At 42.2% G+C, this 115343-nt stretch carries 105 protein-coding genes, 2 pseudogenes and 1 riboswitch (1 of these 108 running past the window's edge); of the genes and pseudogenes, 35 read left to right on the forward strand and 72 right to left on the reverse strand.

Annotation, left to right across the window (positions count from 1 at the left end; genetic code table 11):
- The 3 genes and pseudogenes from AS888_RS26870 to AS888_RS16285 form a co-directional block, all read right to left on the reverse strand.
- Positions 1-148, reverse strand: a pseudogene (locus tag AS888_RS26870) (IS5/IS1182 family transposase); the annotation flags it as partial.
- Between the two features lie 300 nt (positions 149-448).
- Positions 449-1060, reverse strand: a complete 612-nt coding sequence (locus AS888_RS16280) for a DedA family protein (RefSeq protein WP_061143207.1) — start codon at positions 1058-1060, stop codon at positions 449-451.
- Positions 1061-1438: 378 nt separating this feature from the next.
- On the reverse strand, positions 1439-2404 hold the full coding sequence (locus AS888_RS16285; protein ID WP_155645522.1) for an NAD(P)H-dependent flavin oxidoreductase: 966 nt from the start codon (positions 2402-2404) through the stop codon (positions 1439-1441).
- A gap of 79 nt (positions 2405-2483) precedes the next feature.
- Between AS888_RS16285 and AS888_RS16290 the strand changes: the two genes are divergently transcribed.
- Entirely contained in the window at positions 2484-2996 is a 513-nt protein-coding gene (locus AS888_RS16290) for a gamma carbonic anhydrase family protein (protein ID WP_061143209.1), read from the forward strand.
- Between the two features lie 90 nt (positions 2997-3086).
- Here AS888_RS16290 and paaX read toward each other — a convergent pair whose 3' ends face one another.
- The 13 genes from paaX to AS888_RS16355 form a co-directional block, all read right to left on the reverse strand.
- Positions 3087-3968 (reverse strand): phenylacetic acid degradation operon negative regulatory protein PaaX, encoded by an 882-nt coding sequence (gene paaX / locus AS888_RS16295; protein WP_100534195.1) that lies wholly within the window; start codon positions 3966-3968, stop codon positions 3087-3089.
- Positions 3969-4049: 81 nt separating this feature from the next.
- Positions 4050-4826, reverse strand: a complete 777-nt coding sequence (locus AS888_RS16300) for an enoyl-CoA hydratase-related protein (protein ID WP_061143211.1) — start codon at positions 4824-4826, stop codon at positions 4050-4052.
- A 22-nt stretch (positions 4827-4848) separates the two neighbouring features.
- Positions 4849-6057: an acetyl-CoA C-acyltransferase gene (locus AS888_RS16305; RefSeq protein WP_061143212.1), complete on the reverse strand. Its 1209-nt coding sequence runs from the start codon at positions 6055-6057 to the stop codon at positions 4849-4851.
- Positions 6054-6926, reverse strand: coding sequence for a 3-hydroxyacyl-CoA dehydrogenase (locus AS888_RS16310; RefSeq protein WP_061143213.1), 873 nt, complete (start codon positions 6924-6926; stop codon positions 6054-6056). Before AS888_RS16310 ends, AS888_RS16305 begins: the two co-directional genes overlap by 4 nt.
- A 115-nt stretch (positions 6927-7041) precedes the next feature.
- The gene (locus tag AS888_RS16315; RefSeq protein WP_061143214.1) at positions 7042-8559 is read right to left on the reverse strand and encodes an aldehyde dehydrogenase family protein; all 1518 of its coding nucleotides are present in this window, start codon (positions 8557-8559) and stop codon (positions 7042-7044) included.
- Positions 8560-8581: 22 nt separating this feature from the next.
- On the reverse strand, positions 8582-9355 hold the full coding sequence (locus AS888_RS16320) for an enoyl-CoA hydratase-related protein (RefSeq protein ID WP_061143215.1): 774 nt from the start codon (positions 9353-9355) through the stop codon (positions 8582-8584).
- Positions 9356-9365: 10 nt separating this feature from the next.
- Positions 9366-10142: an enoyl-CoA hydratase/isomerase family protein gene (locus AS888_RS16325; RefSeq protein ID WP_061143216.1), complete on the reverse strand. Its 777-nt coding sequence runs from the start codon at positions 10140-10142 to the stop codon at positions 9366-9368.
- Entirely contained in the window at positions 10139-10444 is a 306-nt protein-coding gene (locus AS888_RS16330; RefSeq protein WP_061143217.1) for an EthD family reductase, read from the reverse strand. The genes AS888_RS16325 and AS888_RS16330 overlap by 4 nt, the downstream gene beginning before the upstream one ends.
- Before the next feature lie 19 nt (positions 10445-10463).
- Entirely contained in the window at positions 10464-10961 is a 498-nt protein-coding gene (paaD, locus tag AS888_RS16335; protein ID WP_061143218.1) for a 1,2-phenylacetyl-CoA epoxidase subunit PaaD, read from the reverse strand.
- Between the two features lie 27 nt (positions 10962-10988).
- A complete protein-coding gene (paaC, locus tag AS888_RS16340) occupies positions 10989-11789 on the reverse strand; it encodes a 1,2-phenylacetyl-CoA epoxidase subunit PaaC (protein WP_061143219.1) in 801 nt (266 codons plus the stop codon).
- Positions 11779-12138 (reverse strand): 1,2-phenylacetyl-CoA epoxidase subunit PaaB, encoded by a 360-nt coding sequence (gene paaB / locus AS888_RS16345; protein ID WP_061143220.1) that lies wholly within the window; start codon positions 12136-12138, stop codon positions 11779-11781. The genes paaC and paaB overlap by 11 nt, the downstream gene beginning before the upstream one ends.
- Positions 12139-12156: 18 nt before the next feature.
- Positions 12157-13113: a 1,2-phenylacetyl-CoA epoxidase subunit PaaA gene (gene paaA / locus AS888_RS16350; protein ID WP_061143221.1), complete on the reverse strand. Its 957-nt coding sequence runs from the start codon at positions 13111-13113 to the stop codon at positions 12157-12159.
- A 341-nt stretch (positions 13114-13454) separates the two neighbouring features.
- The gene (locus AS888_RS16355; protein ID WP_061143222.1) at positions 13455-14783 is read right to left on the reverse strand and encodes a phenylacetate--CoA ligase family protein; all 1329 of its coding nucleotides are present in this window, start codon (positions 14781-14783) and stop codon (positions 13455-13457) included.
- Positions 14784-15028: 245 nt separating this feature from the next.
- On the opposite strand from AS888_RS16355, the gene AS888_RS16360 reads away from it, so the two are divergent.
- A complete protein-coding gene (locus tag AS888_RS16360) occupies positions 15029-15475 on the forward strand; it encodes a PaaI family thioesterase (RefSeq protein ID WP_061143223.1) in 447 nt (148 codons plus the stop codon).
- Positions 15476-15630: 155 nt separating this feature from the next.
- Here the strand turns inward: AS888_RS16360 and AS888_RS16365 are convergent, their stop codons facing one another.
- The 4 genes from AS888_RS16365 to AS888_RS16380 form a co-directional block, all read right to left on the reverse strand.
- Positions 15631-17007 (reverse strand): allantoinase, encoded by a 1377-nt coding sequence (locus AS888_RS16365; protein WP_061143224.1) that lies wholly within the window; start codon positions 17005-17007, stop codon positions 15631-15633.
- Positions 17008-17039: 32 nt separating this feature from the next.
- Complete coding sequence (locus AS888_RS16370) at positions 17040-18302, reverse strand: pyridoxal-phosphate-dependent aminotransferase family protein (protein WP_061143225.1); 1263 nt, start codon at positions 18300-18302, stop codon at positions 17040-17042.
- A gap of 15 nt (positions 18303-18317) precedes the next feature.
- On the reverse strand, positions 18318-19565 hold the full coding sequence (gene allC, locus AS888_RS16375; protein WP_061143339.1) for an allantoate deiminase: 1248 nt from the start codon (positions 19563-19565) through the stop codon (positions 18318-18320).
- Positions 19566-19769: 204 nt separating this feature from the next.
- Complete coding sequence (locus tag AS888_RS16380) at positions 19770-20822, reverse strand: Rieske 2Fe-2S domain-containing protein (protein WP_061143226.1); 1053 nt, start codon at positions 20820-20822, stop codon at positions 19770-19772.
- 211 nt (positions 20823-21033) lie between these two features.
- Here AS888_RS16380 and AS888_RS16385 point away from each other — a divergent pair, with 211 nt between their 5' ends.
- The 5 genes and pseudogenes from AS888_RS16385 (at position 21034) to AS888_RS16405 (ending at position 26803) form a co-directional block, all read left to right on the forward strand.
- Positions 21034-22650 carry a PucR family transcriptional regulator gene (locus AS888_RS16385; protein WP_061143227.1) on the forward strand — a complete coding sequence of 539 codons (1617 nt, stop codon included), beginning with the start codon at positions 21034-21036 and terminating at the stop codon, positions 22648-22650.
- A 161-nt stretch (positions 22651-22811) separates the two neighbouring features.
- Positions 22812-24135: pseudogene (locus AS888_RS16390) on the forward strand (nucleobase:cation symporter-2 family protein).
- Positions 24136-24150: 15 nt separating this feature from the next.
- Complete coding sequence (gene pucL, locus AS888_RS16395) at positions 24151-25653, forward strand: factor-independent urate hydroxylase (RefSeq protein ID WP_061143228.1); 1503 nt, start codon at positions 24151-24153, stop codon at positions 25651-25653.
- Positions 25650-26009, forward strand: a complete 360-nt coding sequence (uraH, locus tag AS888_RS16400) for a hydroxyisourate hydrolase (protein WP_061143229.1) — start codon at positions 25650-25652, stop codon at positions 26007-26009. The genes pucL and uraH overlap by 4 nt, the downstream gene beginning before the upstream one ends.
- A gap of 161 nt (positions 26010-26170) precedes the next feature.
- The gene (locus AS888_RS16405; protein WP_061143230.1) at positions 26171-26803 is read left to right on the forward strand and encodes a class I SAM-dependent methyltransferase; all 633 of its coding nucleotides are present in this window, start codon (positions 26171-26173) and stop codon (positions 26801-26803) included.
- A gap of 102 nt (positions 26804-26905) precedes the next feature.
- On the opposite strand, the gene AS888_RS26165 is transcribed toward AS888_RS16405, so the two are convergent.
- The 6 genes from AS888_RS26165 to AS888_RS25850 form a co-directional block, all read right to left on the reverse strand.
- A complete protein-coding gene (locus AS888_RS26165; RefSeq protein WP_185113114.1) occupies positions 26906-27043 on the reverse strand; it encodes a hypothetical protein in 138 nt (45 codons plus the stop codon).
- Positions 27044-27317: 274 nt separating this feature from the next.
- Positions 27318-28217 carry a carbon-nitrogen hydrolase gene (locus tag AS888_RS16410; protein WP_061143231.1) on the reverse strand — a complete coding sequence of 300 codons (900 nt, stop codon included), beginning with the start codon at positions 28215-28217 and terminating at the stop codon, positions 27318-27320.
- Between the two features lie 34 nt (positions 28218-28251).
- On the reverse strand, positions 28252-29877 hold the full coding sequence (locus AS888_RS16415; RefSeq protein WP_061143232.1) for an amidohydrolase: 1626 nt from the start codon (positions 29875-29877) through the stop codon (positions 28252-28254).
- A gap of 26 nt (positions 29878-29903) precedes the next feature.
- Complete coding sequence (locus AS888_RS16420; protein WP_061143233.1) at positions 29904-31259, reverse strand: APC family permease; 1356 nt, start codon at positions 31257-31259, stop codon at positions 29904-29906.
- A gap of 470 nt (positions 31260-31729) precedes the next feature.
- Entirely contained in the window at positions 31730-32503 is a 774-nt protein-coding gene (locus tag AS888_RS16425) for a carbon-nitrogen family hydrolase (protein ID WP_061143234.1), read from the reverse strand.
- A 138-nt stretch (positions 32504-32641) separates the two neighbouring features.
- Positions 32642-32791, reverse strand: coding sequence for a GntR family transcriptional regulator (locus AS888_RS25850; protein ID WP_185113115.1), 150 nt, complete (start codon positions 32789-32791; stop codon positions 32642-32644).
- A gap of 510 nt (positions 32792-33301) precedes the next feature.
- Here AS888_RS25850 and AS888_RS16435 point away from each other — a divergent pair.
- Together AS888_RS16435 and AS888_RS16440 are read left to right on the forward strand one after the other, a co-directional pair.
- A complete protein-coding gene (locus AS888_RS16435; protein WP_061143236.1) occupies positions 33302-33889 on the forward strand; it encodes a chromate transporter in 588 nt (195 codons plus the stop codon).
- Complete coding sequence (locus tag AS888_RS16440) at positions 33889-34440, forward strand: chromate transporter (RefSeq protein WP_061143237.1); 552 nt, start codon at positions 33889-33891, stop codon at positions 34438-34440. Before AS888_RS16435 ends, AS888_RS16440 begins: the two co-directional genes overlap by 1 nt.
- A gap of 155 nt (positions 34441-34595) precedes the next feature.
- Here AS888_RS16440 and AS888_RS16445 read toward each other — a convergent pair whose 3' ends face one another.
- The 4 genes from AS888_RS16445 to AS888_RS25855 form a co-directional block, all read right to left on the reverse strand.
- Entirely contained in the window at positions 34596-35894 is a 1299-nt protein-coding gene (locus AS888_RS16445) for an arsenic transporter (protein ID WP_061143238.1), read from the reverse strand.
- A 101-nt stretch (positions 35895-35995) separates the two neighbouring features.
- Positions 35996-36730: a hypothetical protein gene (locus AS888_RS16450; protein WP_061143239.1), complete on the reverse strand. Its 735-nt coding sequence runs from the start codon at positions 36728-36730 to the stop codon at positions 35996-35998.
- Positions 36723-37451, reverse strand: coding sequence for a hypothetical protein (locus AS888_RS16455; RefSeq protein ID WP_061143240.1), 729 nt, complete (start codon positions 37449-37451; stop codon positions 36723-36725). Before AS888_RS16455 ends, AS888_RS16450 begins: the two co-directional genes overlap by 8 nt.
- A gap of 189 nt (positions 37452-37640) precedes the next feature.
- A complete protein-coding gene (locus AS888_RS25855) occupies positions 37641-37805 on the reverse strand; it encodes a hypothetical protein (protein ID WP_155645525.1) in 165 nt (54 codons plus the stop codon).
- Positions 37806-38026: 221 nt separating this feature from the next.
- On the opposite strand from AS888_RS25855, the gene AS888_RS16460 reads away from it, so the two are divergent.
- From AS888_RS16460 to AS888_RS16470, 3 genes are read left to right on the forward strand one after another with little or no spacing between them, the layout of a single operon-like run.
- Positions 38027-39406, forward strand: a complete 1380-nt coding sequence (locus tag AS888_RS16460; protein WP_311316487.1) for a sensor histidine kinase — start codon at positions 38027-38029, stop codon at positions 39404-39406.
- Complete coding sequence (locus AS888_RS16465; RefSeq protein WP_061143241.1) at positions 39407-40084, forward strand: response regulator transcription factor; 678 nt, start codon at positions 39407-39409, stop codon at positions 40082-40084.
- Positions 40085-40089: 5 nt separating this feature from the next.
- Complete coding sequence (locus AS888_RS16470; protein ID WP_061143341.1) at positions 40090-40641, forward strand: TVP38/TMEM64 family protein; 552 nt, start codon at positions 40090-40092, stop codon at positions 40639-40641.
- 142 nt (positions 40642-40783) lie between these two features.
- Here AS888_RS16470 and AS888_RS16475 read toward each other — a convergent pair whose 3' ends face one another.
- The gene (locus AS888_RS16475) at positions 40784-41785 is read right to left on the reverse strand and encodes an HD domain-containing phosphohydrolase (protein WP_260320234.1); all 1002 of its coding nucleotides are present in this window, start codon (positions 41783-41785) and stop codon (positions 40784-40786) included.
- A 360-nt stretch (positions 41786-42145) separates the two neighbouring features.
- Here AS888_RS16475 and AS888_RS16480 point away from each other — a divergent pair, with 360 nt between their 5' ends.
- Entirely contained in the window at positions 42146-42934 is a 789-nt protein-coding gene (locus tag AS888_RS16480) for a SurA N-terminal domain-containing protein (RefSeq protein WP_061143242.1), read from the forward strand.
- A 359-nt stretch (positions 42935-43293) separates the two neighbouring features.
- On the opposite strand, the gene AS888_RS16485 is transcribed toward AS888_RS16480, so the two are convergent.
- Complete coding sequence (locus AS888_RS16485; RefSeq protein ID WP_061143243.1) at positions 43294-44478, reverse strand: MFS transporter; 1185 nt, start codon at positions 44476-44478, stop codon at positions 43294-43296.
- Positions 44479-44831: 353 nt separating this feature from the next.
- Between AS888_RS16485 and AS888_RS16490 the strand changes: the two genes are divergently transcribed.
- The gene (locus tag AS888_RS16490) at positions 44832-45512 is read left to right on the forward strand and encodes a DUF1796 family putative cysteine peptidase (protein ID WP_061143244.1); all 681 of its coding nucleotides are present in this window, start codon (positions 44832-44834) and stop codon (positions 45510-45512) included.
- A gap of 588 nt (positions 45513-46100) precedes the next feature.
- Here AS888_RS16490 and AS888_RS16495 read toward each other — a convergent pair.
- Positions 46101-46742, reverse strand: coding sequence for an FMN-dependent NADH-azoreductase (locus tag AS888_RS16495; protein WP_061143245.1), 642 nt, complete (start codon positions 46740-46742; stop codon positions 46101-46103).
- A 218-nt stretch (positions 46743-46960) separates the two neighbouring features.
- Here AS888_RS16495 and AS888_RS16500 point away from each other — a divergent pair, with 218 nt between their 5' ends.
- On the forward strand, positions 46961-47470 hold the full coding sequence (locus tag AS888_RS16500; RefSeq protein ID WP_061143246.1) for an RrF2 family transcriptional regulator: 510 nt from the start codon (positions 46961-46963) through the stop codon (positions 47468-47470).
- A 373-nt stretch (positions 47471-47843) separates the two neighbouring features.
- On the opposite strand, the gene AS888_RS16505 is transcribed toward AS888_RS16500, so the two are convergent.
- Positions 47844-49259 carry a SpoVR family protein gene (locus AS888_RS16505; RefSeq protein ID WP_061143247.1) on the reverse strand — a complete coding sequence of 472 codons (1416 nt, stop codon included), beginning with the start codon at positions 49257-49259 and terminating at the stop codon, positions 47844-47846.
- Between the two features lie 194 nt (positions 49260-49453).
- Complete coding sequence (locus tag AS888_RS16510; RefSeq protein ID WP_061143248.1) at positions 49454-49690, reverse strand: hypothetical protein; 237 nt, start codon at positions 49688-49690, stop codon at positions 49454-49456.
- Positions 49691-49796: 106 nt separating this feature from the next.
- Between AS888_RS16510 and AS888_RS16515 the strand changes: the two genes are divergently transcribed.
- Entirely contained in the window at positions 49797-49997 is a 201-nt protein-coding gene (locus AS888_RS16515; RefSeq protein ID WP_061143249.1) for a hypothetical protein, read from the forward strand.
- Between the two features lie 123 nt (positions 49998-50120).
- Here the strand turns inward: AS888_RS16515 and AS888_RS16520 are convergent, their stop codons facing one another.
- From AS888_RS16520 to AS888_RS16535, 5 genes are all read right to left on the reverse strand, one after another.
- Entirely contained in the window at positions 50121-51260 is a 1140-nt protein-coding gene (locus AS888_RS16520) for a M20 peptidase aminoacylase family protein (RefSeq protein WP_061143343.1), read from the reverse strand.
- Between the two features lie 66 nt (positions 51261-51326).
- Entirely contained in the window at positions 51327-51464 is a 138-nt protein-coding gene (locus AS888_RS25860) for a hypothetical protein (RefSeq protein ID WP_155645526.1), read from the reverse strand.
- Positions 51465-52305: 841 nt separating this feature from the next.
- Positions 52306-53187, reverse strand: a complete 882-nt coding sequence (locus AS888_RS16525) for a radical SAM/SPASM domain-containing protein (protein ID WP_061143250.1) — start codon at positions 53185-53187, stop codon at positions 52306-52308.
- A 222-nt stretch (positions 53188-53409) separates the two neighbouring features.
- Positions 53410-53733 (reverse strand): DUF3889 domain-containing protein, encoded by a 324-nt coding sequence (locus AS888_RS16530; protein ID WP_061143251.1) that lies wholly within the window; start codon positions 53731-53733, stop codon positions 53410-53412.
- Between the two features lie 50 nt (positions 53734-53783).
- Complete coding sequence (locus AS888_RS16535; protein ID WP_061143252.1) at positions 53784-54752, reverse strand: M14 family zinc carboxypeptidase; 969 nt, start codon at positions 54750-54752, stop codon at positions 53784-53786.
- Between the two features lie 137 nt (positions 54753-54889).
- Here AS888_RS16535 and AS888_RS16540 point away from each other — a divergent pair, with 137 nt between their 5' ends.
- Entirely contained in the window at positions 54890-55132 is a 243-nt protein-coding gene (locus tag AS888_RS16540) for a YhdB family protein (RefSeq protein WP_061143253.1), read from the forward strand.
- Between the two features lie 128 nt (positions 55133-55260).
- Here the strand turns inward: AS888_RS16540 and AS888_RS16545 are convergent, their stop codons facing one another.
- From AS888_RS16545 to AS888_RS16555, 3 genes are all read right to left on the reverse strand, one after another.
- A complete protein-coding gene (locus tag AS888_RS16545) occupies positions 55261-55788 on the reverse strand; it encodes an NADPH-dependent FMN reductase (protein ID WP_061143254.1) in 528 nt (175 codons plus the stop codon).
- A gap of 444 nt (positions 55789-56232) precedes the next feature.
- Positions 56233-57963, reverse strand: a complete 1731-nt coding sequence (locus AS888_RS16550) for a phospho-sugar mutase (RefSeq protein WP_061143255.1) — start codon at positions 57961-57963, stop codon at positions 56233-56235.
- A 150-nt stretch (positions 57964-58113) separates the two neighbouring features.
- Positions 58114-59661, reverse strand: coding sequence for a bifunctional GNAT family N-acetyltransferase/carbon-nitrogen hydrolase family protein (locus tag AS888_RS16555; protein ID WP_061143256.1), 1548 nt, complete (start codon positions 59659-59661; stop codon positions 58114-58116).
- A gap of 567 nt (positions 59662-60228) precedes the next feature.
- On the opposite strand from AS888_RS16555, the gene AS888_RS16560 reads away from it, so the two are divergent.
- A complete protein-coding gene (locus AS888_RS16560) occupies positions 60229-60699 on the forward strand; it encodes a thioredoxin family protein (protein WP_061143257.1) in 471 nt (156 codons plus the stop codon).
- A gap of 69 nt (positions 60700-60768) precedes the next feature.
- On the opposite strand, the gene AS888_RS16565 is transcribed toward AS888_RS16560, so the two are convergent.
- On the reverse strand, positions 60769-61188 hold the full coding sequence (locus AS888_RS16565) for a DUF5365 family protein (protein ID WP_061143258.1): 420 nt from the start codon (positions 61186-61188) through the stop codon (positions 60769-60771).
- Positions 61189-61450: 262 nt separating this feature from the next.
- Between AS888_RS16565 and AS888_RS16570 the strand changes: the two genes are divergently transcribed.
- Positions 61451-62335 carry an RluA family pseudouridine synthase gene (locus tag AS888_RS16570; RefSeq protein WP_061143344.1) on the forward strand — a complete coding sequence of 295 codons (885 nt, stop codon included), beginning with the start codon at positions 61451-61453 and terminating at the stop codon, positions 62333-62335.
- A gap of 143 nt (positions 62336-62478) precedes the next feature.
- Here AS888_RS16570 and AS888_RS16575 read toward each other — a convergent pair whose 3' ends face one another.
- Together AS888_RS16575 and AS888_RS16580 are read right to left on the reverse strand one after the other, a co-directional pair.
- Positions 62479-62733, reverse strand: coding sequence for a GlsB/YeaQ/YmgE family stress response membrane protein (locus AS888_RS16575; RefSeq protein ID WP_180319977.1), 255 nt, complete (start codon positions 62731-62733; stop codon positions 62479-62481).
- 686 nt (positions 62734-63419) lie between these two features.
- On the reverse strand, positions 63420-64250 hold the full coding sequence (locus tag AS888_RS16580; protein ID WP_081092492.1) for an aldo/keto reductase: 831 nt from the start codon (positions 64248-64250) through the stop codon (positions 63420-63422).
- Between the two features lie 366 nt (positions 64251-64616).
- On the opposite strand from AS888_RS16580, the gene AS888_RS16585 reads away from it, so the two are divergent.
- From AS888_RS16585 to ald, 6 genes are all read left to right on the forward strand, one after another.
- Complete coding sequence (locus AS888_RS16585; protein WP_061143260.1) at positions 64617-65615, forward strand: inorganic phosphate transporter; 999 nt, start codon at positions 64617-64619, stop codon at positions 65613-65615.
- A 236-nt stretch (positions 65616-65851) separates the two neighbouring features.
- Positions 65852-66472 (forward strand): DUF47 domain-containing protein, encoded by a 621-nt coding sequence (locus AS888_RS16590; RefSeq protein WP_061143261.1) that lies wholly within the window; start codon positions 65852-65854, stop codon positions 66470-66472.
- Positions 66473-66488: 16 nt separating this feature from the next.
- The gene (locus AS888_RS16595) at positions 66489-67487 is read left to right on the forward strand and encodes an inorganic phosphate transporter (protein ID WP_061143262.1); all 999 of its coding nucleotides are present in this window, start codon (positions 66489-66491) and stop codon (positions 67485-67487) included.
- Positions 67488-67633: 146 nt separating this feature from the next.
- Positions 67634-68893 (forward strand): PucR family transcriptional regulator, encoded by a 1260-nt coding sequence (locus tag AS888_RS16600; protein ID WP_061143263.1) that lies wholly within the window; start codon positions 67634-67636, stop codon positions 68891-68893.
- 47 nt (positions 68894-68940) lie between these two features.
- Positions 68941-69762, forward strand: a complete 822-nt coding sequence (locus tag AS888_RS16605; RefSeq protein ID WP_061143264.1) for an EcsC family protein — start codon at positions 68941-68943, stop codon at positions 69760-69762.
- Positions 69763-69959: 197 nt separating this feature from the next.
- Positions 69960-71093 carry an alanine dehydrogenase gene (gene ald, locus AS888_RS16610; RefSeq protein ID WP_061143265.1) on the forward strand — a complete coding sequence of 378 codons (1134 nt, stop codon included), beginning with the start codon at positions 69960-69962 and terminating at the stop codon, positions 71091-71093.
- A gap of 347 nt (positions 71094-71440) precedes the next feature.
- Here the strand turns inward: ald and AS888_RS16615 are convergent, their stop codons facing one another.
- Positions 71441-72808 carry an FAD-binding oxidoreductase gene (locus AS888_RS16615; protein WP_061143266.1) on the reverse strand — a complete coding sequence of 456 codons (1368 nt, stop codon included), beginning with the start codon at positions 72806-72808 and terminating at the stop codon, positions 71441-71443.
- Between the two features lie 81 nt (positions 72809-72889).
- A complete protein-coding gene (gene proC, locus AS888_RS16620) occupies positions 72890-73696 on the reverse strand; it encodes a pyrroline-5-carboxylate reductase (protein ID WP_061143267.1) in 807 nt (268 codons plus the stop codon).
- Positions 73697-73938: 242 nt separating this feature from the next.
- On the opposite strand from proC, the gene AS888_RS16625 reads away from it, so the two are divergent.
- Together AS888_RS16625 and AS888_RS16630 are read left to right on the forward strand one after the other, a co-directional pair.
- Positions 73939-75504 (forward strand): MDR family MFS transporter, encoded by a 1566-nt coding sequence (locus AS888_RS16625; RefSeq protein WP_061143268.1) that lies wholly within the window; start codon positions 73939-73941, stop codon positions 75502-75504.
- 114 nt (positions 75505-75618) lie between these two features.
- Positions 75619-76236: a DNA-3-methyladenine glycosylase gene (locus AS888_RS16630; RefSeq protein ID WP_061143269.1), complete on the forward strand. Its 618-nt coding sequence runs from the start codon at positions 75619-75621 to the stop codon at positions 76234-76236.
- 87 nt (positions 76237-76323) lie between these two features.
- On the opposite strand, the gene AS888_RS16635 is transcribed toward AS888_RS16630, so the two are convergent.
- From AS888_RS16635 to AS888_RS16655, 5 genes are all read right to left on the reverse strand, one after another.
- On the reverse strand, positions 76324-77484 hold the full coding sequence (locus AS888_RS16635; protein WP_061143270.1) for an MGDG synthase family glycosyltransferase: 1161 nt from the start codon (positions 77482-77484) through the stop codon (positions 76324-76326).
- Positions 77485-77709: 225 nt separating this feature from the next.
- Positions 77710-78309, reverse strand: a complete 600-nt coding sequence (locus AS888_RS16640) for a DedA family protein (RefSeq protein WP_061143271.1) — start codon at positions 78307-78309, stop codon at positions 77710-77712.
- A gap of 14 nt (positions 78310-78323) precedes the next feature.
- Complete coding sequence (locus tag AS888_RS16645; RefSeq protein ID WP_081092493.1) at positions 78324-79022, reverse strand: polysaccharide deacetylase family protein; 699 nt, start codon at positions 79020-79022, stop codon at positions 78324-78326.
- A 962-nt stretch (positions 79023-79984) separates the two neighbouring features.
- Positions 79985-80560: an acyltransferase gene (locus AS888_RS16650; RefSeq protein ID WP_061143273.1), complete on the reverse strand. Its 576-nt coding sequence runs from the start codon at positions 80558-80560 to the stop codon at positions 79985-79987.
- A gap of 944 nt (positions 80561-81504) precedes the next feature.
- On the reverse strand, positions 81505-83169 hold the full coding sequence (locus AS888_RS16655) for an alpha-keto acid decarboxylase family protein (protein WP_061143274.1): 1665 nt from the start codon (positions 83167-83169) through the stop codon (positions 81505-81507).
- Positions 83170-83429: 260 nt separating this feature from the next.
- Here AS888_RS16655 and AS888_RS16660 point away from each other — a divergent pair, with 260 nt between their 5' ends.
- A complete protein-coding gene (locus tag AS888_RS16660) occupies positions 83430-84824 on the forward strand; it encodes a sigma-54 interaction domain-containing protein (RefSeq protein WP_397252000.1) in 1395 nt (464 codons plus the stop codon).
- Positions 84825-85046: 222 nt separating this feature from the next.
- Here AS888_RS16660 and AS888_RS26170 read toward each other — a convergent pair whose 3' ends face one another.
- The 9 genes from AS888_RS26170 to AS888_RS16705 form a co-directional block, all read right to left on the reverse strand.
- Positions 85047-85247: a hypothetical protein gene (locus tag AS888_RS26170; protein ID WP_061143276.1), complete on the reverse strand. Its 201-nt coding sequence runs from the start codon at positions 85245-85247 to the stop codon at positions 85047-85049.
- Positions 85248-85318: 71 nt separating this feature from the next.
- Entirely contained in the window at positions 85319-86854 is a 1536-nt protein-coding gene (locus AS888_RS16670; RefSeq protein ID WP_061143277.1) for a DUF4127 family protein, read from the reverse strand.
- Positions 86855-86858: 4 nt separating this feature from the next.
- On the reverse strand, positions 86859-87827 hold the full coding sequence (locus AS888_RS16675; RefSeq protein ID WP_061143278.1) for an acetylxylan esterase: 969 nt from the start codon (positions 87825-87827) through the stop codon (positions 86859-86861).
- Between the two features lie 79 nt (positions 87828-87906).
- Positions 87907-89601 (reverse strand): ROK family protein, encoded by a 1695-nt coding sequence (locus tag AS888_RS25195; RefSeq protein ID WP_155645527.1) that lies wholly within the window; start codon positions 89599-89601, stop codon positions 87907-87909.
- Positions 89602-89628: 27 nt separating this feature from the next.
- Positions 89629-92178, reverse strand: coding sequence for a glycoside hydrolase family 38 N-terminal domain-containing protein (locus AS888_RS16685; RefSeq protein WP_061143279.1), 2550 nt, complete (start codon positions 92176-92178; stop codon positions 89629-89631).
- A 3-nt stretch (positions 92179-92181) separates the two neighbouring features.
- Entirely contained in the window at positions 92182-93534 is a 1353-nt protein-coding gene (locus AS888_RS16690; RefSeq protein WP_061143280.1) for an FAD-dependent oxidoreductase, read from the reverse strand.
- 81 nt (positions 93535-93615) lie between these two features.
- Positions 93616-94440 (reverse strand): carbohydrate ABC transporter permease, encoded by an 825-nt coding sequence (locus AS888_RS16695; RefSeq protein WP_061143281.1) that lies wholly within the window; start codon positions 94438-94440, stop codon positions 93616-93618.
- 19 nt (positions 94441-94459) lie between these two features.
- On the reverse strand, positions 94460-95401 hold the full coding sequence (locus AS888_RS16700) for a carbohydrate ABC transporter permease (protein ID WP_061143282.1): 942 nt from the start codon (positions 95399-95401) through the stop codon (positions 94460-94462).
- Between the two features lie 63 nt (positions 95402-95464).
- Positions 95465-96793, reverse strand: coding sequence for an ABC transporter substrate-binding protein (locus tag AS888_RS16705; protein ID WP_061143283.1), 1329 nt, complete (start codon positions 96791-96793; stop codon positions 95465-95467).
- A 509-nt stretch (positions 96794-97302) separates the two neighbouring features.
- Here AS888_RS16705 and AS888_RS16710 point away from each other — a divergent pair.
- Both AS888_RS16710 and AS888_RS16715 read left to right on the forward strand, forming a co-directional pair.
- Positions 97303-99678 (forward strand): glycoside hydrolase family 10-like protein, encoded by a 2376-nt coding sequence (locus AS888_RS16710; RefSeq protein WP_061143284.1) that lies wholly within the window; start codon positions 97303-97305, stop codon positions 99676-99678.
- 108 nt (positions 99679-99786) lie between these two features.
- Positions 99787-100332 (forward strand): NADPH-dependent FMN reductase, encoded by a 546-nt coding sequence (locus tag AS888_RS16715; protein WP_061143285.1) that lies wholly within the window; start codon positions 99787-99789, stop codon positions 100330-100332.
- A 266-nt stretch (positions 100333-100598) separates the two neighbouring features.
- On the opposite strand, the gene AS888_RS16720 is transcribed toward AS888_RS16715, so the two are convergent.
- The 5 genes from AS888_RS16720 to AS888_RS16740 form a co-directional block, all read right to left on the reverse strand.
- Complete coding sequence (locus AS888_RS16720; RefSeq protein ID WP_061143286.1) at positions 100599-101387, reverse strand: LURP-one-related/scramblase family protein; 789 nt, start codon at positions 101385-101387, stop codon at positions 100599-100601.
- 513 nt (positions 101388-101900) lie between these two features.
- Positions 101901-102434 carry a hypothetical protein gene (locus AS888_RS16725; RefSeq protein ID WP_061143287.1) on the reverse strand — a complete coding sequence of 178 codons (534 nt, stop codon included), beginning with the start codon at positions 102432-102434 and terminating at the stop codon, positions 101901-101903.
- A gap of 300 nt (positions 102435-102734) precedes the next feature.
- A complete protein-coding gene (locus AS888_RS16730) occupies positions 102735-103520 on the reverse strand; it encodes an SDR family oxidoreductase (RefSeq protein WP_061143288.1) in 786 nt (261 codons plus the stop codon).
- A 15-nt stretch (positions 103521-103535) separates the two neighbouring features.
- Positions 103536-104390, reverse strand: a complete 855-nt coding sequence (locus AS888_RS16735; protein WP_061143289.1) for a RhaT/GlcU family sugar-proton symporter — start codon at positions 104388-104390, stop codon at positions 103536-103538.
- 341 nt (positions 104391-104731) lie between these two features.
- A complete protein-coding gene (locus AS888_RS16740; RefSeq protein WP_061143290.1) occupies positions 104732-106558 on the reverse strand; it encodes an APC family permease in 1827 nt (608 codons plus the stop codon).
- 141 nt (positions 106559-106699) lie between these two features.
- Positions 106700-106843: riboswitch (cyclic di-AMP (ydaO/yuaA leader) on the reverse strand.
- 157 nt (positions 106844-107000) lie between these two features.
- Between AS888_RS16740 and AS888_RS25870 the strand changes: the two genes are divergently transcribed.
- From AS888_RS25870 to AS888_RS16750, 5 genes are all read left to right on the forward strand, one after another.
- Positions 107001-107141 carry a hypothetical protein gene (locus tag AS888_RS25870; RefSeq protein ID WP_155645528.1) on the forward strand — a complete coding sequence of 47 codons (141 nt, stop codon included), beginning with the start codon at positions 107001-107003 and terminating at the stop codon, positions 107139-107141.
- 431 nt (positions 107142-107572) lie between these two features.
- Complete coding sequence (locus tag AS888_RS25875) at positions 107573-107743, forward strand: hypothetical protein (RefSeq protein WP_155645529.1); 171 nt, start codon at positions 107573-107575, stop codon at positions 107741-107743.
- Positions 107744-108009: 266 nt separating this feature from the next.
- Positions 108010-108171 carry a hypothetical protein gene (locus AS888_RS25880; RefSeq protein ID WP_155645530.1) on the forward strand — a complete coding sequence of 54 codons (162 nt, stop codon included), beginning with the start codon at positions 108010-108012 and terminating at the stop codon, positions 108169-108171.
- A 137-nt stretch (positions 108172-108308) separates the two neighbouring features.
- Positions 108309-108986, forward strand: coding sequence for a FadR/GntR family transcriptional regulator (locus AS888_RS16745; RefSeq protein WP_061143291.1), 678 nt, complete (start codon positions 108309-108311; stop codon positions 108984-108986).
- A gap of 15 nt (positions 108987-109001) precedes the next feature.
- Positions 109002-110228, forward strand: coding sequence for a CynX/NimT family MFS transporter (locus AS888_RS16750; RefSeq protein WP_061143292.1), 1227 nt, complete (start codon positions 109002-109004; stop codon positions 110226-110228).
- Positions 110229-110756: 528 nt separating this feature from the next.
- Here AS888_RS16750 and AS888_RS16755 read toward each other — a convergent pair.
- The 5 genes from AS888_RS16755 to AS888_RS16770 form a co-directional block, all read right to left on the reverse strand.
- On the reverse strand, positions 110757-112307 hold the full coding sequence (locus AS888_RS16755; RefSeq protein WP_081092495.1) for a BglG family transcription antiterminator: 1551 nt from the start codon (positions 112305-112307) through the stop codon (positions 110757-110759).
- A gap of 696 nt (positions 112308-113003) precedes the next feature.
- Positions 113004-113204 (reverse strand): hypothetical protein, encoded by a 201-nt coding sequence (locus AS888_RS16760; RefSeq protein WP_061143294.1) that lies wholly within the window; start codon positions 113202-113204, stop codon positions 113004-113006.
- A 91-nt stretch (positions 113205-113295) separates the two neighbouring features.
- Positions 113296-113469: a hypothetical protein gene (locus AS888_RS25885; protein WP_155645531.1), complete on the reverse strand. Its 174-nt coding sequence runs from the start codon at positions 113467-113469 to the stop codon at positions 113296-113298.
- A gap of 91 nt (positions 113470-113560) precedes the next feature.
- A complete protein-coding gene (locus AS888_RS16765; protein ID WP_061143295.1) occupies positions 113561-114721 on the reverse strand; it encodes a DegT/DnrJ/EryC1/StrS family aminotransferase in 1161 nt (386 codons plus the stop codon).
- A 12-nt stretch (positions 114722-114733) separates the two neighbouring features.
- A protein-coding gene (locus AS888_RS16770; RefSeq protein ID WP_061143296.1) for an acetyltransferase crosses the window boundary here: on the reverse strand, positions 114734-115343 show its 3' portion. It continues 14 nt past the right edge of the window; only the last 610 of its 624 coding nucleotides appear in the window; its start codon lies off the right edge, out of view; the stop codon is at positions 114734-114736.

A 115343-nucleotide genomic window follows, 5' to 3' on the forward strand; every position in this document is an offset into this window, starting at 1 on the left:
CTGAGTACATATCTTTCACCAAGTCATAAATGAAAGTGAAGTCAATGGCAGCCTCCATTTTACGAACCAAATGGTTCGGTGGCACCAGTTGATCTAAAGTTATCATTTCAAGTTGATCTCGCTGAATAGAATCATGTTTAGAAAGCATCCTCATCACCTCAAGTTTTAATCCTTCAATTTTAAAACAAAAATGACTCCAGTCAAAAGTGTTCTATCTAAAAGGTAAGACAAAGTTGATTGGAACGGAAGGTACGAGACTCCTGCGGGAAAAGCGCGTCTAGGGGAGACCCCGCAGGCAAAGCCGAGGAGGCTCCCCGACCGCCCGCGGAAAGCGAGTGCCTGGAGTGGAAATCAACGTCTAAATTGTACAGGCCATAAAAATAGACAAACTCGATCTTCATCGAGTTTGTCTACAGTCTGAAGGCGCCAGTTCATGGCGCCTTCTTTGTTATTGATGGACTTTCAATTTTTGTCTTTGCTTTTGTTTTTGAGCCTTCATAATGAACCAAATGACGATAAGTGCAATCGGGATAAGCAGGAAATTCGCATATTGGGAAAAGATGGATCCCGCCTGTTCCCATCTAGGACCTAACTTATATCCTAAATAAACATAAACGCTTGTAACAGGGAGCATCGCCAAATAGGTGAATAAAATGAACTTCCAAACATTCATTTTCAGCATTCCGCATGGAAGCGATACGGCTGTACGGATTCCCGGTACAAATCGTCCAAAAAAGGCAATTCCCCCGCCATACCTTTCAAAGAATCGGTCCGCCTTATTCAACTGCTCTTCTTTAATCAAAAAGTATTTCCCAAACTTCAGCACGAGCGGTCTCCCGCCATATTTTCCCAAAGCATAAAGCGTCAGCGGTCCCGTTACCCCACCAATCGAACCGGCGAGAATGGTCAAGTATAAATTCATATCACCTTGATAAACCCAGTAACCTGCCAGCGGCAATACTATTTCAGCAGGAATGAATTCAAAGGTCAAAGCCAGCATCACACCGAAATAAGATAAAGATTTAAACGCTTCAATCATATCCATTATTATAGTTTCCATTGAGATTTCCCCATTTCCGCCTTATTACATATAATAAGGCTCCGCCTGGATTGAATTGGCGAAGCCCTTGATTTCAAAAAGGACATTTTCCATTGTATCACAAGTTCAATCACAATTTTTCATAATCTACTGATGGGTTACCATGTTTCTTATGAAGGCCTGTTGCATTGACGTGTGAAGCTTTCCTTCATTGAATTATTATTTTGTAAAAAGATGTGAAACGCAAAGAAGAAAGATAGATGACCGGATCGTTTAAACAAAGAAATGCCGCCTGCAAAATACAGACAGCATCTCCTACAAGTTCCTGGCTTTTTTTGAAAAATCCACATGGATCCACCCCAAGCTTTTTTCTGTTAAGCCGGGGTTGTGCTTCAAGTGTTAAATCATGAAGGGGGTGGAAAACGCCGCTAATCCCAGCTCGATATGCTTTTTAGCATCCGTCATCATCCCATCAAGCAATTCCTGGACCGTGGGAATATCCTCAATCAATCCGGCCACCTGGCCACCATTCATGAACCCTTCGTTAACATCCCCACGCATTGCACCATTTATATGATGCACTTCAGATGTCAAATCACGATAAGTCATGGCAGACAGACCTCGTTTTTCCAAGTCCAGGATTTTGTCCGCATATGGGGCCTTCAATACTCTTCTCACCTGGCCAACCGACCTGCCTAATATGCACGTATCATTTCCCATCGATTCAATCAATTTCTGTTTGTAGGATGGATGGAAAGGGGCTTCCTTCGTGGCGATTAGCCTGGTTCCCAACTGAACTCCCGAGGCTCCCAGCATTAAAGCCGCTGCCAATCCCTGACCATTGCCTATTCCTCCAGCTGCCAATACCGGCAGTTTCACCTGCTTGCTAATTTGCGGAATGAGGGTAAAGGTCGTCAATTCCAGGTTGGAATTGATACCGGCAGCCTCGACCCCCTCGGCAACCAACACATCAGCCCCGGCAGCCTCTGCTTTTTGGGCGTGCTTGACCGATGCCACAATAGCGATCACTTTACTCTTCTTTTGTTGCAAGGACGGAATGTAAGGGGCCGGATTTCCTGCTGACAACGAAACGACAGGTATATCATGCTTGAATACAAGATTGATTAGCTCATCTGTATATGGACTAACGTTTATCGGAATGTTCAACGCGAAATTGTTATTCGTTTTATCCTTCGTTTCAAGTATGATGGCCTCCACCTGGCCCGGGGTCATCGTACCGCAGCCGATCGTCCCAAGTCCCCCTGCGTTGGATACTGCAGCCGCTAGAGTTGCATTGCTTATATTCCCCATGCCGCCTTGAATGATGGGATATTTAATTGAAAAAAGATCACAAATATATTTCACCATTACCCCTCCCTGTCCATTTAATGTTATACTATAATCATTAGAAAAACAATTCTGACTTTTCAAAAGGAGCGCTACTATGATCATTCCATATAATAAGAAGAAGCCCCTCATTGATGAAACCGTTTTCATTGCCCCTGGCGCCTATTTAATTGGTGATATTTCCATTGGGAAAGAATCGACCATCTGGTTCAACTCCGTCCTGCGCGGTGACGAGGATTCCATCACCATAGGGGAAAAGTGCAGCATTCAAGACAACTCCACCATTCATTTATTCGAAGGCTGTCCGGTTGTCATCGAAGACGAAGTAACGGTTGGTCATAACGTAATCCTGCATGGCTGTAAAATAGGTAAACGCTCCATTATAGGAATGGGGTCAACGATATTGGATCATGTAGAAATAGGCGAAGAATGCATTGTCGGCGCGAATACATTGATTGCAGCAGGCAAAATCATCCCTCCGCGTTCACTCGTAATCGGTTCACCTGGGAAAGTGGTTCGCAGATTGAATGAGAAGGACCTTGAATTGATACAGCTTTCAATAGATACATATGTTCAAAAAGGAAAGGAATTTAAAGCTTTACTCGATTGATTGTAAAATAGGGTCCTCCCTTTCTGGTGATCATTTTTCATGAAAAAAAGCCTCGGCCAGTAATCGATAGAGACTGGCTGAAGCTCTTATTCACTTAATGATCAGCGGATGATCCTTAGCATCATAGGCCTCATCTTTCCGCCATAAATCATTATTCTCCTGGAATACGCTCTCGAAGAAGCGGCTTGCCGGTTCAGCCAACACTTGATAATACTGGCTGAATAAAAGAGCAGCATGGTTCCCGTTCCATTTTGAGGGCAGCAGTTCATTTGGGAGGCCTGGATCGATGAATAAAAACTTACGGTATTCATGCACCAGATTCGTCCTTTCCACAAAGCAATCCGCATCAGACATTTCGCCCCTGCTTATGATGCTTTGGTGAACGATGAATTGTTTACTGTATTTCTCGATGAATTGTTCATATTTATTCTCGATCTCCTCCAGCTGCCAGCTCTTCTCGACAAGTGAATGATTTTCCTTTGGTCCCTTGTATTCGGAAATGAAAAAATCAACATATTCATCAATTTCATATTTCGCAATCAAAAGATCGATTTCTTTCTCGAGATCATTAGGGGAAATCCAGCACCCATTGGAAAAACTGCCAAATCCACTCCATAATAATTCTTTACGCAGATCATCCCGCAATTGCCGTTTATCTTCAGGAATCGTGTACATCAAGATGCGCCATTTACCATCCCATTCATTTGGTTTCATCTTGTAAATGCGATTGGCAGCTTCATCCATTCGCTGTACACCGCGCTCAGTCAGAAAGTAATAACTTTTATTCCCTTGCTTTTCGGATTGGATCCATCCTTGCTTAACCATCCGTGAAACGGCTACACGCACGCCCTGCTCATTATGGCCGAATTCCTTTAATAGACGAATTAAACTGCCTATCCAAATTTTACTTCCATAGTTCCGGATATAATCGCCATATATCGTAAAAATCATGGATTGCGTATTCGTTCCTATATCCTCACCTCATTCTATTGTTACCAATTTCACACGGTCCACATAATTATTATTATATCCCCTTAAACAGAAACCGCAACATCATTTCCCGGTAAATTGCGTTTTTCTCCTTTCGCTGAATGCTTGGAGTGCTTCCAATCTGTCCTGAGTCGGAATGGTCAGCTCATAGGCTTTTCCTTCTATCGCCATTCCCGTTTGCAAATCCGTATTCATTCCCTGGGTAATTGCATATTTGGCTTGAGTGACTGCGATTGGCCCATTTTTCATGATTGCTGCCGCCAACCCTTCACAGGCTGAGCGAAGCTGTTCCCTTGGCACGACCTTCAAAAGGATTCCTAATTGTAAAGCTTCTTCTGCAGTCAGTTTTTTAGCAGTGAAGATTAATTCCTTCGCCTTCATCTCACCAATCAATCTAGGCAATCGCTGTGTACCGCCTGCCCCCGGAATGATTGCCCAGCTAGTCTCCGTAAGACCTAAGGAAACGCCTTCTGCCGCAATGGCAAAATCGCATGATAGCAACCATTCGAAGCCGCCCCCCAGTGCATATCCATTGACGGCCGCAATGGTTGGCTGCGGCAACCCGGCAATGCTGGCAAAAACATCGCGGATCATTTTAACATTCCTTCTTACCTCCGAATCATTCAAACTCTTTCTTTCTTTTAAATCTGCGCCTGCACTGAATGCTTTTTCCCCTGCCCCCGTGAAAATGACCACACGGATATCACCGTCCAGATGAACCGCATCAATGACTTCCTCCAGTTCAGAAAGTGTCTCGTAGTCAAAGCAATTCAAGACCTCAGGTCGATCCACCGTTATATACCCGATTTGATTGTTCACTTCATAAATGACATTAGACATATATTCTCTCCCCTTTTATAAATCAATCCTCTTCCATTTTTTCAATGATCGCCGAAATCCCTTGCCCAACACCGACACACATCGTGGCAAGGCCGTAACGTACATTTCGCTTTTTCATTTCGTGAACAAGCGTTGTTAATATACGCGCACCGCTTGCTCCGAGTGGGTGACCAAACGCAATTGCCCCGCCATTGACATTCACTTTCTCCTGATCCAGCTTCAATTGGCGGATACACTCGACTGATTGGGAGGCGAAAGCCTCGTTCAATTCAATTAAGCCAATGTCTCCAATCGCGATATTCGCCCTCTTCAATGCCTTTTCAGTCGCAAGGATGGGACCAAGTCCCATGACTGACGGTTCCAATCCAGCTACCGCACCTGCCACATATTTGGCCAAAGGCTGCAATCCAAGTTCGCGCGCTTTTTCACCACTCATTAACAGCAAGGCTGAAGCTCCATCGTTCACACCAGAGGCATTACCGGCCGTTACAGTTCCGCCCTTAAAAATCGGTTTAAGTTTTTCCAGCTTTTCGATGGTCGTTTCAGGACGGGGATGTTCATCATTAATGAAAATGACCTCATTCCCCTTACGATCCGTATATCTGACCGGTACGATTTCATTGAAAAACCGATCATTTTCCATTGCATTTTTCGCTCGTTGCTGGCTCTGAAGTGCGAATCGATCTTGTTCTTCCCGCGAAATGGAAAAACGCCGTGCGACATTTTCCGCTGTCTGGGGCATGGAATCCACACCATACATCTCTTCAAGCTTTTCATTCGTGAAGCGCCAGCCGATCGTCGTATCCTGGAGCTCCATTGCTCCCCGGGGAAATTCACTTTCAGGTTTGGCCATGACGAATGGGGCCCTTGTCATGCTTTCGGTGCCGCCTGCGATATAAATCTCTCCTTCACCTGCAGCTATTGACCGTGCACCATACATGACGGCATCCAATCCAGATCCGCACAATCGATTAATGGTCGTTCCGGCCACAGTTACGGGAAGACCGGCCAATAACGCGGACATTCTCGCCACATTGCGATTGTCCTCCCCTGCTTGATTTGCATTCCCGAAGATGACATCATCGATTTGTTTTGGCGGAAGCGCCGGATTGCGTTCCATCAGCGCCCTGATCACAACGGCACCTAGGTCATCCGGGCGAACGCTCTTCAAAGCGCCTTTATATCTACCGATGGGTGTTCTTACAGCATCGACAATCACGACATCTTTCATTTCCTCACCAACTCTCCATCTTTTGTATAATCATACACGCCCCTGCCTGACTTGCGGCCAAGCCTGCCCGCTTTAACATACTGTTCAAGCAGCGGCGCCGGACGGTACTTCTCTCCAAGCTTGCTATGTAAATACTTTAGGTTATTTAAACGGGCATCCAATCCAACCAAATCCCCCAGCTCGAATGGCCCCATCGGGTAATTCAGCCCTAACTTAATGGCCTTATCAATTTCTTCGGGTGTCCCTAAACCCTCTTGAAGCATATAAAACGCTTCATTTCCTACGAGGCAGCTGATCCTGCTCGTCACGAACCCTGGAAATTCATTGATGACCACGGTCTCTTTCCCCATTTTTCCGGCAACTTCCTTAATTACGGCTGCCGTTTCATCACTTGTTTCAAGTCCGCGCACAATTTCCACGAGCGGCATCTTTTGAACAGGATTAAAAAAATGCATGGCAATCGTTTTTTCGGGGCGTTTACCATAAGATCCAATTTCAGTCGGGCTCATGGTGGAAGTATTCGTTGCAAAGTAACAGGCTTCGTTTGCATACTCTTCAAGCGTTTCAAAAACGGCTTTCTTAATTTCCGGTTTTTCCGGAACGGCCTCTATGATTAGATCGGCAGCAGCTGCCGCTTCTTTCAAATTGGAAGAATATGAAAATCTATTTTTTGCGGAAGCCGCTTCCTCCTTGCTGATTTTTTGATAACGGACACCCTTCTCAAAAATGGAATCAATTTCATTTTTTGCGCTTTCCAATGCCGTTTGACTCACATCCACCAATATTACATCGAATCCTCCAGTTGCCCCTACGTAGGCTATTCCCCTGCCCATGACCCCGGACCCGACGATCACTAGATTTTTAATCATCAACCATTCCTCCTTTTACTTAAAGAGGGCCGGCTACAACGAATCAGATCAGCATTCATCCATACATGAATTACTTATCCGACAATCGTTTTGCCAGCCATCTATTTATGTTCGATTAAATGCCGAAAGGATTCAAGGGACGGCTTCCATGATAGGAAATGATGCTTTTCGTTTCTGTATAAAGATCGAGTGTTTCAATACACAGCTCACGTCCGAATCCTGATTGTTTATACCCTCCGAAAGGGGTTCCAGGAAAAGCGGAGAATGGGCAGTTCACCATGACGATTCCCGCTTCGATTTGATTGGCCACTCGGGTCGCACGTCCGCCATCCTTTGTCCAAAGCGCTGAACCTAGTCCAAACTCTGTATCATTCGCGAGCCTGATGGCTTCTTTTTCATCTTTAAATTTCATAATGACGACCACGGGACCGAATATTTCCTCTTTCACTACATTCATATCATGATTGACATTGGCAATGACCGTCGGCTCAAACCAGTAGCCTCCTTCAAAGCCTTCAATGACCGCCGGCTTTCCGCCGGTTAGGATATCCGCACCATCCGAAATGGCCGATTGAACATAATTATTGATGACATCCAATTGCCCCTGATCTATAATGGCCCCGACATGCGTTTCTTTATCGAGCGGATTGCCCAATTTCAATTTCTTCGTTTTTTCTACAAACTTGGCAACGAATTCATCATAAATGTCTTCATGCACATATAGACGCGATCTCGCTTCGCAAGATTGTCCGGTATTGTAGAAAATGCCATATAGGGAGCCATCGATAGCTGCTTCAAGGTCGGCATCTTCAAAAACGATATTAGGAGATTTTCCGCCAAGCTCCAATGTTACCCTCTTTAATGTTTGGGAAGCTTTGCCCATGAGGTCCCTGCCGATTGGCGTAGAACCAGTGAAGGCGACCTTATTCACGTTAGGATGCTCGACTAGGTAATTCCCTACGTCCGCTCCAGGACCAGGGATGATATTGACCACCCCGGACGGCACACCCGCTTCCAAACAGATTTCCCCTAAGACGATGGCAGTCAGCGGCGTTAAGGAGGCCGGCTTGACGATCACCGAGCAGCCAACTGCAATTGCAGGGGCAATTTTCCAAGCTGCCATCATCATTGGATAATTCCAAGGAATGATTTGGGCGCAAACTCCCACTGGCTCTTTCTCGGTATAGTTATGGAATTGGCCAGGTACGTTATTGACAGATCCGCGGTGCGCAACTAAAGCACCTGCATAAAATTCGAAATCCTCTATCGCCTGCATGACTTGGCCCTGCGCTGCCGATATGGATTTTCCGCTGTTCAACACTTCCAGCTCAACCAATTCATTGAAGCGGGAACGCATGATTGCCGCAATTTTATTCAATACACGGGAACGTTTATTAATCGGGGTTTTCTTCCATTTACCTTTATCAAAAGCTTCACGTGCAGCTTGAACCGCCTTTTCCGCATCTTCCTTAGTGGCTTTTGCCACCTTGGCGATGATTTCGCCAGTTGCAGGATTGCATGCATCCAAAGTCGATCCGTTAGAGCTTTCCACTCTTTCCCCATTAATGATCAGGTGGTAATAATCACGTTTCGTTTCCGCTTTTTCAAATGCCGCCTCTTGAACTTTAACCATGTAATCCCTCTCCCTTTTTATATTACTTTCCTATGAACTGAGCTTTCCTTTTTTCGGTGAACGCTGCCACGCCTTCAGCAAAGTCCTGCGTCAAACCGGCGATTCGCTGGCCTTCCGCTTCTTCGGTTAAGTATTCATCCAATGAAAGGTGATAGGTTGCCTCTAAGTATCTTTTGATCAAGCCGATTGCTTTCGTCGGCTTGGCTGCGATATTCCCTGCAAAGGCCCTCAATTGCTCGTTCCATTCATCCACACCGATCACTTTCGTTGCGAGTCCGATGGCTTTTGCCTCGGAGGCAGTGACCTTTTCTCCCAATAAGGATAGTTCCAAGGCCTTCGCATGGCCAACGATTCGCGTGAGGTAGTACAGGTTGCCTGAATCAGGTATCAAACCGATATTGACAAAAGCATTTATAAAACTGGCATTTTCGGAAATTAGCCGAAAATCGCATGCAAGTGCCAGGCTGAAGCCGGCCCCTGCCGCCACACCGTTTACTGCCGCAATGATAGGTTTTTCGCAACGAGAAATTTGCTGCATCATCGGGCCGTAGTCCTCACGGAGCACTTGACCTAAATGCTTGCTTTCATCCACTTCCGATAAATCCTGTCCCGAGCAAAAGGCCCTGCCTTCCCCGGTGATGATAATGGCACGTACAACGTCAGATTCCGCAGATGCTTTGATCGCTTTCTTTATTTCCCCATTCATTTGGGAAGTAAAGGCATTAAGTTTATCAGGACGGTTCAAAGTAAGCCAAGCGACTCCATTTTCAACCCTATATGTGATCGTTTCGTACATAGAGCACTCCTTATCCGCCTGTGAATTTAGGCTTTCTTTTTTCAACAAACGCACTCATTCCTTCTTTTTGGTCCCCTGATGCAAAAAGAAGATAGAAGTTCTTCCGTTCAAACTGCATCCCCTCATATAAGGAATGGTCAACGGCTTTATTGACGGATTCTTTAATCAGCCTTACCGCCAAAGGAGGTTGCTTCGCAATCTTTTGAGCAAAATCAACCGCTTCTTCCATTAATAATTCAGGAGCGACGATCTTATTTATGAAACCATAATGCAGGGCTGACTTTACATGGATTCTCTCGGCTGTCAATATCCATTCAAGCGCCTTCGTTTTGCCCACCAATTTCGTCAGCCTCTGCGTTCCTCCTGCACCAGGCATGACTCCCAACGTGACTTCCGGAAAGGAAAATTGGGTGTCGCTGGCAGCAACCAGGAAATCACAGGCTAAGGCAAGCTCGAAGCCACCACCGAATACAAAGCTTTTCACAGCCCCGATTATTGGCTTCCTGATTAAATTGATTCGATCCCAATCGGCAAATTGATTCGTTAACTCCAAAGTGATTGGGCTGTCATTCACCATCTCGTCAATATCTGCCCCGGCAGAAAATGCTTTTCCATTTCCAGTCAGCAAAATCACCTTCACTTGGGAATCGATGTCGAATGCTTCCATCGTCGAAACGATTTCACTGATCATCTTCCTATTAAGGGCATTCAATTGCTTCGGCCTGTTTAAAAAGATGAATCCAATGCCGTCCTCGATCGACGTTTCAATGAACTGGAGCGCATTCATTTCATTTCTTCGCCAATCATCATCGTCACTAACTTCCCTGCAAAGCCCATTAAGTCTTTCCCCGATGCTTTTCCTTCTGGGGAACTCATTCCTTTTTGGAGGGCATCATGGTTTTCATAATACATTTCACATAGAATGTGATATTCAGAGTCTTTGCCCATTGGAGTCCCGATTATTTTAGTGACCTCCATTTTTTGAAGACCAGGGATTTTTTCCGTTAACGGACCGTGGACATTGAAATAGTGCTCATCGAATTCTTCCTTGTTTTCAGGTTGTTTATATAGGGCAATTAGCTTTATCATGTTAGAAAACCTCCATTTATTAGATCATTTTTATCATCGGTTTCATTGCTTCGAACGGGTTTTTACATGCTTTGCAATATAAGATGCTGCGGCAGGCTGTCGGGCCGAATATATTCTCCATCGTGACATATGTTGATTCACAATACGGACAATCTATATGCCATGATCCATCTTTTTTCATTTGTCTGGGAGGGGGGGAGATCCCGAAAACCTTCAATCCAGCTTTCCCTTTTTCCGTAATACGATCGGACGTCCAGGAAGGGCAGCGCAAAAATGTAACGCTTACATTCCTTACCGTTGGAAGCTGTTTTACAGCCGTCTCCACATTTTTCTGAATGATTGGCAATGCCGGGCATCCCAGAAAGGTCGGCAGCATTTTCACCGATACGTCCGGGCCCGAAACCGTCACTTCTTCAACCATTCCCAAATCCAGAATGCTTACTGTATCGATTTCGGGATCTTTAACGTCTTCCAGAAGCTTATATATTTCATCTGAGTTTATCAGTACGGTCGACATGATATCCCTCCCCTTTTCTCTAATGGTTCACCATGAAGCAGCTTTATCGGACGCATACACTTCGCTTAACGTTTCGAGCGCCGTTTCCAAATCCTCCGTGTGCACGCCGTTTCGCCCATCACCTTTGGCCATGCCCATTTCAAATGTGGTAACTAAGCCTACACTTTCAAAAACCGGGGTGATGGCCTCGATCCATTTCTTCCGTAAGGTCGCTTCGCCCTCTATCAAGCCTTGCTCCACCATTTCTTCGCCATATTGTCCAAGTGAAAACACGCCGGCGAAATTCGGTAAGGTTTTCTCAATCGCTGCTTTCATTTTCGAAACCGCTTCCTCGTGATCCGAACCAAGCAATTGGACGAACCACAATTTCCAGTGCATCAAATGATAGTAAAGTTCCATCTGTACCTTTTGCGCGACTTCAGCAAGCGGTTCATAAGAGCTTGATTGCAGAGATTGAATCTTGATCGCTTTAGCCTGAGTGTAAAAATAATTCCGTACCACTGCAAAGGCCCAATCATAATCAGGGTCTTTCATATAATGTCCGGGACCATTGGCAGCTTCGAGAATGATGGCATTGCGCCGTTCATTGGCGGGACGGTCGTGGGCGAGCCGATCTGCCGTTCCCTCCCCGATTTCTTCCAATAATTGATAAAATATCGCGGCATGCCCCATCGTATCTTGGGCTATCGAGGAGGATGCCACATCTTCCTCGATATGGGGAGCGAGCCCCAGCCATTCAGAACCACGATATGCATGGATAAAATCATCATCGGCCAAGTGAAGCAGCAATTCCTTGATTGCCGTGTTCTTCAATGATTCATTCTCCATCTTTCACACCTCCCGCCCAAGACATTATTTCTTTTTCATCGAGCATTTCCTGCTCATACTTCCGCCATTTTTTCTTCAGGTACCCATATCCTTTTGTGGTCCTGTAATCTTTGTTGTCCATACGCTGAAGCGTTTTCTTCTCATCGGCCGTCATTTTCCGTATATCCTGTCTTTTGACGACCCAGATATCATCAACTGCTTCTCGTCTCATGAAATTCTCCTGTGCCATCATGATGGCGATATCCTCATTCGGGGCCAGCAGGCTAAACTGATATTGAACGGGCGAGGATTTCGTTTTACGGCTAAATACTTCAAATTCTTCAAAGTAAGTTGCTTGTCTTGGTTCCATACCTTCCTTCCCCCTCCCTTAGATGACCTTCGGAGCCAAGGCTTCCCGTACCCATTTATTATTTTCATAGGAAATTCTTCGAAGATTCAGGCGATCCTGTGAACGTGGTCCTTCATTCCTCGCCATCACCTTCAATTTGCTCCAATCAGGTTGCTTGTATATCCAGGTTTTCGATTCTTTATCAAATCGAAGGGTTTCATCCGGGATGGTATAGCCGAGTGAAAGGATCCGCTTCACATATTTGGAAAAGAAGGCCTGGCGAAGCTCTTCATTCGTACTCGTTCTGATTCTGTACCTAATCGTTACATCCTGTTTGGATGACCCCACCTCATTCTTGCTTGGAGGGCCAAAGAAAAGCAGCAATGATTCCCACCAATAATCGATCGAGTCCTGAACCAATCTCCTTTGTTCTTCCGTCCCTTCGGCCAAAGCCATGATGATCGCCTCGCCATGCTGGGCGTGAAAAACTTCTTCGGCACAAATCCGGTGTAACGCACGGGAATATGGTCCATATGAAGCGCCTAGCATATTCGTTTGGGAGATGATCGCCGCCCCGTCTACAAGCCAGCCAATCAAGCCCGCATCTCCCCAAGTCTTGGCCTCCATATGGAAGACATTATGAAACTTTAAATCTCCATTAAATAAATCCTGCATAAGATCATCCCGTTTTTTGCCGAACGGCTTTAGCAAATCCTCGACGACACGAAGCAATAATTGTCCATGCCCCATTTCATCCTGTACCTTTGCCATGATTCCAAGTTTCCTATTTAAAGTTGGAGCTTTAGGAACCCATTCCTTCTCTGGAAGCGCCCCCATGATTTCACTGATGCCATGCATGGAAATTAACTTGATGAGAGTCCCTCGGTAATCTTCAGGCATCCAATCATCAGCTTCTATCTTTTCCCCTGCTTCGATCCTGGCAATGAAATGTTTCAGCTTTTCTTGTTCTGCCATCTCATTTAAAAGAATGTTCATCTAAAACACCTCTTATCCGGTAATGTATATAACGTTAATATAACGTTATTATAAGTAAATGTTATATTAAATGCAAGACAATTCCGTCTTTTGTTCTGACAAAAAGGAAATTACCGGAAGGAACGTGGATTTTAAACGCAGACGTTTCCACTTTGTTAGATTCCGTTGGACAGCCTTCCAGTGCATCATCCAGATCATCGGATCATTCTGCGGAGACTGCATCATCCCCTTTTATAGGAAGTTATGTTACCGCGCTTTTTTATGACTGACAATCGTCTCATCGCTCCATAACTTACCCTGAGGGACAGCGCCATTCACCGTAAGGTATTTACGTTTCCCGCTCAAACACTGAGAATTTCATCTTTACGTTTATCAACAATACGAATCGCTTTTCCTTCCGAACGGGGAATGGTTTTTGGGGCGTTAATAATGATATCCATCGTTACCAGACATGTCGATTTCATTTGCTGTAGAAGTCTTTTCCTTAATTTCACTACATTTTCGTGATCAAGGTCTTCTCCTACCCCCTTATAGAAACCGCTTTCAATTTCGATGTGCAATTCAACGCTATCCATTTGCCCCTTCTTCACAAGGTGGATTTGATAATGCGGAACAATTCCTTCCATCTGGAATAACACACGTTCGATTTCAGACGGAAATACATTTACTCCTCTTACTATGATCATATCATCCGTCCTGCCTTTGACCCGGGACATTCTTGTTGTCGTCCGCCCGCATGTACACGGCTCACGGGTAATGGAGGCGATATCACCCGTTCGGTAGCGGATGATCGGAAGCGCTTCTTTCGTGAGGCTTGTAAAAACAAGTTCCCCGTCTTCGCCCTCATCAACAGGTTCAAGGGTTTCGGGATTAATGACTTCAACGAGAAAATGATCTTCTGCAATATGCAGCCCATTCTGTGCTTGATGACATTCAATCGCTACACCCGGCCCCATGATTTCACTAAGGCCGTAAATATCAACCGCCTTCAACTTCAATTTCTTCTCAAGTGTTGCCCTCATTCCCTCTGACCACGGCTCAGCTCCGAATATTCCATAATCAAGCCCATTATCAGCTGGATCGATCCCCATTTCTTCCATTTTTTCTGCAATGTTCAAGATATACGAAGGGGTTCCGCAAATGCCACGCGGCTTGAAGTCATTGATGATCGTAATCTGGCGATCGGTATTCCCCCCTGAAATGGGCACAGTGGCAACCCCTAATTTCTCTGCACCGCAATGGAGACCCAGTCCGCCTGTAAACAGCCCATATCCATATGCATTATGGAAAACATCTGACTTCCGGCCTCCTGCAGCCACAATCCCGCGGGCGACGATCGTTGCCCAATTCTCCAAATCGTTTTTCGTATACCCCACTACGGTAGGTTTCCCGCTTGTGCCGGATGAAGCATGTATCCTAGCCACCTGTTCCATCGGAACGGCGAACAATCCGAATGGATACTGATCACGGAGAGTCTGTTTTTTTGTAAAAGGCAGTTTCGTCACATCATTCAGTGTCTGAATATCTGCCGGATCAAGGCCCATCTCTGAAAATTTCTCTCTGTAATAAGGTACCTGTTCAACTACATAGCGTATCGTTTTTTTGAGGCGTGCCAATTGCATACTTTCCATCTCGGCACGGGTAGCCGTTTCAACTTCAGGATTGTACATGGTTTCAAGTCCCCCTCTTTTTTGCTCGTTTTCCAGTCCGCCCTTGCCTATAACGTAATTTTAACGAATATATATATTATCGTTATACTTATTTTTAAGATTAATACGCCGCTTTCGACCTGTCAATATTATTTTTTGAATTTAAAGAAAATTTAAAATTATAATTTACATTATTTTCTGACCATGTTAATTTTACAGTGGCTGTCGAATAGCTCGGCAAAGGACATTAGAGGAAGGGTGATTTCATGACCATCGACATTGATCAAGATATGCATGAGTACCATTACGACCAAATCAAGCAAGTGCTGGCAGACGAACCATATGCCTCTTTTCTAGGGATGAAGTTGACGAAGCTTGGTCCTGGCGAAGCTGAAGCTGAATTGACCCCAAGTGGACATATGCTAAATAGCCACGGAGCGGTACACGGTGCCATTATCTTTTCGCTTGCTGATTATGCGTTCGCTGCTGCCAGCAATTCATATGGCAAAGTAGCGGTCGGCGTTTCCAATGGCATTCAATTCATCTCAGCTGGCAAACGTGGAGAAACCCTAGTCGCTCGGGCAAAGGAGATTAAGAAAAACCATAAACTCGCATGGTACCATATCGAAGTGGCAGCCGAAGGCGAACTGATTGCAACGATGGAGGCGATGGTGTACCGGAAGAATCAATATTTCGTTGACCAAGATGAATAAGCAGCCTCTGAACCGGACGGATCCTTGACCTGCCCGGTTTTTCACTTGTACTGAAAAAGCCAGGTGAATAAAAAAATCAGGCAAGCAAAGGGGAGTCCCGATTCCGGAACTCCCCTTTGCTTGATTGTAACTCATCCAAGTGCCAATCTTTGTTGCTAGTTTTTGACCTCAATGGAATCGGTCACCTTCACCCATTCCCCCTGACCACTTACGATTGGTTCCCCATTCCGATAAACCATTTTCCCTCTGCTTAAGGTAGCAGTGATTTGACAAGGAAAAGTATGGTCCAGGTAAATGCTTTGCTTATGTTTCGCGAAAAAATTCGTTTCCGAAGCTTCGTGGATCCCATCAAGGGAAACAATCGCAAGATCCGCATCCAGTCCCTCCATGATTCTTCCTTTCCTCGAGGAGAGGCCAAATCGTTCAGCCGGCCCTGATGCTGTCCATTCAGCCACTTTGTAAAGCGGGATTCCATATGACCCTGCCAGTTCTATCATCGACATGAGTGAAAATTGTCCGCCGCTTATTCCGCCCCATGCTTCAAAAAGATTATGTACCTCCGGATCCTTCATCTCATAGGGACATGGCGAGTGGTCCGAGGAGATCATATCGAATTTCCCTTCCATCAAACACTCGATCAATTTTTGTTGTTCTTCACTGGCCCTTAATGGGGGGGCACATTTTGCAACCGCACCTTTTTTGACTAAATCACCTTGATTGAATAATAAATAATGCGGACACGTTTCCACCGTTACATCCAGTCCGCGCTGTTTGGCAGCTTCTATTTTTTCTATGGCCAAGCCACTGCTAATATGGACAAAGTGCAGCGGGCAGCCCGTTAACTCCGCATATGCAATCGCACGCTCGACAGCTTCCGCTTCTGCCTGCACAGGTCTTGTAGCCGCATAATCGTCAGCACTGAATAGACCTTCCTTCTCTTTTTCCTGCTTCAACCATTGAGTGATCGGGTCACTTTCCGCATGAAGAGCCAAGACCTTGCCCAACTCTGCGATCTTCTTCATTCCATGTAAAAGGGTGAAATCATCTGCACGTTCAAATTCTTCATTTCCCGTTGCCGAGAGAAAAGCTTTAAACCCGATGACTCCTGATTTTGCGAGCGCTTCTAGTTCATCGACATTGCCAGGCACCAAGCCTCCCCATAATCCAAAATCTATAATCGACTTCCCTTCGCCGATTTTCCCTTTTTCAAGGAGGGCTTCACGGTCAATGGTTGAAGGGATACCATTCAATGGCATATCGAAATATGTCGTGCATCCACCCGCAGCCATCATTTGCGAGCCCGTTTCAAAGCCTTCCCAATGAACGCGTCCAGGTTCACTGAAATGCACATGGACATCGATCATTCCAGGAAAAATATGCTGACCATCCGCCTCATACTCTTGAACGGCGTTCCCCTCAAGGCGATCGTCAATCTTGACAATCACTCCATCTCGGATTGCAAGATCGGCTTTCTTCACTTCACCAGGAAAAACTACATTCCCATTGCGGATAATAAGATCATAAACTGACATCCAGACCACTCCCCTTAAATAATTTCATAAACTTAAAACGCCCCCCTGGATACCGCAGCTTGCTCCGCCTTTCCTACATATACATCAAGCGCAGCCTGCAAAGCCTCCCCTCGATTCACTTGGAATCCTTGACGCAGCAGGACAGCTTCCAAGGACGCGAGCACAAAGAGGATGTTTTCTTTTCTGCAGCTGAATCCCATGGTGCCAATTCTCCATATTTTCCCGTGGAGAGGACCGAACGAGGAGGCGATCTCGATGCCGAATTCATTCAGCAGCATGGACCGGACGGCTTCCCCATCGATTCCAGCTGGAATTTCAACACAAGTTACACAAGGGAGTTTGTTTTGGCCATTCCCGAACAGCGTCAGCCCCATCGCTTTGATCCCTTCCACCAATGCCGCTTCATGAAGTTCATGACGGGCAAATCGGGCTTCCAGACCTTCTTCAAGCACAAGGCGCAAGCCTTCACGCAACGCATAAATCATGGATGTCGCTTCCGTATGGTGATTCAAGCGCCGCGGTCCCCAATAATCCTGGAGCATGCTTAAATCAAAATAATTACTGGTGATGGGACGGCGGTTAGACACCCTTCGATTGTCTTCGGCGGTCGCAATGCCGCGCTCCACTTTTTTGCGGGATTGAATGATTTTTTCGATGCGGTCATTATACGTGATCGGAGCCATTCCTGAAGGAACGGACAAGCATTTTTGTGTCCCGCCGATCAATCCATCAATGCACCATTCATCCACCTTCACATCCGTGCCCCCGATAGATGCGACCGCATCGACAACAAGCAGGACATCCAGTTCGCGGCAGGCCAGCCCAATTTCCTTCAATGGCTGCATACAACCCGTCGAAGTCTCTCCATGTACGATTGCCGTTATCTTAGGAGAAACCTTCTTGATTTCCGCAATGATGACTTGCGGATCGAATACTTCTCCCCAAGGGCATTCAATCGTATGGACTTCGGCACCGTACCGTTCACAAATTTCCACCAGCAGGTGACCGAATCTTCCAAAAATGGGGACGAGGACTTTATCACCTGGTTCAATGATGCTGCACAGGAGCGCTTCATTCCCTGACCTCGATGTGCCGTCTATCGGGAACGCCCATGTATTTTTCGTCTGAAAAACCAAACGCAGCATCTCCATCACTTCATTCATGATCGAGGTGAATGCAGGATCGAATTGCCCTAAAATCGGCGTGCTCATCGCTCTTAAGACACGCGGGTCCACCTCGACCGGCCCCGGCGTCATGATCGTTCTCATCGGTGTATTTAATTCTGAATATGCCATTTTTCCCAGCTCCTTTTAATAGGCTAATTTATAGAGGACTTCGCTTAAAACATCGATTCCCCTTTCTAAATCCGGAACACTTGTAAACTCCTTAGGCGAGTGGCTGATTCCACCCTGACTGGGAACGAACAACAAGCAGGTCGGACAGAAAGAACCAAATACCTGGGCATCATGACCGGCTCCACTGACAATATCCTGATAAGGTATATGTTTATCCTCGGCAATCCGCCTTGCAAGCTGATTCATTTCCATATCCATCGCAACGGGTTTGACATCCATCCATTGCGAAACCTCCAGCTTCATTCCTGCTTTTTTCGCCAATCCATCAAAAGAAGAGAAAATTTCCTTGCAAAACAAATCAAGTATCACTTCTTCATGATGCCTGATATCAAGGGTGAACTCCACTTCACAAGCAATGACATTGGGAACATTGGGAATAACATTCAATCTGCCGACCGTCGCCACTAAATGCGGGTCCATCCCCTTCGCTTTGTTCGTTAAGAAGGAGATGAATTCCGACGCGGTGCTGACTGCATCCTTGCGGTAGGACATGGGGGTGGTTCCCGCGTGATCGCTTTCTCCAACGACTTTTACCGTATAGCGGCGCTGTCCGACAATATGGCTGACGACGCCTATCGCATTTCGGTTCTTTTCGAGGACCATCCCTTGTTCGATATGGATTTCGACGAATCTGTCAATATCGTTGCGGGCAGGCGTTTTATAGACTTCGGGCCCAAATCCCGCTTTCTTCATCGCTTCCACAAAAGGGATTCCCTCTGTATCTTCCATATCCTTTACATGATCTAGATCATAGATTCCTTGGATATTCCTCGAGCCCCAAAACGTAATGGGGAATCTGCTTCCCTCTTCTTCACAAAAGGAGACGACCTCTATCGTTTTTCGAGGCTGCCCATATATTCTATATAACTTTTTAACCGCAAGGAAGCTGGCGATGACCCCGTAAGCGCCATCGTATTTTCCCCCATCCTTGACTGTATCGATATGGGAGCCGGTCAGGATCGTCCCACTTGCCGAATCCGCCCCCTCAAGCCTGCCAAACAGGTTCCCTACACTATCAAAATAGGTAACAAGGCCTTCCTTATCCATCTCACCCTTCATTGCAAGCTGAGCACTCAGCCATTCCTCGGAATACAATAAACGGGTCACCCCTTTATTTTCCGTCGCTCCAAAAGAGGCCAACCACTCAATCAATGAAGCAACATCACCCGTTTCATCCATGAATTTTTCAATTTGGATTTCCATCACATCTCTTCCCTTCCCAGATTCAGTCATGTCATGAATATTCACAAACATGTGTTATCTATTATTTTACTTCCTTTCGCCTCTAACTTCATTGACGAATCTGTCAGGATTTTGATGTTTTTTTGTGCAAAACAACCAATGTACCAATCTTCTAAGTTTATATAAAGAAGAGAGCACCCATGAAACTAGCCCCCCCTCCTCTTTTCAACTTGTATAATTCGAACCTAAGCCCAATTCCCTCAAAAGCTTACGGTAGGCGATCGACGTCTTATCTGCCGCGATATGCGCTTCCGCTTGAAGGTCAAGAGGCAGCTCCTCCGGCTTTTGATTTTCCACCATCGCCCTATCTTCATTGAATATCTGCAGATTAAATTCATACGTATCCTCAATCGGGGCATCCACATCGAAATTACGGGCCATCGGCGAAAACATTCTTGTCTTACGTGCCGAAACCGGACTGGCACAATTCAAGATATGGAGTTTTCCATCATACGGGAAATGAACGGTCAGCCTTGCCGCAAGCGGCGGAAATATATCGAAAACCCGAAGCCATTCGAAGTTGGCAGGCTCTAGGTGCTTCATGCCTTTTCCATAATTGCTGACGGAACTTAAATATTCAACATGCAGGCCATACTCCGTTTTATCCACCTTATAGCTGGGGACGATCTGGTTATTACGGTCAGCGAAGCTTTCCGAATGAACCCAAGCGAAGTGGGACACATCCAAGAAACCTTCCATCTGCCGGCCGGCAGAGCCGGCAATGTCAATGGAAGGCGGAAGGATATTCAAATATCCCTCATCCTCCCACGCAGGCAATTCCGGAATGTCTTCTTCATCACTCGCAATCGATGTCCATACCAAGCCGTAACGCTCGACAGTTGGATAAATATTAATGCATAGCCGCGGGGAAATCTTGGCACCGGGATGTGCAGGTATCCCGGTACAATCACCTTCCGGACCATACCTGAAACCATGGTACGGGCATACGATATCATCTCCATCAACCCATCCCATGCTTAACGGCACCCCTCGATGGAGGCAAAGGTCCCTTGCAACGATGATCTTCCGATCGACCCGATATAGGACAAGGTGTACATCAAGAAGTTTAATGCCTATCGGCTTTTCTGCCACTTCCTCGACTGCCGCTACAGGAAACCAATATCCGGTTAATACATCCCAGTCCTTTTTACTGAATGTGCACTCTTTCGGAAATGGCGTTACTCTTTTTTTCTTGTATGAACCTATCCCTTCACCCATGTTATGCACTTCCCCTTCGGACTTTTTTTGTAAATAATAACAAAATTATTATATTTTGTCATTAACTATGTTATAAAACCTCACATTTGATGAACGCCCAAATGTCCAACAACGAAATTTGTAAGATATGTCAAAGGGTTTGTATGATATGATAATGAAAATCCGCTAAGCAAGTCCATAAAACTACATTTATCAGAATGAGGTGTTCCATATGAAGGTAACAGAACTTTTGACATTGCCCGCATTAGCCGGCATGAATGTAATTGCAGGGGAAACAGGGACCGATCGGGAGGTCTACACAGTCAACATGATGGACGCTCCAGATATCATCCACTTTTTAAAGCCTAACGAACTTCTTGTAACCACCGCTTATCACGTAAAGGACAAGCCGCACCTTTTGTCATCCCTTGTCGAGGCAATGGCCAATCAAGGCTGCGCAGCACTCGGAATAAAGACAGGGAGGTTCCTGACGGAAATCCCTGAAGCTGTATTGGTTCTCGCAAACGAATTATCCCTCCCGATCATCGACCTGCCTCACGAATTGTCTCTTGGGGAAATCATCAACTACACATTGCGGGGGATATTGGATCAACGGGCAGCAGAGTTGGCATTTGCCATGGAAACCCATAAGCAATTCACCGATTTAATCATGCGCGGCAAAGGTATCGAGAAATTACTTGATCATTTATCCGAAATGATTGGATATCGCATTCTTTTAGTTGACCAATACCTTAAACCGCTATCCCGTCCAATATCCACATCCGGAATTATTCCAATAATCAAAAAGATGCGTGGTGCAGGCTTTCGATTTAATAAAACAAAAGCTTCGTCCTTTTCCTTTACATCCCTTACCAACCAACAAACCTATACCATTTTCCCCATATACATGGACGAAAAAAAGTTTGGTTATTTGACGATAGCAGGAGAGGTCAAGTCGAGCGATAACCTTTTAACACTGACGATAGAGCAAGCCACAAACGTCATCTCCTTCGCTCTAATGAAGGAACACGCACTTAAACAGCACGACCGGAATATCCGGAATGATTTCTTCCTTCATTTTCTTGATGGCAATTTTTCTTCACAAGAGGAAATCACAAACCGGGCTAAAGAGTTTTCCTTACGCAATGAACAAGCGTATATTTGCGCAGTCGGCAAGATCGACGGACCCGAATCTACGAAAAGCTATACACAGCTGCAAAGGCAGGCCGATTCGATTTTTCAATCCTTGGAAGATGAACTTCATCTATCACCCCATCCCATTCATCTCTTCACAAAAGGAAAGAAATGCATTCTCTTATACGAAGTCAATGAAGTTTCTGCGGATGTTCTCCAATATGTCGAAGCCTCGTTAAAATCATTGCAAAAAATCACAGCCAGCCAGTTCGGTTGCACGATTTCTTTCGGCATAAGCACAAGGAGCCCGAGTTTTTTACAAACCAAGAATTCGTATAAAGAAGCGAACGACTCCCTCATTGAAGGAGGTCTCGCAAAAAAGACCGAATACATCCAATCATTCAGGACGAAGGACATCATGGAATTATTGAGGATCATTCCCGAGGAAGACTTGAAGAATTTCTACTTTTTTGCCTTGCAGGGATTTTCCAAGATCATTACCGAGGAGGAGCAGTCCTTATTGCAAACATTATCTGTATATCTTGAAACACATTGCCAAATATCCGAAACGGCTAAACGGTTGTTCGTTCATAGGAACACCGTCGTGTACAGACTGGAGAAGTGTGAAGAACTACTCGGCAAAAGCTTGAAAGACCCGGAGACAACACTCCAAATACGACTTGCCCTTCGCATTAAATCATTGCTAAATGGATGATCCGCCCTACTCCCTTCCGCACTTTATGCAGTTTGCTCATATGATTATACAAAAATTGTCTAAAATAACTAATGACAATTTTCTGATTTTTTATTATGATATACTTCATAACAAACGTGTGTTATATAATATAACATTAAATGAAGGAAGGGAGTTTTTATATGAATAAGTTCAAAACCTTCTCGTTAGGTCTTCAACACGTTCTTGCCATGTACGCAGGAGCGATCCTCGTACCAATCATCGTCGGCGCTGCATTGGGTGGGGCTCACCTCTCAACAGCTCGCCTACCTGATTGCCATTGACCTATTAACCTGTGGAATTGCTACTCTATTGCAATCTTGGAAAAATGAATTTTTTGGCATAGGACTACCCATCGTTTTGGGGACATCTTTCGTAGCCGTCACCCCCATGATCTCCATTGGCAGCCATTATAGCATTTCCGCCATATATGGAGCGATCATCGCAGCTGGTTTATTCATCATTTTATTTTCCAACATTTTCAGTAAACTGCTTAAATTATTCCCCCCTGTCGTGACCGGTACCGTCGTCATCATTATTGGATTATCCTTAGTGCCCATCGGAATCCAGAATATGGCCGGCGGTTCAGCCAACAAAGATTTCGGTTCAGCAGAAAACTTAATGCTTTCCTTCGGCGTCCTTGCTGTCATTCTATTAATCAATCGCTTCTTCACAGGATTCATCCGCTCCATTTCCGTTCTCATCGGCATCATCACCGGAACGATCGCTTCAACGGCATTTGGTGAAATGGACTTTTCCACCGTTTCCCAGGCATCTTGGTTCCATATTCCTGCCCCTTTCTACTTTGGATCGCCCACGTTTGAAATGGCCCCGATTCTTACGATGCTGCTGGTTGGCACGGTCATTTTAATTGAATCCACCGGCGCATTCCTTGCCCTCGGAAAAATAACCGGTAGAGTATTAACCGAAAGGGATATAGTCAAAGGCTACCCGGCAGAAGGCATCGCATTCACTTTAGGAGGGATTTTCAATGCCTTTCCATATAGTACATTCGCACAAAATGTTGGCCTTGTTCAGTTATCAGGAGTCAAAAAAAGAACGATCACCATCGTTGCAAGCTTCATCTTGATCGGACTTGGGCTGACACCCAAAGTCGCAGCGCTCGCTACACTGATCCCTACGGCCGTTCTCGGGGGTGCAACCGTGATCATGTTCGGAATGGTCATTTCTTCAGGAATTAAAATGTTGAACGACGTCGATTTTTCCAACAACGCCAATTTATTGGTCATTGCTTGTTTCGTTTCACTTGGACTGGGTGCCACTGTCGTTCCCGAGTTATTTTCCAGTTTTCCTGAAGCCATCCGGATTGTCGTCGGTGACGGAATCATTACTGGAAGCCTGACTGCGATCATCCTGAACTTGATCTTCTCCCCGCCAAGGAAGGAGACGGCCAAAGGTGATGGCACGATCCCCGATTCCGATCGGTTAATAGCCAAAAGTATATAAAAAAGGAGGAAAAAAATGCTCACACTTGCGGAGCTAAATGCACAAAGCGAAAAGGAATTCACGAAGTTCCTTGGTGATACTTTCGAACATTCGCCATGGATTGCCCAGAAAGCGGCAGCAAGCAGGCCCTTTCATTCCATCATGAACCTTCATCAATGCCTCGAGGCTATAGTAAGGAATTCATCAAAGGAGGAAAAGCTGGCATTAATCAGGAAGCACCCGAACCTTGGGGACAAAGTAAAAATGAGCAATGAATCGCTTTTGGAACAGCATGGTGCCGGTTTAGGCGACCTTACTGCCGCTGAATATGAAAATTTCATATCATTGAACAGGCAATATATGCAGAAGTTTGGCTTTCCATTTATCCTGGCTGTACGAGGCAAAGATAAAAATGACATCTATCAATCCATGCTAACAAGGATGAACCATACAACGACGACTGAGTTCGATAAGGCTTTGGCTGAGATTTACCGGATAGCCGTATTTCGTTTACAGGATAAACTTAAAATTGAAGGGAAGAATTCCATGAAAAATAAATCTGCTGCCCAATCACTTAGTTACGGAAAGGGCAATGTATTCGCTTATCGGACCTATTCCATTCCTTTGACCGGAATTAAACAAATTCCAGAATCAACTTTTTCGGGCAGGGATCATATCATTTTTGGCACCAATGTTAAAGTATCCGTAGGCGGCTCAGCATTTCTTCCTTCCTTCACGGAAGGAGACAATTCCATGGTCATTGCGACCGATTCAATGAAGAACTTCATCCAAAGGCATTTAGCGACATTCACGGGGACTACATTGGAAGGATTCGCTTCATACGTGTCAGAGGCCTTCCTGAATAAATATCCGCAAATCGATACTGTCAAATTGATGGCCGAAGACATTCCTTTTGAAGCGGTCACTGAAGCGACAGGCACTCCCTTGAAACCGAGTGACCTCGTATTCAAAAAATCCCGCAATGAACGGGCACAATCCTCCCTTGAAATCATCCGTGGCGAAAATGGAAACGAAATCACTCAGCAGTGCAGTTCCATCCTCGATCTCCAATTAATCAAGGTAAGCGGAAATTCTTTTGTCGGTTTTGTCCGCGATGAGTATACGACGCTTCCTGAAGACGGGAACCGGCCGCTTTTCATTTACCTGAATCTCCATTGGATTTATGAGGATCAAAAAGATGCATTTGGTACGGACCCTTCAAAATACGTAGCTGCCGAGCAGGTAACCGATATCGCTACATCCGTTTTTCATGAATTGGAAACACCATCCATCCAAAATCTGATTTTTGAAATCGGCTGCAGGATTTTAACTAGATTTCCACAGCTTCTTGAGGTTACATTCGAATCCCAAAATCACACATGGGAAACCGTCGTTCCCATCATCTCGGACTCTATGGGAAAAGTATATACCGAGCCTCGTCCACCATTCGGCTTTCAGGTCTTCACCGTTAAAAGGGAACATCTCGAAAACGACAATATTTTGGCTGCTGCAAAAGCAGCGGGCAAGGAGTGGATATGACCGGGATAACTACGCATGTTTTGGATGTAATGCAGGGCCAGCCTGCGGCGAATGTAACGATCGAATTATACTATTGTGAATCACCCTCGGCTAGCTGGCAGCTGCTCCAGACAAGCGTCACTAATCCCGATGGAAGGCTCGCTGCCCCGCTGCTGAAAGCAGAAGATACGAAAATGGGAAACTACGAAATCGTCTTTCATATCGGAGATTACTTCCGGAGAAAAAACCTCGGACTTCCCGAGCCACCCTTTTTGGACCTGGTTCCCGTCCGTTTTGGCCTATCTTCGCCATCCTCTCACTATCATGTGCCGCTCATCATTTCCCCATGGGCCTATCAGGTTTATCGGGGAAGCTAAAAAAACTGCCGGACTTCTTCTCCGGCAGTTTCTTTGTTGATTATATCGTATTGTTAGACCGAACTTCGGCCATGTTTTAAATCATCGGGTAAATTTGATATAATTTCTCAGAAGATAAGGAATGAGAATGTGAGAGCTAATATTGTAAAGGAGCTTGAGCCATGACAGAATTCTGGGAGTCCAGCTTTATAGAAAATCAAGAGATGTGGGGATATGAACCTTCAGACTCGGCAATCTTCACAAAGGACTTTTTCCTTGAAAAAAAAGTGAAGGATATTTTGATTCCTGGTATTGGATATGGCAGGAATGCAAAGGTGTTCATTGATAATGGAATAGATGTAACAGGTATTGAGATTTCAAAAACAGCGATTGAATTGGCAAAGCAAAGCGGGCTTACTATTCGTTATATACATGGTTCAGTCACTGATATGCCTTTTGATAACAAACTTTATGATGGTATATTCTGTTATGCCCTTATTCACTTATTGAATGAGCGTGAGAGAGAGAAGTTTATTAAAGATTGCTACAATCAATTAAAACCTAATGGATACATGATTTTCATCACTATTTCAAAAGAAGCCCCCATGTTTGGAAAGGGTAAGCAAATAGGGAAAGACTATTTCGGGATTTTCGATGAGCTAAAAATGTTTTTTTATGATTCCGATTCGATAAAACAAGAATTTGGCACATATGGCCTGATGGAAATTTCGGAAATTGTTGAGCCCCATAAAAATATGGAAAATAAGCTTCCATTTCCATTTATAATGGTGAAATGTCAAAAAGAACGTACATAATAAAACCCCACCTGTTCCCAATCGGCAACTGGTGGGGTTTCTAACTTGCTTCTACATCTACATCAACCGGGAGATCCATCTCGTGCAAACACGCCCTTTCACTTATACGGCTAACTTACTGTACTCATCCAACTGGTCTTTGGTTAAATTTTTAATGAAATGGTCGAAGTTTATCGACTCGATTTCATACCTTTTACAAATCTTCAAATAACTTTCATAGGCTTTATCATGAATGTTCATGAGCTTGACTCTCCTCTCTGTTATATAACAACATTTTTATCTTGTTAATAATATATAACAAAAGTTTTTCTCCGTCCATACATTTTTTTGAAAATCACGGACTATTTTCTTCTTTTATTATCTCCCAAATCGGTCTTTGCTAACCCTCTTCCATCACAATAAACAGAACAACAAATGTTTAATTCCCCTCAAGGCAAAATTAAAAGGATTACGTCCGGGTGGTACCGAACGTAATCCTTGAAAGCAGCGTACCTATTATTTTTTTGCACTTGGACTATCTAAACAGCACTTTGGTTGTTACCAGTTTGGATGGGGATGGGGTTGGAAGCAATTCTTTTTGTAAGATAGGGGCATATGTATCGACACGACGGTCTCTAAAGAATTGCAGCATATTTCTCGTTCTTTCTATTTCTTTCAAATCTATTTCTTGTACAATGATTCCTTCCTCTTCATCCAGAGAAGCCAGGATATTCCCTAGTGGATCGCTTATGAATGACCCACCGTAAAAATTCATGTCCTTTTCCTGCCCGACTCGATTTGTCGCTGCGACAAATACACCGTTAGAAATGCCGTGAGCGGAAATCGCTTTTTCCCACGATGATCTTGTTGATATCCCGGGGTGATCGGGCTCCGAACCAATAGCAGAAGGATAGAATAAGATTTCTGCACCTTGTAAGCTCATGATTCGGGCAACTTCCGGAAACCATTCATCCCAGCAAATACCAACTCCGATTTTCCCATAAGCTGTTTCATAGACAGGATACCCAGTATTACCTGGAACGAAATAATATTTTTCATGATACTGGGGACCATCCGGAATATGATTTTTTCTTGTAATCCCTAAACATTCGCCGTCAGCATCAAATACGGCTGCACTATTGAAATAAACTCCAGAACCAGCCCTTTCGTAAAATGGCACAATCAAGACGACTGCCAGTTCCTTTGCTAATTCACCCATTTCCACCAAATTACCGCTATTTGTCTCTTCCGCTAAATCATAATTTTTCACATTAACCGTTTGCGGAAAATATTCCGAAGAAAATAATTCCTGTAAGCAAACGATTTGTGCCCCTTTATTTGCCGTTTCTTTTATTTTCCCCATCGTTTTTTGAATATTTTGTTCGATATTTTCTCCACAATGGATTTGAATAAGACCGACTTTTACTTTTGACATTTTCTCACTACCTGACTTTATTTATTTTTTCGACTTATACCCTTTGGACCGCCTGGCTTTCATGCACGATCTTTCCGTCCATCACCGTCATTTTCACTTTTGTTTCCAGGATTTCCTCTGTCGATATGCTAAATAAATTTTTATCCAGTACTGCGATATCCGCTATCTTCCCTGCTTCCAATGTCCCTAGTTCTTTTTCCCTGAAAGACCCGAATGCCGGAATGGCCGTGTAGGATTTTAACGCTTGTGCCACTGTTATGCCTTCCGATTCCTGCCATGCCTTCCCTGCCAAATCTTTTCTGGTGATCGCCTGATAAATGCCCATCATAGGATTTAGGGGCACGACAGGAAAATCCGTACCAAAGGCAATTTTTGCACCTGTATCGACTATTGTTTTGACAGGATAATAAAGGGGTTGCTGCTTCTCACTAATCCTGGCGGTATATGCCTCACTTTCCATCAATTCGATATGTTTGGGCTGAAAGGAAGCGATGACATTCAATTCCTTAAAGCGATGGACGTCGTCAGGATGCAATACCTCCACATGTTCAATGACATGTCTGGCGTCTCTTTCTCCATTTGCATTTCTTGCGTCTTCAAACGCATCCAACGCCAAGCGGACAGCCCCATTCCCGATGGCATGGAAGCGAATTTGGAAGCTTTCCTTATCTGCCCTTAGCACCAATTGTTTAATGGTTTCAGCTGGATAGGTGGTTCCCCCTTTCGTATCGGGACGATCCTTGTAATGATCCAATAAAAAAGCGGTATGACTTGTCACCACACCATCTATAAATTGCTTTAATCCCGAAAAGGTAAGCTTATCGGACTGATAATTTGTTTGTAACTCCATTGCGTCAGCTAAATCCATTTTTAACTCCGGCGAAAAGTGGATTCTAGTTGTAAGTAACCCTTTTTGATCGAATTCCTTGAAAATCTCCAGATCATCTAATGGATTTGGCGCAATTTTAGCTCCGTATAAATCATTAACGGATGTAATTCCCAACCTTTTGGTTTCATTGAGGAAGACTTGAAATAGTTTTTCCCGTTTTTCTTTCGGTAACTTGTATGCATGTTCTGATGCAAAACCAATTGCCTGCTCAAACAGAAGGCCAGTCAGCTCCCCATTTTCATCTTTTCCGATTTCTCCATATTCGGGATTGGGGGTATTCCTCGTCAATTGAATCTTTTCGATTGCTTTACTATTGATCCAGGCATAATGCACTTCTGCATTGAATAATAAAACAGGACGATCACAAATATATTGATCTAATGTTGATCTATGTGGGAGCACTTTGTTTTTCCAATTGGTATGATCCCAGCCAATACCAAATATCCATTCATCATTTGGTCTCGTTTCTGCAAATTCACCTACCATTTTTGCTGCCTCTTCCTCTGAAGCTGCAGTAAATAATTTGGCGCTATCCTCCTGTAAAATGCTTCCCATCATGATGTGCATATGAAAATCATGAAATCCCGGAATGATCAATCCATCTTCCATGTCATAGACTTTTGTTTGATCGCCAATCAATGACGTGATTTCTTCTATCGAACCGATTTCCATAATTTTATTCTCTTTAATGGCGATAGCCGCTTGAATTGGCTCATCTTGTAAGCCAGTAAAAACATGTTGACCAGAAAGTACGATGTCTGCTTTTCCCATTTTTATCCTCCTCGATGAATATTGCTTTATGCCTGAATTTCAGTTTCCGCCACACTATCAATAGAAAGCTCTGGTGGCCGCTTACTAAACATTTTCGTATTGGAAAGGAGCAGGATGAAACCTATTCCAAACCATCCCAGTCCGAGGAAAAGTGCCTTTAAATCAAGACTAGTCCATAACCAAATGGTGAAACTTGCCCCCATCAGCGGCAATATAAGATATTTTAGTGTGTTGATCCCGTCCCTTTGCTTCTCCCTCATAAAATAATGAGAAATAACCGAAAGATTCACAAATGTGAATGCCACGAGCGCGCCAAAGTTAATAAAGGAGGATGCTGTCACTAAATCGACGAATAAAGCAGATAAAGCAAAAATTCCCACTAAGATGATGTTGTGTGTTGGCGTCCGGAATTTGGGATGAATATGACCAAATATTTTTTTAGGAAGAACGCCATCTCTCCCCATCGCATACAAAAGCCGTGAAACACTCGCATGGGCTGATAGACCGGATGCCAGCCCCCCCGTGATATATCCTGCTAGAAAAATGGATTGAAATAAATTCCCTCCGATATACATGGCAATCTCCAAGGCAGCGGAATCCGGATCATTAAAAGCTTGGAAATTTGGATAAACGAGTTGACAGATGTATGAGATGGCGATAAACAGACCTCCGCCTATTAATGCTACCAGGAAAATGGCTCTTGGTATGGTTTTTTTCGGATTAATCGTTTCCTCAGAAAATGTGGTGACCGCATCAAATCCTAAAAAAGATAAACATAGAATAGAAGATCCTGCCAATACCAAGGATAGCGGTATTTCTCCATTCACAAATGGCGAATGCATGAATAATGTCCCTGAACCCATTCCGGTAAGTAATCCTTTAATGGATAGGAATGTGAATATCGCTATGATGGAGAATTGACAGCCAACCAATAAAATATTTATCTTGGTTGCAATCTTCACACCAATGATATTGACGAAGGTGATTAAAAGGACAAAGCCAATTAACCAGGCAGAGAAAGGAATGGATGGAAAATATGCGTTTAAGTAAATGGCAATCAATAATCCGTTAATCATCGGCAAAAATAAATAGTCCAATAGGATGACCCAACCTACCAAGAAACCAAGATGAGGATTAAAGGCCTTTTGAGTGAATGTATACGCAGAACCAGAAACCGGGTAGGCCTTAACCATCTGGCCATAGCTATAAGCTGTAAACAACATGCCCACCAAAGCTATGATGTAAGCAGCAGGTACCATCCCTTTCGTTATTTCGGCTACTACCCCATATGTGGAAAAGACGGTGGTCGGTGCCATATAAGCCAACCCAAATATCACTAAAGGAAATACGGTTAACGAACGTCTTAATTTTGCATTCTCCATGTATCACTCCACCCATAATCAGACTTAACCAACTAATATGCAAATATCATACCAAGCCGAGTAAAGGTTTCTTGACGATTGGGATTCTATATTTTCGCAATAATTACAATAAACAGATTATTTATTAGGTGTTTAGCTTTATGCACCCCTACATCAATTATGCAACATTGCATACTAAGTCGTGGGCGAAAAAGCTGTTTCACGACTATTGGTTGATCCCGAATGATGCTCCCAACACCGCTCATGATAAAAACAACCGTTTGATTTCATTTATCATGTAAAACGTGTGCGCAAAAGACACACACCCCATAATTATCCTTCCGTTACTTGGTTCAATGTAGCATAAGAATATCAGAGATAAAAGGCTTCTCGTTGTGTAAATCACGAGAAGCCTTTTTTAATGATGGATGATGTTACACCTATAGTATTTCAGGTCCTTTTTATTGTTCTTTGAAGCAGAAACGGACCTCTCATTCCAAGACTCGGTGCTTCAAATTAGGAAACACATCCCGAATTTCAGCAATCTGAGATGGATCAATCTCCGTTTTAATAATGGCTTCTTCATCTCCTCCTGCAGCCACAACAATCCCCCATGGGTCAACCACTTGACTATGGCCAGCTAACAGAACGTCATTAGTATTGCCAACACAATTGCTTGAAATTAAGAAGCACTGGTTTTCCAATGCCCGAACTGAATTGAATAATTTCCAATGCTCCAATCTTCTATGCGGCCAAGCAGATGTAACCAGAAGCATTTCTGCTCCAAGATCCACTTCTGCGCGGTACAATTCAGGAAATCGCAAATCATAACAAGTTGATAAGCCGACTTTCCCGAATTCCGTATCCACTACAGTCGTTTCATTTCCCCTCGTCAATATTTGCCCCTCTTTTGAACCGTATTGAAACAAATGCATTTTTCGGTAGGTACCTATAAGTGTCCCGTCCGGAGAAAACAGGACGCTCGTGTTGTAATATTTCCCATTGTTTTTTTCTATAAAACTGCCTGCAAATATATATGAATTGACCTCTTTTGCCTTTGAGGAGAATCGCCGTACAAAATCCCCATTCAACTCTTCCGATTCATCAATATAACGATCAAAAGAAAAGTACCCCGTTGCCCACGTTTCTGGCAGAACAATTAAATCCTGTCCTTTTAATCCGTCAATCATTGACTCGACGCGATCTATGCGATCATTTTTTGATTCAATATCTTTAATCTCCAATTGTATTGATGCAATTTTCATTTCTGCAACATCCTTTTTATTTAGATTTTTTATATTCGTTCTCTCACTCTCACCTGAGGTAGGATGGTAAAAATTCATCCACCATTTGGACCCGCTCATACTATCAGATAAAGCAATCTTTACTACCGTTAAATCCTTTTATGGCATGCAAACGAGCAATCCTTCCTTCAGTAACTCTTGAATGGCTTTCGCTAGAGACGTTCTTGAAATATTTAACCATTCAGCTAATTGAATTTCAGTAAATAATCCATCACTGGTACTGCCACCTTTTTTAACCTGTTTATACACTTTATCTTGCGTTGGACTTTCCTTCCCGATTGGCTATAATTGTATTTTTGCCATATGAACAACCGAATCTACTATTTTGTCAAATCCTTGCATGTGTCATGTATACATATTACTAACATGCCAGACACAAGCCAATGATATATTCTCATTTTTCAATTTTTTTTCTCGGACCCCCAATGTTTGAAAGAGACAATGTAACCTAGATTACAAGCTAACAAAAAATTCTTCACGCTCACCGCTACTTGCATTAGTGTTATCTCATTATTGCATTTTTGCATTTTTGGCAACATTAGGTCTTTCTTGATTATGGTTCTTGCAGCCCCTTTGATCCAAATTTCATACATGAAGACCAAAAGAAGTTCCTTTTGTTTTTCCGATCCCATTAAAAAGCTTTCATACACTGATTACACAACGATTATCATCATTTCATGTACTATGCGAAAGGGATTTTTGTTATCATTAGTTCATATTCTTGGGAATGAATGCTAAGTTTTTTAAGGAGGAACCGTTTTGAAAAATCCATATTCGGAATTAACGATCGGGATGCTGAGGACAGGCATTTTAGGTTTTGGCGGCGGACCATCTGTCATCCCGCTCATCCGTCATGAAGCCGTTTCCCGATATCATTGGCTCGATGATGATGAATTCGGTGACACGCTGGCGATCGCCAATACGCTTCCAGGGCCGATTGCCACCAAGATGGCGGCATACCTTGGTTATCAATTGAAGGGCTGGCCGGGAGCACTTTTGAGTGTGGCTGCACACGTATTGCCTTCATGTCTTGCTATGGTTTTCCTGATTGGATTCATTAATGTGCTAAGCAATTCAGCAATGGTCGGCACAATGATCGCTGCTGTCATGCCAGTTGTTGCCGTCATGCTTGGTCAAATGGCTTATGAGTTTGGCGAAAAGGCGATAAAAGGGTTAGGGATGGTGCTTGGCATCACCTTTTTTGCGATTTCTTTTATCCTGCTCCAGACGGTCTCCCTTCACCCAGGTATCGTCATCATGATTTTCCTTTTGTATGGAGCGTTCCACTTTAAATTAAAAGAAAAATTGAAAAGTAAAAAGATGGATCGGAAGGAGGGATCTGCCTAATGGGCTTTATCATCCCGATCGGGGTCGCTGTTTTTCTTGCGTTCTTCATTGCCAACCTTCTAGGATATGGCGGAGGTCCAGCTTCCATCCCGCTTATGTATGATCAAATCGTAACCCGTTACGGCTGGCTCGATAATACCCAATTCTCACAAATGCTCGCGCTGGGAAATTCCCTTCCAGGTCCGATTGCCACCAAGATTGCCGCATATGTCGGATATGATGTGTATGGCTGGCCAGGTTTCTTAGCTGCATTGGCCGGCACCATCATCCCTTCCGCCGTGGCATTGATCTATTTATTGAAAATCCTGCGTAAATACAAGCAATCATCTGTCGTAAAAGGGATGTCATTACTGGTACAGCCCGTAATCACGATCATGATGTTATTGCTTACCTGGAGCATGGCCGCAGATGCCGTCGGTTCCATTGGTTACATCCATTCGATCATCATCGCCGGATTCGCCTTCTTGGCTTTAGGTAAATTCAAGATCCATCCAGCATTCGTAATCGTCCTTGCCTTTGCTTACGGAGGCTTTGTCATTCCGCTCACTTAAATCCCGCCAAATTTAAAGTTTAAAAATTGATTGCATAGTGGACTCATTGAACACATTTCTTACCTATAGGCGAAAATTCAAAAGGGGTTCGGATTTTTAAAAATTCCGAACCCCTTTTGTCTGCAAACTGTCCCGCCGATATCTCGGCCTTATCTTTAATGAATGATCCGGAGCCAAAAGTAAAGCCCGATCAATGTAATCAATAAGGTGGGGACGGTTAGGATGAACCCGACCTTGAAATAATACCCCCAAGTGATCTTGACACCTTTTCCCTTTAAAACATGCAGCCACAGCAACGTGGCCAAAGATCCTATCGGGGTGATTTTCGGTCCTAAATCAGAACCGATCACGTTTGCATAGATCAGCGCTTCTTTAATTGGCGCTGTTGTTTGTACCTCGGCGATGGCCAATGCATCAATCATCACTGTTGGCAGATTGTTCATGAAGGAAGAAAGAACCGCTGCGATGAACCCCATGATGATCGCAGCCGAAAATAATCCTTGATTCGCCGTCGCCTGAATGACATCAGCTAACAAGCTGGTCAATCCAACATTCTTCAAGCCGTACACGACTACATACATCCCGATCGAAAAGAAAACGATATTCCACGGTGCCCCTTTCATTACACCTTTTACGTCCACTGCAGGACTTCTCCTTGCCAGCAATAAGAGGAAAAGCGCAATCGCAGCTGCAATGAAAGATACAGGAATGCCGATGAATTCGCTAACGAAGTATCCAACAAGCAAAATCGCAAGGATCAGCCAGGAAATCTTGAACATGTTTGCATCCCTGACCGCTTCTGCCGGTTTCTTTAAATGCTTTGCTGCATATGTAACGGGTATCTGTTGCTTAAAGAATAAGTACAGGACCAAAATGCTTGCGCCTAGACTGATTAAGGTAGGAACGATCATCCTGCTGGCATACTCGCCAAAACCGATCCCAAAAAAATCTGCGGAAACAATATTCACTAGATTGCTGATGACAAAGGGCAAGGACGTCGTATCTGCGATAAATCCACTTGCCATGATGAATGGCAGCACCATTTTATCTTCAAAATTCAGTGCCCGTACCATTGCAAGAACGATTGGAGTCAAAATCAAGGCTGCTCCGTCATTGGCAAAAAACGCAGCGGTTATGGCTCCCAAAATCAATACCAATACAAATAAACGGACACCGCGGCCGTCAGCAACACGAGCCATATGGAGCGCTGCCCACTCAAAGAAACCCACTTCATCCAATATTAACGAAATGATGATTAACGCGACAAACGTCAATGTCGCATTCCAGACGATTTGCGTTACATCACTTACATCCTGAAAAGAAACGACATCGAACATCAACGCAATGATTGCCCCGCCGCACGCACTCCAGCCTATCCCTAGACCCTTGGGCTGCCAAATAACCAAAACCAACGTGACAACAAAAATAATTATCGCCAATATTATCGAACTCATGTTATCTGCACCACTCGCAACTCCTTCTACGAAACTATCTCTTAACTATATAAGAATAATAGTTAAGACACAATCCGGACGCTTCAACAAGTCCTGACAATTCAATACTCCCCTTCCAGCTCATTCTCATGCACCTGGACAAGGAATGGGACGTCGACGAAATCATTTCCTGTCGAATAGCCATTCCCGGTAAAGGAGGTGTGAGGAGATGTCTCCTTTCCTTTGGCATCATAAAAACTAGTGAACACTTGCAATCCGTCCCCCAGCGCCAGAAATTCATTCTGTCCATCTTCGGCCTGTATTTTCGCATACTGTGTCATAAGCTCCTGCCAATGATCAGGATACTCCTCGACTCCGTACATTTTTTCTTGAAGCGTAATCCGGTGCATCATTTCCATTCCTGGTTGATAGGTATCCACTCCATCTGCCACCATGAATTCCCTTTCTTTCTTTAGAAAAAACCTGATTTCGCCAACGTCATCTTTAGGATTGATATTCCAGATGATTTTTGATTTCTTTTCTCCATTCCAAACCTGAGGCTGACCTCCTTCATTCACGGAAGCTGCTCTCCATTTATTATTCTTCCAGATCCAAAAGCTCATCCCATACCCATCATCTTCGCTAATAAAAGGAACAAATACATGTGTATCATCCAAAAAGATACGGTCTTGAATGATCTTTGGCTGGGCTTCAGAAAAAAATGAGTTGATGCGTTTGATGACTTGCTTATCCGATAGGAAAGGGGCAGGGTCTTTAGGTAATTGAGTAAATGAAAGAACACCGATCATCAATAATATCGCAGCTAGTAAAATAATCTTTTTTGTTTTTTTAGCCATTCTCCCCATCACCTCCTGTCAAAATCGATTCCTTGAGCCTGAAGTAGACTTGACGTCCTTTATTAGGTGTAATCAGGATTCCCCTGCCATCTTCTTCAATGAAAATGATTGCTTTAAGTCCGCTCCCCTTTGCAGCGGTTGTCCCATTCAGGATATAAGGGAATTTCTCTTTGTGATCGCCATCTTTACGGATTCGATTATACCAAGATTCACTCTCGATCTTTTTTTGTTTCATCTTTCCCATCAATTTTTCCAGCTTTGCTTTATTTAATGTTCCTTCTTTCGAGTGGGGGTGGCTCGCTATCAATGAAGCCTTTTTAACATCCATCATATATGTCGACGGTACATTCTTCGGATACATCATTCCATCAAGCGGTATGGCTAAAAGGGCAAAAGCGAAAACGATGAAATTCGATAAAAATCCGAGCCAGGCAAAACGGCGAAATCGCTGCCATCTCGCCGCATTCCCTTGCCTTCCCAAGAGCCAAGAGAGGAGAGCCACACCGATTGGGAGAATGGGTATGCTTATGACCTCTTCTGCTAGATTAAAAGTGAAATGAAAAGCGAACATTCCTAGCACCAATACGAGAATAGCCTTCCAGAGCTTAGGAGATGCTGGTTTTTTTCTATAAATGATGGCAAATAAGGTTCCGATCAGTATGTAACTGGACGCTGTAGCAATTAAAGAGGGTGCATGCATATATTTTTCGAAATCGAACATATCTTCTGAAATTCTCCTTTTTTAGACATTTCACTCCACATATGATCCTGAGTACCTATACAATACCATATATATCCTAAGTTGTAAGTGAATGCAGGCTGTCACCCCCTCATTGAGAAATCGAAGGCGGAGGTTTTACAGCCTGCTTAAGGTGGGACAAACGTTTATGATCATTCAAGGTTCCCTTCCTCAATCCTTCGCTTGAAAGGTCTTAGCAATCGTTTTGTATTCTTCTTCATTGATGATGCCGATTTTTTTGAATAAAGCCGAATACGCAAGTATTTTTTTTTTGGTACGGTTTGTACAATTCATATCGATCAGCTCCTTTTTTACATTATATTCACCTGATGACAAAATGTTTCCTTCACTCAACAAAATTCATTTCGATAAACCAAGGAAAACTCTCATTCTTCCATTCCACTGGAATCGGGAAGGAGTCAGATGGAGTTGATTTAAAATGATCGCAGTCCTCCTTGTAACCTGCCTTCATTCGGATTATGTTTAGTATGGGAAGCAATGTGGTCGCTCTGCATAATTCCTTCATATTTATCCTCTATAATGACTTTAACAAGAAGGTGAACATCTTGAAAATCTCCTTGAAGCTAGGACTCTATATATTTAGTAGCATTTTCCTATTGGAAACAGTTTCGATGCTTTACTTACACAATCACGTCATCCAATCGCGGATCAATCAAGAATTGGAATCATTGAAATCCCGGGGCAACAGCCATCGAGATGTGTTAGAACTCTCGTATTCCGAGGGGACCCTTAAGCATATCGGCCTGATGGAATCCCATACAGATACAGATGTCGTGATAACGAATTCAACAGGCGATATTCTGCAATCTTCGGAAAATATAAATGCAGAGATGAAAACAATCTTACGGAAGACCCTTCCCCAAGTTCCCCGAAAGGGCTTGATCATCCAATCAAGTTGGAAGGATCAACCGTATATTGCCACCGTTACACCATATAACAGTGACAATGAATATGAAGGCTATGTCTATATGTTCAAAAATACAGGTGAAGTAGAAGAATTGATTGCCCAATTGAATAAGCACTTCCTTTTTGCAACGGTATTGCTTCTTTTCTTCATGCTCATCATCATCTATTTCTTATCAAAAGCCTTGACCAGACCACTAATCGGCATGAAGGAGGCGACAACGAAATTAAGCGAGGGGAATTTCTCCGTAACTGTACCCATTCGATCACATGATGAACTTGGTGAACTTGCTCAATCGATACAAAGCTTGGCTAATGAATTGAATTATTTAAAGAAGGAACGCAACGAATTCTTGGCCAGCATATCCCATGAACTGCGCACCCCTCTCACCTATATCAAGGGGTATGCTGATATTGCCCGAAGAAAAGACTTGGATGTATCCGAAAGGACGTCATATTTGGAAATCATCCATGATGAATCACAACGATTAAACAAATTGTTGGACGAACTATTCAATATGGCTAAAATGGATATGAATACCTTCACCATATCAAAAGAAACCGTCCGGCTTGCTTCATTCCTGGAAACGATTCATGAAAAGGTGCTCCCAGCCTTTCAGTATAAAAAAATGCAATTGCATCTCGAATGCAAGGAGGATTCATCGATTGATTTAGATCCTGCAAGGTTTGAGCAAATCATGCTTAACCTGCTGGATAATGCATTAAAATACTCGAACGAAAATACGGTTACCACCATCAAAGCAGAACGGTTACCTGGCAGTATCAATATTTCCATCATCGATCAAGGGGTGGGCATTCCCGATGAAGATGTCCCTCATATCTTTGACCGTTTATACCGTGTCGAGAAATCACGCGCTAGAAATACCGGCGGATTCGGTTTGGGGCTCTCCATCGTCAAACAGTTAGTCGAGATTCAAGGAGGAACCATTTCAGTTAGAAGCAAACTGAACCAAGGGACGTGCTTCACGATCATATTCAAAGGAGACCATTAAATGAAAACAGCAGTTCTGGTAGATGATGAACAAAGAATGATGGATCTGATCGAGTTGTATCTTGCTCCTCAGGGATATACGTGCATAAAGAAGGACTCGGCGCTTGAAGCGGTATTGTTCTTGAAGCATAATCATGCTGACATCGTCATTCTTGATGTGATGATGCCTGAGATAGATGGGTGGGAAGTCTGTAAAAGGATTCGGTCATTTTCTGCCATTCCCATCATCATGCTCACTGCCCGTGATGCAGCGGAAGATATGGTGAAAGGGCTGAACAATGGCGCCGATGATTATATAACGAAGCCTTTTAACGAAGATGTGTTACTGGCCAGGATCGAAGCTGTGACGCGACGGATATCGCATCACGAAGTCGACGGGGTGTCCTTTAAGGGGTTAAAATTAAATGAATCCGCTTATGAAGCGCATTATCACGCCAAGTCCATTTCATTGACGCCGAAAGAATTTTCCTTGTTGTCCTTGTTTTTAAAATCACCTGATCAAGTATACTCCAGGGATCACCTGCTTACGACCATCTGGGGTTTCAGATCGAACACGGAAGATCGGACAATCGATTCCCATATTCGAAATATTAGGGAAAAACTGCGCCATGCCGGCTTTCCGGCAAATGAGCATTTGAAAACGGTATGGGGCGTCGGGTATAAATGGAAATCTTCTTGATTGATATGCATTTCTTTTCTGAGGCGTTAGCATCAAGCGGTCACTTGTCCATTCTTGTCAGTATCGTCTTTAACATTTTGATTAGCGTGCTCGGTGTTATTCCCAGCGCTTTCATCACTGCAGCAAATATCACCGTGTTTGGATTCCAGGAGGGATTGATCGTTTCTTACTTAGGGGAAATTATAGGAGCGGCAGTGAGCTTTTGGATATATCGGAAAGGCATTCAATCACTTCAACCAAAATTCACGAGGAACCGTTGGATCATGCGACTGCAAAAGTCACAGGGATTTCCTGCATTTTGGATGATCCTCTTGCTTAGGCTCCTACCTTTCGTTCCTTCCGGCGTGATTAACCTAGCGGCAGCATTAAGTAAGACGAGCATCCTGATTTTCTTCGTCGCCACATCGATCGGGAAGATGCCCGCCCTCCTCATCGAGGCGTACTCCGTGAACCAAGTATTGAAGGCTTCAAACGAAGGGAAAATATTTTTGGTGTTGCTGCTTCTCATTATGGCAGTCCTTTATTACGTTAAAAGAAATAAGAATACAGACCTATAATTCAATAGGCTTTTCTTTTTACTAATATTCGCTAGAATACACTTATTCGAAGAAACGGGATTTCCGTTTTCTTCCTTTCGGCTATGAGGCTCCTCCCTTCCATTATTATTCAGCTGCGGATGGCTTCGTAGCCTTTTTCCTTTTATTCCCTTTCGACGAAACATTCAAAGAAAGACTCTACCATGTCTGGATCGAAATGCTTTCCTTTTTGTTCGTTCAAGAAGGATAATGCCCGTCCCACTGACCAAGAGTCTTTATACGCCCTTCTGCTTGTCAGGGCATCGAACACATCCACAATCGCAGTGATCCTTGCTTCCAATGGAATCTCCTCCCCTTTCAAATGATGGGGGTATCCCGTCCCATCCCATTTTTCATGATGATAAAGGATAATATTTTCCGCCACTTCGAGACTGCTGATGAACTCATTGTTTATTTCCCGAGAGATCTTATTCAAAATATCGGCTCCCATTAATGGATGCATCTCAATGATGGTTCGTTCATACGGAGACAATGGACCAGGTTTATATAGGATCCCTTCAGGAATCTCCGCCTTGCCGATATCATGCAGAATACTCGCATGAGCGATATGATGAATATCTCTTTCAGACATCCCCAGTTGCATTCGCCTATTATGTACGATTACAAGCTTTTCACTTAAAGTTTGCACTCTCGATAAATGCTCCTCTATGCTTGGATCGCGAATTTCGCATGAAATGGCGAGGATCTTCAATAATTCCCTTTGCGTCTCTGTCCTTTTCTTTTTTGAAAGATAAACTCCTTCCTTCAATTGTTCCAATTCTCGAAAAACCCCGACGAAATAAGACTTGTTTTTCACTTGAACAGGTGTGATCGTTATCGAGGAATGCCATACGTCCCCTGATTTCTTCCGATTGGTCAATACCCCTGACCAGGGATTCCCGTTCCTTAATTCGTTTTTCAAAGATGTGTAGGTAGTTGCTGGTGTTATACCTGACTTTAAAAAACCAGCTTTGAAACCGATTATGCTGTCCCTTGTATATCCTGTCGTCTGTTCATAATAACGATTAATATCAAGTATTCGATGATCTTGGTCCGTAATGATGACGGCATCCCCCAGCTTTAAATATCCCGCCAATTCAATTGGCAGTACAGATTCCCCTTTCAAATTCCATCCCCCCGCTACCTGCTTCTTTCTCTGCTGCCCGTGTCTTCTAGGTTAAATGAACTATTTTTGAATAATAAGGTATATAATACCATAAAACAACTTGAACGGTGGTTACTTATGTCATGATTTTTTCAGGAACTTGACTGCATGCGAAATCATTCTTAGCTCCCTTTATCTTCGCAGGACAAAGGGTAAATCGATTCAGTTGCTGGAAAGGATCACCGATATCTTCGGGAGATGACTCTACTATATTCCTGTTTTCTGGAAAAATAGAATGATTTAATTGTGTTTTCAGGGGCAATTCCTATATAATGCGCATTAGATGATTTTTTTAGCACTGAATACGAAAGGAGACTGAACATGAAAAAACTATTGTACCCTATCGTTATCGGATTATTGGCTGTTGCCTTGACGGCTTGTGGATCGAACGATGAAGCGGATAAAAAGAATGACGAGAAAGAAACTAAAACAACCGAGGCACAGCAAAGCAAAGAAACGGCTAAAGCAACTGAGGAACAACAAAAAAAGATGGAAGAAATGCAGAAGAAACTAGACAAACAAAAAGTGGATGAAAAGAAAACGGTAGCCATCGTCAATGACGAAAATATTACTGGTGCGGAATACAATACCGTGTTATCGTCAACACAAATGCAAATGCAGCAATTTGGACAAGACCCAACTACCAAGGAAGGTGCCAAGCAAATTAAAGAGCAAACCATCAATTCGTTAGTGGGGCAAACATTACTGCTGCAAGCTGCTGACAAAAAAGGCTACACAGCCTCCCAGGCTGAAATCGAAAAGCAACTTGCGAAAATCAAAGAGCAATATAAAACCGGGGAAAAATTCAAGGAAGCGATGAAGCAAGCAGGCCTGAATTCAGAAACGTTAAACACGCAGATTGCCGAAAATATTCCCTATACAAAGTACGTAGAAAATGAGATTAAAGTAGAAGAGCCAACGGATGAAGAAATTCAGAAATATTATGATCAGATTGCCGAGCAATCCAAGGCAAGCGGGCAAAAGGTAAATAAACTGGAAGAAATGAAACCGCAAATCAAGGAACAACTCGAACAGCAAAAGAAACAAGAAAAGCTTGTGAAACATGTGGAAGAACTTAAGAAAGATGCTAAGGTCGAAGTTAAAATCTAACCAAGTACGTTCAGTTCATGGACCAAAAGGTTTCGGAGGAATTCCCTTCCGAAACCTTTTTGATATTCATGGATTGGAAGCAGGTATTATGGCATTCTTCTACACGGTGTGGGTGATCGCCTTACCTATCAATAGGCTGGACGCTTCGCCCAGACTATAAGGAGAGCGGGATGAGCGACCAAATACAAAGGCTTCAAGTCTGCGGGCAATCAGGATTCCAGCTTAATTTACATGCAAAAGGGCATGGAACGAAACGGACAAAGTGTAAAAACTAAAAAAGGCAGACAGCCTCTATTATCGAGATTGTCTGCGATCGGAGAGCTGCTGATTTATAGCAGCTCCTTTTTCATGAACATTTTTCATGTCATTTTCGAAACGAGTACGTCCTTATCTCTCCGACCGTGAAGAACATGATAAATCGGTATGCCCATTATAATTAGCCCCGCCAGCGATAAATACATACCTCTGTATCCGATTAAAGGGACCAAGCAGCCTAATATGAATGGACCAAAACCTATCCCCAATTCAAGAAAAACGAGATATGTCGATGTTGCCAATCCGATTCTTTCCCTAGGGGTCACCTTGATGGCAAGTGATTGTGTACAAGATTGGAAGTTCCCATACCCTAATCCGACAAAGGCCGATGCCACTAAAAAGACGAAACTCGTTTGTGCCTGACTAATTAGAATCATACCAATTGCAAATAAAACCAAGCCAGGATAAGCCACGCTATTGCCGCCTTTCAAATCAACCAGTTTCCCTGTAAATGGCCGTGAAACCAGAATGGCCAGTGCATAGACAAGAAAGTAAAAACTGCCCGCCTCTACTAAATCGATTTCCGCCGTATACGCGGTGATAAATGACAGAATGCTTGAATACCCAAGTGCTATTACGAATATCGAGAGTGAAATGGGCAAGGCCTTCGGTTCAATGAAACTGGAAAACGTAAATCGTTTCCTGGCAGACGACATTATCTCCTTTGCTGGAGAATCGACAAGAACGGAAATCATCAAGCTTCCCAACCCGACCGCTAATGAAAATACAAAAATACTCGTGTAATTAATATATTCTATAAGCGCGACTCCAATCAAAGGGCCGATAGCTGCCGCCAACACTGCACTTAAACTGAAATAACCGATTCCTTCTCCATATTTATTAGGCGGGATGACCTTCCCTACAATGGTTCCAGTTGCTGTAGTCGCCATTCCCACTCCTATTCCCTGTAAAAAGCGAATAACCATGAGGGCAAAGATATTAGTAGGCATAAAATAAAAAAAGGTCATTATGATATAGATGGCAATCCCCATCATCAGCATTTTTTTATTGCCTACCATTTCTATTTGCCGACCAGCAAATAAGCGACTCATTAAAGCGCCAATTATAAAGATACTGGCAACCAATCCAGCAGTACTGACCGAAACACCATATTTTTCAATAGCATAGGGCGCCATCGTTACTAACAGTAAATACATCGATAACATCAATCCGAAGTTAACCACTGATATGGAAATAAAATCTTTTGTCCATAATCCTTCTTTTTTCATGATACACAACCTTTGTACGCTAGTATTTTGGGAATATTCTTAGAAACAGTCATCATTTTCCGATACGTTTGATCCTTCAAGCATTTTTTGGGCTTCCGCTCGATCGTACGTTTTGTCACAATATTTCGATAGTTGAATCCACAACCATGCAGTATAACCTTCCATATATATAAATGCTAGTAATTTAATTGATAACAATTTTCATTATCAATTGGATGAATGGAAATGTCAATATAATGTTTCTCATACAAAGGGCGATATACATTAGGTTTTTATTAAGTAATTACGCCCTCATCCAATCAAGGCTAATCCATCCTGCGTAGTATGTAAAAAAAGCAAATGGGGTGATGATTATGAAATTACAAGATATCCAGGGATCCTATGATTTGGTAGTGAGCTTAGGCGCGTGGTGCGGTCCCGCATTGCACTCAAAACGTCATGATTTAAGAAGGCATTCATTGCCTTTCGATTGGGTTCAATCCCCTAATCTAACCGAAGTAAATCGTTTATTGAGAAATGGGTTTCAGGGTTTCATGGAGCTGGAAAATATGGTGGAAAAGGACATACTGGCACATTTCGTTGATGAAGGTAATGCCGTCTTTCAAGAAGGAGAAACTGAACCAGCCAGGGCACATTTCATTCATGATAGTCGTTATAAGATTGATTCCGTTCATGATTTTCCAATGATCGTTAATCAAGATTGGACAGCTCAGTATCCATTATATAAGGAAAAATTGAACACTCGAATTCAACGATTTTTCGCCCAAATTGCCCAAAGTCAATCCACTTTATTCATAAGGTATGAATGGCTAAACGCGAATTATGAAAACACCGCAGAACTACAAGCCATCTTGTCTGGACTCACTAAGGGTAAAGTAACGATTCTGTTAATGGAGCAGCTTGAAGGTTTAAAGGGAATAAGAGAAGTGGAATGGGGTTTGGACGGGGTTTCTTTAGTACAAGTTCCACGTCAAGAGCCCAGTAACCATGAGATTTGGGATCAAGTCCTTGAGGGCATATCGCTAGCCAAATAAAAAGGGCCTTTCCAAGCCCTTTTTCAAACCGGAGGCCATAACCTTTAAGCATGATGGGGGCCTCCGTTAATATGGAAAGGACAGGATAGCTACATAAAGTTATTAAAAAGAATGCCCTCTTTACTTAAGCCTTTAAATCTAAACAAGCTTATATTATCAACGATGACATTATAGTGGGCTTTTTTCCATACTATACTTTTGGGGTGAAAAAACGCCAAGGGTAAACTACCGAATTTCAGACGCCGACTTAATGGAAAGGATGATGAGAGCAGAAGGCGAATGGCATATCAACCTTTTGCTGGCTCTTTAAAAATCATTTTTTTTATGGGACGAAACCTGGAGCATGTGAAAGTGTTTATACAGGTTAGGCTAGGAGATTTATTGTAATTATTTCTTTTTGATGCGTAATGGTTGTTGGTTTCAAATTGCAACCTAGCACTTAAAATAAAGATATATTAAGACCAGCCTGACTTCCGACTGGTCTTTTTGCCAACGAAGGACTGCCACAGTATGAACTCTCCATTGTTGCAGTTGCTGGGATATCCGTTTCACACTGCAATCTGTCGCTTCCTATCTTACAATAGTTCCCTATTTCGCTGCCAATACAGCAGCAGCTTCTTCCGCTTCCGCATATGCTTTGGCTAACACTTCTTCTCCGCCAATCAAGGCCGTTCCTTGTACACGCAACATTTCATAATCTTCAATGCCAAAAAAATTGAACATGGATTTCAAGTATTTATGGGAGTATTCCACTTCTGCATACCAATCATCGTTTGTGTAAATAGATCCACTTCCTTGTATGACAAGCATGCTCCGTCCATCTTTCAATAGACCCACTGACCCGTTTTCTGTGTATTTATACAATTCCCTTGGAATCATAATATTGTCCATATAGTCTTTTAACTTTGATGGAATATTAAAGTTATGCAGAGGCAGCACAATCACATATTTATTGGCACTTTTGAATTGGTGTAAGACTTCTGTCATGCGGTCTGTCACTCTTTTTTCTTCCATTGTCAGCTCTAGGCCCTTAGCGGTTTTTTCCCAGGCGTTCAACACCTGTTCATCTATCGCCGGTACTTCATCTCTGTACAATTTTATTTCTTCAATTTCTTCTTCTTCACCATGTATTTCTTTATAACGCGTCAGAAAATGATGGAATACTTTAAGGCTAAAAGAAGAAGCAGAATTGACTCTCGGATGTGCATTGATAATTAGCAATTTACTCATAGGTGGGATCTCCTTCGGATATATAGAATGGTGATTTAATTAAAGATTAATCCAATCGACGATTAACTCGATCAATAATATACCTCTGATTATGTTGTTTGTCAAACAAAAAAAACTCCAGTGAATGATGGATCGAAGGTTTGCATGATTGACAAAACTATCTATTACTTCTAATATACATTTGATTATCTTATGAACGAAAAGTAGGTGAAGTTATTATGTCATATGGCGTTGGAGTCGAATATGCATTGCACTGTCTTGTTTACTTAATTGATGTACCAGAGAAGACGAGTGTTGGAATTAAAGAGCTCTCCGAATTTCAGGGACTTTCGGAAACGTTCCTTTCAAAAGTGTTTGGTAAATTGTCTAAGGCAGGCATCGTATGTTCAGTTCCTGGAGTCAAAGGTGGTTATAAGTTGGCAAGATCCGCTGAGGAAATTTCTTTTTGGGATGTAGTCGAAGCGGTTGAAGGGGTAAAACCAATTTTTCAATGTAAAAACATTTTACAGGGTGGTCTGCCATACAAGGATAAAGAGGAATCCATCTGTTCTTCTTGCCCTTCGGGAAATCTTTCTTGTCCCATTAATTTGACCATGCTACAAGCGGAAGAGCAAATGCGTGCTTTTCTCCGTCAGAAGACACTTGCTCAGCTACAGGCTGAACTGGATATTCTTTTACCGAAGGAAGTTCGTTCTTTTACGAAAGAGTATTTCACTAAGGGCAAATGATCCATTCTCGATGTCATCGACTTTATACACACGAAGACACCACACATTGACTTAATTGGATTTGTCAGTGTGTGGTTTTTACGGCATTTTTGGCATACTTTGTTGCGCATGTGATGTGCAAGATGCGATCTATCGCCAAGCTGTTATCGCCGCAGGCACCGGCTGTAGGGCTTCCAGATGAACGGTTATGCGTATTGTATCAACATGCATACAGCTGTTGCCTGAAAAACGGAACAACGGATTTATTGTGTGAGTGTATGGGAACGTGAACTTGACAGAACGTATTACCTTGATTCCAACAAAATGTCCCAAGTTGACTATAATGGAGCTTGAAGCAAAAAAACTGCCGAATGACCGGCAGTTTTTTTCAGCATTATAAATATTTTCGGTGAATCCCTTTTCCATCGTAGGAAAACAGGACCTCTTTTCCTTCCATCACTGATTCCATATGCACGGAGCGTCCCCAGAGCTGATGGATATATGGCATGACTTTCTCGAGGTATTTCAGGTCCAGCTCTATACCTTCGAACCAATGCTTTAAATATAGCTCACCATTACGCATGTAGTCGCCATCATTCACGGTGATATATGGGAATCCGCCGTTCACCCTCATGCTGACGAGCTGATCGCGGACCTGTTCCCATGCCTTATCGACGATTTTATAATCTTTGCCCTGCTTTTGGAATAGATACATATCCTCCCGCATGACCAGGTCCTTCGTCAAATAATTCCGGAGAAAGGAAATATCGGATTCGATCTCCCTGACCTCGAACATCTTTTCCCGGCCAGATCCAGGCTTGACGCCCAGCCTGATCATTTCTTCGGTTGGATTATCATAGCGTTCCTCGATATCCTCAAGCACTTTCAATCCAAGGTAATAAGGGTTGATGCTGGTGCGTGATGGCTGAACGACGCCTGCATTCAATTTGGCGAACTCGATCGCTTCCCCTGAGGATAGATCCAATTCGCGGATGATGCGCTGATGCCAATAGGAGGCCCAGCCCTCGTTCATGATTTTCGTTTCGAGCTGAGGCCAGAAATACAGCATCTCTTCCCGCATCATCGTCATGATATCCCGTTGCCAATCGGCTAGATCCCTGCTGTACTGTTCAATGAAAAGCATAATATCCTTTTCAGGCCGCGGCGGGAATTTTTTTCTTTTTTTAATGCTCGATTTCTTCGGTTTATCCTTGCTATCCAGGTTCCATAAATCATCGTATTGAGTCGCTGCCGGTTTTATCTCTTCTTCCTCTTCCTCGTCTTCCATCGACCAGGCTAGCTTAGGTCTCATCAGCGAAGGGTCGATGTGCTCTTCGATGGCTAAGAGTGCATCAAGGAACGTCTCCACTTCCTTTTTGCCATGCAGGATTTCATAATCCCGAATTCTTTCTGCGGTCGCTGACATGCTTTCGACCATATCCCTCTTCGTATTATTGAAGCGAATATTATTCTTAAAGAAATCACAATGCGCCAATACGTGGGCAACAATCAATTTATTCTGTACAAGTGAATTGGAGTCCAGCAGGAAAGCGTAACAAGGATCAGAGTTAATGACAAGTTCATAGATTTTGCTTAACCCAAAATCATACTGCAGTTTCATCTTATGAAATTGTTTTCCAAAGCTCCAGTGAGAAAAACGGGTCGGCATCCCATAGGCACCAAATGTATAAATGATTTCCGAAGGACAAATCTCATAACGCATCGGGTAGAAATCCAATCCGAATCCAGTTGCTATTTCTGTTATCTCACTAATGGCATATTCCAGAGCCTTTTGCTCCGCTCCATTCATCCGATATCCCCCTTGTCTTCCGCCTTTACACTAATGTATGAAAAAAAGGAGGAAAAATGCCGTGATCATGTGTAAAGGTCACCGATAACGAAAAAAACATCTTCACTTTGATGAAGATGCTAGCCCTGCACCGCTGCAATGATATCCTTCAGACCGTATTTCACTATTTTGGGAATCCCCTAATCACCGGCTTTTTAGAAAAGGTGCCAAGGGATGATTAGTCCAGCCATAATTACAAAACCTAAAAATCCTGTAATTGGATAAACCGTTCCTACAAGACTAGCGATGATCACAGAGATATAAAACGGGGTGCCCAATCCGATATTTCCCAAAACACCTCCAATACCGGCTTCTTTCCTATCCTGAAGGTCGCTCCCTTTACGGCCAGCATGGCCATTCCAGCCATAATATGATATGTAGCATATAGCCATGAACCTTTAGCCAATTTCTGGTTACAGTCTTTCCTTTACTCGAAGAAGATAAGATTTCAATAAATATGGAATTATCCGTAAAAAATGATAACATGAATGAATTAACATGATGATGAACAATAGCGGTGTGACGGCACTAATGATGGATAACATTGTTACAATCGTAAGGACGGTCATGACGAAAAACTCAGGCTATACCTGGAAAGCCGGGTTGTCTTCGAAAATCGCACCGGAGCCAGGGAGCATGAAACAAGAAAATGTCATCATCTTATCGATGACCCGGCCCACTACAAATCCGCCATTTTAACCGCGGTAAGGGTTTGATGCGAAGGAATGCAAATCCATGCCCGATACAAGGACTTCAACCATCTGCATCTCCTCATGATCTGCTATTGATGATTGGGATTTAAAGATTTAAATCACCTGACATTCAAAGCTCAGGCTTCCCATACTTCTCAAAAGTAAGAATGATGGCTTTCGTCAGGATTTCAATTCCAGAAAGCAAAGCATTTTTGTTGAAGGTCATATAAGGATGATGGAGCCCAGGTGCCAAATCACACCCCAACCCAAGCATTGTCGCTTTGATTTCTGGCTTTTTAAGCGTGTAAAAATGGAAATCCTCCCCTCCGGTCGTTACGACTGGTGCCACCAGATTTTCTTTCCCGAGTGTATCAGCTATAGCTTCAGCCATTATTTCCTGTGCTTGTTCGTTCACGATTGCCGCAGCTACATTAGATACCGGCTGAAGTTTTATGTCAACATCGTTAGCAATCGCCAGAGACTCTGCAACTTTCCCCACTTTTTTGGTGAGAAGCTTCATCATTTCATTATCTTGAGCCCGTAAATCCAATGAGAAACTGGCTTTTCCAGGAATGATATTGGAGCTTTCACCGCCAGCAGCGAACTGCGTCATTTTCACTGAATATGGAATGGATGGGTTGAGGTGGATGCCGTTTAACAATGTGACGAATGATGCTCCAATTTCAATCGCATTTTGGCCTTGGTGCGGTCTTGCCCCATGAGCATCCGTCCCGATTATTTCGCCTTTCATGAACTGGGCGGCACCATGAACAATGGCTGGCGACGCCTGCCCGTCCTTCACTTCCTCCACCGGCCTTAAATGCACCCCATAAAGGAAATCGACATCATCCAATACATTCTCTTCAATCATCTTCAAGGCACCTGTCCCTTTTTCCTCAGCGGGCTGAAAAATCAATCTCAGTTTACCTGCCGGCCTATAGTTCATCTCGTTCAACACGAGGAACACCCCAAGCAGCAAGGTCATATGCCCATCATGCCCACAAGAATGATTAGCCTGAAATGCTCCACCCACCTCCTGCCAAAGTGCATCGATATCCGAGCGCAACCCAACCGTGAAAGCACCGGCACCGATTTCCCCGACCACTCCTGTACAGCTTTCGAAGGTTTGTACCGTACAGTGGTTTTCTCTTAAAATATGGGAAATGAAGGCTGTCGTATTCACTTCATTCCAACTCGTTTCAGGATGGGCATGCAGATGGTCGAATATCCCGAAGATGCGCGGCCTTAATGTTTCTATCGTTTGTTTAATATCCATATCATTCTCTCCCTCATCGGTTTGGAACTTTAAAAGAAATTGTCATCTTGGTTGAACGCATCATAACTGTTGCTCAGCTTTAATCGATACACCAGCTGCCAAACTATTCAATACAGAAAAATGAACCAGGCGCCGAATCGTTGGTGAGGTCGGCAATCGTTGGAACGAAAGAGCTGATGAGACGGAATTTTCAGTCATTTAACTCCTTTGAAAAAACAAATCATCCTCATCCGTATCAGGTCCATACAAATGGAAATCCTCCCGAACAAGCCTGCGCATAAAAGTTAACCAATACGCTGCCGATATGATGAACAATGTGCAGAAATCAAATGATTATCAGCTATGGCAAACTTATCGACCCCTTTGGAGAAATCATCATCGAATAGTTTCTGTATTGTCTATTCCATGCCGCGTATATCCCGCCCCATCTCTTGAGCCATGAAGTTGGGCTGATTGGCGGCTTCAAGTTTGGAAGTATGGTATTCATTCAAGCTGCTGTTCTTATATAATAACTAATTATGGATAAGGTTTTAAGGTTCCGCAACTCCAATTAACCCGATTGAATAACAAAAGCGGACGCCGATTCCGCCAAAAGCTTTTAGGCTGAAGTGACTGCCAATATATTGAATTGCACTAACCACTATTCTGCTACTGTTTTGCGCCAGACCCCACCTTTTGCTGTAAAACATCCCTTTCAAACCATGATATGAATCTTACACTTTTAATACGATAAATTTGAAGTCATGTCTTCATTCAACGATCGAGATTATTTTAACATGGCATGTTTAGGAAAGGCTGTTTTCGCATATTTGCTATTCACCAAGTAATGGGTTTGGTGGTTTCCCCTCCAATGCTCAGCTTTACTGAGGGCGATCGTGAGGGGGAACGCCTGTGGGGTTTCCCGGTGCTCCCGCAGGAGTCTCGCAACTGCTCCATTAAACCTTAAGAGCCTGATGACATACCAATATCCAGGATTAACAATATAACGATCCGCTCTCTAAAAAGACCCACGAAGCCCGGCTCCATGGGTTACTTTGCTTTATTTTTTATGACGCTTCGCATAGCCGCACCGTTTGCACAGTTCTTCAACGGCGCATCTTCTGGAAAAGCCATCATACATATTTCTAGCACGTTCACCATTCAGGATGTCTTCAAGTGACGTTTCAAAAATATTGCCAAGGGGGATTTTCCCTTCACTATCCAAGCAACAAGGTACAACCGTGCCATCCACCAAGATTCCCAATTGATCTCTTAACGCATAGCAGAATATATTCTCGTCAATTATGTCACGATCCAATTCCGGCCATTCAAATTTTTCGGCCATATTTATATAAACCCGATCTTTCAACTTGATATTATTCTTTTGCTGAAGTGCTTCGCTCAGACGTATATCCAACGAGAGCTTCTCCTCCAACATGCTAAGTATATCGTCGTTCAGGCCATTACTCGCTTTTAGCTCATCGGTATCCATATTCCATAAACGGATGGCACAAATCACTTCACTTGTCGCATTGGCTTCATTAATGAAGTCGGCAATATTACTGACATATGTGTCAAGGCTATTTGTTGTATCATTCGCTTCAAAGCTATGAAGTGAAATATTGATTTGACGAAGGGCTTTTTTCGAAAGCAGCTTTTCCTTGACCTTCTGAATCAAAGTGCCATTCGTTGTAATGTTCACCTTCAAATCATTTTCAGCACTGATGTCGAGGAATGTACCCAAATTTTTATTTAAAAATGGCTCCCCCATTAAATGGAAGTAAATATGATCGGTGTGTGGTTTGATTTTCTCAATGACATGCGTAAAACCTTCTGGATCCATGAACTTCAGGGTCCTTTGCAAACTGGAGCTAGGACAAAAATTACACTTCAAGTTACATATATTAGTAATTTCCACATAAACTTTTTTAAACTTTCTCATGATATTGATACCCCTAAAATCAAGCTATATTGTTTCAATCCATACTAACTATACTGGTATGCAGCTCATAAAAGCAATCAAAAGTTCATGGAAGCGGAATATGGACGATCCTATCATCTAAAGTTTGACCATTTCCCCCATTCCTAAAAGAAGCGAAAAAAAACATCTTCTCAGACGAAGATGTTCGGCAAAGCGCTTGCCCCTTTTGTTCGTAATCTGAACTCACTTTCCTTTTTGCTCCGTGACCTTTAAACTAAGCAATTTTTTATTCCGCAAATCGTGTTGAACGGTCACGATGACATTGAACTCCATTCCATTAGATCCTACCAAAAATTTGAAATCGTCTTCGACAAAATTCTTCGCTACTGTTTTTCTGCCCTTATATTCATAATCGGTAACCTCATTTTCGGAATAATCCGCCTGGACAACGGCAATCGCTATTTTACCGTATTTTTCATAATCGGGCTTTTCGGCAGCTGCTGCTGAAATCGCCCCTGTGTGGAAAAGCAAAAAAACTCCGATAAATATCATGATGACTTTCTTCAAAATTTTTCCCTCCTCGTAACTTACTCTTACGTATTATTATGTAATATTGTTCAATTGTTATGCAGCTGGCTCGCTTCTTTTACAAGCATGATTCCAATGGAACGATTCCTTTCCCATTCCTCGGGAAATACAGTTACCGGTGGATTGGTTTCCTCCACTAAATAACTAAGCTCGATTGTCATACCGGGACGATTGAATTTTGTGATGAACCAATCGGTAAAACCGCTGCCTACCGCTTCTTTTTCGGGGAAGGTCAGTTCATACCCAGTCAATTCCGCCGTTTTTTTGGCAATCCCATAATCCCTCACCATATTTTCGCGTTTATTGTGATAATGCCAAAAGATTTCCCTTCCTGACGTATGGTAGGACACCGCAATAACAGGGTCCATTTCCTCAGTGAATTTCACAAGTGCCTTAACCTCGGCTGCCTGTAGGGGTTCTTTTCCTTTAAAAAATTGGTAAGCTGGTTTCGTTTCATGGCTTATGACCTCGTTCCATCCAGCCGGATACTGCCTATTCAAGTCGACTCCTTTGGCATTTGCCTTCCATCGTGACCAATTTGTACTATACCTGTTCATCTTCCAGACGGATATTTTTTCAAGAACGTTCAAGCTTGATAAATCGCCTTGTTGAATGCTGACGCCATCCGGATTCAGCATCGGGATAAACCATATGCTGACTTGATTCAATAATTCGGAAGGGTACCCCTCGATGGGCTTTCCTGCACGATAGGCGGCTGCATAGTTTTCAAGCATTGCAATTAGGATTTTCGAGCTTAGCCATTCGCGGCCATGATGCGATCCAACAAGCAGAATGGATTTTTTTCCATTTCCTAACTTGACTGCCGTGATATTTTTCCCTTTTTCCGTTTGGCCGATTATTTGTACATCCAATTTATATTGGTCCTGGATTGCTTTCAGGTCCATCTCCATACGTTCAGGGGAATATACAGCTTCTGCGAGAGCCGATTTCGGAAAAAAAAGCAGGGACACTATTCCAATCAGCATTATTTTTCTCATGGATACCTACTCACCTTTGTTTTTATTCAGGTAAAAAGCAACAACAGCGGTCCAAATACATCGCCACTTATTGTTAGGAGAAGTTAATCGGGAACTGAACAAAATACAAATAGCTCCTTAATAAGGGGGAGAACTACATGAGGATCGCGGATTATGATCAGGCATTGTTTCACACACATCGTTCTGATTGGGACAGCTTGTTAATATTGATGGTTCGAACGAAAGACCATATTCTTTCGAAAAAAATCGAACATTTTTTACACGCCTACAGATTTGAGCATGATTATCAAATCGTTCAATCTCAGCTTTATGCATTGCTTCGTTACTTGGATCATGCAGCAGAAAAAACAAATGCTTATTTAAGTGAACTTCCAGGCTAAATCACCTATAGTTTTTGCAAAACGGGAAAATATATACAAGAAGATGGATTTTTAGGGATAAACTTTGGCTGGTGAACCCCATAAAAACAAGGAAGGGTCAGGTATACATATACCTGACCCTCATCTCATTATTTTTTTATTGTCGCATAGGCAGTTGCATACATTTTAAGTTCCTCAAGTAAGCCTTCTACCAGTACGGCTGACTCTTCAAATAAACCATCTTTTTCATAATCGAAGCAATGTGGATCAAGAACCAATTGTTTCGGGATTACATTGGCATAGAGGCTGCGCCCCACAGTTCTCACGGAATTCAAGGCGTTAATCCCGCCTTTCCCTCCACCGGAAACCGCCAGTAATGCCACTGGTTTATGTGCAAATTGCTCACTGCTTAAAAAATCCAAAGCGTTCTTCAAAGCTCCACTCATGGAACCATGATATTCAGGAGTGGTAAGGATCACTCCATCCGCTTCCTCGATGCTTTTACGAAGATCTTGAATCACTTCCAATTGATATTGCTCACCTTCACCAGAATACAAAGGGATCTCACTATTGCTTAAGTCAATAAGTTCCGCTCCGTATTTCTTGGATATGTAACGTGATGCAATTCCTGTACGTCCTTGTTTACGTGGTGAACCATTAATGATTACTAACTTCATGTTATATACCCCTCCATTTGTAACGCGCTCTCTTGTTAGATGATAATCGATTGACTCCCATCACTCGCCAATCCAGTATACCAAAAATCGGAGCTGAATTACCTTGAAATTATATGTCAGCTCCTAAATATTTTTCGGCATCTTCTCGCCTTTACTGTCAAAAAAAACGAATTCTCACCTTCAGTCTTACGCTAAGCAGTTTTTATGGCAGGCGCAAGCGGCCGAGGCGGCTCCCCGGCCTCCTCTGGATAAGGGAGTTGCCTGCTGACGAATGCAACGTTCTATGTACAAACCCTCCAACTCTGTGGACAATAGGAATGAAACGTTCATTTTCGCTCACATTGGAAAAATTACATAACCACAAAAAAACTATAGACAAAACTCCATGGTTCTTGAGTTAGTCTACAGTCTGTAAGGATAACCGAATGATTACATTGTGTTTTCTTAAACTAATGCCTCAATCTGGCTCATGAAATTCGTCATCACTGCCGATAACTTGGTTTCAGCCTCCGACATTGACTTACCTTGAACGCCAAAATAGAATTTAATTTTCGGTTCCGTGCCTGAAGGACGAAGGCATACCCATGTGCCATCTTCAAGAAAATACTTCAATACGTTGGATTTAGGCAGCTCGATCGCTTCTTCGGCATTTGAAGGCAATGTTACCTTCTTACTGCTCTGATAATCTTCCACTGTGTTTACTCGGCTGCCGGCAATTTGGGCAGGAGGGTTTTGGCGGAATTGATTCAATATTCCAGAAATTTGTTTCGAACCCTCGATTCCCTTCAGCGTCAATGAGCGCAGCCCCTCAAGGTAAAAGCCATATTTTTCGAACACGTTCAATAACCCTTCATAAAGAGTGAGCCCTTGTTTTTTATAATGAGCACAAACCTCTACAGCGAGTACAGACGCTTGAATGGCATCTTTATCACGGGCAAAGTCTTTAATCAGATAACCGTACGACTCTTCATATCCGAATAAAAAGCTGTGTTCCCCGCTTTCATTATATTGCTGGATTTTCTCGGCGATGAATTTAAAACCTGTAAGAACGTCAACTGTATGCAGGCCGTAGGATTTTGCAATCGCCCTGCCTATTTCCGAGGTGACGATCGTTTTCAAGATGACTCCGTTTGCTGGAATCTCCCCTTTTTCTTTTTTCTGGGCAAGTAAATAATCAAGGAAAAGGGCGCCAGTTTGATTTCCCGTAAGGACAACATATTGGCCGGATTCGTTTTTCACGGCAATTCCCAATCGGTCGGCATCCGGGTCCGTTGCAATCAATATGTCCGCCTCTACTTTGTTTCCGAGCTCGATCGCCATTTCAAATGCAGCTGGTTCCTCTGGGTTTGGGGACTTGACTGTCGAAAAATCGGGATCTGGCAGTTCCTGCTCCTTCACGATATGTAAATTTTGATAGCCTAAGCTTTGCAGAGCCCTTCTGACTGATTTATTTGCCGTTCCATGAAGCGGCGTAAAAACGATAGACACATCAATTTCCTCTGCCAGCTCAGCATTCTCGGGAACTGTCAGCAACTCCCTATTGTAGGCTGCATCCAATTCCTCACCTACGATTTCAATAAGGCCCTTCTCTTTTAGGAATTCAACTTCTTGAACTTGAATATCAAGCTCACTTTCAATCCCATTCACATAGCCGATCACTTGATCCGCAGCTTCTGGCGTCAGTTGTGCCCCATCTTGACCATAAACCTTGTATCCATTATATTCAGGCGGATTGTGGCTTGCCGTGATGACGATTCCAGCAAATGCATTCAACTCTCGTACAGCAAAGGATAATTCGGGAGTCGGGCGCAGCTCATCGAATAAATAAGCCTTCACTCCAAATGTCCCTAATGTTTTAGCTGCTTCAAGCGCAAATTCAGGGGACTTGTGCCTTGAATCATAAGCGATCACAGCCCCTCTTCCTTTTGCATCATCCCCAAACGACGTGATGAATTGAGCTAATCCAGCCGTAGCCTTCCTAACCGTATAAAGGTTCATCCTGTTTGTTCCAGCTCCGATTTCCCCGCGCATGCCGCCTGTCCCAAACTCCAAGTTTTTATAAAAGGCATCTTCCAGCTTCGCTTCATCACGCTGCATTTCCTCAAGGAGGACACGTAATTCCCCATTTAAGTTCTGGTACCCTGCCCATTTGGTGTATAACGTCTTCCAGTCCATCTCCAACATCTCCTCCAAACGCTTTTTTATGTGTTATGTATCCGGCTTACATATACAAAATTATCACATTTTTTCCAATAAATGAAGTAAAGGCTCGAAATGAGAGGAAACACACGAAGCGTACCTACTCATCACGAGCTCTTTAACTGTTTATTTTTCACCTTTTTGATAGTGTAGCTTGTATATATCATGGCGGCGATCTTTCAATTGCCTTACCGTCCCCGACTGTCTTTCTCGTCGTAGTATTTCCAGATCGACATCGCCGATCAGGACCATCTCCAAGTTCGGGCTCGTTTCCCCGACTATGCCATCACGGGCAAATTCGAAATCCGATGGAGCGAAAATACCCGATTGGGCATATTGGATATCCATATTTTCCGTTTGCGGCAAATTGCCGACCGTTCCGGAAATGACGGTATAAATTTGATTTTCGACAGCACGGGCCTGGGCACAATAGCGAACGCGCAAATAACCTTGCCTGTCTTCCGTACAAAATGGCGTGAAGATGATTTTGGCTCCCATGTCGGTAGCGATTCGGGCAAGCTCCGGAAACTCAATATCATAACAAATTTGTATCGCAATTTTCCCGCAATCCGTATCGAAGACACGAACGCGGTCACCTGCGTTGATTCCCCACCATTTTTTTTCATTCGGTGTGATATGAATCTTATATTGCTTTTCGATCGTCCCGTCACGACGGAATAAATAAGCTATATTATAAATGTTATCATCGTCCTCTTTCACGAAATGAGAACCGCCGATGATATTGATGTTATACCTTACAGCTAGAGTGGTGAACAATTCAATATACTGCTCCGTGAAATCGGATAGCTTCCTTACAGCCAAGCTTGGCGATCTTTCATTCAAGAATGACATCAGCTGGGTGGTGAACAATTCCGGGAATACCGCGAAATCGGCATTGGCATCCGAAGCTACGTCAGTGAAGTACTCGACTTGATTGGCGAAGTCATCAAAGGAATCGATCTTGCGCAGCATGTACTGCACCACACATATCCTTACAGGTTCGGATGTTTTATAATAACGTTTGGATTTCGGCTGGTAATCGACATTATTCCACTCCATGAGCGTGGCGTACTTATTCGATTGCAGGTCATCCGGTAGGTAATTCGGATTGATCCTCATGAGCGTGAATCCATTTAACAGCTGGAATGAAAGTACTGGGTCATATATTTTATGTAACTGTACTTCTTTCACATATTCCCTTGGTAAAAGTTCATCCGCATGTTTATGGTAATTAGGTATCCTGCCGCCGATGATGATGCTTTTCAAGTTCAGCTGCGCAACGAGTTCTTTTCTTGAATCATATAGCCTTTGGCCGATTTTCATCCTGCGGAAATTTGGATGGACCATGACCTCGATTCCATATAAATTATACCCGTCCGGATTATGATTCGTGATATAACCATTATCCGTTACATCGTCCCATGTATGTCGATCATCATATTCGTCAAAATTAATAATGAGGCTCGAGCATGACCCAATCACTTTTCCATCATATTCAGCAACAAATTGTCCTTCAGGAAAAATTTCCAAATGACTCTCTAGCTGTTCCCGCTTCCAAGGAACCATTCCTGGAAAGCAACTCGATTGCAAAACGATTATTTCATCTATGTCTTCTAGTTTCATGTTACGGATTTCCATTATTTTTTCATATTTATGCAGGTCCAAATTAGGCATTTTCCTCAAACTCCTTTAATCTCTTCCATAAGGATTATACCCCTTATCCAAAAATTAAAACAACTTTACCTATCCATGTATCTCAAATTCACCTGGCTAATCTCCCCCGAAAAAGAATATATATTTTACAGACCCCATCCATACATACTATACTTTTCTTGAGGGCAAAAAGAGATGGGGAAGAGGCACCAGGCACGAGCCAAACCGCAGTGAAAAAAACAGGTATATCGTAGCCTGAGCTGCATCCGTCTGTGTGATGTTTCAAAGCTTCCATTTTTTTTAAAAAAGTGCAACGATCTTTATGCACTTTATTGGTTCCGCGCATCGTATCCTTTTATAGGAATTTGCAATCATTAGAAAAAATCATTGGATCATGTTATTCGAATCGATGCGTGGATTTGCACGTATCATTAATTTCTGACCATACCTCTGCATGCTGAAGGAGTACCTGCAGAGGAAAATACATGAACGTGTCCGGTTTCATTACCGACCCGTTCCTAGCCTTGGCTGCATTCGTCACATATGCAGTTACATCGTCTGGACAAGATCCAAGGAGGTTGCAGCTTAATGAAGAAAATGGCTATTATTTTAGTGATAATCGTAGCTTTATTTGTCATGATGGGCGTTTTGACCACTATGAAAAAAGAAGAAAAATCAAAAGGAAATCCCTACGGCAAGGATAAACTTGACCCGGCCACTGTCGATCAGCTGAATGATCCCAATTATCAGAACTTGATACTGCCCCAGGAATTGGAGCAAGACCTCCAAGACAATAAAGACGTGACTGTTTATTACTACAGCCCTAAAAACGGTTATAGTGAAAAGACCACTCCGATCGTAGCGCCGTTGGCGGAAAAACTGGGCATCGATCTTGTTCAATATAATCTTTTGGAATTTGAGCAAGGATGGAGCGATTATGGCATCAAGGATACCCCGACCATCGTCCATTATAAAAATGGACAGGAACAAGAACGGATCGTTGGATTTAAAGAAGAGGAAACCTTCAAGAAGTGGTTCGAAGACAACGACATTAATTAATAATGAAGAAAATGAGCCGGCCCCGACGGAAAATGCTTCTCCCGTTATAGCCTGCTCATTTTTTTGGGCTTATACTAAATATTGATTCGCCACATGGGCATCCATCATTTGCAAATCATTACTCGCTTCTTGGTTCATATTTGAAAAATGGTCATAATAAAAAGGGAAAAAGATTCCGTATTCATTTAATAACGTTATGTTATGTTGGAACAATTCCGCCGAATCGGGATCATTCCATTCTTCTGCCTGCTGTTTGCCCAATATGGATAGGAGTACCTGGAGGCAGGTCATTACTTGAAAAGCATCCCTTAAGGTTCCCAAATAGGTAAACCTACTGCTGCTGCGATTGCGCTCTAAAACGCCTATCTTCCGAAAATGAAGAATTTCACTTTCGGTAAAGTATTTTGGAAATACAGTTTCGTAGAATCTCGAAACGAGACTCGCTATTTCTTGTTCTTGTTCTTCTGTTGAAGAAAAGACCGTCTTCAATAAAAAAACCACCTTTTTTCAGATCCGTTAGACCTATCTAATATATGTATATTCTAGGACGAGCGATTTCTTTCCCCATAGAATAACATAAAAATTGTAAAAAATATGTGGTAATTTCCACCACCGCAATCTTGACAATAGGTCCTTTGTTACTTTTTTTATATTTCACCTGTAATTATTATATTCATTTTTCATTTAACCTCAACCAAATAAGCCGAAAGTAGGAATCGCCATGGAAGATTTTAATACAAAAAATCCAAGTATGTTCATTAATGTTCTGGGAAATTGGAATGGGCTATCGCTGGAAAAACTCTTTAAGGAACGATGGAAGGCCCCAAAGAAGCTGGTTCATGAATGGAGAATGAGTAAAGAAGTAATGCTGAACGGCAGGACTGCCATATGGTCCACCATTCTACAGCAAGGAGATTTGCTCAGCATCCCATTAATGGATGCTGCTGAAAATGAAACCGTTCAAGCGACTAACTTAGACATTCCGATTTTATATGAGGATGAATGGTTGCTGGTAGCCAATAAACCGGCTGGCATCGATACCCACCCATCTCAGCCTGGTGATAGCCATTCTCTCATCAATGGAGTGGCCTACTATCTTCAACAAACCGGTCAGACCTGTATGATCAAGCATATACATAGGCTTGATAAAGATACGACAGGAGCAGTCCTTTTTGCCAAAAACCGCCTGATCGGGTCAATGCTTGATAGAATGTTGGAAGAAAGGGAAATCAAACGGACGTATGTAGCTTTAGTCGAGGGAACCCTTCATAAGAAGGAAGGAAAAATCAATGAGAAAATTGGCCGGGACCGACATCATGCAACGAGACGCAGAGTGTCACCGACCGGCCAGACTGCCCTCACCCATTACCGGGTTCTCAATCACGATTCCAAACGTAACTTGACACTTATCAGCTGCACCTTGGAAAGCGGGCGAACCCACCAAATCAGGGTTCATTTCAGCCATTTGAATCATCCGTTGGCAGGCGATACATTGTATGGCGGCAAAAAAACTTTTCATCGCCAAGCGCTGCATGCACGGAAAATCGAATTCACCCACCCGATTTCCGAAGAGAAAATGGCAATAGAAGCGCCATTCTTGGATAAACCTGAAATATTTGATGGAAGGAACCTTTAATGGACAAAAAAACCGTTCCACCACGAAACGGTTTTCAGCCCATTCATCTAAGCGTGCGAGCAATACCCTTACCTTAGCAAAGACTTTTCATTATAAATGGACAAAAAAATAGCTGGCCGCTTGGGCCAGCTTTATTTTTTATATTATGAAGCTTTTCTCATGCCTTTTAAGATAAGGCTTAAGATGAAGACAAATACGATTGCACCAATCAATGCTGGAATGATAGCGAAGTCCGCTACTGAAGGTCCCCAAGTTCCAAGAATTAATGAACCTAACCAAGCCCCTACAAAACCTGCAATGATGTTACCGATAATTCCAAATGGTACGTCACGTCCAACGATCATACCTGCTAACCAACCAATGATACCTCCGATAATTAATGACCATAAAAATCCCATAATATATTTCCTCCTTCAAATTAGTTGTTTTTTTCCAGCAGACTCAAGAAATCTCTTTACGTTAAGTCCTGCCCATCCAGTTCTTTACCTTTACACTCAAATGGTATGATGCCAATTTTGCACACTCTTTAATGAATGCGACTGTTTTAAATTAGTGGGTAAAGTTAGCTAGCTAAGCCCTGCGGAACTGATTGGCGCTCCTCGATGTTAGTGTGTTTTCTTTTTGTTTGCCGCTGTACTCATTATTTTCCCCGTTTCTATAATCTAAAACCTAATTTCTTTAAAATATATTTGGCAATAAAAACAAGGTTATTAGAAGGAATGAACGGGTATATATTACGCTTAATTCTGTCACATAATTAGTATAAGCAGGAACTGCCTCAAATATGTCCCTACATAAAAGAAAGAGAAGGCCCTATCTTTTGGGATAACCCTCCCTTTCCGACATAGACGTTTTGGGAGCCTTCTCCCGCCTGGCTCCTGGATATTCAAGTGCCTGCAGTGATACGAACGTTCAAAGTCCAAGATACAAATACTGTGGGCCTTTGAAATTCCGGAGTTCCAATTCGAATGTAATGACCTGCTAAAACCTAAAAAAACTGCAGACAAACCCCATTATTCTCGAGTTTGTCTGCAGTCAGGTAAGGGAACCCACATAGTGGGACAGCCTCTGATTTCCGCCGTATTTAAAACAAAACCTCATCCGGATTGCTTCCGAATCGTTCATTTTTGTTCAAGGAATCAATTTGATTCATTTCGTTAAGGCTCAATGAAAAGTCAAACACCTGGGCATTCTCCTCGATGCGGGCCGGTGTGATCGATTTCGGTATAACGACGATATCATGTTGTAGATGCCATCTAATCAGCACTTGCGCTGGGCTTTTCCCATGCTTTTTCGCAATATGGTTAATCGTCGGTTCTTCCAATAGATTCCCCCTGCCTAGCGGGCTCCATGCTTCCACCTTGATTTCATTCTTTTCACAGTAATTACGGATTTCCCCCTGAGTCAAAAGGGGATGCAACTCGATTTGATTGACGACTGGTTTCACTTCACAATTCGCCAGTAAATTTTCCAAATGGTGAACATGGAAATTACTGACGCCGATCGATTTCACTTTTCCATCCTTATAAAGCTTTTCTAAAGCCTTCCATGTATCCAAGTACTTGTCTTTGCCCGGCCAATGGATCAAATATAAATCCAAGTATTCCAAACCAAGGCGTTTCAAGCTATCATCAAATGCCTGAAGGGTAGTATCGTATCCTTGCTCCGTATTCCACACTTTAGATGTAATGAATAGCTCTTCACGGGGAACTCCACACTCAGAGATTGCCTGTCCAACCCCTTCTTCATTTTCATAAATGGCTGCCGTATCAATCGCACGATAACCCACTTCAATTGCTTTCTTGACGGAAGCAACCGTTTCATTGCCATTCTTCACCTTGAAAACACCAAAACCCAATTGCGGCATCTTAACCCCATTATGTAAAGTGATCGTTTCCCGTATATTTGAAATCATCTACATTCCCCCATACTTTTATTTACCAATTATACAACTCCCTTTCTCCTATTTCTAACCATAAGCCTCGTATTTTCGTTTCCGTTTTAATGAAAATCCACCAGATAAAAGGAATAATCACACATTTATTCCTTCACTAAATTAAATATTTTGTAAAAAAATGACCAAACATCTATCCTTATAGATAAGAAATTCGTTACAATTGAATAGTTGTTTAAAAACAAGTTAAAGAAGGTGCGATTTTTAAAGAATAATCAAACGTAAAACCCCCATTCTAAATAATGAGGAGTTGCAGAACAAACCTTTCAGTGTTTACAATCCAAATTCAATTTTTACATATTTGAATATTAAGGGAGTCTTCCATGTATGAGTAGCATTTTCATCTTAACCGCGTTAATTATCGTTTTTGCTTTGGTCTTTGACTTTATCAATGGATTTCATGATACGGCGAACGCCATCGCTACAGCCGTGTCAACCAAGGCGCTTAAGCCGCGCCACGCCATCATCATGGCTGCAGCCATGAATTTATTAGGGGCACTGACCTTTACAGGTGTGGCACATACGATTACGAAGGATATTGTGGATCCATTCACATTGAACAACGGTTCTTATGTCATTTTGGCTGCGCTTCTTTCAGCAATAACTTGGAACTTGGTTACCTGGTATTTTGGCATTCCAAGCAGCTCTTCTCATGCGATAATCGGTTCAATAGCCGGGGCGGCCATTGTCGCCAGTGGGTTCGATGCGATTAAATGGAGCGGATTCACCAAGATTGTCCAAGCCTTGATTCTTTCACCCATCCTTGCTTTTACACTTGGATTCATTGTATACAGCATCTTTAAGGTGATTTTCAAAAACAACAATTTAGGAAAGACCAACAAGCGATTCAGGAGAATACAAATTCTCACGGCGGCCGTTCAATCCTATACACACGGAACGAATGATGCACAAAAATCCATGGGTATCATCACCATGGCTTTAATTGCTAACGGGTATTCCACTAATTCCGAAGTCCCTTTCTGGGTCCAATTATCCTGTGCAATAGCCATGGCGCTTGGAACATCAATCGGAGGCTGGAAAATCATTAAAACCGTCGGTGGGAAAATCATGAAAATTCGACCGGTAAACGGGGTCGCTGCCGATATGACAGGAGCGGCGATCATTTTCGGTGCTACCTTCCTGCACATGCCTGTCAGCACGACACATGTCATTTCTTCATCCATCCTTGGGGTCGGTTCTGCACACAGAATCAAGGGGGTAAAATGGGGAACGGCTAAAAGCATGTTAATCACATGGTTCATAACATTGCCCATCTCCGCTTCATTAGCCGGTATGATTTATTATATTATTGCCTTGTTTTTATAACATCGTCAGCCTTTCCTTCCGGAGAGGCTTTTTTTACATCGGATTCCGCTTAATAAGTGTAATTGGTTCCCATTTTTTACTTATCCTTGTTTTAATTTGTAAAGTTTTATTAAGATTTTGTAAATTTTCGTCGAAAAACCTTCCCTGAATGTATATGAATTCGTTACAATCAACTTGTTAATACTAAGCGTACGACTAAGGTGCGTAAATTGCATGAATAATTGGGAGGCTTCAACATGGCTTTTAAATCAAAAAAAGACAAATTCGCAGTAATGCTTTTCAACATCGCTCAAAACCTTAAAGAAGGTGCTGACTATTTCGCGGATTATAAGCTGAAAAACATCTCCGATCTAAAAGTATTTTCAGATAAGATGAAAGATTATGAGCATAAAGGCGATTCAATGGTCCATAACGTGATCAAAGAGTTGAACAACGCTTTCATCACTCCTATCGAACGGGAGGATATCCTTGAATTAACCATGAGAATGGATGATGTCATTGATGGTTTGGAGCACTGTTCCGCATTATTCGAAATGTACTCGATCGTCAATGCAGACGAGTATATGCTGAAGTTTGTTGATGCAATCAAGGAATGTACGTATGAAATCGAAACAGCTGTAGATACTCTCTCGACAAAAAAATTACCAATGATTCGTGAGAATGCAATTAAAATAAAAGATCTTGAATCTGTTTGTGACGGAATACAACGTCAATCGATCAAAAACCTGTTTACAGTTGAAAAAGATCCAATCAGAATCATTCAATATAAAGAAATTTACGAAAGCCTGGAAGAAATCGCCGATCACTGTCAAGCGGTGGCCAATACACTTGAAACAATCATAATGAAAAACGCCTAAGGAGTACCCCAAATAAATGGATACTTTATTAATTCTGACAATATTAATCGTTTTCTTTGCTTTAGCATTTGACTTCATCAATGGATTTCATGATACAGCCAACGCTATAGCGACTGCCGTTTCAACAAAGGCCATGAAGCCCCGCCATGCCATCATCATGGCCGCCATCATGAACTTCGTCGGAGCCATGACATTTACTGGCGTGGCGAAGACCATTACAAAGGATATCGTGGATCCATTCACGCTTCCTAATGGTTCTTATGTGATCCTGGCCGCTTTGCTGGCTGCGATTTTTTGGAACCTACTCACTTGGTACTACGGAATACCAAGCAGTTCCTCCCACGCACTGATCGGCTCGATTGCAGGGGCCGCCATTGCTGCAGCTGGTTTTGCCGGCATAAGATGGGAAGGATTCCTAAAAATTCTTCAAGCTTTGATTTTCTCCCCGCTAATTGCTTTTGCAATCGGGTTTATCGTATACAGCATCTTTAAAGTTGTCTTCAAAAACAATAATTTGACGAAAACAAACCAAAAATTCCGTACTATACAGATTGCCACTGCAGCACTTCAATCGTATACTCACGGGACGAATGATGCTCAAAAAGCGATGGGGATCATCACGATGGCCCTTATTGCGAATGGTTATGCTTCAAGTTCGGATATCCCCTTCTGGGTCCAATTCTCCTGTGCGCTAGCGATGGGGCTTGGAACTTCCGTAGGTGGATGGAAAATCATCAAAACCGTCGGCGGCAAGATCATGAAGATCCGCCCAGTAAATGGTGTAGCGGCGGATTTAACCGGTGCCTTCATCATTTTCGGCGCGACCGTGATACACATGCCCGTCAGTACTACCCATGTTATTTCCTCTTCCATTCTTGGAGTAGGATCGGCTCATCGGGTTAAAGGCGTAAAATGGGGAACGGCAAAAAGAATGATCATCACTTGGTTCATCACGATTCCCATTTCAGCAACATTGGCAGGTTTGATTTATTACCTAATCAATTTCCTATTTTAAAAAATCAGAAAATCCCTTCCGGTTTCCATCGGAAGGGATTTTCTGTTATATGTACACCCCCCCATGCATTTAATCCATGCGTATTCAATAAAAATCGTATAAAATTCAAGGAGAAGGAATTTTTTTAGCGAGGGGCAAAAATAAATATGAAGGAATTCGAAAAAAATAGAGATATTTTTAAAGACCTTTATGGAGATATGATGGAGTTTGCCGATAGAATCAGTTCGGTTTTAGGTTGCCCTATTACAATCGAAGACGGTAACCACCGTTTACTTGCATATAGCACACATGATGATACTACCGATCAGGCACGCATAATGACCATCATCGGAAGACGGGTACCTGAAAAGGTCATCAACAGTTTATGGAAAGATGGCATCATCCCTGCTTTATTGAAAAAGGATGCCCCCATCAAAATCGGGGCCATCAATGATGTTGGCCTCGGTAATAGGGCTGCGGTTTCCATTCGAAAAAATAATGAAGTCCTTGGTTTCATCTGGGCCCTGGAGGTCAATGCGCCTTTCTCCGATGAAGATATGGACTTTCTCCAATTTGCAGCCAAGGAGGCTAAAAATCAGTTACAGCAATTGCAGCTGAAAAAGAAACGGAAAGAGGCGGGCCATCAGGAATTCCTATGGCGCCTGTTGACAGGACACTATCAAGAAGAAGCAGAAATAATTGAAAACTTCACGAAATTTTCGCTTCATGTACCTGTTGTTTTTTCGATCATGGTATTCGAATTTCCTGAAGAGATCAATCGTGAAGTGGAACGATACATTTCATACATGCTAACGACTACTCAAAAGATAAATAGTTCCCTCTTTGCCATTGACCAAAACAAGCTCATTCTTTTCGCAGGCGCCACAGAGGAAAACAGTCCTTTTTTCACTACATCCATATATGATTTCATTCCATATTTCATCCTGGAAATGAAACAGCGCTTCGGTGTAGAGCATATCCTTGGTACAGCTGGCAATACGTATAAAAACTTTCTGGATGTTAAATCAAGCTACGAGGAGTCACAATACACGTTAAGGATGAAGAATATTTTCCCTGATGATATGAACCTCATCGTACACTTTGAAGAGCTTGGCATGTTCCAAATGATTGAAGCGCTTGCAGGCAATAAACAGCGTCATGCCCATCCAGCCATTTTAAAATTAACAGCATATGATAGGAAGAACCAAACCGAATTGCTGCAAACACTTACCGTTTATTTGGAAAAAGACTGTAACCCAAACGAGGCATCGAGAAAGCTTCATATTCATGTGAATACATTGAATTACCGTTTAAAGCGAATATCCGAAGTGGGGGCCATCCGTCTAAAAGACCCGATTCAAAAAATGTCTCTTTTTCTTAATATTAAACTGGATCAATATGATGATTATTTCAAGAAAAATTCATGAAATCGTGCCCGGTATGGAGATACTAGAAGCATGGAAAGGTTGGTCTTATGAAACTGGAAACAAAAGAAGAGCTTGAGAAAGAATTACGAAACATCGAAAAATGGGAGAAGGATCAAAAGGGACTATGGTTTTGGGAACGAATCGGACGACTCCCCTTCAAGCTATTGGATAAGTTGACCCCAGACTTCATTCAGGATAAATTGGGGATCATGCTCGATGAAATCGGCAGTTACATTCAGACTGGCGGAAAGTATTTAACGAAAGAGACCCACATTCTGGCTAAGCTTCAAGCCAAAAGTCCCGAAACGAACATTAAGGGTCTGGATGATGTTTCAAGCTTGCCGCTCCATGTCATGGATGGCGTGAGCCAGGAAATTAAAAACTCCGGCAGCAAATTGGCAACGGTTCAAGGAGCCACTACCGGTATAGGCGGAATCTTCACCTTAGCCATCGATATTCCCCTTCTTCTCGGCATGTCGATCAAGACACTTCAGGATATCGCCATCTCGTATGGCTTCAATCCCCGTGACCGTCAAGAACGGATTTTCATCGTCAAATGCCTGCAATTCACAACATCGGATGTTGTTGGAAAAAAGGCCATATTAGAGGAATTGTCTAAAATGAATTTGCCTGAGTCTGAATCAAAGAGAAAAATCGCCTCCGAGATGCAAGGATGGCGCGAAGTCGTATATACATATCGTGATCAGTTTGGCTGGAAGAAGCTTTTGCAAATCGTTCCGATTGCCGGGATGATCTTTGGCGCCATCACCAATCGCTCCATGATTGCCGATATGGCTGATACAGGTATCATGCTGTATAGGAAAAGACGGATTTTAGAGCGCATTCAAGAATCGACACTTAAAAGTTAAGCCCCTTTGTCATATTATGTCACATTATTGATATGAATGAAGGGCTCACAACGAGCAAGTCCATGTTTATTGAATCTGCGTTTGTGGAATTTCACAAATACACCTTTTTCATTTTTCTGATTTCCACATACTAACTGTTACTTTTTCCAACTATACTTGTGTTACAAATAGTAAAACATATTATTGGAGGGATTAAGATGAGAATAGGAATTCCGAAAGAGATTAAAAACAATGAAAACCGTGTAGCTATCACTCCAGCAGGCGTTGTAGCATTAGTGAATGCGGGACATGAAGTATTAATCGAAATGAACGCTGGTCTAGGAAGCAGTTTTACAAATGAATCATACCAAGAAGCTGGTGCAGTAATAGTCGAGGACGCTGCTAGCGTTTGGTCAAGTACAGACATGATCATGAAAGTAAAAGAACCTATCTCATCTGAATATAAATATTTCCGTAAAGATTTAATTCTCTTCACATATCTACATCTTGCAGCCGAACCGGCCCTTGCACAGGCCCTAAAAGAAAGCGGTGTCTTGGCCATTGCTTATGAGACGGTTGCAGTAAACCGCACACTTCCGTTATTGACGCCAATGAGTGAAGTGGCAGGACGTATGGCTGCACAAATCGGTGCTCAATTCCTTGAAAAGAATAATGGCGGCAAAGGAATCCTATTAAGCGGAGTTCCTGGAGTGAAACGCGGTAAAGTCGCAGTTGTCGGCGGAGGAATGGTTGGGACGAACGCAGCTAAGATTGCAATTGGTTTAGGCGCAGATGTAACCATTCTTGACTTAAGCCCCGACCGTCTTCGTCAATTGGATGATATTTTCGGAAATGAGCTGACTACGCTTATCTCCAATCCTTATAACATTGCTGAAGCAGTCAAGGATGCTGATTTGGTGATTGGCGCTGTACTGATTCCGGGTGCCAAAGCTCCAAAGCTCGTAACGGAAGAAATGGTTAAGTCGATGTCTCCAGGTTCAGTGATCGTCGATGTTGCAATCGACCAAGGCGGAATCTTTGAAACGGTTGACCACATAACAACACATGATAACCCTACTTATGTAAAACATGGAGTTGTCCATTACGCAGTGGCGAACATGCCAGGAGCAGTGCCTCAAACATCTACTGTCGCTTTAACGAACGTAACGGTTCCATTCGCCCTTCAAATCGCAAACAAAGGAGCTCTTAAAGCGATCCTTGAAAATGATGCCCTTGCTAAAGGCGTCAATGTGGCGAACGGTGAAATCACGTTCGAAGCAGTTGCAAACGACTTAGGCTACAACTATGTGAGTGTTGAAAATGCCTTAAACCCAAATAACATTAACGCTTAATATAAAAAAAGAAGCCTCCAGACACGGATCGTGTCTGGAGTTTTTTTATCGGAAATCTCAGGAATTTTTTGCTGTAGGCCGGTTTATCCCCGATGCGGGGCGAAATACTAACTCGTTCGGACGGATTATTCCGATGTTGGTCGGATTTTCTGCTCGGACGGGCAGATTATTTTACACGTCAGGCATTTTTTCCGAATGTGCTTGATATAGATCGAAAATTTCGGACACTCATGTAGTTCAATTACGTGTAATCGGCGTTGACTTGCCGTTCTTATAGGAACCGCAAGTCTGCCCTTTCACTAATTTCTTTATTGGAAGATACTGCTCATCTAGCACCCTGTACTCTTCTAATCTGCGAAAATTTTACCTGGATTCATAATTCCGTTCGGGTCCAGTGCATATTTGATCGTTTTCATCACTTGGTAAGCTGCTCCGTGCTCCCTTGACTGATACTTCAATTTCCCAATCCCGACACCATGTTCACCCGTACAAGTGCCACCTTTTGATAGAGCATATTCGACAATTTCTTCATTTAATCGCTTCGCCTCTCTCACTTCCTCATCGTTCTGTAGATCAATCATGAACAAAACATGATAATTGCCATCACCTACATGTCCTACGATCGCTCCCTCCACTTTGGAAAGTTCGACCTTCTTCCTCGTTTCCAAGATGGCATTCGATAATTCATGCAGCGGTACGCTTACGTCGGTCACCATCAGTTTCTTGCCCGGAGCACTATGAATGAAGGCATACGCGAGATTGTGCCGGGCCTCCCACAAAGCATTCCGTGCTTTTGAATCCATTTCGAACTGGATATCGCCACACCCAAAATCACTTACTATTTCCTTGGCGAATTGGACATCCTGTTCCAAACCGGCAAAATTCCCGTGAAATTCCAGAAATAAGGTAGGTCTGACGTCATAGGCTTTGTCCATGAATTGATTAACTTTTTTTATTGATTCTGCATCAACCAATTCGATTCGTGCAATCGGGATTCCTGCAAGCATGATCCCATTGACCGCAGATACAGCCTGTTCGACGGTCGGGAACGTCGCTCTTCCTGCCATGGTGACTTCAGGGATTCCATATACCTTTAATGTCAGCTCAGTAAAAACACCTAATGTACCTTCCGATCCTACAAACAGGCCATTCAAATGAATGCCTGATGAAGATTTTGTCGCTAAGCTGCCCGTGTGGATCACTTCACCGTTTGCCAGTACGACTTCCAGATCCCTGACTTGATCACGCATTATCCCATATTTAACCGAGGTCGTCCCACTTGCATTCGTGGCGGCCATTCCGCCCAGCGTCGCATCGGCGCCGGGGTCGACGGAAAAGAACAGTCCATACTTTTTCAACTCTTTATTGAGGTGTGTCCTTGTCACGCCCGGCTGCACCTTAACGAGAAAATCATTTTCCCTGATCTCCAAAACTTGATTCATTAAGGTCATATCAAGGGAAATCCCTCCTTTAACCGGAACGACATGCCCCTCCAAGCTTGATCCTAACCCGAACGGAATCACAGGAATATCGTGGTCATTCGCATACCTCATGACTGCACGTACTTCTGCCGTATCCTTTGGATAGATAACCGCATCAGGTAAATGCGGTGTATGGTACGATTCATCATGACTATGCTGTTCCAATAACGTTTCATTCACCGTTACTTGCTCATCCGTCAATATATTCCTTAAGTCCTCTATGTACTGATTCATCCTGCACCCTCCTTTTTTGACAAAACATTCTGAAAACGATAACCAAAAGGAGATTGCCCATTGGGGGCAATCGTCACTCTCTTATTTGCCAATCCCTTTCGCTTTATCCGTACATGCCTTCATTGCTTGTAAAATGCCCGATCTAAGCTGTGCCTCTTCCAAAGCAGCCACTGCTGCTATCGTTGAACCACCTGGAGTGCAAACATCATCCTTTAAAGCGGCTGGATGCCTTTCCGTTTCAAGAACCATTTTAGCAGCCCCCATTACAGCTTGTGCTGCCATACGGTATGCTTGTTTTCGCGGAATGCCATCTCGAACCCCGCCATCAGCCAGCGCTTCGATGAACATGTATACATATGCTGGAGACGATCCACTTATGGCCGGTACTGCATCCATCAAATTCTCATGAAGGATCTCCGTTTTTCCAAAGCTATTGAGCAGTGCCGTTACATTTGCGATATCATCATCCGTGATTTCATCGTTAATGCTTATGGCTGTCAAGCCCTCACCCACAAGGGAAGGAGTGTTTGGCATCGTCCTTACGACCTTCACTTTCCCTTCAAAGCTGTTTTCTATTAGAGAAATATTGATTCCTGCCGCCATCGTAATGATCACGGTGCTTCCTTTTACATGACCCTTCACCTGTTCAAGCACTTGCTTATGCATGGCAGGTTGAATCCCAAGAAAGAGAATGTCGGCAAACTCGGCAACTTCTTCATTATCGATGGTGCCTTTAACCTTATGTTTCGTGGTGATCTTCGTCATGGATTCCAAGCTTGCAGTACTTACCATGATTCGATCGGGCGAAACCACCTCAGCAAGCAACATGCCCTCCAGCATGGCCTCCCCCATTTTACCGCAGCCGATAAAACCGATTTTTTCATTCATATCTTACACTTCCTATCCAGATCCATCTATATTCCTTCTTATTATATCGGATTTGCTATATGGAAACACGCCGGAATATCCACTAGGAAGGATTTAGCGATTTCCAACCGAATTACTAAGGGGATATGGAGAAAATCTTGATTTTTTTAGCGAAAAAAAACCATTGACTAATTGGTCATTTCCCCTATATAATTTTGACCTATCAGTCACAATGAATACAGTTTGAGGAATGGGGAAATGGTATGCAAATGGAGAAAAAAGCAGTCAATACCAGGCTTGTCTTAACAGGGTTGATCATTGGAATGTTTTTCAGTTCATTGGAACAGACGATAGTCGGGACGGCCATGCCGACGATTATCGGGCAATTGAATGGTTTTACCATATTCGCTTGGGTAACGACTGCCTATTTAATAGCTTCAACGACTGTTGTACCGATTGTTGGAAAGCTTTCTGATCTATATGGCAGGCGATCTCTCTACCTGCTTGGTACGATCATTTTCACGATTGGTTCATTTTTATGTGCCACTGCCACCTCCATGGAGCAATTGATCATTTACAGGGGGCTGCAAGGCATAGGCGGCGGAATGATCATGCCCTTATCCCAGACGATCATCGGCGATATCTTCTCGGCGGAACAAAGAGCCAAATGGCAAGGAGTATTCGGTGGCCTCTTCGGGTTAAGTTCTGTCATTGGACCTTTTCTTGGCGGAGTGATCGTAGACCATATCAGTTGGCATTGGATCTTCCTCATCAATGTGCCGACAGGGTTATTATCCGCCATCCTGATTTATGTCGGGTTGAAACATGAGTCGATCAGTAAAACGGTGAAAGTGAATATTGATTATCTTGGCATCTTCACCTTGATACCTGGTATTGTCCTATTATTATTGGGCTTGACATTCGGTGGTGATAAGTTCGAATGGGCATCCCTTGAATCTCTCTTGATTTTCGGCTTTACCATCATCTTCATTTCTCTATTCATCATTTTTGAAAGAAAAGCAGTTGAACCGATCCTTGATTTAGCCCTTTTTAAAAATCGTGTTTTTGCGACCACCAATATTCTCGGATTCCTGCTTGGCCTCGGCATGTTCGGGGCGATCATGTTCGTTCCCCTGTTCATGCAAGGAGTGCTTGGCGTTTCACCTACAAAAGCGGGATCGACCATGACTCCCATGATGGTCGGTTTAATTCTTTCCAGTATCGTAGGCGGTAGGTTGTTATTAACCTTCCGTTTTCGCACAGTGCTTACCTTTGGAATGGCCATCGCGACTTTAGGCTTCTTCCTAATGAGTACGATGGATGGCAGTACGACGATTTACACTGCCTATTCCTTCATGGCCGTTCTTGGAATCGGGATGGGGCTTGTCATGCCGACATTGATGATTGCCGTTCAAAATGAATTTCCTAAGTCACAGCTTGGATCGGTCACGGCGGCCTCTACCTTCTTCCGATCAATAGGCGGGACGATGGGCATCACGATTTTAAACGCAGTCATGAATCATAACCTACAGAAAAATATGGATGATGCAGCACTAAGCGAAAAGAATCCGATATTGCACGAGGCACTGACTGCACTAGCGGATAAAACGGATAAGTTATTCAACATCATGCTTTATCCCGAGAATCTTAAAGTACCTGCTGAATTTGGCAGCGTCCTGATAAAAACGATCGAAAACGCTTGGATAGATGCCTTTTCCAGTGTTTTCGTCACTGGTATCTTTTTTGTTGCAGCGGGCATATTAGTGGCACTTTCCGTGGGATCCGGCAGAATCAAAAAAGATCAAGAAACGGAAAAAGAATTAAGTTGAACAAAAACAAGGCCGGCTGAGTGGTTCAGCCGGCCTTGTTAATCCCTTCAAATCGATGTTTCTTCTTCTTTGATTAGGGAAACTTACCTGTAAGCAATAAAATGGAGTGATCATATGACCGAAATAACGAACCATTCAATCTTATCAGGCGATTTTTATGAACAACCCACGCTCGAGCTGGCAAAATCCCTCCTCGGGTGCCTGCTTGTAAAAGAAACACCGACTGGAACCGCTTCTGGATTCATCGTGGAGACCGAAGCCTATATGGGTCCTCTTGACAGGGCTGCACATAGTTTTGGAAATAGAAGGACAAAACGGACGGAAGTGATGTTCGGCAAGTCTGGATTGATTTATACATACGTCATGCACACCCATACTCTGGTCAACGTCGTAAGCGGCGGGGCCGGGAACCCGGAAGCCATTTTAATCCGGGCGGTTGAACCTTATTCAGGCCTTGAGACCATGCAGGAAAGGCGCGGCATTGCCGACATGCGCAAATGGACGAATGGTCCTGGAAAGCTGACAAAAGCACTGGGCATCACCATGGAGGATTATGGCCGATCCTATACGGCTCCCCCTCTTTATCTCGCTGTCGGGAAGCAGCCTGAACACATTTCCTGCGGCCCCCGCATCGGGATCGATAACTCTGGGGAAGCCAAGGATTATCCGTGGCGTTTTTGGGTGACAGGAAGCCCCTATATATCCCGCACCCGCACCATTAATAAAGGATGAGCCCACTCCCCTCCATGATCAAGTGATATTGATACACTTGATCATGGAGGGGATGAAGCTCGTCCCATCTGTAACGCAGTCCATGCCTTAAATGACTTTAGTTTGACTGCTCATATACGGAAGGTCGCTGGCTTCTTCGAGATTAATGATCAACTTCATCACTTCAACCATCCCCTCAGGCTTATCAAGTTCAATTTCCTTATGATAGGACTCGATCGAAGTGGTCCATTTCTCCATTAATTCCTGGTTCAACAACGTTTCCTTCATTTGTTGTTCAAATGGCCTTTTCTGATTAAGCTCGAATACAAGCTTTTGTTCATTTAAATACTTTAAATTAATTTCCTCCTGGCCGGGAAGCATGGAATGGACGAAAATCGGCAGCCTTTTTCGTAATGCTTCGCTTATGGTGACACCGCCCGGCTTCGTAACGATGGCATCAACCTCTTCATAAAGCTTATTCATTTCAACTCTTGATGAGATGTAGGATAAAGGCTTGATATGAGCCAAATTCCAAGATTGGATTTCATCATACAGTTTGTTGTTATTGCCACAAAGTACGAAGTAGTCGAACTCGGTCGACGTCTTTAATTGGGCAGCTATATTCAAGATCCCGCCCAGGCCGCTATTCCCCCCCGATATCAAAATTTTAGGGCGATCCGATGTTTTTGGTTCACTGGCGATTTTAGTGATGTCCTCATGGACGGGGATGCCGGTGACCATCATCTTTTGTTTTGGTATTTCACGCATGCTCATTAACTTTTCTTTTGCTTCTTGGCTAGGGAGAAAATGGGCATCTATCCCTTGTGTCCCCCACACATTATTAATGAAGTAGTCCGTGTATACATTAATGATGGGGATATTGCATTTCCCTTTTATCTTTAACTGGCTCAAAAGATAGGAAGGAAAACCATGTGTACATACGATTAAATCGGGTTTTTCCTCAGCTATCAATTGTTCCATCTTTCTTAAGAATATAGTTTGATACCATTTGAATGCCCATTCCTTCGATGTTGGAACATAGAAAAGGTTTTTATAGGCGAGGTTATAAGTTTCTGGTGCATACCTGATCCATTTTAGGTAACCAGTTGTCACCATTTTTTCTAAAGAATTATTTGTATAGCTTATCAAATCCACTTTTTTAAAAGCGATACCGTTTGAATGCTTCTTCAACATATCCATTAATGCCTCAGCAACTTGATGATGTCCTGACTGCATTCGAAAGAGAGGTAAAAACAAAATCTTTTTCATACGTGTCATCTCCTAAGAAATCATACTTTGAATACCATATTTCATATAGACAAATACTAGCAGGCTCGGAACGGAGATCCTGCTACAATAAATTATCATCTTTGCTGTACACGTTCTTGTTGATCGAGAATTCCAATGATAGTTCAAAGTATAATAAGTCTCCATTGATAAACTTATTTTCCAATAGGAAATCAGTGCTAACGCTTCATGGAAAAGAAGTGACTCTCAATTACTGGACTTTTGTTTCTTTCTTTTAATATATTTGAAAGTGCCATATAATACAAAAATAAATAAGAAAAAGACACCTAAATACGGAACATATTCAGGGTTTATATTGAATGCATTCCCCATATAATATCCAGCCACTATAAAGGGGACAGTCCAGAGGAAAGTGCCCAATAAGGAAAGAAAGAAAAATTTACGGAAAGGGATATTGGATATCCCAGCAAAATAAGGGCTAATTTGCCGCATCCCAGGTATATAAAATCCAAATACGATCGTCTTTTGGATATTTTCCATATAATTTATTTTTGCCTTTTCCCAACGCTCATTGGTAATCCCAACGTACTTGCCATATTTATTTATAAATGGGTACCCCACATATTTCCCACAAACGTAAGCTACGAGCATCCCTATAAAAGCACCCAGAAAAGCAGATAATACCGATAGCCCAAAGGCGAGTTTATCTTGGACGATCAACACTCCAATTAAAAAAAGGAGCGATTCTTCAGGAGCGGGAATTCCAACGATACCGAGGAACAAAAAAAGAAAAATGATCAGGTATCCATATATATTAATGAAGTGTAAAATCGTATCGATATTCATGGTACCCCCAGAATTTATATGTCTCTTAACGTAACAAACTTCGTTCCCTTTTCTTTACTTTCGCGTAAATAAATTTCCAAGTTTTCAATCATATGCAGTGGTGCCTCCTTATCCGCTCCCAATGTTTCACCACAGTCATGCAGTAGTAAAATTTCGCCTTCATTGGAAGTTGTCCGTAATCTCTCAAGCAGGTTATTTCTGCAATTATCCACTTTCCAATCACCAAAGATGGCCGACCACATGATCACCCTATAGTTCTTGCTAAGAATAGGTGTGAAAATATTGAAATGTCCCCATGGAGGCCTATAAAAACCGACCTTTTCCTTCGTACATTCAGTTATTGCCTTTTCGGTCATACCCAATTGCTTCTTTAATTGAAATGGTGAAAGGACCCAACTTGAAACATGGTCAAAATGATGGATTCCAATCACATGCCCATCCTCATGCATTCGTTTAATGATTTCAGGATTCTTCTTCACCTTACTGCCAACCACAAAGAACGAAGCTTTTACTTCATACTTATTTAAAAGATCGAGCAATCTTATTGTATATTCGGGGTTGGGTCCATCATCAAAAGTTAATGCTACCCCGCCATTTTTCTTTATATTTTTGGTTATTCCCAATCCGAATCCACGGATAAGCACCGTAGGGACTAACGTATATAGTAGAAATAGAGCCAATAAAATAGTAAAACCGACCATCCATATAACCATCACGTAAAAAACCGATCCTCTCCATTTTCATATCCTTGCTTGAATTCACCTAATAAACTGCCACCTTTTCAATATAAAGGGATTGTAATGTAAATTCAATTAAACAATGAAACGATTTACATTTTCGTAAGGGCTCTGCCCACAGATCCATACTACTATCCTTTCCCCATCTTATTGTATTATTAACTTACTTCTATATTCGGGGAGATTGACGGCTCGTTTATCGAATATTGATACAAGAGGCTACCATTCCCTTTGATTAAAACATTATACCAGCCTTGTGCCTTAGTTTTAGCCGGCTTTTAGCCCCATTATTTATAACGGAGGTGGCCGGGCTTACATCCAGTCATGGATTAAGAGGCTCTATATGGGAAAATGATTACTATTAGGGATGACTGAAATGGAACATCTTAGCTGTAGGTAACTGGCACGATTGATAAATGCCGATTTTTTTCTGGAAAATTTAGTTCTGGGGACTGTGTTTAGGATATGCAGCTTTATGAGTAGAGGATAGGATTGTTGATCAGGTGAACTTAATTTGAAGTTTTCTATAAAAATCTGCTTCATTTGTCACAAAATTCTACATTTAATGTACCAATATCCCAAAAAGAAATTGAAGCGTTCCATTTTTGAAACAGGACAACAGCTTAACCACTTCAAGTTCAGCAGAAATGCTAACTTTGTATATTCCAGATAGTTAGTTACATGGATTCACTTACCTATTTTTTCCAATACAGCATATGGAATGACACATCTTTGACTCCCCCCTAATCGTTATCCGGTTTCGCTGCCTTGGATGGGGTGAGCACTATATACGTTTCGACGAATCTATTGATGTTTCATGTGCACAGGAAAGAAGTTGCTGGAAATTTGCTGATGAAAAAGAAAATGAAACCTTATAACAAGATTTCATTAATTCTCACAAAATCATATTAATAGGGAGTTAGTTTTCCTGGAATATATTACGTTTTATTTTCTTCTTCCAGTAAGCTCTTCATCACTTTTGCTGGATTACCTGCCACAACTGAGAATGGCGGCATACTTTTAGTGACGACGGCTCCAGCTCCAACTACGCAGCTCTCCCCAATTTCCACTCCAGGTAAAATGATGACCCTCGCTCCAATCCAACAATTATCCCTGATAATTACCGGTTGGATTGGACTGTAATCGTAAAATCTTCCCACGTCCTTGTGGAATTGCTTGTTTCTTGTATAAACTATGCAATCAGGAGCCAATTTAGAATTTTTGCCTATAACTGCATCTGCACCTACTAGGCAGTTAATTCCAACAGTGCATCCATCCTTCAATATAACCCCTTCCTGAAGATTAGCCCCTCTTTCGACGCTAATTCCTTTACCGAATTCCACAACAATCTGTCTCGCTACAAAGTTCCTGAAGTTCCTTCCTAGTATTTTACCGAAAGGATGATCCGATTGAGGCAATAAACCGCCTATATTTCTTAAAACCATTTTATTAAGTTTAATCCAATATTTTTTATAAAAACCATATTCCATGTACCCTTTTTCATTTCTATTCATGTTTTAAACTCCGTTTTCCAAATGAATTTTACCCCATATATCATATAAGCACAGTAAAGGGCATGGGCCATACCGTATTAGCTTCAAGATTCTATTAATATAAGTTAATAGAATCTGATATTTCACTCCTTTTTCTGTAAATGTTTAACGCCTTGCACGCTCATTAACCTTAGCAGTACCACGATTACATAGACTGCTTCAAACCCTAATTTATGGATAATCGCAGCAAGAATAATCACACTAGAAAAAACTATTTATAAGACCAATACTTCCTTTTCCTCATACCTCACGCAATAAACTTTGCATTTCCATAATCACATAATTGAGTTGGCTCATGATACAGGGACCTTCCAGTCTTGATGATTCCTTTCGTTGGGCTATATCACCCATTTTTCCGATAATAGACCATTGTTTGTTTTAATAAAAAGCTTTCTTTAAATCATTTTTTATCATCTGCCTGCTGTGGTGGATGTCTTTCCTGCTTGTGAAAAGCTGATTATTGTTGAGATTTTCTTCGTTCACTCCATTAATTGCCCCAATGATAAATTTCATGCCCTTTTACCTGCAGGAATAGGCAAACTCCAAAAGAATAGTTATATCTGTTTGCCACTTCTTGCATGATAGTTTTATAATACTGTTATTTTCAGAATTCGCGGTTCCAATTTTGAAATGACATGGACCAAAATTGATATGATCCTCTGGTTACTTCTACTTCTTAACTTGCCATTCTTGTTTATGATTTGTCCGTGCAGAGTTCACTGACGCAATTACATCATCTATCCAACAAAAAAGGCCTTCATCAGAAGGCCTTTTTTGTTGGTTTCATAATTCCGCACCCTTTCCGTGAATGGCTGCCTAGCCTCCCGCCGCAATAATCTAGCGGGGTCCCTCAGTTTCTTGAATAATGCAGGAAAAATCATCTTCAGGGGTGGGATGGTATTACTTTAGTTCTCTTGCTTTTCTAGGTACTGCCTCATTTTTTGCATATACTCCGGTCCATCCATGGGGTCTTTCACGATCAGTTCGATCAAGCACAGTTTTTCACCGTTGAGATCCTGAGCATTTGAGATGGCATCATCCAGTTCCCTGTTCGTCTCGACCCTGGCAGTGAAGGCTTCCTGGCCAAATGCTTCAGGCAATTTTGTATAATTCCACGCTGGTATCTCATTGTATTTCTGTTTTTCGATATCAACCTTGACGTTCAAGAATTTTTCGATCGTATAGCCGTCATTGTTGAGGATGAATATGATAGGTTTACAGCCATTTTCCAGCATCGAACTTATTTCCTGTGCAGTAAGCTGTATCGAGCCGTCACCGGTAAACAAAAGTACACGGCGGTTTTTATCCGCAATACAAGCGCCGAAAGCAGCAGGTGTGGCATACCCGATGCTTTGCCATCCTCCTTGCGCTATATAGGTCACACCCTTTGGCAGCCTAACCTGTGACATGCCATAAGAGAATGTTCCCGTTTCCGTGACCACAATGTCATCTTCCTTTAACATTTGCTGAATCCGGGGATAATAAGAAGCCGCATTCAGTGGTGCGGATGAGTCACCAGCCATTGTGTCATATGGGAACGCGATGGCTGTAACCGATTCCTCCTGCCTGAAGCCGATGTCCTTGAGTGCATCCAGGATATCCTCCGCCTTGACGTTCATATAACTGGCTGCACCCACTTTCAAGGAATCAGGTTGGATTTCGACCATTTTCAGCCGATCAAGCTTTGCTGTCTCTTTTGAGGTATTCGTGTCAGACCAAACCGGCCCAACGGCAATGATACAATCCGCTTCTTCAACGGTCTTGGTCACTTCCTGACTGCCGAACGCCCCGCCGTAAACACCGATATACTGAGGATGGCTCTCATCGAAACCGCTTTTCCCCTGCATTAGCGAAGCGACCGGTACATTCAACCGTTCAGCAAGCTCCTGCACAGATTCTCCAAGGTTATACCGCAGTGTTTTCATATCGACAAGCAGTGCAGCTTTCTTTACCGGCTCTAGCATTTTTTGTATCTGCTCGACTGCTGCCTGCAGCGCGACCTGGTTCGTTTTGGCCTCGTTTTCCAATGGCTCACTGTGAGAAAGCAACGGTTTTGTAACAAGATCGATAGCCACTACCATATAAACCGGCTTTTTCTTTGACTTCGCGATCCTGATGGCTGCCGGTATCTCCCTAGCAGCGTTCTCGGGTGTAAGAACCACTGTATAGCCCGTGATATGCTCATATACTTTACGAAAAACGTCAAAATCTCCATCCATTAACGTATGATGGGCAATCGCCTTCTTTTTTTGCATCATGGACTTTGGCGACCCCACGATATGAATGAGCGGCACATCCTCACTGTAGGCACCCGCCACTGCATTACATGCGCTCATTTCCCCAACACCAAAAGTGGTGATCAATGCCGAAATGCCCTTCACCCTGGCATAGGCGTCCGCTGCGTATCCAGCATTGAGTTCATTTCTTCCATTAATGAATTCAATCCCCTCATATTCCTCCAGGGTATCTAGCAGTGAGAAGTTATAGTCTCCGGGCACACCAAAAATTTCCGTAATTCCTTCTCCTTTTAAACAATCGTATAAATACTGTCCCAAGGTTCTGTTTTCCATCAAATCAACACTCCTCCGAATTATTCATCTCTACTATATTTATACCCAAACATTAGTAGGTTAACCGTATAAGTGTCCAGGTAATGAAGACAAGCCTTGCTACTCTATTACTCTCTGGAAACTTGTAAGCAAACCTTACGGGGCAGAGACTATAGTAGGAAATGATTCATTTCCAAATCAAAATAACTGAAAATTCTTGATTTACCTCGCTTTTTTAATTTATATTTGAATTAATGGAAAGAAGGACTAGGAGGAACATGATGAATGATCATAACGTAAAAAGAATTTTGGAAAGCATCATCAGCACTTCCAATAACAATATCACCGTGACAGATGAAAAGGGATTCATTTTATTTACTAATCCAAACCATTGGTGGATCTATGGAATTGAACCTGACCATTATCTTGGAAAATCCGTTTATCAGCTTGAAACGGAGGGGATCCTCTCACCTTCAATTTCCGCAATGGTCTTGAAAGAAAAAACACCTGTCCAAATCATGCAGCATACAAAAACGGGAAAAATCGTCATGTCGACAGCTTACCCCATCTTTGATGATGATGGTGAACTGATTCGAGTCGTCAGTTATACCCAAGATCAAACGGAAATCAGGAAGCTCCAGGATCAATACGGCCAATTGGAGAAAAAGGTCCAAGAATATCAATCCGAGGTAGAAGAGCTTAGGGAACAGGAAGAGCTGATTTACCGAAGCAAAGAGATGCGGCAAATCGCCAAAACGATCCTGCGTGTTTCCAAAACGGATGCCACTGTCATGCTACTTGGCGAATCGGGGGTGGGAAAGAGCGTTTTTGCCCGAAGGCTCCATGATCAAAGTTATCGCAGGAAAGAGCCCTTCATCGAAGTCAATTGCAGTACCATACCAGAAAGCCTCTTTGAATCGGAAATGTTTGGGTATGAAGCAGGGTCCTTCACAGGGGCGCAAAAGCACGGGAAGGAAGGCTTGATTGAACAAGCTGATAACGGAACGCTTTTTTTGGATGAAATCGGCGAGCTGCCTCTGGATATGCAAGTGAAATTATTAAATGTACTGCAAGAGAAGACGTTTAAAAGAGTCGGCGGAAAAAAAGAGCATAAGATTGATTTCCGGCTTGTAACGGCAACCAATCAAAACCTTGAGGAAATGGTCGAAAAGGGTGCTTTCAGGCTCGATTTGTATTACCGCTTAAATGTGATTCCCGTCCAAATACCGCCTTTACGAGAAAGAAAAGAAGATATTGCTATCCTAATCAATCATAATCTCGAGATCATCAACAAGAAATACAACACAAATAAGAAATTGCATCCTTCCACATATGAAATCCTGATTCACCATAAATGGTCCGGGAACGTGCGAGAATTGGAAAACCTTATTGAACGGCTCATTTTGACCTCGGAAGACTCCAACATTTTCCCAGGCTTCCTCGCCGCTCAATTGCATGGACAGGATTCTTTTGGGAATCAAGATGATACCTTGATGCTCGATCAAATGCTGGTGGACGACAGTGACCTTAAGACTGCTCTTGAACAAGTGGAAAAGTGGATGTTGATGAAAGCGAGCAAACAATGTAAATCCACATATGAAATGGCAAAATCCTTAGGCATCAGTCAGCCGTCGGTCGTAAGGAAAATGAAGAAATATAAAGGTCAAGTGACGTGATACCAACAAACCTTGTACATATTAATATGGGACTTTCATAAGAACTTCCCTTTCCTCTCGCCTGTCTGTCACAATATGTTGCCTTTTTTCTTCCACGTTGCTGCCATAAAAATCGGGTAAGCCCGATCTGCCCAGCCTCACAGGGAAAAGAGCTATCCCTTAACTGTCATTAGGATAACTCCGGTAATTACAGGATGTGAACCCCAACTTGGATCTTCCGGCTTATGCTTGATTCAAGTTGAGTTTCTCATCGATTGAATTTCTTTGACAAAGCGCTCGGTAAACCCCGACTGAATGCGCTTTAAAGCCTATCGGCGGTGTTGACATTCCCTTCGGGGATGACTGGTAGATGAAAATCTCCACGGCATTAGCACGAATCCCAACGGGCCCGCCTCTTTTTGCGGCATCTGCCATTCGTTTCATATTATCAGATCCACATAATGGTTACCCTTCTATAGCCTGACAAGATACAACTAACCCTTTTTTGATTGTTGTTAACATGTCCCTCCCCCTCTCCTATCAATTTGTAAGACCATTCCACATTCAAACATTCGATTCCAAGGTGCGAATGTGGTGATTTTTTCAAGTTTGATTCCTTTAAAACTATGTAAAATCATTTCATGGTAACGCCTTATTAATCGATTATCTCTCTCTCTACTTACAACTCCCGCTTCATTGTTCAGATTAAAGTACGTGAGATTATAATTGGGGAGAAAATCGGCTACCATGTCCATTCGAACTTCCGTTTGATAAAAATAGTCATCTAGTAAATGATACATGATATTTTCCTCGATGATGTCCGCCTTGCCATTTAGAGCGACAACACCTTGACAAATGGTTGAACCAAGTGTGTTACAATTCGTATTCCATCCTTTATAGGACAACAATTTATCCAGTATTCGTTCTTCATCCAAAAGTGTGATCAACTCCCGATCTCCCCCGTTCGCATAGGCAGCATCGGCAACCACCACTTTTTTTCCGGATTCTATAAACGTCCTGATAGAATCAACAAAGGTTAACATATTTCGAAAACTTGTGTATGTAATATCTTTTTTATGTTGATCCCATGCCTCTTGCATAATACGGCCTGGCGTATTATAAGCAAGTATTAAATCCGCATCTTCAGCGCTCGTTACTAATTGACAGCCTGCCGCTAGTACATGTGATTTTAAACTTTCAGCGTAAGGGCGATCCTCATACATGGGAATCAATTGGGGCCCAAGCGAACTACTCCAAATCGGATAAATCTTTGGCCTTTTCCCCATCCATTCATTATATACACGCGCCAATAAAGTCGCTCCCACCTCGTCCGCTCCAGGATACATATGCACTTGCTTATACAAGCGTAATTGTTCTATCTTCTCAGCAACCTTTTGTTGGTCCATTGCCGTGTATCCATATTCTGCGCTATCATCTTGAGGAATTGATAAGAATGTAATTACACCTTCCTTGACAAGCTCTAACATACTCGTGTTTATCATGGAATTGAATGCTCGTCTCGATTCATAGTCTTGTATGTATGACTTGGGCAACAAGGATACAATCTCTTGTAGCTGTCTCTGTTCTTCTTCAGACAACTTCTCGCGAATTTTTTTATCTGATAAGTAGGCACGCATGAAAATTTCACGGCCCCACTTTTCATAATAGTCGGGTTCTTCATCACTTGAGCTGTATTTTGGCGTACGCATAATTAAATTGGAGGCATAAATGGGCACGTGTGGATATGCTTTATGTAGGGTTCGCATTCGTTCCATCCACATAGTCACAGTATCTATTGATAAATCATGCAAACGGGAAGGCAGTAAACCTCCATACACCAACATATCGATGCTTAAAATCATAGCATCTGCGTTACTCGCAGCTTTAGTCAACCAATTCCATAACTGGCTCGTATTAGCTGCAACTTTTTTGGCCCCGAGTAATTCTTCACTTGGGAGGATTACTTCCATATTTGATGAAGAACGGGCAATGTTTTTTATGTAATCAACATTACATGGTCGCTCATCGATGGGTACGTAGACAATTTTCATGCGATTACTCCTTTTTAAACTTCTTTCTTGAAGCGATGAATTGAAGTTTCCTTTCTACGTGTATAGCTGGTAGCTCATGTCCAAATTCTGGATATACTTGGATGTGCTTCTCACCGCCTAAATGATGATATAAGGCAAATCCGCTGGAAGGCGGGCACACCCTATCTTCCAATCCTACTCCGATTAATGAAGGGCACGAAACAAAACTCGCTAGATTCATACAATCGACATAGCTCAAAGCGTCAAAAACTGCTGAACGGTTTTTCTGTAAGGGATCATGCAGTTTAAAATAATGATTAACTTCCCGATAAGGACCTTCTGTTGATAGTTGAATGGATCGTTTAAAATGAGTAAGAAAAGGAACATCAGCTAGTAAGTACGAGATGCCTTCTTGCAAGGCAGCTGTCGCAACTGCTAGAGCGCCCCCCTGACTTCCTCCCTCTACAAAAACATCCGTCTTTCCTGATAATTCCCTTATAACATCAACGCTTCTATAACAATCCATATACACATAACTGAAGTAATAGTTATCCGGATCTGTAATTCCAAGTGTCATCCAACCAGAGGAACCTCCATTCTTGTATGGATTGTGATCGGGTGAACGAACATTTTGCCCTCTGACATCGACTAACATCACGGGAATACCTTGAATTAAATATTTGAATGCGTAGTGCGGCTGAAGAGTGTTCCAATTATATCCGTGAAAGATTACAGCTGCAGGCGATTTTGGATGAACATCTTTCTCAGGTTTTAAATAGGACGCATGTATACGTGAATTTCTGAACCCATTGAAGGTCACATCATACAGTTCTACGCCTGGAACATAATAGGAAACTGGTTCTATAACAATATTTAAACCTTGCAGGGCACTTTCATTCTTCCGATTATTCCAAAACTCTTCAAAATCTTTTTTCTTTGTTTGTTCAGGTCGATACATCTGCAGTTGCTCAAGTGATAAATCAATGAGATTCAACGTGATTCCTCCATAAGCAGGTGACCAGTATTTCAGTAGGTGTTGTGGAATGGTACGGCATTCGGCTTCATCACTTCTTTTACATAATATTTTTTTGGCTGATCACTTCACCATTATTTTGCATTTCCTTTAACAGGACATCCAGTAAGTAAAATGCACACACTTCACTAGCTGAATGACTATATCCTTGTATATCATCAGTGGCAGGAACGAGCAGGTGAATATCAGAAACAAGCGCGACAGGAGAGTCTTGTTGACTCGTAATTCCAATGGTCGTTGAGCCCATATTCTTAGCGCTTTCCATCATGTTCACTATATGGGCATCATAGCCTGATGTACTTAGACCGATTACAACCGTTTCTCGATCTAGTACGTGCGTAGATATCTCCATTTGGTAGAGATCTGAGAATGCGTCTGCTTCCATACCAAGTTTCATTAGCTTATATTTTAATTGCTTGGCAACAAGGGTCATTTCGCCTGCACCGTATAGAAAAACTTTTTTTGCTGACACTAATCGATCTTTAAATTGCTTAATATCTTCTAACTCATTGAGCGTATCGAATTTGTTGAACATTCTCGTATAAGCTTGTTTCACTGAACTCAAGCTCGTGTTTTCTGTTTGTTCGTATAATCGAGTGCTCACAATGGCTTCTTTCGCCATTAATCGCAGTTTATTGTAAGACCCGATTTCTAGCTTCTTGCAAAATCTTGTAATCGTCGCCTCTGACAAATTTAATTGACGTGACATCTCGGATATCGTTTTGTTTGGCATGCTTTCTAAATTTAAAATGATGAATTTGGCGATATTTTGCTCGTGTTTCGTTAATTTATGTGTATTGGATTCGATAATCGTCGTGATGCTTTTTAACGGTTTTAAAGACTCTTGGAGCAAAAAGTGACGAAGCGCTCCGATCATGCCTGCATCATTAAGATTCCGGGCGATTTCAATTTGCACTTTATCTAACACGGCAGGCATGATATCTTTTTCCAACTGTGCCATGATAAGGGGATATAAATACTCTTTTTGTGCTGTAATCCCCCCGCCAATTATGATCATTTCTGGATTCATCATATAAGCGATGGTTGTGATTCCTTTGGCCAAATAGTAAACGAGACGATTGATTTCCTGGATGCAAATCTCATCATCCAACTGTGCAAGAGCAAAAATTTCTTTCCCATCAATCTCACTTTCAGGTATTCCCTTACGCTTGGCAACATTTCTCACTAATATTCTTGTTGAAGCTAAATCTTGAAATTGACTTCCTTCTATTGGGATGTAACCGATCTCGCCAGCACTAAAGCTGTGTCCAGCCTGCAATTTATTGTCAATGATATAACTGCCGCCGATACCGGTCCCTATCGTTAGACAAAACAAACTTTTCGCATCCCTGCCAGTACCAATCCACGACTCCGCTAACCCTGCGCAGTTCACGTCATTTTCAACTTCAACTGGTAATTGAAAAAATGTTTCTAGTTCTTTTTTCAATGGGGTACCTGTATAATCCGGAATGAAGGAAGAGGCATATAAAATCTCCCCTTTATTCGAATCCACTTGGCCGGCCGTGCTAATGCAAATACCGCTAATCGTATGCTGATCAATGAGGGTCTCCCCTAATCGTTTTACCTTATCAAGAATCGCCGGGCCACCCAAATATGCTTCAGTTAGGCATTCATATTTCTCTACAAATGTCCCTTCTTCAGTTAGCACACCGTATTTGAGTATGGTTCCCCCGATATCAAATGCTAAAAATCTCCTCAAAATTCTCACCTTCATTTCTAAGAAAAGAGCAATCGTTGGTCGTTAATTCCCTTTCCTTTTCACGCGAATCGTTTTTATTTGTTTAGGATTAAATGCTATCGTTATTTGTGCTGATGTTTCATATTTTTCAGCTAATATTCCTGTAAAATCCACTTCATAAATGGAGCTTGGTTCAAACCCAAGATTTAATCGTGTCAATTGCCGTTCATTAGTTGGATTAAACATGCGAATATCAAATGTATTCTCTTCTTTTTGTATGAAAGAAGAGAATGCAATGGTAGAGGAAGATTGATTGAACAACTTCCCTCCCTCTTTCAATACATATGATTGTTGGGTCAAGATTTGCTGACGCATTACTTTTGTAGTATTCAATGACTGATGACTTGTCCCTAAAACCAAGCCATATTCAAATTCATACGTCCCTAAACACTGAGCACCTGGCGTTTCGAATCCAGGTGCTGCACCATTTCCACGGGTACGCAAATCTCGTCTTGATAACCAACCAACACTTCTTACCATCGTTAGGAATATGAAATCATTTCCTTGAAAATGATCCACTTCATACTCTTGCAAACCCCTATGCACAAGTTGATGCTCCATTGCCAATACAGTTGAAAGGGTTGGATATTGGTTCATGACCGCTTCTTTATTTTTAGGCATATCCCATACCTTTTCCCTAATCGTTTGCCGTTTTACTAAATCAAAAGCTGTATCCCCATAGCTTTCATCTGCTTTTGATGTTGCAAAGCCAATTCGAAGCTTTTGGTCTTTTGCCTGATTATGAATTACTGTTTTGAATGATATAAATCGTCGACCTTGATGAAGTGTGATTGTCGTCGTCATTTTATTCACAACATATTCTTCGCTTGGACCTGTTCGATTTTCATTCAAGGAAGCTGGTAACTTCATTTCATAATGAAGCGTCATGGATTGATATGATTTCCCTTTTACAATATCGCTAACACCCTTTACAATCGCCAGGCTGCATGGATCATTGACAGGCGGCGAATAGTTATACGCATCCCCCGCATCTAATGAAGAAACAAATTGATGCTGATTTTCATAGGCTTTATTTCTTTCTTTATCGGTTATGATTAATCCAGTTTCGCTGCATTGGATATGATAAAACTCATTTTCAATTGCGTTTTCATCCACAATTTCAATTAACTCGGCTTCCATGCAAACCCGCTCGATCCGAATTCTTTTGGTCTCCACTCCATCAAAGGGTAAGACGAAAGAAACATCATATATTACGTATTCAGCATAATGCGGTTCAGCTAAAATATGGCGTAAAAACACTTCCCGTTTTTCTTTTTTTATAAGATCAAACGCTATTTCTTCTGAATCGTACATGAGGGTGATTCCACCTAGATCGAGAGACGCTGGAATAAGTATCTCGGTTTTCACAGGATAGATGTCTGCAACTGGTGTGTTATTCATTACATAAAGAAAGTCGTTTTCTATATTTTCCTGCAAGAATTCAAAAGGATATTCATTATTCAATGTGTCTTTAGAAAATTGACGAATCGCACTTAATACTTTTTGTGTCCTCGTTTCCATCTCAGTATGAACTTCATCTACACTACAACCACAAATGCTATCATGAGGCTGGTTTTGCAAAATGAGTTTCCATATATGTTCGATGAAGTGGGCTGAATTCGTGTTTCCGTTTGTCCATACATTCAATGCTTCCATAGTACCGATGGCTTGATCTTCACACATTTGATTTTGGTTTTTCAGATAAGAACGTGTAGAATACACGCCTGGCAAAATAAATATTTTTGAAGGGTCCCGTTGCTCACCAACGATTGTTTCTACCGGTTCATTTCCTGCGAATGATTGCACATAATGGGACATTAATGATTGCTTAAATTCAATTTCCTTATAGCAGGCATTTAATTCATTGATCCGTTCATTTATATCTGGACATGTATAGGTATGATCCGCTCCGTTCATGACTAATGCACGTCCATACGTCAAATATGGGGAATTGCTTTCTAAATATGTTTTGGTCTTTTCAACATAGTCATCATGCTTCAAGAAGGTCTGATAATATCCTTCAAAAAGAGGCAGCACAAATGTAAAGACCTTACTTCCATCTGCACCTTCCCACGTATTTTCGAATGCACTTGAAATGGCCCCTCGCCATACGATGGCCGTATCAATATTGTATCCCTTGAAAATTTGGGGCATTTGGCTGTTATGGCCAAATGTGTCTGGCAAATAACCAATATTATAAGCAGAATTATAGGCTTTTGATTTATTAATGCCAATTTCCAGGTTTTTCAAGATCGATTCACCGGAAACGAGAAACTCATCAGCTAACAAGTACCAAGGTCCGACTTCAATCTTCCCTTCTTTAATGAATGAAACAAGACGCTTATATTCCTCCTGGCTTACAATTTCTTGATAGTCCTCTAAAACGATGGTTTGTCCATCCAGAAAAAAATTATCAAGATTTCCAGAATCCAATAACCCTTGGACATAACGCAGCCCATTTCGCAATTTATAACGGAATTCTTCAAACGTTTCGTACCATTCACGATCCCAATGTGTATGATTTAACACATGTACCTCTTTAATGTTTTTCATATTTCACTCCCCCATCTCAACAAGCTGTTGCTTAAGGAATGCGCCATCGATTTTATTGAGATCTACATTATGTGTAATGGAGTATGCGCACGCTAGCCCCGCTGCTTGTGCCATATCCCGAATGGTCGGTTGGATACGCAGCGACGCCTGCATGAGAAATGTGCTTGAAACATGGCGGCCGACAATGATCAAGTTATTCACTTCATGGGTAATCAATGATCTGTATGGTATTTCGTAATACTCACCACGAGACAACCGAGCCTTTTCCACCTTTTCTTCACTGACGCTATGCACGTCAATATACCAATCGCCCCTTGCGATACCGTCATTAAATCGGGCGCGGTTCACATAGTCCGTTTCCGATAAAACGTATTGGCCGATAATTCGGTACGATTCGCGAATGCCAAGCTGTGTTGCTTCCTTCAATAAGTAAGCATGCTTAAATCCAGGGATATAATTCGTTAAGAAGTTTGATAATCTGCGAATCATCATACGCCCTTTCGTAACTGCTTCCGAACGAAGAACAGGATCTGTCGTTTGATAAATATCAGGGATATGAGGGCAATTAAAAGACATGACTGTAGGTTTTCCAGGTTGAGTGAATGCTTGAAAATAACGCAAATCTTCTTCCTGTAAATCTCCATTCCGTAAGCCTTTTTGAAAAAATGGTTCTAACACATGACCTTTTCCTGGAACCATTACGATCTCGAAGAACTTCGGGTTCTCAATTTTGCAAAACGTTTCGTTTCGAGATAAGATGAATTCCCGTAAAGCGGCTATATCAATGCCACCCATTTCGAACCGGAACGATATTTGCTGGTTTTGTCCGTCTTGGTTACCCGATTCAACTGGGACTGCAGCTGTTCTCGATAGAACCGCATCTGCTGTTGCATCGACAAATGTCTTTCCCTTGATCGCCACTAATCCGTTGCATGTGTTTACGATGATATGGGTAATTTGTTTGCCTTCTTTTAGACAATCTACATAATTGGCATCATATAATAGATGCCCACCACGCTCAATAATCAACTGCTCCAATACATAGCTTAACGTTTCAACGTTAAACCAACTACAGGCAGTGGTCCCATCAAACGTATCGATTTTCTCTTTATGTAACCGCTCGATGATTAATTGATTCACACGCTGTCCTTTTACAAAAGTCGGCATCATCGGAGAAACTAACGCATTCGTTTGAGTACCTCCTAAAGAAATCGTTTTCTCTATGACAAGTGTCTGTATGCCTTCGTCTAAAGCGGCGATCGCTGTTGCCGCCCCGCCTGTTCCTCCTCCAACCACAACGCAATCAATATCCCAAATAATCGGCAATTCCCGACCAAAAAATGAGATTGTTCCCACCTTCACTCACCTCTTCCATTTAGAATTCGTGTCGTTTTTTTTAGACAGTTCAGCATCAATTTACCTATTAAATCATTACAATTATCCCTTTACCGCACCGTCCGTTGCCCCGGAAATAAAGTATTTTTGCAGCCAGATAAAAATTAATAAAGTAGGAATTGTCGTTAATATCGAAGCCGCACTTATTAACTTTAGATTTGAGCCATCGAAATTTTGTGAAAGCTGAGCTAAACCAATCGACAGGGTATACATGCTGCTTTCCGTGGAATTAAGCAACGGCCATAAATAATCCCCCCACGTACCCATGAAGGTGAAGATGGCCAGTGTAACCAAAGTAGGTTTCACTAGTGGTAAGGCAACTAAATACCACACTTTAAATTTATTCGCACCGTCCAGATAGGCTGACTCTTCAAGCTCTTTTGGGATTCTTAAAAAGGCTTGGCGCATCAAGAATATACCAAAGGCCGTTGATACTTGCATGACGACCAAGCCAATATGTGTATTTTGTAAGCCAAGGCTACCGGCAAGTTGGAATAAAGGCGCCATATACAGTTGAAAAGGCACCATCATCGTGGAAATGATTATTGCCAACACAACACTTCTCCCCCTAAAGTCCATACGTGCTAGCGGGTAGGCAGCCAAACTGCAAAATAACAAATTTAGTGGAATCGCTATTACCGTTACCACCAGGGTGTTTAAAAAGTACCTACCGAAATTGGCTTTATCAAAAGCGGTTACGAAGTTTTCTAGAGTAGGGGAAGCTGGAAGTATACTGCTGTAAATCCCTTCATTTGCTGCTTTTAATGACATGAACAAGGTAATCAAAAAAGGACCTACAGTGAGAATCGTGATAAAGATCATTAGAGTATAGAGCCACATTCTTTGATTGAATCGCTTCGATTTCATCATGTTCTCTCCTATCTATTTACGCTCTTAAATCATCTTCGCGGCTACTAGTTAATTTCATTTGAAGTAAGGATGCCCCAATAGCGAGAACTAATAAGACTATTCCTGCTGCCGAAGCGATGCTGACATCTAAATTCATGAATTTTTTGTATATATACATAACAAGAGTGGTCGTCGCACCAGAAGGCCCGCCACCTGTGGTTAAGGCAATTTCTTCAAACACCTTCATACCGGCGATGATTGTCATGACAGATACCAATGTAACAGACGGTGCAAGCATGGGAATGGTAATGTTCCTAAATTGTTGGAAAACGGAAGCACCATCGATACTGGCAGATTCATACACATCCTTTGGGATGGATTGCAGACCTGCTAAATAGATGATCATATAATATCCAAGCCCTTTCCAAACCGTGATCATCGATACTGCGAATAACGCTGTGGAAGATTGAATGAGTAGGTTTGTTGGAGAATCAAAGAGACCTAGCTTAACTAAAATCCCTGAAATGATTCCACTTTGTGAGTACAGCATTTTCCACATCAATGCCGCTACAACCATTGGTGTTACAACGGGCAAATAGTAGAGAATGCGGAACGTGGAAACGCCCCTGATCTTTTGGTTCACCAACACCGCCAAAATCATCGGTAAAAAGACATTCAGTGGCAGCACGATGATTAAGAAAATGAACGTGTTCAATAACGCCATCCAAAAATTAGCATCCGTAAAAATCTCTTTAAAGTTACTTAATCCAACGAATTCACCCGTACCCGCAATGATTTTATAGTCCAATAAACTCCATTGAAAGGCTTCTAAGATGGGTATGATGAGGAATGTTCCCAAAATTAAAAGTGATGGTATTAAAAAGAACCACGGTGCCACATGTCGCATACTTAGTCTACTTTTCTTTTGCGTGCCGACTTTCACTTTAGCATTCGGAAGTACAACAGGTCCCCTGCTCATGTTTCTCTCTCCTTTTAAAAAAGAAGATAGCTTTTTTTACAAAGCTATCCGCTTTTCCCTTCATTAAAATGTCACTTTTTCATCTGACTTTTCAAATGCTTTATTCCATTCTGATGATAGTTGTTTGACAGCTTCTTCAGGTGTTAGCTTGCCTTGTAAGTTTTTAACAAAAATATTCTTAGTCGATTCACGTAATTCAGCGCTGCTTTCCGTTGGTGGAATTAGTACCTTTGCACGCTCTAAAGACTCCGATGCCTGCAGCATACCAAGTGCCTTCGGTGATTCCCCAGGATTTTTGAAGTAATCATCCTCTAAAGAATCTTTCGTAGCAGGTAATACTGTTCCTGCCGTTTTCGAAAATTCCAATTGGTTCTCTGCATTGGTAACAAATTCAGCCAGTGCAACAGCCGCTTCTTTGTTTTTTGTTTTTGCCGGTACTGCGAAGTTCATGACCGCAACGTTCACTGGTGCACTTTCAGACTCTAACGGTTGACCGGCTTTGGATGCTTTATATACGTCTGGCGCACCAGATTCTATTGGTCCTAAAAACGTTACGCCACCTTCCAGGAATGATGTATTACCCGCCATGAACAGCTCTTGGCCCGTTTTTAACGATCCTTCCGCTGTTTCTTGAGGAATTAATCCTTCCTTATACATCTTTTGTGTATAGGTGAAATAGTCGATAATGTCTTTGTTAGTTTCAAACACTGCTTTTCCATCTTTCACCATCGGTTTTCCGTTTGAAAGGGAAACCATTTTTTCCATAATCGTATTTCCGTCATTGATTACTGGATAATAAGAAGGTTTTCCTGTTTTGTCCGTTATAGCCTTTGCCGTATCATAGATGCCTTTTATCGTTGTCGGCAATTCTTTAATTCCTGCTTGGTCGAAATGATCTCCGTTATACCAAGAAATTGTTGTCGTTAAATACCATGGCAATGCGTACAACTTATCTTCATATATACCTGATTTGTATGGGCCTTCTACGAACGAATTTTTCGTTTTATCACTTACCATATCCGTTAAGTCCAATAAACCGCCTTGAGCTGCAATATTAGACATATAGTGTGGATTTAAGTTGACCACATCCGGAACATCTTTACCCGTAAGCGATGTTAGTACTTTTTGTTCCATTTCATTTTGGGGAATGTCCTCTATCGTGACATCCAAATCAGGATGAAGCTTTTCAAATTTTTTCTCAAGCTCATCAAAATATGTATCAAATGGCTCCCCTGCCAATGATGCCGTCCATAATGTTACCTCACCGCTCAACTCTCCAGATTTCGATGTGCTCGTCTTCTCGGCCCCTTCCTTATTACACCCTGCCAATAAACTCATTGAAAGTGCAGCCGCCAAAGTACCAGTAACGACCTTATTAATCTGTTTTCCCATTTCCAGTCCCCCTTTTAATCTACTTGAAAACGTTTTCTTATCAATAATAATAAAAGAGAATTAATTCCATTTCAACGGTTTTCGAAAATTAATTTTTAAAATTTATAAATATTGAAAATAATTTTCATTTTGATCTTTCTTATTGAATCCCTCGTTTAATTCGGTCCAAGCCTTTTGTATCGAAGACCATCTCAAAACTATACTTACACTTCGCAGAGTCCGCATCAAACTGGCCTGTTATTTAAAGGCTGTTATTCACCAAGTAATGCAATGTGGATGATTGCCCCTCCCTTGAACGTTTTTTCATTAATGAAAATTAATTTCATAAAAATGAATAAAAGAAAAATTATTTAAAAATCCAGTTGTTAAATATGTAAACTTTGTTTATAGTTTCCTTGAAAGCGTTTTCTTATAATTCCGCCTATGATACCCACTTTGCCTTTCATCCGTTTGTCCACCTAGAACTAACTACAGCAGGGTAACCAATAAAACGAAAAGGAGCACATATTATGAGTAGAAAATTGAGAGTGATCAATAGCTCTATTTTTGCTTCAAGCCTAGTTTTATCATCTTTCGGATCGGGGAGCAGCGTTACAGCCCAACATCCAAGCACTTCTGTCGATATATTGACCATCAAGGATCATTCTGGGGATCACATGATCATTGGCGGGACGAACCAACTTGCCAACGAAAACAAATTGATCGTTTTTAATGACACCTTCAGCTATTACACGGAAACAAAGAAAGGCAGTAAAGAAGTCATCCTTGAAAAGAAGGGATTAAATACATATCGGGTGAAAGCTAAGACCGATGGTGATAGCCCGATTCCCCGGAATGGCCTTGTTCTTTCAACCGGTGCTAAGACAACTGCCGAGATAGATTCCTTCCTATCACAATTAGAAAGCGGAGAAACAGTTACCTTATTGGAACCTGTCGTGAAGAAGGAAGAAAAAGTCGCTAATGCAATCGACCCTACAGCGGCATCCAATCCAGCCGGAGCACCATTCGATGGATTTAGAGGCCCTGATCAATTGATTGTATATCACCCATCTTTTGGAGAAACAACTAAAACCAATGCATATGGTTACGAGATTACCGTTGAAAATGGGTTCGTTACGAAATTAGGAGGCGGAGGTTCCCGGATTCCGGCAAACGGATATGTTGTGAGCGGACATGGGATAGCAGCGAAATGGCTTACATCCCATTCGATTATAGGCTCTAAAGTCACTGTAGATGAAAATGGCTCTGTAAAAATCATTCAAGATGTTGATAGTTATGCATATCAAAGTAAGCAAGCCATTAAACAAGCTAAAGCATCTATGGAAAAATCCAAAACTATTTATTTGGATGTTGCTATGAATAAAGCGAAGAAGTCGATCTCCAATTCTGAAAAACTATTAATTGAAGCAGAGACTATAAAAGAAAGAGACCCCGTTAAAGCACTTGACCTCACACGGCAAGCGACCCAGTCTGCTTATGACGCCTACTATTATTCTTTGCCATCGAATGTAGCGGAACAACGCGCCATTTGGTATCGTCCGGAGGAAACGACACTTGAGGGAGTCAAACAAGTACTTGACCGTATGGAAGAGGCGGGTTTCAATTCAGTCTATCTTGAAACTACATTCCATGGCTATACGATTTATCCGAGTAAAGTGATGGAGCAGTATGGTATGCCAGGACAGCACCCAAGGTTTCAGAATGGCGAATACGGTCGTTATGGTAACGATTTGTTAGCTGCCTATGTGAAAGAAGGAAGAAAGCGAGGACTTACGGTTCAAGCATGGACAGATGGATTTATGGTCGGTGAAAGCAGTTTAGGAACTCCGCCAGCATTTAAAAACCACCCTGAATGGGCAGCGATCCAACGACAAAACAATACAGGAGAACCACTCCCTGATACATCAAACAAATACTATTGGTTGGATATCGCACAACCAGAAGTACAGAAATTCATGCTAGCCATATACAAGGAAATGCAGCTAAACTACGATATAAAAGGTTTGAATATAGATTATATGCGCTATCCGCATCATGATTTCGAGAAAAGCTACGGCTTTAGCACAAAAGTTCGTGCTTTGTATAAGGAACGGACTGGTAGTGATCCATTCACCCTCAACCCAGCGACAAACCCAGAACAATGGGAAGATTGGACAACTTGGTTGCGTACAAAAGAAAATGAATTCGTTGAGAAGTTGCATGATCAATCTAAAGATATTAACCAGAAATTCATGATGACAGCAACACCTGAACCAGGGCCAGAAGCGGTATTGATCAGCGATTGGAAAGATGATATAGATGGTGTCATCCCACAGGCGTATGGGCATGACTTCAATAGTATTCAAAAAACCGTTCAAGACAGCAAAAAGCTAATGCCTGCTGGGACGATGTACTATACGGGAATATATTCTTTCTACCATCACCTTGATGAAATGATGAATGTGGATGATGTCCTATCTGCAAAACATGGTACGTCTGGAGTGAATATGTTCGCTTTCGGACAAGCCAGTGCCCCTTCAGTTGATGCATTAGGGAAAGGACCGTGGCGTGAAAAGGCTCTAAACCCTGGCGAAGAACCGATTTTGGCTGCTCAAACCGTATTAACAGAAATCGAAAGACAAATAAGTGACGTATATTTGGAGCAAGGAGCTCTCGATAAAAAAGAAGGTAAGGCTTTAAAACAATCTCTCAATCGATTAAATAAAGCCATTGATAAAAATCCAGAACACATGGATAAAGAGTTCAATTCAGTCATGGAACTAATCGATAAGTTAATGGACAAAAATAAGCTTAAACCAGTTGTAGGAGATAGGATAAAAAAACAACTCGGAGAAGCAAAAGAATGGATGGACTACTCATTGAACCATCAAAATCCTTCAAATTGAAGCGTATAAGCATCTTTTTTCCCTTTCATTGGAAATCCACTTATAATGAGTAAGAGGAACATATTAACATGGGTATCCATGACAAATTAACACGTGGAGGTAATGTAGATGAAAGTTGTCGCAATAGTGGGAAGCATTCGTAAAGAGTCTTATAACCTAAAGCTTGCCAAATATATTCAAACAAGATATCAAGATCGGTTCGATCTCGAAATCTTAAACATTCGTGATTTGCCTTTTTATGATCAAGATATTGAAAACGATCCTCCTGCCGTCGTGAAAGAGTTCAAAGGCAAAGTGGCCGATGCAGACGCAGTTCTTTGGGTAACACCTGAATACAATGGGACGATTCCCGGCGTATTGGGCAATGCCATCGATTGGTTATCACGTGTGGATAAAGTCTTGATTGGCAAACCATCATGGATCATGGGTGCGTCAATGGGGCAGCTAGGAACGGTTAAAGCCCAACTGCATTTACGTGATATCTTATTCGCACTAGGTATCTCCTCACCACTCCTACCAGGAAATGAAGTGTATGTAGGAGCCGTGCATGATAAGATCGACAGTGACGGAAGCCTTACACACGAATCGACTGTCCAATTCATCGATACCGTCGTAGATAACTTCATAGACTGGTATAATCATCATACTCGTTGAGGAATTACTTAGAAAAAATACCAAAACGACCTGTGCCCCATATATTGGGGACAGTTCGTTTACCTTTGCCTGAATGCGCAATGAGTATACAATTTTGCACTACTCTAGAATAATGTACTCTTCGGCTGTAAAATTAGCCATAAAAAACACCCCGTAAACGTTAGGTAAAAGTCTAACATTTACGGGCCAGTTCAAGTTTGCCTACATTAAATTTTCCAGTATTAATTTTGTCTGAAGAGTTCTATGTTTTTAGTATTTTTGGTAACTTATTGCACGGTTGTTGTGACAGAACCATGAGTATATTGGCCGGATTCACTAATATCTTTGGCTAAAACTGTGACAATATCCCCTTTATTTAAATTTGGAACTTGTACTGAATATACATATGGGGAGTATTTATTTTTTTTGACGGTAGTAACCCACTTCCCATTTACATATATGTCATAAGTCGAGGCTATCTCCATTGTTTCACCTTCAATGGTGACGCTGTTTCCAGCTTTAAGGTTATTAACAGTTACTTTATCTTCAGGTCTACTCATATCACTTACACTGAATTCTTTTCCTTTAGTTACTTGGCCGGACGAATCTTTTGTATCCACTCGCAAAATATCGCCTGGCTTTAATCCTTCGCCTGGATAAGTGAAACTTGCTCTATTACCCCAAGCTTTATAATAGAAATAATAGATATTAGCTGATCCTTCATATTTGTCATTACGGTAAAAGTTGAGAGTTAGATCTTCCGCTGGATGTTCAACTTTTATTGTATTTTCTCCTGCATATGCTTCTAGAATAGTAATTTTACTATGGACTGAAGGACTAGATTCAGGAGTGGGATTTGAGTCTGGATCATCTGGCAGATGGCCTATTGCACTTCCGTTATTGTTCTCAGCCACTTCCTCCTGTTTTGGTTTCTCTTCCGGTTTAATTCCTGAAGTGGGATTTGAATCTGGATCATTTGGCAGGTATCCTACTGCACTCCTTGCATCTGCGGTGCTGTAAGCAAACCCCGATACTAACATGGTCACTACTGGTAAAGCTACGAATATTTTTTTCATTTTAATTCCCCCTTATTCATATTCAATATTTAGTTTATATGGTAATCATTAATAATCTTGTCATTTATCATGAACTTTATTTAACAAGTTAAAAGAGTTCCGGAAAGTTGAAAGCTTGCAATGATACTTTCCTTTGAGCGTTGACTCCTTCCGAAGGCTTTAGAGAGGAAGACGAATGAAAGGATTCGATGCCCTGCTTCTTGAGCTAAGTTCTAATAAAGCATACGAAATATAAACTGATCCTTGATCACTGTGAAGCATCAATCCTTCTGGTTTACCCAGCTCAATAGCTTCTTTCTACTACCTTTACAACCACCTTCGGCTCCAACTCCTTTGGATCTCCCGGTACTTTTTTGGATTCCAATTAAGCTTTTATCAAAATAGTACTTGGTTCCTATCTTTTTTCATTCTTAATTGCCTCCCACTTTATTTCTTCTTATGCGTAATGCAAAACTCTTGCCCAAAGAAAAACATCACTAGATGAGGTTCCATGTTTTTGGGTGTTTTAGTAACTTATTGCACTATAGTTGTAACAGAACCATGGACGTACCGGCTAGTTGCATCCATATAACTGGCATAAACTGTTACAATATCTCCTTTATTTAAATTTGAAACTTTTGTTGAATATACTTTAGGGTTAACTTTATCTTTTACAGTAAATATAACCGGCTTTTCATTTACATATATTTCATAATAGGGGGCCATCTCCATTGTATTACCTTCAATTGTGACGTTATTTCCAGCTTTAAGGTTATTAACAGTTACTTTATCTTCAACTACTTCTTCCTGTTTTGGTTCCTCTTCCGGTTTAACTTCTGAAGTGGTATTTGATTCTGGATTACTTGGCAGATGGCCTACTGCACTCCCATTATTGTTTTTAACTACTTCTTCCTGTTTTGGTTCCTCTTCCGGTTTTACTTCTGAAGTGAGATTGGATTCTGGATTATCTGTTAGATGGCCTACTGCACTCCTTGCATCTGTGGTGCTGTAAGTAAACCCCGATACTAACATGGTCATGACTGGTAAAGCTACGAATATTTTTTTCATTTTTATTTCCTCCCTATCTATATTCAATATTTAGTTTATATGGTAATCATTAACATTCTATTAATAGAAGATTAATAAATTTGTAATTTAATATTAACTTTATTTAACAAGTAAAAAGAGTTCTGGAAAGCTAAAGGCTTGCACGGATACTCTCCTTTGAGCATTGAAGCTCACGTACCTTTTATAAATTAGAAATTCCAACGTATGCAAGGCGCTTTCAAGAATATTGAAGGATAAAAAGGTTCCGGAATAGGTATCATTCCGAAACCATCTGTTGAGTATTTGCTGTTGGCGCTTGTTTTATCCTCTTCCAGCTTGGAACGAAGGATATTTTGTCATCCCGCCATCGGCGAACAACGTGATGCCCGTTACATAACTGGATTCGGAGGAAGCCAGCCATACAGCAACAGCGGCAATTTCCTCTGGCTTTCCGATGTACCCCATCGGAATCATACTTTCGAGGTCTTTTTTCTTTTCGGGATCTTCCAGTTTTTCTGCATTTATTGGCGTGGCGATGGCACCTGGACCTATGCTGTTGACCCGAATTCCTTTTGGCGCATATTCAAGGGCCAAGGTTTCCGTAAGCAATTTTACGCCTCCCTTGCTTGCTGCATAGTGAACGAATAGAGGCCATGGAATCATTTCATGTACACTGGACATGTTTATCACATTGCCTTTTACATCATTCTCGACATAATATTTGATTGCTTCACGGCAGCCGAGGAAGTTGCCGGTCAGATTGGTGTTTATCACCCTATTCCAATCGCTTAACGGCATCTCATGAGATGGAACGGGATTTTCTATTCCTGCATTATTGATGAATACATCAAGCTTTCCGAACTTCTTTACTGCTGATTCAACAAGATTAATTACATCACCTTCAACGGTGACATCCCCTTTCACTGCTATCGCTTCCCCGCCGTCTGCTTTTATTTCTTCCAATACACTATCCGCTTCCTCCGGTTTCGAGCGATAATTAACCACGACCTTTGCCTTTTCCTGAGCAAAGCGAATGGCCATCGCTTTCCCCAAACCAGTTGACGAGCCTGTTATCACAACGACCTTGCCTTCTAAATCCTTATACATTCCATCACCCTCCAATTAACTTTTTGCCAATCCAAGCATGACCCCTGCTATGATGATCAATATTATTCCGATAACGATTCCAATTAGTTGGTGTTTCGTTTTCTTCTCGCGCAATATGATGATTCCGCCTAGCGTCGAGATGACAATGCCCATTTGTGACAGCGAAAAACTTGTAGCGACTCCCACTCGAGGCTGGGAAATGAATAAAAACATGTTTCCAGCAGCCCATATCAATCCGGGAATGATATTTCGAATGGCATATTTGTTAAACGGTTTATGTTTAAACGTCAATAATAGTCCACCTATCACCATCCCTATCGCTTGAGGGAATAGTGCTGACCAGCCATCTACATCAAAGAGCCGGGCCACGACCACATAAACCAAGTAACCGAAGGTGGAGATGAGGAGAATCATGATTCCTTTTTTCAAGTTTCCCGATTTCCCCTCTTTTGATTCTTTATCTTCCAAAGAGGTCAGGACAATTCCGATAATGATGAAAACTAGTGCCAAAACGCCTAAAATGACCGCCTTCATCGTCGACCACTCATGGAAAACGATGACCCCGAATAACGTGGTCGAAATGAGCTGCAACCCAGTTGATATCGGCATCGTTTTGGAGACCCCCATTAAATCGATGCTCTTTAGCTGATTGGCTTGTCCAACCGCCCAAAACAGACCAGACACGACGCCGACGCCAAATACCAAAAGGGAAAGCTTGATATCGGCAAAAATATAAACGCCGATTGAGAATATCAAGGCCCCGATCGTTGTTCCCAGTGTCTGACTATAAGGTCCGCCTCCCAGCTTCACATTAAATAAAACGATGCTTCCCCAAAACACTGCCGGCAAGAGCGCTAATACTATATCCATCTTCAACCCCCATATATGTATGTCCAAACTAAAGCAGGAAAATTTCACTTAGTCTTTTACTTAATATGTTCTCACTCCGTGAATTGAGCCTTGGTAATTTTTAGTTTGGTCATTAATCGATAGGGATCGATATCTTTTTCGGAGATATAAGTGCAGTTTTCATTGATATATCTCTATTTTCGGAGATATAAATGCAGTTTTCATTGATATATCTCTGTTTTTCGGAGAAATAACTGTTTATAAGGGCAGTTTTTATTTTTTTGAATGAAGTGCAAAAAAAAACTGCAGACAAAAAGTAAGAAGCAACCCTGAGTTGGGTTGCTTCTATCATGATATGACAATTATTTCTTCAAATGATACGGAACGGTCGTAACCACTACATTCCTTCTATAAAGTAAATACGCACGAATCAGTAAACTAGATTGGTTATGGAGAATGTTGTGCCAGCCCTTCTTCGGAATGAATTGGGGGATGATCACGGTTACTTGATAATTGGATTCACTGGCCTTATGCTCAACCGTATCCACAAATTTAGTCAAGGGCTGAATGATGCTCCGGTAGTAGGAATGAAGCGTGACAAGCCTGATATCAGGCTGCCATTTCTTCCATTTTTCTTCGAATTTCTTTTCATCTTCCCTTTCAAAGGAGATGTATACGGCAATGATTTGATCTGCCGAAAGGGACTTGGCATAATTCAAGGAATTCTCAACTACATGAGTGATACCGGCAACAGGAACGATGATAACATTTCCTTGGATGGGCAGGGTCTGCTCACAGGTAGTGATGCGCAATTGATCGCCTACCGCATCATAATGTCTCCTTATGCGATGGAACATGAAAATGATGATCGGCAGGAAGATCAAAACAGGCCATACATGAACGAATTTTGTTAAAAAGAAAATGATCGTGACAATAAAGCTAATCATTGCCCCAATGGAATTAATCGTTAACTTCACGATCCAGCCTTTTGGCTTTTCCCGGATCCATTTAACCATCATCCCTGACTGCGACAAGGTGAATGGAATGAAAACACCTACTGCATAAAGGGGAATGAGATTCTCGGTATGCCCTCCAAAAGCGACGATCAGGATAATCGATGCAAGTCCAAGGATGATAATTCCATTGGAATAACCTAGGCGGTCTCCCCTTATCGTAAACATCCTTGGAATGAACTTATCCTTGGCTAAATTGACCGCTAGCAACGGGAAAGCGGAATACCCCGTATTGGCAGCAAGAATCAGGATCAATGCCGTCGTGCCTTGAATGAAGAAATACATGAAATTCCGTCCAAATATTTCTTCGGCGATTTGGGATACCACCGTTACTTCTGCGCTTGGAACAATGCTTAAATAATAGGCCAAAAATACAATCCCCGTAAATAAGACAGCTAGTAACGAGCCCATCGCTATTAAGGTTTTGGCTGCATTATTCGGTGCTGGATCTTTAAAGTTGGGGATTGCATTGGAAATCGCTTCGACGCCGGTCAAGGCGGAGCTGCCTGATGCAAATGCCCTCAGCAGGATGAATAAACTGATGCCCGCGACTGGGGTTCCGATCGAAGCATGCAATTCAGGTGAGACATCCCCCGTCAGGATTTTGTATAGTCCCACCCCAATCAGGATGAATAATGCTAAAACGAACAGATAGACAGGATAGGCCAATACGGAAGCCGACTCTGTCACCCCTCTTAAGTTAAGGATGGTAAGCAGGATCACAAAAATGATGGCAATGCCGACATTATAAGCATGCAGGCTGGGAAAAGCGGACGTGATGGCATCCGTGCCTGCAGAAACGCTCACGGCCACCGTCAATATATAATCCACCAATAAGGATCCGCCAGCGATCAGCCCTGGATTTATGCCCAAATTGTTTTTTGAAACGACATAGGCGCCTCCGCCATGCGGGTAAGCAAAAATGATTTGCCTATAGGACAAGATAAGCGCCGTTAACAGGATCAAGACCCCGATGGCAATCGGTATGGAATACCAAAATGCCGCAGCACCAACCGTGATCAAGACGATCAATATTTGTTCCGGACCATATGCGACTGAGGACAGAGCATCAGAAGATAGAATGGCCAACGCTTTTGTTTTGTTAAGCTTTTGATCACCCAGTGCATTTGATTTTAAGGGTCTTCCTATCAAGAACCTCTTTATTGATGATAACATCAAAAATTCACCCGCCATGTTTTTTAGTAATAAGTTTAGGTTACCCTGCTAAAGCAAAAAAACAGACAAAAAATAAAAATGCCTGCAAGTCATAACTAAATAGACCTGCAGACATCAATTTTTTTGTCTAACAAGCTCCACCTTCCTTCTCATATAACGCTTACGAGGTTAGCTGTCGGATTCGGACCTAAGAGTAGCCCTACCTTGGAAGGATTCACCCCTTGGATTATACAATAATCCCTATAACGGGTCCCCCGCACCAAATGGTTTAAGCGATTTAGAAATATGAAACTGTTGATTATCATACTCCCGTGAACTGGAAAAGTAAATGAAAATTTTCCTTGTAAAAAGAATATTTTTTTGCAACTAAGGTTATGTTGATAATCTATGCTTCCTACGAGATCCAAGCCCAGCAAATCCAGAAAGGATGACCGTGATTCGTATGGCTAAAAATACAATGAAACCGATCCTATCGGATGAATTTTTAGATGAAGTGGTTAAAGAAATCAATGAACAATTTGGCGGGCCCCTAAATGAAAATAAGCATCACCTCCAGCATCCGGACGATGAAGAAAGAAGCTGAATTTCCCCTATCCTACTGGATGTTTCGTACTTATCCATAGCGCTATAAAAAAACTCCGGTAAATTCAACCGGAGTTTTTTTGGCTGCCCTGCCTTTCTTTGACGACTCGTCCAAACCGTTTTAGCTTATCCTCATAGAATGATAAAGTAGTCATCACCAAAAGCAGCAAGGATAATACTACGCGATCCTAAACCTTGTTTAAGGGAAGCATGTTTTTTCCATTTCATGGCCATATAGGTGCGTTTAGCCTTAGAAGACCAGCCAGCGTATCGTCATTTCCCCGCCAAATTCCCATCAAGCGCATACCTTAGTCCACTTTTTCACTCCTTCCGTCCCTGGGGCTTAATGTTTGGGTTGATGAAACCCAATGGGAAGACTTATTGACGTCCTTACTTTTAGGGTTATCTTAATTTCAAAAGGAGGGATGAAAAATGTATATGCATCATTCACCCAGAATGGGTATCATTCACACAGAATTGCCATATCTAGGGATGGCCGCGCAAGTATACACCGGATTTTTAGAATTTCAAAAGGATGTTGAGACTGTGCAAGAAACTGAAAACAGACAGTCGCTTTCCGCTCCTATAGATAAGTTTGAATGATCTCATGGCATTAACTGCCCCCATCATTCTTCATAGATACGATCTGAACCGACCTATTAAAGGCCGGTTTTTATTATTCAGCATACACACGCGTCCCATCAAAAGATGTTTAATTACAGATAAGAATTCCACATAATAAAGTTGCCTGAGTGGAATAAATTTACTTTTTTACGAATCATGATATATTAATATAGTTTTTTAGCACTTAAAGCGTTCAATTAAAAAAGATTGGTTTGTATACATAACAATGGAAGGGCCTTTATCAAATGGAAAAGACGCATCATTTGCCAAGGCATGTCCAGTTTATGGCCTTGGTCGGACTGATTGGAACAGGGATCTTCAAGGGAAGTTCCGATTCATTGAATATGGCCGGTCCAAGTGTCGTGATAGCCTATTTAGAAGCCCTGAATGAAATTCAGGGCTTCTAAATATTATCCACTTATCCCCAAAAATTGAATTTTCCGATGGATTTTTCCTGATAACCTTATCTTTTTATTATATTTTCACCATACATATGTTAAAATATCCAATGAACCAATCATCCTACAAATTTGAGGTGTATTTGTTGTCCATATCCAAAGCAAATCGTTTATCACTTGTCGAACAGGTCGTTTCCCAAATCGAGACATTAATCGAATCCGGCGAATGGGAGATTGGAAGTCAGATTCCGCCTGAAATGGATTTGATCAAACAATTCGATGTAAGCAGAAATACATTAAGAGAAGCGATACGATCTCTTGTTTATGCAGGACTTTTAATCACGCAACAAGGAAAAGGAACATTCGTCAAATCAGCAAGTGCCTTGGGCGCCGCATTTCAAAGAAGGATCCAACGATCAAGTTTATTTGAAACGTTAGAGGTGCGTCATGCCCTTGAAAGGCAAGGAGCCCAATTGGCCGCTGCTAGACGCGATCAAGAAGATATCGAAAAATTACGGCTGCACATAACAGCCTGCAGCAAAGCGGCAGAAGCCAAAGACCTCAAGGCATATGAGGAAGCGGATATACAGTTGCATAAAACGATCATGGCTTCCTCACATAATGGCTTATTGATTGACTTGTACGAACATATGGAGGATTCCTTGCATGATTCGATCCATCAAATCGCTGGGATGAGTCCTGATGCGAATTTACACTTAAGCATCCATTGCAATCTAGTTGAAGCCATCATCGACCAGGATGTGGAGCGGGCAATCGATTCGGTGAATGGATACATTGCACATTTCAAAAAATTCATAGACTAAGTACGGAGGAATATTATGGCCATGCAACAAGCGGTAAATCAGCTAGAACAAAACAAACTGAATAGTAATACCAAACTTGGACTGCTCATCATCGGAATTATCCTACTCGCAGCCAATCTAAGGGCTCCCCTTACATCAGTCGGTCCCCTTGTAACATCGATCCGCGATGCATTGGGAATCACCAATGCACTATCTGGTTCTTTAACGACTTTGCCTTTGCTCTCTTTCGCTTTATTATCTCCATTTGCACCTAGGATAGCCCGGCGTTTCGGGATGGAGCTCACCTTATTTGCATCTTTGATATTATTAACGGTCGGAATTGCAATACGCTCACTTGGCGGTGTCCCGACATTGTTCATCGGAACGATTTTAATCGGGCTTGCCATCGCAATTGGCAATGTTTTGTTACCTAGCCTGATCAAGCATAACTTTGCAAGAAATATCGGTTTGATGACCGGAGTTTATGCCGTTTCCATGAATTTATGCGGGGCCATGGCATCCGGCATCAGTATCCCCATTGCATCTTCATCGAGCATGGGTTGGGCTGGTGCCCTCGGATGCTGGGGCATCCTATCGCTCATCACCATTTTCTTCTGGATGCCGCAATTAAGACGGCCATTTAAAGGGGAAAGAAACGTACAAACCGTTAACAAACAAAAAAACACGAATCTGTGGCGTTCAGGGTTAGCATGGCAAATTACGTTTTTCATGGGCTTACAATCCTTCATCTTCTATACAGTCATAACCTGGATGCCTGAAATCCTCGAGCAAAAAGGGCTTAACGCCGATGAAGCCGGCTGGATGCTATCCATCATGCAGCTTGCCGTCATTCCCATCACCTTCATTGTGCCGATTTTAGCCGGGCGTCTCCAGAGCCAGCGTATATTGGTGGTCCCGCCTGCCGTCTTCCTTGTTGTGGGGATTTTCGGCATCCTATATGGAAGCGAGCTATTGATCCCGGTATGCATGATGCTGATTGGGATTGGAGTCGGAACCATATTCAGCTTATCGATGATGTTTTTTAGTCTGCGCACACGAAGTACCCATGAAGCGACGGAATTGTCAGGTATGGCCCAATCATTCGGGTACCTCCTAGCTGCCGTTGGACCCGTGTTATTCGGCTGGCTGCATGACATGACACATAGCTGGACCATTCCATTATTAATGCTAGTGATCATATCTGCCCTAATTTTCATCGTTGGAATGCGTGCAGGGAAAAATGAATATGTAACAGCTCATTAACTACATGAAAAAATGATCCCAGTATAATATTGGGATCATTTTCTTTAGTTTGGTATTCACTGTGGCAAGATGCTTTCCACCAAAACTAAACTGAAGGATGGCCGTGTTCCTGTAGGGGCACACCTCTAGCTCGATCATTCATTTTTTCAGCTACCAAAGTAGTATCCTGAAAGAGTACCAGAAAGTCAGCAATTTTCGTTTGTGATTTTGATTTTGTGTTTTGTGTTAGGAAGTAGCTACAGGCATCCTCTAAATGGCCATGAATTTATGGTGGATTGTATTCGCCTTAAAACTTCTGTCAGCAAAGCAAGATGACTCATTAACCATCTTGAGTGAACAAAGTAATGATCTGAATGAACTGACGAGGTAGTCTATTCGTAGCATACTGTAATTTATAAACTTTTCATATTTAGAGGCAGAAAGTAGAAGATCTTGGCTCATTGCGTTAACGAGGTAAGGCATCATGCTTGATTTTTTTGAATCACGTTTGGGAACGGACCGATTCAAACATGAAAAAATTTCACTAGGTCAAACAATGTCATCTTCAAAAGGGTATAAGATATTGGGGTTTAAACCATACCTATCAATAAAATTCTTTCTGGTAAATATCTTGATTTCTTTTAATTCGGAAGGTGTTGGAAATGATGACACTTTGTATATTGGAATGTGCTCTATATTAATCAATTGCCCTAAGTCAGTAGTTATTAATATATCGAATCCATTTTTTCTAAATAGTGAATCTATATCAGAAAAGTCCATTACATAGATATTCAGCCGGTTTCCAAAATGATGTTTTAAGACTTCACGAATATAATCTTTCTCGACATATGAACGGCAAACTAAAGCCGCTTCGATAACCATCTGATTTTTTTTCCTTAATATAGAAGCTTGGACCAACATGAATATTTCCAAAATTTCGATATCTTCAAAATATATAGAGAACTTTCTCGAAATATCTTCTGCTATTTTTCCAATCATCCCAAATAGAGGGTTTTTTTCGAAATACGGAACGAATTGCAAGATATTATTTATTCTCGTATCTGTCTTTAATATCAAATCAAAAGTGATTCCGCGAAGTGTTTGCGCAAATTGGTACATGAAGATGTCGTCCTGGGAAACATCCAAGCCAATTTCTTTTGATAAATTATCAAGAAAATGATTTAAAGGCCTGCCACTGTCCGAATTAAGCTTGGAACGTATGTACCGGAGTTCCTGTGTACGATTTAAAGACATTTCTTCACTCATTAAATATAAAGAAAAAAAGAATATTTCTTGAATTTGTGTCTCCCTATTCGGGATTTTTTCCATGAAGTTGAATAATTTCTTTGATATTTCAAACACTCTCGATCCTTCGTTTTCATCGATAACCGCTTGCGGGATGGTTACAAAGCAACTATGGGCTATGCGAATGTTAGAGATATGAAGGATTATCGCCAATCTTTGGATTGCCCCCATATGTAAGGAGGTCCTATGCTCCTTCAAAAGCTTCAATACTTGTTCTTGAAACTCTTTAAGATCGAAGGATGTAATGAATTCATTTAAGTTCCCTGACATATACTCAACATACTGCATAATGAAGCGCCTGATCTTTTTTTCATCACCAACGATTTTATACGGACTATAAGTTAATTGAACTCCGGCACTTTTCACTACTTCTTCTATCTTCTCAAGCTGCCTGTACACTGTGGAACGGCTGATATGAACATGTTGTGTAATGTAATTTATGGTCACTCCATTATTAAGAAGAATTAATTCCAAGGTTTGAAAATAGGTATTTTCACTTTTAAGATGAAACCAAAGCTCTTCTATGGTACCGTTTTTCGGTTTAATTAGTCTTACACCTTGAACTTCATTTTTTTCAATTTTCCATTCTGGCGGAAGTGTTGAACCAGTATGTAATAAATCCCTCCATAATGTACTTTTTGAATAACCTGTTTTTTTTGAGAGCTCGTTTAAACTGCACCAGGTATCTTCATAAAATAAATGATACATAAGTTCTGAATAACGATCATTAAATCGATTCATACTATCACCTTTAACTTTACTAATTTTCATATCTACTAAACAAGCTTTCGACACAGGTACTTAAGTACCAAAACTCCCTTCATCATAAAAAAAATTAACATACTCACTACTTACAACCCAAATTTATCACATTTTCTACCTGATGTCGTTTCATATGCAACACATGAAATTCAAATATTGAAACTTGACAAGTCTTTACCCGTTCATTAAAATTTCAAAAAAAACACTTAAGTTTACATTATCCTATTGGATTGTTCCCGCTTCATAGGACAAAGATCTCCTTGTTACATCAATAATGGCCTAGTATAAGCAAGTAAAGGAGCAGGTAATCAAGAAGATAGTTATCTTATCTTTCAAAAAATGAAATACACAACAAACAAGCATTAGTATTCCAAAATTGAAACAATGTATTTCATTTTAGACACAAGCCTATTACTTTAGCATCACTATTTTGAGGTCTCCACTTATTTACACAGTTACGGTCTTCACAAAATAAAAACACCGGTTTGCAGAAATGATAAAAGAAAACGCAGATGGAGTTTCCCTAAAAAACACTACTCCATCTGCAACTTCCTGGATATGCCACATTTATGATCGTTGGAAAGACCGCTTTATCATGACACTTTCCTGATGCGTGATCAGTTCTCGAATTTCCGGAAAGAAAAAGACTGCGGAGGGTTATCTCCCATACAGTCTGGTCATAGCGGCGTTTCACCTCCATGGCTTTCTTACTGGAAAATACAACGCCCATCAATATTCATAATGGACCAATCTCTTAGGGAGAATCTTTACAGACTGCAGATCGACCTTTTGCAAATGAGATATAGGGGCTAATTCGAACTTTCCATGCTTACCGTCAAGTGAAAGAAGCTCGGCTGTTAAATCATTTCCATAGATGTAAATAATTTTATATTGTCTTGATTTATAGATCACCTTATCACCAATCTTCATAAGCGCCCTCGTTTCTATTGCAGAATAAAACAGCCTTCCAAAAATGAAATGAGGCTCAATTCCATTTTTGGAAGGGGAAGATTAAAAATATTCATGCGGAATCTTCATTATTTACTACAATGGAATGAAGTTCTATCGCTTTTATATTTTCCACTAACCTTTTTCTTGTACTTTCTATCTCTCTTCCATATAAACCCTTTTGTTTACTTGAAAGATACACCAATTTGTCAATATCTCGATAAATCTTTTTAAACGTCATTCTCATATCCGGCATGCCTCCTTTTATTTGGTAAGGAAGGTTCTTTCCTGATTGTTCCGGTACTTTTATATCTGGATATATGGCTTAGTCCGAAATCTCATTGGGTCATTTTGGATGGTGCTGCAATTTCCTTTACAATCGCCGCTATACGATCCTGGTCTTCTTTTGTCATGGCGGAGCCGGATGGCAGGCAAAGACCTTGTTCAAATAACCTGCTTGAAACACCGATATCGTCCGCGGCGGTGAAAAATGCTGAACCTTTAAAGATAGGCTGTAAGTGCAAGGGTTTCCACAACGGTCTTGATTCTATATTTTCCGCTTCCAGTGCATGGATGATATCAATCGGCCGTGTACCGGTAACTTTTTCATCTATGATTACTGCCGTAAGCCAGCGGTTCCCCCTCGTATCCTTCAACTCAGGCATGAATGCGATTCCTGGTATAGCTCCCAATGACTTTTGATACCGATCAAAAACTCCTCTTCGTGCGCTGACACGATCGTCCAACACTTCCAATTGGGCCCGGCCGACTCCAGCTAATATGTTACTCAGGCGATAATTATAGCCTACCGAGCTATGTTCATAGTGAATGGCCGGATCACGCGCCTGAGTGGATAGAAAAAGTGCTTTATCCAAATAATCTTCATTATCAGAAACGAGCATCCCACCTCCAGATGCTGTAATGATCTTATTTCCGTTTAACGAATAAATTCCCATATCACCGAACGATCCCGTTTGTTTTCCCTTAAAAGTGCTTCCAAGCGATTCAGCTGCGTCCTCGATCAAGGCAACCTTATATTTCCTGCAAATGCTCTGAATTTCCTCCACCTTTGCACTTTGACCAAACAGATGGACTAAAATGACGGCTTTAGGAATCCTGCGTTTCTTCTTGGCTGTATCCAATGCTATTTCCAATGCTTGAGGAGACATATTCCATGTATCGAATTCAGAATCAATGAAGACCGGTTCCGCTCCTTGGTAAACAATGGGATTCGCACTTGCTATGAAAGTAAAGGAAGAACAAAATACGGTATCTCCCCTGCTTACTCCCAATACTTTCAGGGCCAAATGGATTGCGGAGGTACCGGAGCTTACCGCCAATGCCCCATTAGTGCCGGCATATTGCGCAAAGCCTTCTTCCAAAGCCTTTACGTTCGGCCCTAGAGGTGCAATCCAATTCGTCTCGAAGGCTTGTTCAACATAATATTGCTCATTCCCACTCATATGAGGCGGTGAAAGAAAAACTCTTTTTTGCACCATTCCATCCCCTCCTTAGTTAGTGATCCTTGCTGGTGAACCCACGGCAGTTAATTCATCTTGCATGTCTTCAATAACAGTCGAACCGGCACCAACCGTACACCATTCACCGATCTTGATGCTTGGTATCACCGCGGCTCCCGCACCTAACAAGGTTCCAGTTCCTATCCTTACAGCCCCCGTAACCGTTGCATTTGGCGCTATATGAACAAAATCCTTTAGATGTGCATCATGTTCTATGACTGAGGAGGTGTTAAGGATAACCTGGTTCCCGACTTTTGCCCCTGCATTCAAAACGACATTGGGCATGATGACCGTTCCACTGCCAATCATGACATCTTGACCTATGACAGCTGTCGGGTGAATGACCGTCTCGTAATCCATTGGATCCAAATTCAGTTCGTTCACGAGTTTCATTCTTATATCGTTCTTGCCTATTGCAATAATTAACTTACATTCAAAATGGATGAACAAGTCCTTGAAGCTTGAGATCGGACCGAAATACAGTTCCCCCTTTTTTTTCAACACTTTAAATTCATCATCCAATATGGCCATGAGCCGATGTCCATCCAGAGCTCGGATGATGTCTTGGACTACTTTTGAATGTCCTCCTGCTCCGATAATA

Origin of the sequence: Peribacillus simplex (genome assembly GCF_001542915.1) — a bacterium.
Lineage (GTDB): Bacteria > Bacillota > Bacilli > Bacillales > DSM-1321 > Peribacillus > Peribacillus simplex_B.

Excerpts from the sequence above, each read along its gene's own strand:
- AS888_RS16490 (WP_061143244.1), top strand. The coding sequence starts at position 44,832 with ATGAAATTACAAGATATCCAGGGATCCTATGATTTGGTAGTGAGCTTA.
- AS888_RS16555 (WP_061143256.1), bottom strand. The coding sequence starts at position 59,661 with ATGCCTAATTTGGACCTGCATAAATATGAAAAAATAATGGAAATCCGT.
- paaD (WP_061143218.1), bottom strand. The coding sequence starts at position 10,961 with ATGTCGACCGTACTGATAAACTCAGATGAAATATATAAGCTTCTGGAA.
- AS888_RS16325 (WP_061143216.1), bottom strand. The coding sequence starts at position 10,142 with ATGAATGCGCTCCAGTTCATTGAAACGTCGATCGAGGACGGCATTGGA.
- AS888_RS16355 (WP_061143222.1), bottom strand. The coding sequence starts at position 14,783 with ATGTACAATCCTGAAGTTGAAACGGCTACCCGTGCCGAGATGGAAAGT.
- pucL (WP_061143228.1), top strand. The coding sequence starts at position 24,151 with ATGCTCACACTTGCGGAGCTAAATGCACAAAGCGAAAAGGAATTCACG.
- paaA (WP_061143221.1), bottom strand. The coding sequence starts at position 13,113 with ATGAACATTCTTTTAAATGAGATGGCAGAACAAGAAAAGCTGAAACAT.
- AS888_RS16330 (WP_061143217.1), bottom strand. The coding sequence starts at position 10,444 with ATGATAAAGCTAATTGCCCTATATAAACAACCTGAAAACAAGGAAGAA.
- AS888_RS16735 (WP_061143289.1), bottom strand. The coding sequence starts at position 104,390 with ATGGATATAGTATTAGCGCTCTTGCCGGCAGTGTTTTGGGGAAGCATC.
- proC (WP_061143267.1), bottom strand. The coding sequence starts at position 73,696 with ATGAATGAAAAAATCGGTTTTATCGGCTGCGGTAAAATGGGGGAGGCC.
- AS888_RS16535 (WP_061143252.1), bottom strand. The coding sequence starts at position 54,752 with ATGAGAAAAATAATGCTGATTGGAATAGTGTCCCTGCTTTTTTTTCCG.
- uraH (WP_061143229.1), top strand. The coding sequence starts at position 25,650 with ATGACCGGGATAACTACGCATGTTTTGGATGTAATGCAGGGCCAGCCT.
- AS888_RS16505 (WP_061143247.1), bottom strand. The coding sequence starts at position 49,259 with ATGAATGGAGCGGAGCAAAAGGCTCTGGAATATGCCATTAGTGAGATA.
- AS888_RS16640 (WP_061143271.1), bottom strand. The coding sequence starts at position 78,309 with ATGAATATCGATACGATTTTACACTTCATTAATATATATGGATACCTG.
- AS888_RS16720 (WP_061143286.1), bottom strand. The coding sequence starts at position 101,387 with ATGAAAAAAATATTCGTAGCTTTACCAGTAGTGACCATGTTAGTATCG.
- AS888_RS16580 (WP_081092492.1), bottom strand. The coding sequence starts at position 64,250 with ATGATTTCAAATATACGGGAAACGATCACTTTACATAATGGGGTTAAG.
- AS888_RS16465 (WP_061143241.1), top strand. The coding sequence starts at position 39,407 with ATGAAAACAGCAGTTCTGGTAGATGATGAACAAAGAATGATGGATCTG.
- AS888_RS16385 (WP_061143227.1), top strand. The coding sequence starts at position 21,034 with ATGAAGGTAACAGAACTTTTGACATTGCCCGCATTAGCCGGCATGAAT.
- AS888_RS16290 (WP_061143209.1), top strand. The coding sequence starts at position 2,484 with ATGATCATTCCATATAATAAGAAGAAGCCCCTCATTGATGAAACCGTT.
- AS888_RS16600 (WP_061143263.1), top strand. The coding sequence starts at position 67,634 with ATGAAGGAATTCGAAAAAAATAGAGATATTTTTAAAGACCTTTATGGA.
- AS888_RS16305 (WP_061143212.1), bottom strand. The coding sequence starts at position 6,057 with ATGAAAGATGTCGTGATTGTCGATGCTGTAAGAACACCCATCGGTAGA.
- AS888_RS16660 (WP_397252000.1), top strand. The coding sequence starts at position 83,430 with ATGAATGATCATAACGTAAAAAGAATTTTGGAAAGCATCATCAGCACT.
- AS888_RS16370 (WP_061143225.1), bottom strand. The coding sequence starts at position 18,302 with ATGGCATATTCAGAATTAAATACACCGATGAGAACGATCATGACGCCG.
- AS888_RS16510 (WP_061143248.1), bottom strand. The coding sequence starts at position 49,690 with ATGGCTATATGCTACATATCATATTATGGCTGGAATGGCCATGCTGGC.
- AS888_RS16410 (WP_061143231.1), bottom strand. The coding sequence starts at position 28,217 with ATGTCAAAAGTAAAAGTCGGTCTTATTCAAATCCATTGTGGAGAAAAT.
- AS888_RS16480 (WP_061143242.1), top strand. The coding sequence starts at position 42,146 with ATGAAAAAACTATTGTACCCTATCGTTATCGGATTATTGGCTGTTGCC.
- AS888_RS16415 (WP_061143232.1), bottom strand. The coding sequence starts at position 29,877 with ATGGGAAAAGCAGACATCGTACTTTCTGGTCAACATGTTTTTACTGGC.
- AS888_RS25880 (WP_155645530.1), top strand. The coding sequence starts at position 108,010 with ATGGAAAAGACGCATCATTTGCCAAGGCATGTCCAGTTTATGGCCTTG.
- AS888_RS16700 (WP_061143282.1), bottom strand. The coding sequence starts at position 95,401 with ATGAGCAGGGGACCTGTTGTACTTCCGAATGCTAAAGTGAAAGTCGGC.
- AS888_RS16725 (WP_061143287.1), bottom strand. The coding sequence starts at position 102,434 with ATGAAAAAAATATTCGTAGCTTTACCAGTCATGACCATGTTAGTATCG.
- AS888_RS16540 (WP_061143253.1), top strand. The coding sequence starts at position 54,890 with ATGAGGATCGCGGATTATGATCAGGCATTGTTTCACACACATCGTTCT.
- AS888_RS16710 (WP_061143284.1), top strand. The coding sequence starts at position 97,303 with ATGAGTAGAAAATTGAGAGTGATCAATAGCTCTATTTTTGCTTCAAGC.
- AS888_RS16685 (WP_061143279.1), bottom strand. The coding sequence starts at position 92,178 with ATGAAAAACATTAAAGAGGTACATGTGTTAAATCATACACATTGGGAT.
- AS888_RS25195 (WP_155645527.1), bottom strand. The coding sequence starts at position 89,601 with ATGAAGGTGAGAATTTTGAGGAGATTTTTAGCATTTGATATCGGGGGA.
- AS888_RS16470 (WP_061143341.1), top strand. The coding sequence starts at position 40,090 with ATGCATTTCTTTTCTGAGGCGTTAGCATCAAGCGGTCACTTGTCCATT.
- AS888_RS16615 (WP_061143266.1), bottom strand. The coding sequence starts at position 72,808 with ATGAATCAGTACATAGAGGACTTAAGGAATATATTGACGGATGAGCAA.
- AS888_RS16545 (WP_061143254.1), bottom strand. The coding sequence starts at position 55,788 with ATGAAGTTAGTAATCATTAATGGTTCACCACGTAAACAAGGACGTACA.
- AS888_RS16315 (WP_061143214.1), bottom strand. The coding sequence starts at position 8,559 with ATGGTTAAAGTTCAAGAGGCGGCATTTGAAAAAGCGGAAACGAAACGT.
- AS888_RS16445 (WP_061143238.1), bottom strand. The coding sequence starts at position 35,894 with ATGAGTTCGATAATATTGGCGATAATTATTTTTGTTGTCACGTTGGTT.
- AS888_RS16650 (WP_061143273.1), bottom strand. The coding sequence starts at position 80,560 with ATGAATAGAAATGAAAAAGGGTACATGGAATATGGTTTTTATAAAAAA.
- AS888_RS16740 (WP_061143290.1), bottom strand. The coding sequence starts at position 106,558 with ATGTTATCATCAATAAAGAGGTTCTTGATAGGAAGACCCTTAAAATCA.
- AS888_RS16715 (WP_061143285.1), top strand. The coding sequence starts at position 99,787 with ATGAAAGTTGTCGCAATAGTGGGAAGCATTCGTAAAGAGTCTTATAAC.
- AS888_RS25875 (WP_155645529.1), top strand. The coding sequence starts at position 107,573 with ATGTATATGCATCATTCACCCAGAATGGGTATCATTCACACAGAATTG.
- AS888_RS16730 (WP_061143288.1), bottom strand. The coding sequence starts at position 103,520 with ATGTATAAGGATTTAGAAGGCAAGGTCGTTGTGATAACAGGCTCGTCA.
- AS888_RS16280 (WP_061143207.1), bottom strand. The coding sequence starts at position 1,060 with ATGGAAACTATAATAATGGATATGATTGAAGCGTTTAAATCTTTATCT.
- AS888_RS16750 (WP_061143292.1), top strand. The coding sequence starts at position 109,002 with ATGGCCATGCAACAAGCGGTAAATCAGCTAGAACAAAACAAACTGAAT.
- AS888_RS16300 (WP_061143211.1), bottom strand. The coding sequence starts at position 4,826 with ATGTCTAATGTCATTTATGAAGTGAACAATCAAATCGGGTATATAACG.
- AS888_RS16605 (WP_061143264.1), top strand. The coding sequence starts at position 68,941 with ATGAAACTGGAAACAAAAGAAGAGCTTGAGAAAGAATTACGAAACATC.
- AS888_RS16570 (WP_061143344.1), top strand. The coding sequence starts at position 61,451 with ATGTTCATTAATGTTCTGGGAAATTGGAATGGGCTATCGCTGGAAAAA.
- AS888_RS25860 (WP_155645526.1), bottom strand. The coding sequence starts at position 51,464 with ATGACTGAAAATTCCGTCTCATCAGCTCTTTCGTTCCAACGATTGCCG.
- AS888_RS16635 (WP_061143270.1), bottom strand. The coding sequence starts at position 77,484 with ATGAAAAAGATTTTGTTTTTACCTCTCTTTCGAATGCAGTCAGGACAT.
- AS888_RS16625 (WP_061143268.1), top strand. The coding sequence starts at position 73,939 with ATGCAAATGGAGAAAAAAGCAGTCAATACCAGGCTTGTCTTAACAGGG.
- AS888_RS16515 (WP_061143249.1), top strand. The coding sequence starts at position 49,797 with ATGATGATGAACAATAGCGGTGTGACGGCACTAATGATGGATAACATT.
- AS888_RS16655 (WP_061143274.1), bottom strand. The coding sequence starts at position 83,169 with ATGGAAAACAGAACCTTGGGACAGTATTTATACGATTGTTTAAAAGGA.
- paaB (WP_061143220.1), bottom strand. The coding sequence starts at position 12,138 with ATGGAACCAAGACAAGCAACTTACTTTGAAGAATTTGAAGTATTTAGC.
- AS888_RS16320 (WP_061143215.1), bottom strand. The coding sequence starts at position 9,355 with ATGTACGAAACGATCACATATAGGGTTGAAAATGGAGTCGCTTGGCTT.
- AS888_RS16310 (WP_061143213.1), bottom strand. The coding sequence starts at position 6,926 with ATGATTAAAAATCTAGTGATCGTCGGGTCCGGGGTCATGGGCAGGGGA.
- AS888_RS16440 (WP_061143237.1), top strand. The coding sequence starts at position 33,889 with ATGGGCTTTATCATCCCGATCGGGGTCGCTGTTTTTCTTGCGTTCTTC.
- AS888_RS25885 (WP_155645531.1), bottom strand. The coding sequence starts at position 113,469 with ATGAGAATGACGTTTAAAAAGATTTATCGAGATATTGACAAATTGGTG.
- AS888_RS26170 (WP_061143276.1), bottom strand. The coding sequence starts at position 85,247 with ATGAAACGAATGGCAGATGCCGCAAAAAGAGGCGGGCCCGTTGGGATT.
- AS888_RS16760 (WP_061143294.1), bottom strand. The coding sequence starts at position 113,204 with ATGAAGATTGGTGATAAGGTGATCTATAAATCAAGACAATATAAAATT.
- AS888_RS16405 (WP_061143230.1), top strand. The coding sequence starts at position 26,171 with ATGACAGAATTCTGGGAGTCCAGCTTTATAGAAAATCAAGAGATGTGG.
- AS888_RS16645 (WP_081092493.1), bottom strand. The coding sequence starts at position 79,022 with ATGGTTATATGGATGGTCGGTTTTACTATTTTATTGGCTCTATTTCTA.
- allC (WP_061143339.1), bottom strand. The coding sequence starts at position 19,565 with ATGGAAATCCAAATTGAAAAATTCATGGATGAAACGGGTGATGTTGCT.
- AS888_RS16495 (WP_061143245.1), bottom strand. The coding sequence starts at position 46,742 with ATGAGTAAATTGCTAATTATCAATGCACATCCGAGAGTCAATTCTGCT.
- AS888_RS16575 (WP_180319977.1), bottom strand. The coding sequence starts at position 62,733 with ATGGGATTTTTATGGTCATTAATTATCGGAGGTATCATTGGTTGGTTA.
- AS888_RS16550 (WP_061143255.1), bottom strand. The coding sequence starts at position 57,963 with ATGGACTGGAAGACGTTATACACCAAATGGGCAGGGTACCAGAACTTA.
- AS888_RS16365 (WP_061143224.1), bottom strand. The coding sequence starts at position 17,007 with ATGTCAGTTTATGATCTTATTATCCGCAATGGGAATGTAGTTTTTCCT.
- AS888_RS16525 (WP_061143250.1), bottom strand. The coding sequence starts at position 53,187 with ATGAGAAAGTTTAAAAAAGTTTATGTGGAAATTACTAATATATGTAAC.
- AS888_RS16695 (WP_061143281.1), bottom strand. The coding sequence starts at position 94,440 with ATGAAATCGAAGCGATTCAATCAAAGAATGTGGCTCTATACTCTAATG.
- AS888_RS16630 (WP_061143269.1), top strand. The coding sequence starts at position 75,619 with ATGACCGAAATAACGAACCATTCAATCTTATCAGGCGATTTTTATGAA.
- AS888_RS16455 (WP_061143240.1), bottom strand. The coding sequence starts at position 37,451 with ATGTTCGATTTCGAAAAATATATGCATGCACCCTCTTTAATTGCTACA.
- AS888_RS16590 (WP_061143261.1), top strand. The coding sequence starts at position 65,852 with ATGGCTTTTAAATCAAAAAAAGACAAATTCGCAGTAATGCTTTTCAAC.
- AS888_RS16500 (WP_061143246.1), top strand. The coding sequence starts at position 46,961 with ATGTCATATGGCGTTGGAGTCGAATATGCATTGCACTGTCTTGTTTAC.
- AS888_RS25870 (WP_155645528.1), top strand. The coding sequence starts at position 107,001 with ATGGCTAAAAATACAATGAAACCGATCCTATCGGATGAATTTTTAGAT.
- AS888_RS16380 (WP_061143226.1), bottom strand. The coding sequence starts at position 20,822 with ATGGGTGAAGGGATAGGTTCATACAAGAAAAAAAGAGTAACGCCATTT.
- AS888_RS26165 (WP_185113114.1), bottom strand. The coding sequence starts at position 27,043 with ATGAACATTCATGATAAAGCCTATGAAAGTTATTTGAAGATTTGTAAA.
- AS888_RS16420 (WP_061143233.1), bottom strand. The coding sequence starts at position 31,259 with ATGGAGAATGCAAAATTAAGACGTTCGTTAACCGTATTTCCTTTAGTG.
- AS888_RS16705 (WP_061143283.1), bottom strand. The coding sequence starts at position 96,793 with ATGGGAAAACAGATTAATAAGGTCGTTACTGGTACTTTGGCGGCTGCA.
- AS888_RS16595 (WP_061143262.1), top strand. The coding sequence starts at position 66,489 with ATGGATACTTTATTAATTCTGACAATATTAATCGTTTTCTTTGCTTTA.
- AS888_RS16485 (WP_061143243.1), bottom strand. The coding sequence starts at position 44,478 with ATGAAAAAAGAAGGATTATGGACAAAAGATTTTATTTCCATATCAGTG.
- AS888_RS16560 (WP_061143257.1), top strand. The coding sequence starts at position 60,229 with ATGAAGAAAATGGCTATTATTTTAGTGATAATCGTAGCTTTATTTGTC.
- AS888_RS16670 (WP_061143277.1), bottom strand. The coding sequence starts at position 86,854 with ATGAAAATTGTCTACGTACCCATCGATGAGCGACCATGTAATGTTGAT.
- ald (WP_061143265.1), top strand. The coding sequence starts at position 69,960 with ATGAGAATAGGAATTCCGAAAGAGATTAAAAACAATGAAAACCGTGTA.
- AS888_RS16585 (WP_061143260.1), top strand. The coding sequence starts at position 64,617 with ATGAGTAGCATTTTCATCTTAACCGCGTTAATTATCGTTTTTGCTTTG.
- AS888_RS16425 (WP_061143234.1), bottom strand. The coding sequence starts at position 32,503 with ATGAAAATTGCATCAATACAATTGGAGATTAAAGATATTGAATCAAAA.
- AS888_RS16765 (WP_061143295.1), bottom strand. The coding sequence starts at position 114,721 with ATGGTGCAAAAAAGAGTTTTTCTTTCACCGCCTCATATGAGTGGGAAT.
- paaC (WP_061143219.1), bottom strand. The coding sequence starts at position 11,789 with ATGGAGAATGAATCATTGAAGAACACGGCAATCAAGGAATTGCTGCTT.
- AS888_RS16360 (WP_061143223.1), top strand. The coding sequence starts at position 15,029 with ATGACCATCGACATTGATCAAGATATGCATGAGTACCATTACGACCAA.
- AS888_RS16450 (WP_061143239.1), bottom strand. The coding sequence starts at position 36,730 with ATGGCTAAAAAAACAAAAAAGATTATTTTACTAGCTGCGATATTATTG.